The organism is Sphingobacteriaceae bacterium GW460-11-11-14-LB5 (genome assembly GCA_002151545.1).
GTDB lineage: Bacteria > Bacteroidota > Bacteroidia > Sphingobacteriales > Sphingobacteriaceae > Pedobacter.
Map to the genome: position 1 here is coordinate 519,045 of CP021237.1, position 115,343 is coordinate 634,387.

Genomic DNA, 115,343 nt, shown 5'->3' on the forward strand with positions numbered 1-115,343 from the left:
GATTAATCAGGTTTTTTAAGCCGTTATAATCAACTGATCCATCTGTGTTGAAAGGTGTAACCAATGCCACACCAGTACCCTGAAATTTGTTCATTATATAATTTACTTTTTGTTTTTACCACGGAGCCACAAAGGGCACCAGGCTTTTATCTTTAGGTTATAAATAGCTATCTATAACTCTTTTTATTCCATCTTTTATTTTTGCCTCATTAAAATTAATGAGTAATGCATATTAACTTTTTAGCATTTCTAAAAGTTCTGCGTCGCTGATGATCGGAACGTTTAACTTATTGGCTTTTTCCAGCTTTGATGGGCCCATATTGTCGCCTGCAACCAGGTAGTTCAATTTGCCTGAAATACCGCTCAGCATCTTGCCTCCATTGGCTTCAATCATGTCTTTCAGTTCATCGCGGCTAAAGTTTTCAAAAACGCCCGAAATTACGAATGTTTTTCCAATAAGCCTATCACTATCAAGCGTAATTATCTTTTCTTCAATTTCAAACTGTAATCCTGCCGATTTTAATAATTCTACCTGCTGTAAATGCTCAGATTTTCCAAAATACTCAACAATACTCTCTGCAATCCGTTGCCCAATCTCATCAATTGCGATGAGTTCCTCTACTGTGGCATTAGCAAGTTTGTCGATATTCTTCACCCCAGCAGCAGTTTTTTTCGCAACCGTCTCACCAACATATCGGATGCCTAACCCAAAAAGTACTTTTTCAAAGGGCATTTCCTTCGATTTTTCAATCCCGGCAAGCATGTTTTCGATTGATCGTTCCCCGAAACGGTCTAAGGTTTTTAACTGATCAGATTTTTGATACAAGGTATATAAATCGCTGATATGGTTTACCAGGCCGTGTTTGTAAAATGTTTCGATGGTTTCATCACCGAGTCCATCGATATTCATCGCTTTGCGTGAAATGAAATGCTGAATTTTTCCCACAATCTGCGGCGGACAACCTTCATCATTGGGGCAGTAATGTACTGCTTCACCTTCTTTTCTGATCAGTTCGGTTCCGCACTCCGGGCAATGATGAAGGTAATGTACCTTGGTTGAGCCAGGTAAGCGTTTATCAAGATTTACCTTGATGATTTTTGGAATAATCTCACCCCCTTTTTCTACATAAACGGTATCACCTTCATGTAAATCTAAACGATCTATCTCATTGGCGTTGTGCAATGTGGCCCGTTTAACCGTAGTACCAGCCAATAACACAGGTTTTAAATTGGCAACCGGCGTAACGGCACCGGTTCTGCCGACCTGATAAGTTACTTTTTCTAAAACGGTTTCAACCTCGGCTGCTTTGTATTTATATGAGATGGCCCAACGTGGCGATTTGGAGGTAAAACCCAATTCTTGTTGTTGGGCATAACTGTTTACCTTGATTACAATGCCATCAATATCATAACTCAGTTTAAAACGTTCGTTTTCCCAATGGTGGATAAATTCCAGTACAGCATCAATGTTAGCAACCAGGCGATTGTGTTCGCAAACATGAAAACCCCAATCTTTTACAGCATTTAAACTTTCCCAATGGGTTTTGAATTCATTTTTATCGGTGTACAGGAAATAAATAAAACCATCTAAAGGTCGTTTAGCGACTTCTTTGCTATCCTGCATTTTTATGGTACCTGATGCAAAGTTGCGCGGATTGGCATAAGGGATTTCGCCCAGTTCTTCCCGCGCTGCATTTAAACGTAAAAATGCAGCTTTGTGCATAAAAATCTCCCCACGGATTTCGAAATGTTCAGGTGCAACGGTCGGCTTAATCTGATGCGGGATGGTGTGAATGGTTTTTACATTGTTGGTAACATCATCGCCTTTAGTGCCATCACCACGGGTAACCGCACGTAAAAGTTTACCATTTTCGTAGGTAAGGCTAATGGATAGGCCATCAAATTTTAATTCGCAAACGTATTCAAAATTATCACCAATTGCTTTACGGATCCGCTCGTCAAAATCGCGGAGATCCTGCTCGTTATAGGTATTCCCCAATGATAACATCGGGTATTTGTGATTTACCGTAATGAAGTTTTTAGTAATATCGCCACCCACACGCTGCGTAGGCGAATTGGGATCGGCAAAATCAGGATTCGCTTTTTCGAGCTCGGCGAGGTGCTTTAATTTTTTATCAAACTCATAATCGCCAATGGTGGGCATAGCCAGTACATAATAATTATAATTGTGCTGGTTTAATTCGGCCACCAGGGCATCCATTTCTTGTTTTATTGCAGTTTGCGACATAAGACAAATATAGAAAAAGGAGCAGAGTGATTAATATTTTAGTTGTAAAAGCTGTAAATCTACTTTCTTGCTAAAAATGCCCATACGCTCAATAAATGGAATAATAAAACTACCATTTAGCCAGCTGATGGACTCGGTATTGGCATAATAAGAATTTTTGATGTCGTCCTTAGATATCAGATTGATTTTGTTTATTGTACCCGATTCCAAGTTCATTTCAGCATATACGGTAGCAACTGAAGTAAGACCATCTTTTTGGTTAGCTAAGATTCGAAGGGTTTTCTCTGCCAGGTTGAACGAAACCTCTGATCCCTCTCCCGCGATACTACTTGTATAATCACGGGGCAAGAATTGATGATAAAGTGGTTTCATTTGAACATCATAGGCATTCATCAGAAGTGATCCCTCAGATGTAATAGAACCATGGCTGCTCGTAACAGAGAACCTTGGGGAAATAGTAACGAGAAGCGTATTGTTGTATTCTGCAATATGTCTGATATTCATGTATTTAATATCTGAGAAAGTCAGATCGTTGAATTTTTTGTTGACCGGTACAAAAGACTTTTGCAGTTCTTTAATATGGGTTTTATCAAAAACTTCCTTTGTAGAGGTATAGGTGCCGTTATTGAAATCGATTCTTGCAATTAACGTAGAGCGTTCCTTGTTCGTATTTTTGTAGAATATGCCAATGTAATTTACCAGGGGCTTTTTACTACTTGCAAAACTTATCGACGATATTTCATCCTGATTAAAAGCATCCAAAGGAATGCTAACGGTTTTAAGTGGGCTGGGGTTGCTGCTCAAATAAATTGCAACATTGCATTTTCCTTTCGAAGCATCTACCGTACTGATGATAAAACTGCCGTCATCTCCACAAGATGCTTTCCAGGTATCTCCATCTGGCATTTCAGGCTCCATTTTTTGAATCTGCTCCAGTTTATCATTAAAATCGATTACGGTGTAGCTTTGAGATTCATTAAAATCCTTATCCATTTTTAGTGCCGTGAAGAAGCCAACAACAGGTAATCCAATATGCACCTTGCGTTTTAGGCCGGTTAATCTGGTGGCCATCTTAAAATAAGAGCCATCTTTAGCCATAAAAAATTCTGGTGTTTCAACATAATCTTTGCTTCCTTCGTAAATTACTTTTTCGGAAAGTATTTTACCGGTTTTTTCTTCGAGAAGATAGGCTTTAAACTGGTTGGTGAAACTTTTGAAATAACTGCGGTCTGAAGCAGCAATAACCATGATATTGTTTTTGAACTTTCCAATGGCCATTGGAAAACCGACAAGTGTTGTCAGCCATTGCTGACTGAGCTTATCATCAACGGTAACCACTGCAAAGTCGGCTTTGGGAACGTCAACAATCATGGCGATGGCATTACCCGATAAATCTACCTTAGTGCCATAATTACTATCATAAGAAGCCCTGATGTTCCAAGTTGGTTTTTTAATGACATTAATCTGCTGTTGAGCGAAGGTATTGAACTGCAAAAAGATAAGCAATAGGGAGAGAATTAGTTTAATTTTCATTTAGTTATTTGGTTTTTGCCCAAATATATCAAAATAATCAAACCAGTTTTTTCTCAATTTCCTTAAAAATATCCATATAGTCTTTTTCTAAAACCACTTTGAAAAGGCCCAGCTGAAAAGTAAGCTCCTGCAACTGCTTTTCACTTAATGTTTCTGGCCATAAACGCATACAGATTCTGTTAAGGGCATAACTGATGTTTTCGAGTTTTTGATAGCTTAACAGGTATTTACTGCTGATGAATTTTGCTAAAAACCCAAAAAATACTTCAGGATCTTTTAGCTTGCAGTGCTCCAGAAAATCGCTTAATGATTCTTTTTTTACTGCTTCGAGTTTATCGTAAAAATGGTTTACCTGGATTAAGTTGTGTTCAACCAATAAATGATCCAATAAAAGTTCTAAGCCAATATGCGCGAGAAATGAGGGACGAACTGCTGTATTTTCAACTATAGGTTTAATGAGCTGCTTAAGTTCGGTGGTTTTTTCCAAAAAGAAATTAGAGGAATGAAAAAGCAGGTCGACAGCTAAATGTCTTTTCCAGCCAAAAAGCAGGTTTTCCTCATCAGGATTTCCTTTAAACAAGAATTCGTTTTTCTGTGGGTATAAATTTGCCTCTTTGGCAGCATTTTTAATCAGATCTGGCAAAACCGTTCCCATTACCACATTGGCATCATTATTTGTCCGGTCGAAATAATAATGGGATAAAAAGTTCATCTTGCAATGTAATGTTTTCTTGTATTGTTGTAAAGAACCAATAGTAAAATATTGGTAAGGATAGGAGGTGGAAAGATCAATTATGGTAACTCAATTACAATACCAACTAATTTGCTTTAAACTAAGCTAAAATTTTATCTTTGCACCCACATTATTAAAGTGTTTGTACAATGACGAATTTTGTTGAAGAGTTAAGATGGCGTGGCATGCTGCATGATATTATGCCGAATACGGAGGAAAAGTTAAACGAGGGTATGACTTCTGGTTATATCGGTTTCGACCCCACCGCAGATTCGTTGCACGTTGGTCACTTAACGCAGATCATGACACTGATTCATTTTCAAAATGCCGGGCACAAACCATTTGCTTTGGTTGGTGGTGCTACGGGTATGGTGGGCGATCCATCAGGCAAATCTGATGAACGTAATCTTCAGACCCCTGAAATGATTGAGCATAACCTGAAAGGGATGAAAAAGCAATTGGCTAAATTCTTAAAATTTGAAGAAGGTGGAAATGGCGCAGTAATGGTTAACAATGCCGATTGGTTTAAGGATATGAATCTTTTTACCTTTATCAGGGATGTAGGTAAACACATTACCGTAAATTACATGATGGCGAAAGACAGCGTTAAAAGACGTTTGGAGGGTGATTCTGGTCTGTCTTTTACCGAGTTCTGTTACCAGTTGATTCAGGGTTACGATTTCTATCATTTATGGAAAAACGAAAACTGCTTGGTACAGATGGGCGGATCTGATCAATGGGGTAATATTGTTACCGGTACAGAGCTGATCAGAAGAAAAGATGCCGGTACAGCTTATGCCATTACCACACAATTGATCAAAAAGGCAGATGGAACCAAATTCGGTAAAACCGAGAGTGGTGCAGTTTGGTTAGACCCAGAGAAAACTTCTCCATATAAATTTTACCAGTTCTGGTTGAATGCATCCGATGACGATGTGAAAAAATGGATCCGCATTTTTACCCTTAAAAATAAGGAAGAAATAGAAGCCTTAGAAAAAGAACATGATGCGGCACCACATTTGCGTATCCTGCAGAAAGCTTTAGCTGAAGATATCACCATCAAAACACACTCAGTGGAAGCGTTGGAAACGGCTATTAAAACTTCAGAATTCTTGTTCGGAAACGGATCTTTAGAATTTTTGAAAAGCTTGTCAGAAAATCAGGTGTTAGAAATGTTCGAAGGTATTCCGCAGTTTAATATTTCGAAATCTGAATTGGCTGATGGCATTGATGCGGCTACTTTATTTGCAGAAAAGGCTGCTGTTTTCTCCTCTAAAGGCGAAACCAAAAAACTGATCCAGGGTGGAGGTGTTTCTGTAAATAAAGAAAAAGTAGCAGATGCTACCCAGGTTTTCAATACCGCTCATTTGATCAACGATAAATTTATTGTGGTACAAAAAGGAAAGAAAAACTACTTCCTTTTAATCGCAGATTAATATTTTCGGGCCCAATGAAATTAAAGGTAAAAGATTTATTCATTGGGCTCGAATTTAAGATAGAACAGGAAGTTGATCTCCCAGCAGAAATTCTTTTAGCGCGTATCACTAAATAATTAAAAAAACAGGATTACCTGATTTTAGATCGATCAATTCAAAAAATCCTGTTTGAACAAAGATACCTTCATGAGAAGGTCACAATCTTTTATATTTGGGATAAAGTAAGAAATGGTAGTTTCGAAGTAGTTGAAAATGATAGCCATCAAATCTTAAAATTTCTGTTTTCGGTATCAATATCTGGGATAATTCTGTCCATCCTTACCCTAATTAGGATATGTTGGATGGTTGGCTATATGGTTCCCTCTTGCACTTATTTTTACAATACTCACGACTCAAAGAGTAATCGATATCAAAAACAAGACAAACGAAATTTTTAAAGAGATTACCCGACCAGAAGCAAATTAATCATCGTCGTTATAATAAATTGGCTTTTAAAAATTTTTCTTTGATCTTAAGACTTTCGATCAACCGGTCGGCCATAAAGGTGAGCATTGATCCAGGTGTGTGCTCTTCCGCTTCGAAAGTGTTCATGTAATCTGATTTGTTAATCAATTTAATGAATATAGGAGGATATTTAAACTTAAGGAGAATGATGTTCATGATGATTCTTGCAATTCTTCCATTTCCATCACCAAAAGGATGGATCGTATTTAAAAATTGAAAATGAAATTCTGTTACAATCTTCAAGATGTGGTCATCATTCGCATTTAATGTCAATGAGGATAAACGGTGGTTTGTCTTTTTTATTAAATCTGAGACAGCCACGGGTACATCATGAGGTTGTTTGTAGTAATGAATTTTACCAGATGAACGGGTAGTTACATTCTCAAGGATTTTGTACTTTCCAGGATCGTAGTGGATCGAATCAGACCATTGATCGGGGCTTTGCATCAGTACTTTATGAAGACGTTTAATATTTGCCTCAGTAATCTTGGTTGCCTGGTATTGCCCGAAAACCTCATCAAGTACCTGTTGGTGATTTAAGATATCCAGACAATCGCTGGTGGATGTATTTTTAGGAGCTACAAATTCTTTTAGTAATTGTATGGTCTGCCCGTAGGTCAGCGCATTACCTTCTATCTTGTTCGAGTTATACGTAAAGTCAATCTTGATCTTTTCAATAAAGTCATGGTCCCAATCTTTACCTACATTAAAGGCATCTATTTTTTTTTTTAGGCGATCAATCTTTTTTAACTTCGCTAAAATATCCATTAAAGAAACTTAATATCATAATCAAAACCCTTGGTTTTTATCTTAAAAAGCCAGTTTTTGTAAAGATTTCTTCCAATCACAGGTTTTCCATCTTTGAGGATTAGGGTTTCTCCAAAGATAAAATGCTGGAGATCCTGCCGGAATTCCTTCCGGATATCATCCAGAAAAATTGTTTCCTTTTTATTTGAGATCTCAGATAGCTGTTTTAACCGCTTTGATATTACATTCAGGCTTGGCATTTCTTTATTTTAAGATTATCCCCTGGATCAAAATTAACAAATATTTGCTGACTTTTTTCTATAAGGGATATGATTTACTTTCTTTCAGAAAAGATTTTTAAATATCCTAATGGCAGAATTCTTCATTAGATCTATGTAAGTAAATTTACTCATATTCTACTAGGCGGTCCTTTTCATCTTTTTTACGGTTAAAGCGGTAAACCAGTGTTGCGGTGGTTAATCTTCTAATGCCGCTAAACTCGATTCTAAATAATAAGTAGCTGAAAACCTCTTCGGAAACTTTATTCGCGAATTCACAGGGGTAACCAAATAGGGCGGGTTGCTTTTATACACTTGATCTTAAAAAGAAAAAAGCCACTAAAGTGGCTTAAATGAGATGCTAATTTCTAGATTTTTTAGTTAAATACGTAAAACTTATTAAAGCACTTATAACATTTGTATCTCTTAACTGAAATCCACGGCATAAGCGTTTTAAAGATAAAGCCCCTTGGTACCCTATAGGTTTCGAAGTTTTTGCACTTCGGGCAAGATAGGCGGGTTTTAACTAAAGTCAGTTCTTCTGAGGGTTCCATAATAAGCATAGTTTGGTTGGGTAAATCAAACTTACGCAAAATAAAACCTAAGAATATCATAGAAAAACTACCATTTTGTTCATTTCATCGACTATTATTCAGTCTCAACATAAAATATGCGCAAACAGGCGCTTAAAGCTGCTTTTTGTTTTGTAATTTTTTGTTTATGTATCAGTTAACAGACAATAATCGAGCGTTTTTTTTACTCATAAGTGGGGGCAACTGAGCTATTGTTTCACGTTCCAGTAAAAACTGCTTAATGCAGCAATGGGATTGTTTTTATCATTTTAATGCAATGATGTTGCAAATATATTTGGTAAACTTGTAAATGCAACTAAATTGCTTTTATATTTGTGAACTAAATTTATTTTGATGAAACTACGGAGTTACAGAATCAACCTCGACCGGATCGGGATTACCGCCTCAACACTTTGTGCCATACATTGCGCCGCACTGCCATTTTTAATTACGGTTTTACCCATGTGGGGAATGGGTTTCTTAGCGAATGAAGCGGTTGAAATTACCATGATCGCCGTTTCTTTAATCATTGGTATTTGGAGTTTAAGTACCGCTTACCGCAAACAACATCGCCGTATTATACCCATTATGGTACTTATTGCTGGATTTGCCTGTATAACATTGGGGCATTTTTCGGGTATTGAGCCATTGGAGCCAATCCTAATCCCGATTGGTGGATTTACCATTGCCGCGGCCCACTATATCAATTTACGAATGCTTAAGTCTTGCCCATTGGGTCATTAGTCAGTTATGTCAATGAATTCTAAAATCTTATTTATCCCTGCATTGTTGTTTATTGCGATGTTAAACCCTGCCTGTAAGCATGGCACAAATGATGGCGTAGAGCTTTACAGGCGTTATGCCATCAAAAATCTGGTCGTTAAAAAAGTGCAAAAGGTGATAGGTCATGATTAAGATCAGCGCATTAGCACATGTTTATGAGAAGGGAAGGAGGTTGAAATTTCCTTACTGGGAAATCGCCGATATGGAGCAATGGCTTTTACTAGGTGCATCTGGCAGTGGAAAGAGCACATTGCTTAATATTATTTCTGGGCTTTTGGAGCCAACTCAGGGCGAAGTTTTAGTTAACGGAACTGATTTATATACTTTACCTGCAAGAGGACGAGATCGGTTCAGGGGGCGGCATATCGGTATTATTTTTCAAAGGCCGCATCTTATTCGTTCTCTCGATGTGCTCGATAATCTGGAACTTGCGGCAGTAATGGCCGGGGTACCTGTAGACCATGAACGGAATCTTTCACTTTTACACGAGCTGGGGATTGCCGGGCTGGCTAAAAATTATCCTGACCAATTAAGTGAGGGGCAGTTGCAAAGGGTTTCGGTGGCGCGTGCATTGGTCAACAAACCCGATCTGTTAATTGCTGATGAGCCTACCTCTAGCTTGGATGATGAGAATGCCAGTTTGGTGATCCAGATGCTGACTACCCAGGCTAAAGATAATGGTGCTGCACTGATCATTGCTACACACGATAGGAGGGTGCAGGAATATATTACTAAAACCTATCTACTCTAATGAATATTTTTAAAATCAGCAGCAAAAACCTCGTTAGGAATAAGCTAACAACAATTTTGAATATTATTTTAGTTGCCTTTGGTATAGGCATTCTCTCTATTCTATTTTTGGCCGCCAACCAGATTGGAAATAAACTGGAAAAAAATGCCAGGGATATTGATTTAGTTGTTGGTGCAAAAGGAAGTCCTTTACAATTGATATTAAGCAGCATTTACCACATCGATTATCCTACTGGAAATATCCCTGCAAAAGATGCTTACAAATTAATGCAAAACTCTATGGTTAAGCGGGCTGTTCCCTTGGCATTGGGCGATAATTACAACGGTTACCGGATTGTCGGCACCGATAGTACTTTCTCTAATCTTTATGGTTTATCCCTAAAAAGTGGCAATTTTTGGCATAAAGATTTAGAAGTAACCCTGGGGAGCACGGTTGCTTTAACATCCAGGCTGAAGATTGGCGATTCTTTTTTTGGCGCACATGGTTTAACTGGCAACGGAGATATTCATAAACAACATGCTTACCTCGTAAAAGGAATCTTAAAACCACAGGGGAATATAACCGATAACCTGATCCTGACCAATATTGGCAGTGTGTATAAAATGCACGAAGAAAAGCATAATCAGGAGCATGGCCATGTTTCTGGAGCAGAAGCTAAAGAAATTAATGATAAACAAATCACCGCCTTACTGATCCAGTACAAATCGCCCATGTCGGTGATTGTTTTTCCACGGATGGTTAATCAAAGTACAAACATGCAGGCCGCCTCTCCGGCAATGGAAAGCGCGAGGCTATTTTCTTTGATCGGCGTTGGGATTGATACGCTGCAATGGTTTGCCGTATTTATTATGGCGATTGCCGCCTTAAGCATTTTTATCAGCCTCTATAACGCGATGAAAGAACGGAAATACGATCTGGCCATTATGCGCTGCCTCGGTGCATCAAAATCGAAACTGTTTTTCCTGGTCATGTTTGAAGGGGTTTTGGTTACGCTTATTGGTGCCTTATTAGGTTTATTGATCGGGCATGCTGCGCTTGAGGTAATCGGGGCCTATCAGGAATCTTCGCAGGCAAAATTAACGGGGTTTACTGCAGTTCCACAGGAAATATATTTAATCTGGATCGGGCTGTTTATTGGCACTTTAGCCTCGCTTATTCCTGCTATGCAGATTTACAAGGTTGATATTGCCGAAACTTTAACCAAAAACAGATAATCCGTTAAGGTTAATGCAATGAAGAAATTGGTTTTATTGGTTGTTTCATGTTTAGTTATCCACGTAGTAGCGGCGCAGGTTAAGGTACATACCGACTTGCGCACGCCTACCTGGAACCTGATCGGTTTGAGATACGATGCCGAAATTGCACCAAAGAAATGGGGAAGTGTTTTTCCGCCTGCATTAAGGGCATTACACCATAAAATCATAGAACTGCCCGGTTATATCATCCCCACAAAGGTAGGGTCGAAATTTAGCGAATTTATGTTTTCTATTGTGCCTATCGCTTCCTGTCCTTACTGTGGCTCGGGCGATATTCCATCAATGGTGCAGGTAAAAATGTTAAGGGCTATCCCCATTACAGAAAAAGCAATTAAGCTCAGGGGAATTTTCATGATTAACGACTCCGGGGATGACAGGAGCGAGTTTTTCCTGTTAAATGCAAAACTTTTATAGGCTCATTCGATCATGAAGAAATGCATTTTGGTCCTATTGGTTTTAATCTCCATTACAGCAACGGCTCAGGTATCTGTGCACACAGAGATGCGAACCGCCACATGGAATCTCATTGGTCTAAAGTACGATAAGCAGGTTAAACCCTTGGTTTGGCAGGCCGTTTTTCCACCGGCGCTAAAAGCAATCCATAATAAGATAATTGAACTCCCTGGGTATATTATTCCCACTAAAGTAGGCAATAGCTTCAGCGAGTTCATGTTTTCTATCGTGCCCATTGCCTCTTGCCCCTATTGTGGGACAGGCGATATTCCTTCAATGATCGAAGTAAAGACTTTGAAACCCATCAACTGGACAGAAGAAGCCATTGTCCTACGGGGAAAATTTATAATCAACGATTCTGGTGATAGCCGATCTGCTTTTTTTCTTTTAGACGCCGTAAAACGATGAGACATGTATATTTTATTTTTTTCCTGTTTTCGGTTTGTACGGTCAATGCACAAACGCAAAAGCACAGTCCGAAAGATCAGTTGCGATCTTTAAACTGGGACATCATCGGTTCTGTGAAATTTGAACTTACTGAAAAGAACGAACTTATGCCCTTGTTTACCGAATCAATTAAACGTTTTGAAGACAGGGAATTTGATTTGACAGGTTACCTGATTCCGATAAAAAGCGGATCGAAACAGCAGAAATTTCTCCTGGCTACCCTGCCCGTTAACCAGTGTTATTTTTGCGGACAAAATGGTATTCCGGTAATGATTATGATTGAAATGGAACGTGCGGTACCTTATAGCGAAAAACCGATCCGTATACGGGGGATTTTAAAATTGGAGCAAAAGGATGCGAGTTATGCGCCACCAATAAGCATCAAAAATGCCAAACTCATTAATTAATTGTTTATTTTTGTATGGTTATGGAAGATAATACTGCGCGTTTCGAAAAACTTTTGGTTAAAAATGGACTAAAAAGAACTGCCCCGCGTTTGCAGGTGCTGGAGATTTTGAGTGGAAGGGATTCTGCAACCTCTCAGCCTTATTTGGAGCAAGTGATGGGTAAAGATGCAGACCGTGTTACCTTGTATCGTGTTTTGCAGGCTTTTGAAGAAAAAGGGATTATCCATAAGGTTTTAGATCAACAGGGCACAGCCAATTATGCCATTTGTTCTGATGGTTGCAGCGCACATGACCACCATGATGAACATGTACACTTTAATTGCGATAACTGCCATAAAATTTACTGTTTGGATACCGTTAAGATTCCGGCATTAAAAGTTCCGGCAGGATTTAAAGTGGCACACCTTAATTTGATTGCTACTGGTTTATGTGCGAGCTGTTCGGATAAGGTAAATTAGCGTTTACTGCACCAATAGATTACATCCCCTTATATCGGCATTATCAAATCTGCCCAATACTTCAAAACTTTGATCGGGATTTATTCTGCCCAGATCTTGCGTGGCAATAAAGGAGCAGGAATTAAGATTGGCCAGATCGATGACATTAATGCCTCCAGTTCTGCCATTTTCGATTAAACTTAAAGGATCATTGGTGTCGCGGATTAAAACCTGCATCCAGTTAGGACAGTTGAAAATGCCTTCTCCTAAAGAATAAGCCTGAGAAAGTAGCTCCGTCATTCCATATTCGCTATGGATTGATTTTACACCAAATCCTTTGGTTAATTGTTCATGCAGCTCCTCGCGTACCATTTCTTTGCGTTTCCCTTTCATTCCTCCGGTTTCCATTACAATCAGCTCAGGGAAATCGATATCAAACTGTTCTATAAAATCGAGCAGGGCATAGGTCACGCCAATTAAAACGGTTTTCTGTTTTTTTGATTTAAGCTCGAGGAGGGTTTTCAGTAATTCATCGTGGTTATATAAAAAGTAACCGCTTTGTGGGTGTCTGCTTTTTTCGATCAGGTCGTTGACCATATAAATCAATGATGAGCCCGATCGCTGCTGGTAGGACGGGAGCAGCGCCAAAAAGCAATATTCGGTAATGTCTCCGTAAAATTGGGCAAAAGCTTGTAGATAGCTCTGCTCATATAATTTAACATTGCTTACATGATGGCTGCTTTGTACCATGCCTGTAGTGCCCGAACTGCTGAACGTAATTTCTATTGGATTGGTACTGCTCAGAACAGCATGGCTTTTAAAAAAACTGATGGGTAAAAAGGGAATCTGTGCAATTTCGCTCACCTCATCTGCATCAACACCTAAATGGAAGATATATTCGCGGTAAACATTACAGTTTTGCGCCTGTAACTTAAAAATGTTTAATGCCAGGGCGTTAAACGCATTGGTGCTTTTTACTGAAAATATATCCTTAGCTGTTAAATTCACAGGGCAAAAGTACAAAGCATTATGCTATTTTCTCGTCAGTTTTTTTTGCCAGCATCGCCATGCGGAACTGATAACCACAATAGCCACTTATTCCGGCAACCAGGCCACTCAAAATACCGGTAACCAAAAGCAGTGCCCACCACAGTTTGATACCCGTCATTACGGCTACACGCCCCGCCAGTACGTTGTCGTTAGGTAAACTTTTAAATAAAGCATAACCTATCCAAAGTAAAAAAATAGCAAGGAACGATTGCCAGAAGGCTATTTTTCCTGTTTTGCCAATAATACCGCAGGTAGCAAAAGAAATGACAATGATCATCCACCAGGGGGCGATCATTTGCAGTAGAAAACAGATTATTAATATAACAATGAAAACCATTTTAGCCTATTTAGAAATTTTTAAACGAGAAATAACTGTACCCGATTTATCATCAGGACTTTGCATATAAAACAGATCGTATAATTTACCATTTGCCCAGGTATCGATCATATTATCATAAAATTTGCTTCCAGGATTGCCTGATTGGCCACCAGGATAAACACCATGTCCTTTTGGCGTTTTACCCAATTCAATCACCATCCGCCACGAAGGTCCATTGGCTTCGCTTAATGCATTAATAGCTGTTTTCGCGCCACCAATTTGTAAAACTTTCGAACCGAACCCTGGTATTTTGGCCAGATGCGGTACGTTGGTCTGTTTCACATTCGCCCAGTCCCAATCTTTGTTTATCGGCCCAAAGCGTCTTTCTAAACTATCACAGCTATATTTAAAGGCTTCGTTAACCAGATCAGGTAATGTTTCTTTTTTGCTGGTATTAATGTTATCGTACCAAATAGCATTGGGTTCTTTCAAAATCAGCTCAACCGTGCGGTCTCTTGATGGGTAACGCATGGGGATTCCTTTCACTTCGAATTCATCCGCCCAGATATTATGTGATAGGCGTTTGGTCCATATCTCGAATACACTGGCTGCAATTTCATGGGCATCATAACGTTTGTTCCACTTGTTCAGGTAAGCCAATGCTTCTTTTTGCGTTGCATTTAACTGTTCGTTGTTTAGTAACGGTAACAATGCAGGAACCAGGTTTTGCGCCATAATGCTGTAATTGTCGGTTTGCATCAGGCGGATACTGTCTAAGGTCGCCTTATTCATAGCCGATAAACGGTCATTAATCCGCTTGCCCCGCTCGTAAGGTGCAAATTCCCAGTTAATGTAATAAGGATAAGTGGTATCGGTAGAAGACTGATTGGCCGAGCTTACAAAACCACGTGGCGGATTTTTAACCGTTGGGTTCTGTGCATTTGGGATCCATCCCTGCCAGTCGTATGCCGGGTCGGTACCATCCAGTATAAATTTGCCCTGATCTTTCCATTTTAGCGGAAATTTGCCATTTGGCGTGATGGCAATATCATTATCTACACTGGCAAAAACGAAGTTTTGTGCAGGTGCAGTGTAAAAAGTTAAAGCCTTGCGGTAATCGTTGTAATTTTTTCCACGGTTTAAATAATAGAAAGTCATCAACTCATTCGATTCATCGTGCGCAATCCACCTTAAAGCATCGCCAACGGGTACATTGTCGGCCCTGCCGTATTTTGGTTTCTGGAAATATACCACTGGCCCGTGATGGGTATAGTAAACCGTATCTACTTTGTCTTTTCCTCCACGTATTTTAATGGTTTCGAGTCGTTTGGTTGTGGCTTTCCATGTATTGTTATACCAATATTCATTGTGGGTCGAATCCTTAAATTTGATCTGATAAAAATCAAGCACATCGGCAGCAACATTCGTTACGCCCCAGGCTATTTTCTGGTTAAAACCAATAATTACACCAGGTGCACCGGGTAAAGAAACGCCATAGGTATTTACCCCAGGTGCATGTAGCTGAATCTGGTACCATATTGATGGAAGCGTTAAATCCAAATGCGGGTCGTTTGCCAGAATCGGATATCCTGATGCGGTTTTAGCACCAGATAAAGCCCAGTTATTACTGCCAATGCCTTCTATTTTTTCGGTTGTTTTTACCTCGCCGGTTTGAGCCTGGGTGAAGCTTTCCGGTGTTTTTGGTGTTGGCAGGGGTGAAAAATCCCATTTTGTGCCAACCGGGATAATCGGGTCTTCACGGAAAGGATAATCAGGGAAAAGATTTTTGGTCACCTCAGGTCCGAATTTTTTCAGGATGTTGGTCATGTAAAATTCGTCGGAACCCATGGCTAATACTGCCGACATCTGTTTTAGGAGCAAAGCACATTTTACCGGGGTCCAGTTTTCGGGCTTAAAATCGAGTATTTTGTATTCTAAGGGATAATTGGCTTTAGAAAGTGTTTTGATATAGGCATTAATTCCTTCGGTATAAGCCAAGATCATTTCTTTTGCTTTCGGGTCGGCCATCATGCCTTTTAATGAGTTTTCAGCCCCATAAACCATGCCCATCCGGCGCTGATAACGATCTACCTCAATGGCTTTATCACCCACCACTTCACTAATTCTTCCGGCTGCAAAACGGGTTTGAAAATCCATTTGCCAAAGGCGGTGCATGGCGGTTACATAACCTTGTGCCAGATACAGATCGTGATCATTCTGTGCGAAAATATGGGGGATCATGCGGTCGTCAAAAACGATTTCGATTTTATCTATTGCGCCTTTAATCTTCGCTTTATGGTTAAACATAAAATGATTGTTCTCTGCATTTTGCCAGAAACCCATAAAAGGATTTAGGAATTTTAACAAGGGAGGCGTACTGCCTAATTTGGTATTAAATAAAAAAGCTAATGCTATCGGAATGATGATGCAGAACAGGGCTTTAATTTTATTCATAATGGCTAGCTAACAAGTCTTTTGCTAAGATAGGGCAAAATGACGGTTTATGTTTAATGCAAAATACAACAAACTGTATATCAATCAAAATTATAATTTGAATTGAAATTATTATGCTAACATAATTTGTTTAATTCAAAAAAAGAATTTAAGTTTATATAACTAATAATACAAACAACCAAATTAACAATCGTTTATGAGCAGAATTTTTACACAGATCTTCTACGTGTTATTATTTGTGTTCGCGGGCAACCTCGCGGCACAGGCACAAAGTATTACGGTAAGCGGAACCGTAAAAGATAAGCAATCGAAAGAAGGACTAGCAGGGGTTAGTTTAACTATCAAAGGTCAGTCTGGCGGTACCGCCTCCACAAGTAATGGTAGTTTTACTTTTACCACATCAGCAAAGGTTCCCTTCACTCTAGTGGCATCTTATGTAGGTTACGGTACCGTAGAACAGCAGATTACCGGAAGCACTTCGGGTATTAACCTGGAACTGGAAACCGCGGTTGTATTGGGTGGTGATGTTGTAGTTTCGGCCTCACGTACACCCGAGCGTATATTAGAATCGCCGGTTTCTATTGAGCGCATGAGTGCCGCCTCTATCAGGGAAATCGCCGCGCCATCATTTTACGATGCCCTGAACAATATGAAGGGTGTAGAAAGCAGTATGCAGAGTTTAACTTTCAAGTCGATTAATACACGTGGTTTCAATTCGAATGGTAATACGCGTTTTAACCAATACATCGATGGAATGGATAACCAGGCACCGGGACTGAATTTCTCGGTAGGTAACATTGTGGGCATCACCGAACTGGATGTAGATAATGTAGAACTTTTACCGGGCGCTTCATCTGCCCTTTATGGTGCAGGTGGTATTAACGGTACCTTGTTAATGACATCTAAAGATCCCTTTAAATATCCTGGTGCAAGTTTTCAATATAAAACAGGGGTAAACCATGTGAACGATGACAATAGCAGCGTGCAGCCTTTCAATCAGTTAGATGTGCGCATGGCAAAATCATGGAACAATAGATTTGGCGTAAAAGCTGCATTTTCTTTCCTGCAGGCAAAAGATTGGTTTGGTAATAACTATTCTAATTTTGATAGGACTGCAAATTCGGTTAAACCCGGGGACAGAAGTTCTGATCCAAATTATGATGGAGTAAATGTTTATGGCGATGAGGTTAATGCAAACCTTCGTTTTGTAGCCGCCGGGATATCCGCTAATCCTCAGCTTGCGGCTGCATTTGCTGGCTTTAACGGGATTATGACAGCCGCACCTACTGCAAGTTATGGTAATCTTGTTACGTTAATTAATGCAAATCCAGCTTATGCAGCATTACGCCCTGCTTTGCCCTATCTTGGTGTGGCTTATGGACTTCGAAATGGTTTGATTTCTAACCAGTCTGTTTCACGTACAGGTTATAACGAGTCTGATCTTGTTGACTACGGTACAAAATCATTAAAATTCTCAGGTGGTTTATATTACAATATTACGCCAACAATTCAGTTAATAGGTCAGGCAAACTGGGGAACGGGAACTTCTGTTTATACAGGTTCAGATCGCTATTCGCTCCGAAACTTTAATATCGGACAATATAAAATTGAATTAAAAGGTCAGGACTTTTTTGTTAAAGCGTACACCACACAGGAACGTTCAGGAGATTCTTATATTTCTTCAATCTTAGGAAGTTATATTAATGAAAAAACCAGTCCTTCCAGGACCTCCTGGTTTCCGACTTATACAGTTGCCTATGCCACTGCAAAAGCACAAGGAGCCACTGATGCTATCGCAAATGCTGCAGCGAGATCCGCTGCCGATGCAAGCAGGGCCTTGCCAGGATCCCCAGCTTTTAATATCAATAAGGATGCTATAATGAATACCAATATCAGTGCAACGAATTTTGCAACCGGAGTATATGGAGCAAAATTTGATGATAAAACCAACCTTTATCATTACGAGGGCCAATACAATTTTACCAATCTATTTAATAATGTAATAGAGTTTCAGGTTGGTGCATCCTCAAGGTTGTATCAGTTAAGGTCAGGCGGGACGATTTTTGACGATTTGAATCGTGAAATTAACATCAATGAATATGGTGCATTTGCACAAGCTGGTAAAAAAATTTGGGAGTTCTTTAAATTAACCGTGGCAGGTCGTTATGATAAAAGTACAAATTTTGAGGGCCGTTTTACACCGCGTATCACAGGAGTTTTCACTGTAGCAAAAAATAACAACATCCGTTTATCTTACCAAACAGGTTACCGTAACCCAACCACACAAAATCAATACATCGACCTTTCTGTTGGTGGTGGATCGCAAAGGTTAATTGGTGGTATACCTGTAAGTTTAGCTAAGTATGGCTTGTTAACTGAAGCAACTAAAGGTTATACAGAAGCCAGCTACCGGGCTTATAATGCTGCACTTGTATCAGGTGCATCACCTGCCGGCATTTTACAAAAATATACTTTCGATCCGCGTGGTGTACGACCAGAAAGCGTACAAGCTTATGAAATTGGTTATAAAGGTTTGTTAAGTCCGAGATTATTGATTGACGCTTATGGTTATTATAACCGTTATAAAGATTTTATTACTGCGGTTAATGTTTATCAACAGGTTGGTACAAGTACTGATTATGTAAAATATGGTGTACCTGTAAATGCAGAAGGTACTGTTACTTCTTATGGGGGTGCCTTAGGCCTGGATTATTTGATGGGTAAATGGAATGTTAGTGGTAACGTATCATATAATCAGATTGGCGATTTACCGAGTAATTATATTAATGATTTCAATACCCCTAAAATCCGTTATAACCTTGGCTTAGGAAATAAAGAGATTGTTAAAAACTTTGGTTTCAATGTTTCTTACCGCTGGCAAGATCAGTTTTACTGGAACTCTTCTTTCTCAGCTGGCCAGGTACCCGCATACAGTACGTTAGATGCACAGGTGAGTTTAAGAATCCCTTCAGTACAATCAATTGTTAAACTGGGTGGCTCAAATATACTGAACAAATACTATTTCACTTCCTATGGCAATCCTGAGGCAGGTGCAATTTATTACTTAGCCATTAGTTTTAATCCATAATTAGTGAATTGAGTTTTAAGGGCCTTCTATGCTAATCGTATAGAGGGCTTTTTTGTAGACTTAAACATTTGGCCAGTCATTGCTGGGGCGATCAGCTACGTCATTTAAATCTTCTTGAATGAACGCCCATATTTTCCTTTTAAATATATTGAGTCAAAGTCATGATGGAAGGCCATATTTCCTGATTTGAAATAAAATAACTTGTTTATTTTCATTAATCTTGTTTGGAATTTACAATTCTAGTATTATCTTTAGTTCAAGAAAACAGTACTTAATAACGCATCAAAAATGCATAATTAGCATAAGTTAGTGTAAAACTTACACTATTAAAAACAACTTTTGCAAAAAAGCTACATCCCTTTTATAAAATATTTGTATTATAGTACTTTCTTAAGCACATCCCGGTTTAAGAACCATGAATTTAAAATTTGAATAAATAAGGATGGAAGCGCAAAACGACAAAACTAACGAGACAAGTGACCTGATCGAAAAGGAACAAGAAATACAACATTTAAACAATCCAGTAGATATATCGGTAAAGCCAATTGTTAAACAATACCTTGGTGCAGTTAAAAAAGTAAAAAAGGAGGGCAACCGTTTTTATTTTTCTGATGGCGATGCAAGAGTAGAAGTTCGCGTGGTAAGCGATGATATTATCCGGGTTCGCCTGGCTCCTCATGGCGTTTTTTTAGATGATTTTTCTTATGCCGTGCCTGAAGTGGATCAAAAAGTTTCTGTTTTTAAAATGCAGGAACACGATGATCATTTCACAATTTCTACCCATGCGGTAACCTGTAAAATAGAAAAAGCAAATTTCCATATTTCCTTCTCTGATAATATTACCAATGTAGTTATGGTTGATGAAGCCAATTCTATGCACTGGGAAGAAAATGTAGATTTTGGCGGTTATTATATCTACGCAACCAAAAAATGCCACCCTGAAGAAAATTTCTTCGGTTTAGGTGATAAATCTGGCAATTTTAACCTACGCGGCAGGCGGTTCGAAAACTGGAATACCGATGCTTACTCTTTCGGCTGGAACCAGGATCCACTTTACCGCACCATACCTTTTTATATTGGTTTGCATAATCAGGCGGCTTATGGTATCTTTTTCGATAATACCTTTAAATCATATTTCGATTTCGGTTCAGAAGATGTAAATAAAACCAGTTTCTGGGCCGATGGCGGAGAATTGCAATACTATTATATCCACGGGCCACATATTATGGACGTGGTTAAACGTTATGCAACTTTAACCGGAACGCACCCGATGCCTCCAAAATGGACTTTGGGTTATCAGCAGTGCCGTTGGAGTTATTACCCTGAGACAAAAGTTAAAGAAATAGCCAAACAGTTCAGGGAACGTAAAATCCCTTGCGATGCCATTTATCTGGATATCGATTACATGGATGGCTACCGCTGTTTTACCTGGAACAAAAAATACTTTCCAGATCCACGGAGAATGATTAAAGAACTTTCTGATGATGGCTTTAAAACCGTAGTTATGATCGATCCTGGAATTAAGGTAGATGACGATTACTGGGTTTTTAAAGAAGGTAAAGAGAAAAGATTTTTCTGTCGCCGTAGCGACGATTATTATATGGAAGGGCATGTTTGGCCTGGCCGCTGTCAGTTTCCCGATTTTACCAATCCAAAAGTACGGAGCTGGTGGGGTAATTTATACAAAGAATTGGTAGACATGGGCGTTGCAGGTTTCTGGAACGATATGAATGAGCCAGCCGTGTTTGGTTCAGGAACTTTCCCTAATGATGTCCGTCATAACTATGATGGTTACCGTGGCTCACACCGTAAAGCACATAATGTTTATGGCATGCAGATGGTGCGTTCTACCTACGAGGGATTAAAAAAATTAATGCGCAATAAACGTCCGTTTACCATTACCAGGGCTGGTTATTCGGGCATGCAACGTTATGCAAGTGTTTGGACCGGCGATAATATTGCCACCTGGGAACATTTAAAGATCGGAAATATCCAGTGCCAGCGTTTATCGGTTTCTGGCGTGCCTTTCTGTGGAACAGATATTGGCGGATTTAGTGGTGAGCCTGATGGGGAATTATTTACCCGTTGGATCCAGTTAGGTACTTTTTCTCCATTTATGCGTGCACACTCTGCAGGTGATACTGCTGAACGCGAACCCTGGAGCTTTGGCGAATTTTTCGAAGATATTAACCGTAAGTTTATCGAATTAAGGTATCGTTTAATGCCTTACCTGTATTCGGTATTCTGGGAGCATCACCGTTATGGTTTTCCTATTCTAAGGCCACTGGTGATGTTGGAGCAGGAAAATATCAGCAACAGTTTTCGTCAGGATGAATTTTGTTATGGGGATAAACTGTTAATTTGCCCGGTTTTAGAACAAGGTGCAATATCCAGAAAAGTTTATCTTCCAAAAGGAACCTGGTATAATTTCTGGACCAACGAAATCCTCGACGGCGGTAATGAATATACAGTTGATGCCAAGATCGACAGTATGCCAATGTTTGTAAGGGCAGGTACCGTTTTACCAGAATATCCGGTCATGCAATATGTGGATGAAAAATCGATTACTGAAGTTGTATTGAATATTTATCACAGCGATTACGAGGTAAATTCATACATGTACGAAGATCATGGTGATACGTTTGCCTACGAACAGGACATTTATCTGGAAAAGAAATTCACCGTAAAAGGCGATGCTCAGGCCATTAAAGTGAACCAACGTAACGAAGGATTGTATACCCCTAATTATGAATTTTATGTTTGCAACGTTATCGGCGTAAAATTCCAGGTGAAAAAGATCATTATCGATAATAAAGAGGTGAAAGATTTTTATACCGACGATCAGAATATCCTGCATTTCAAATGCAATAAAAACTTCTTAGAAATACAAATCTTGAGTTTGTAACATTGAACCCCAAATGCTGTTTAGTATTTGGGGTTTCACCCAGTCTAACCAAAATACCTATGCCGTCAGCAAAAAAAGTTCCTGTAAAGAAATCATCCCAACCAAAAATTGATAAACAGAAATCCGTTTGGATCCATAGTTTATTTACCGATTATGATATTGATCTTTTTCTTGTAGGAAAGCATTTTAGGCTTTACGAGAAAATGGGCTCGCATTTAATTACAGTTGATGGTGTCGCTGGAACTTATTTTTCAGTTTGGGCACCCAATGCGATTCGTGTAAGTGTAGTGGGTAATTTTAACGATTGGAACAACGCCTCGCATCCGCTGAGTGTCCGATGGGATAAATCGGGTATTTGGGAAGGTTTTATCCCAGGTATCGCAAAGGGAGAAGTTTATAAGTATTTTGTTAAAGGTTTCGATGAATCGGAGCATTTAAAAGGCGATCCTTATGCCAGGAGATGGGAACATCCTCCGCAAACAGCTTGTATTGTTTGGGATACCGATTACACCTGGAAAGACAAAGCCTGGCTGAATAAAAGGGCAAAGATAAATGCATTAGATCAGCCGATTTCGGTTTACGAAATCCACTTAGGATCATGGGAGCGCGATCCGGATAATCCAGAGCGCGTACTAAATTGCAGGGAGGTAGCCGGCAGGCTTGTTCCTTATGTAAAAGAAATGGGTTTTACCCATGTAGAACTGATGCCCGTAATGGAATTCCCATTTTTCCCCAGCTGGGGTTATCAGATTACAGGTTATTTTGGCGCAAGTTCACGTTATGGTTCTCCACAGGATTTAATGTACCTGATTGATGAGCTCCATAAAGCAGGAATTGCGGTGATATTGGATTGGGTTCCTTCTCATTTTCCAGGTGATAGACATGGTTTGTATGAGTTTGATGGAACCCATCTATACGAACATGCCGATATGCGGAAAGGCTTTCATCCCGACTGGAAATCATATATTTTCAATTATGACCGAAACGAGGTACGCTCTTTTCTGATTAGTAATGCTTTGTTTTGGATAGATCAATACCATGCCGATGGGCTAAGGGTAGATGCGGTAGCATCGATGTTGTATTTTAATTTTTCCAGAGAAGACGGAGATGCCGCGACGAACGAATATGGTGGAAGTGAAAACCTTGGCGCCATACAGTTTTTGCAGGACCTGAATGTTGCCGTTTATGGGAATTTTGAGGGCGTACAAACCATTGCCGAAGAAAGCAGCACTTATCCTGGCGTAACCCATCCGGTATATGCAGGCGGATTAGGATTTGGCATGAAATGGATGATGGGCTGGATGAATGATACCTTAAAGTATTTCAAAGTAGAAACCCTTGGCCGGAAACATCACCATCACCAGCTAAGCTTTAGCATGACTTATGCGTTTACCGAGAATTTCATGTTGCCTTTCTCTCATGATGAAGTGGTGCATGGTAAGTCACCCATGCTGTATAAAATGCCTGGTGATGACTGGCAGAAGTTTGCGAACTTAAGGGCGCTTTATGCTTACATGTTTACCCATCCTGGAGCAAAACTCCTGTTTATGGGAAATGAGTTTGGCGAAACCAACGAATGGAACTTTACACAATCGCTGGATTGGCATTTGTTGCAATACCCACCGCATAAAGGCATGCAGGAAACCGTTAAGGCCTTAAACTTCCTCTACAGGAAGGAACCAGCCTTATATCATTTCAATTTTAGTTACGAAGGTTTTCAGTGGCTCGATGCCGATAATGCAAACGAATCAGTATTCACATTTATGCGCAAAGGACCAAAAGCAAAAGATACTTTGGTTATCGCCATAAACCTAACACCTGTGGTACGTGAGAATTATAGAATTGGCGTTCCTTTTAAAACCAAATGGACAGAAATTTTTAATACCGATGATATTGTATATTATGGGGGCGGTATTAATAACAGGGGAGATATAGTTCCTGATCTGGAAAATTATAATGGACAGGAATATTCAATAATTGTTGATTTACCACCATTGGCCGTAACGGTTTTTAAGAGCAAATAAAAAAAAGGTGACATTATACGCACCAAAACTAAATTCTTAAATAGCTTAAATAAGAAAAGCCTTCCATTGCTGGGAGGCTTTCTTAAACCCTGGAGTGGAAGCTTCCAGAGAGGGTGCAAAGATACAATAACCATTGTTTCCTGCAAGTATTATTTTTTAAATAATTTTTAAGGTATAAACCTTTGTCTAATACATTATGATAAAGCGCTGCCTGTTAGCGTTTAAACTTGATGTTTGCATGGAAAGATCTTCTTTTGGTAGGCGCTCAAATACCACCATAGCCTGGCTAGCATCACACTTTGTAGCTGCTTTCTGCATTTAGTTTGAAGATATTGCCCGCCGGTAAAAAATAGTCTTCCAAACCCAATTAAAATTTCTTTCCTTTTTTATACCGCAACTACAGCCTTTTGCTATTTGAGCGGTTATCTTAATCGTTGCTGTTTTCTGTTTTGCTTATTTTGGTTTAATGGTATTTCATCATAAATATCATAGCTAGATTCGGGCCATCCCCTCGCGTAAGATAAGAGAGCATAGACCAAAGTTTTTCATTCTTTAAGTTTTGTTGATAAATATCAACAAAACAGGCTTTTAGCGCCTATTATCGAGGGTAATGAATAAAGTGAACGGATAATGTGATATAGCGCTACTGTACTTTTGTACCTATAAGCAAACAAACAAAATTTAATTTTCACGTCATCCCAAACTTACATTGAAAAGGCGCTCTTGTCTATCTTTCCTGGTGTTTGTGCTGTTTTTTATGCCTGCATATTTATATGCGCAGTGTGAAAATACCGCACGGACTTATGCAAACTTTCAAGGTTCTTACATTGATGGATTAGGTATTTTAGGCGCAAATTTATATGGAAGTATTTCAGACGCATCAAATGCTGTAAATGGACAGGTTAAAGATGCTTCAACATTATCTGTTCCGATAGGAATTCTTGGTCTTACCGGATCGGCCACCCAATTTCTCGAATTTACTACAGATGGTGCTAATGCAAATAAACGCACAATAGCCGCAAATACCCCTGTAACGGTGAAACTGGCACTTCCAAAAGAATTATTGGGGCTTTTGAGCAGCTTTGAAATCGGTAGTTTTACAGACCTTCATGAAGTTCCCGGAAACACGCCTTTAATTGGTTATGGATATGAGCCAGGCTATGATGCAACCCGAACTCCTATTTATACATCTGCAAATATTGCCGGTGTAATTGGTGGAGGGGGAGAGATTGAAATTACGGTAACGCCAACACAGGCTTTTAACGGAATCTATGTAAAGATTGCCGGTGCCGTGGTTTCTACAGCATTATCATTAAAGGTTTTTCATGCTTATATCATGGAGCTAAGCACAGGATCAATCAATTGCGATGAAGCAATAGACGTACTCTCTGGTGTAAAACCCACTGCCTTGGGTGGAATTGCAAATTTAACAGGTACGGTTACCAATCCCTTTAATGCCATTGATCCGGATCCAAATAGCTACGCCTTGATTGATGTTGGTGCGTCTGTTTTAAATCAGGTATATCTTAATACAATTTTTAATAAACCATCTCAACCAGCTGATTCTGTAACCGTTATCCTCGAAAATCCTGGAGGGGGTCTTTTAGATCTTAGCCTTTTAACTGGCTTTACTATACAGCCCTATTTAAATGGAGTTGAAGCTGGACCTGCGTTTGAAAACACAGGTACTTTTTTGAATCTGAAATTATTACCTGGATCAACCAGCAAATATTCTTTAACCTTTTTGGTAACTGATGTGTACGACCGTTTGGAGATTACAATGGGCGGGCTTACGGGTGCTTTCAGCCGTTTAAGGATTTACGACATTAAGCGCAAGCTGGCAAAACCACGCACACTGGTGGATCCATCTACTACTGACGAGAAAATTATTTGTCAAGGCGGGACCGCTTCATTTTCTGTTCAAAATGCTCAAGATTGCACAGAATATAAATGGTACGATGCCGAGACTGGGGGTAATTTAGTTCATACCGGTTTGACCTATACCCCTCCTTCTACTCTTGCCGCCGGAGAATATAATTATTATGTACAGGCAAGTAGAACATATTGCGTTACTGCTGTTTCTGAACGCTTAAGGGTAAAACTTAAGGTAAACCCTTTACCAACGCTCGTGGTGCCCGGTGCAACAATCTGCAGCGGATCTTCTACCATAATAGCGGTTACCGCGCCAGATGCTGGTTTTACCTACAATTGGTACGATTTGCCATCAGGAGGCGCACTAATTAAAACAGGTACAACATATACAACTCCTATTCTTACAAACACAACCAGTTATTACGTAGAAGCTGTTAATACCCTAACGGGATGTAAAAATGCCGGAGGTGCGCAGGTGGTAGAAGTTAAAGTAAAACAATATGCACCTGTCCCCGCAATTGCCGGCCTTTCAGCGATGTGTAGCGGAACAAGCACAACATTTACAAATACCTATGCAGGTGGAACATGGAGTACCAGCGATGCAACCATCGCAACGATAGATGTTACAGGAAAAGTTACAGCTGTTGCCGCTGGCGCTGCCATAATTAGTTACACGGTTGCTGATGATGCTACCTATTGCGGAAAGAAAGTGGATTTTAATTTAACTGTAAACCCGCTACCAAATTTAACCCTGGAATCTAATCCAGGTATTTGCGAAGGACTTAGTATAACCAAAATGGCTTACACTAATCCGGTTTTCAGTCCTATTACCTATAGCATCTCCTGGACTGGAAATTTACTTCCTGCTGTTTCAGATCAGGTTTTGCCAGCAAACGAAATTACAATCAATGTTCCGTCAAATACGCCGGTAGCCGTATATCAGGGGCTATTAACCATAAAAAATGCAAACGGCTGCGAACGGGCCATCCCTTTTAGTTTTAGGGTCAAGCTTGTACCACATAAACCAACAGTATCTATTAATTAAAAAGAAAATAAATCATTCCATCCAAACCAATTATCATCATGACAAAAAAATCTACAAAACGCAATCTAAGAATCTTTGTATTCTTAATGTTCTTACTGCCGCTGGGTGCCTTTGCGCAAACGCCAAATGTATACCTGTGCGGAACTGGTACGGTAAAATTGAATCCAACTTTCACTGGTTATGCCCCTGTAAATGGCGATAAAATTGTATGGACCGTTGACGGAACTGCAGAAGCTGCGGTAATATACAATGGTTCAAATGCCTTTTATCAGATCGCTGCAGGATTAGCAGCCGGAAACCATACTTATTCGGTTCAGGTAATACCAGCTGATGCAAATCTTTGCCCTAGTGATGCCTCTGATAATACCATTGTAGAAAAATTACCTACGCCTATTATTACCGTTGCAGCCCCGGGAAGTGTTTATTGTACCGATCAAACCGCAACTACTGTAATTACGGCGAGTAAGGATGCTTCGATAACCTTACCAACTGGGGTAAGCATGGCTTATACTTGGTCTGCAACATTAGGCGGTACAGCAGTAGCTGATATTGCAACTTTGGGTACAGCATCAGCTTCAGGAGATACTTTTACCCTTAAAGCCGGCGTGGCTCCAGGTGCTTATGTTTTTGCTGCTGTTGGAAGTTATGCCACTGGCGGTGTTCCGATTGTACCTGCAACAACTTGTACAGCAACGGCCAGCAAGGCTATTACAGTTACGGTTAAGCCAGGTAAAGCAACTATCTCTGTAGCACCTTAGGTGTTATTGTTCGTCCGGTTTAATGATGATGTTTAACAGATTTGGAATAATTGTGTTCGGCATGCTGCTGCTTTCTGCAGTGGCATGCTTTGCGCAATCTTCCAATCCGAATACGCTTAACCTTAAACCAGGTGTTACCGTTAAACTCAGGGCCAACGGTACTGGGGCTACCTCGTATCAATGGTTCAGGAATGGTGAGGCTATTTTGGGTGCTACTTCGCAAGATTACGTCGTAAATGCCGCCGGAAAATATACTGTTATTACTTTTAGCCTGGGCGGTTGTAGTTCCGATCTGTCTGAAGAAATGGAAGTAGTTATGGAAACGGCCATGTCTGCAGATGTTTCCATCGTTAAAAGATCTGAAAGCAGGCAGGTAATCAATACCGAGGTATTTAAATACAATTTGTTGGTGCGTAATAACGGGCTTGGCAATGCGACTAACATACAAGTAAAAGATGACCTTCCGGAAAACCTAACTTTTGTGAGTGTTGATCCTACAATTGTAGGTACTGCGAGTTATAACGAGCAAACCAAAACAGTTTCGTGGGCGATACCCACATTGGCCAACGGAAGTTTTGTAGAGCTTGTGGTTAACGTAAGGGCCATGAAGCCGGGTAATGTGGTAAACAGCGCCTCGGTTACCATCAACGAAGCAGATCCCGATCCATCGAACAATATATCAGTTGATACTAAAGAAATCACCGGGCTTAAAATACCGAATGTATTTACCCCAAATGGTGACGGAAAAAATGAAACCTTTTTTATTGAGCGATTAGACCGTTATAGCGAAAACCAGCTGACCGTTATTAACCGTTGGGGAAGTACCGTTTATGAGAAAGATAGCTATTTAAACGACTGGACAGCTAACGGCTTGGTAGATGGAACCTATTTCTATGTACTTAAAGTGAAAACAACAAGTGCACAATGGCAGGAGTTTAAAGGTTACGTTACCGTGATCAGGTAAGTGGATTTAAAATGTGAAGGAATGAAATTAGATTATACAGATGAAAAAGATTGTTGTAACGGCATTATTTAATTTAGCCTGCATTTGTTTGTTCGCTCAGCAGAATGCACAGTTTGGGCAATATATGTTCAATGGTTTATTCATCAATCCAGCTTATGCAGGTTACAAAGAAGAGTTGTATATGCAGGCCTTTGTCAGGGCCCAGTGGACTGGTATTCAGGGTGCTCCCCAAACACTTTCCGTATCAGTAGATGAAGCGGTTAAAGACGAAAGTTTAGGTTTGGGCTTATTGGTATCGAAAGATAAAATAGGCGCGCAGAATTCCTTAAACTTATCTGGTAATTTTGCTTACCGCATTAAATTAGACCGCACCGAAACCAATGTGCTTGCTTTTGGCGTTGGCATAGGCGTCATGCAGATGGGCCTTAACGGAAGTTTGCTGGATCCAAATGAAACTGGCGACAATAAAATTCCAACGGGATATGAAAGCCGGATTGTACCCGATATTAGGGCAGGCGTACATTATTCGAACGAAAAATTCTTCATCGGTTTCTCTGCCAATAACCTGCTTACACAATACCTTCCTGTTTTTAGGGATAATAATCTGCTGAGTATTGCTTCCAAACCGCATTTTTATTTAACGGCTGGAATGGTGTTTCAAATGAACAATGATTTTATGTTCAAACCTACGTTTTTAATCAAAGATGATTTGAACGGGCCAACCTCACTGGATCTGAATGCTTTTTTAATGATCAAAGAAAAACTTTGGTTGGGTGCTGCATACAGAACCTCCGTAAAATTTTATCCCAAACCAGCATTACAAAGCGATTTAAGGGCAAGGAGTGCCATTGGATTGATTGCCGAGTTCTTTGTCCGCGAAAATCTCCGCATTGGTTATGGTTACGATTACAGTTTAAATAAATTCGGTAGCTATGATTATGGCTCGCACGAAATATCTATTGGTTATTACCTGCAAACCGCAAAAAGCAGAAGGCCAAAATGTTACTTCTAATCATCAGGCATCTTCCGCCCGAAATTCCTTATCTATTTGCATTATACTAATTTCCGCTGCCTTGGCGTGTAGATTGTACCTGTTTGCGTTTTTATGCGAAAAATGAATGGAATGAATGTTGTAAAAAGACTTAGCCTAATTTGTTAGGATTTTTTAAAGCTTTTTCAGGTGGTGTAGCGCATACTCCATTCGGTTGTTTGATTTTTAGCCTGTTGCCTAAACAAACGGATATCCGGCGTGTTAAAGCAATACTATCAAATCATCCATGCAACCGCTATCCCAAAGGGTTATCCATCAAAAACAAAGTGCTGATCAGCAGGCTGGCTTATCTGGCGATGAGCTCTTTTTGATTGCATTGAAAACGCATGATCCTGCTACCTTTAAAGTTCTTTACAAAAGATATTCAGCAGCTCTTTATGGGAACATTATAAGGCGTGTAAGAGATGAAGAGAAAGCTAAATTAATTCTAGAGCAAACATTTTGCGAAGCCTGGCAGTCTTTTTCGCAATTTGATCAGACTAAATTCAGGATTTTTACCTGGATAAATCAGTTTGCACTTCAAAATATTAAAAAATCCACGTCATAAGGGGGTTTAAACAGTAAAAAGTTCGCTATAATCTACTTTATTTTGATTTTTCGTTCAAAATCGCTATTATTAAGCGTCTAAAGTCTATCCCTATTTGTGTATGCTCGAATCCCGCAAGGTGTTTTTAGTGAACGCCGTATTAAATTATTTCAGTAGTTTATGCCCTATCACCCCTGGTTTTATTCAGGAAATTGAAAAAAATGTAGAGCCCCTTCTCATCAGGAAGAATAAATACATTTTATCGCCTATTGATAATAATGATTATGTTTTTTTTGTCGTATCAGGTTTGGTAAGGGGTTTTATTAAAGATGGTAATAATGAAATTACCACCTGGATCAGTTTAGGGGATGAATTTATTGGGGCCATTCAGCATCCGGATGAAAATATTCAGCCCTCTATCGAATATTTGCAGGCATTGGAAAACTCCGAATTAGTTGCCATCCCGCACGTATTGATTGATAAGCTTTATGCCAGTTATCAGGAAACAAATGTTATTGGCAGAAAGATTTTGGCACTCCAGTATCATGCCGCTTCAGAACGGGCCATAATCGCACGAATTCCTTCCGCAGAAAGACGATACGAAAAATTCTTAGAACTAAATTCTTTTGACGTATCCAGGGTACCACTAAGGTGTATAGCCAGTTATTTAGGGATGCGTTTAGAAACACTCAGCCGCATACGCAGTAAATTAGTGAGAGAGTTGGTGTAATCAAGTAAAGACATCTGCTTCGCAGGAATGATCAGTATTATAATAGCTTAGGCCGATGTGCGTAATGAATACTCAAGTTAAACGCTATGTTTACATAACATTATACACTTTTTACATATTGATGTACAACATCAGATTATGCATACTAACCAATGCATTTGTGTTTAAATTTGGTTAAGTAAAAATTAAATCAACGGGACGATTTAGATTACACTTACACTGGTAAGCCTCTCTGTTAAGGGAGGCTTATTTTATTTCATAGCTGATCAGCCAAGCTTCCCAATAATGAAATGATTTTGTTAAAGTTTTTATTAAATGGTGTTATTTAAAGTAAAATCTTCATCAAATCTTAATCTTTGAGCCGTAATATTGCAGATATAAGGGGTGAGAGCCTTATATCAACTTCATAGTTGAGAGCGTTAATTTAGATAGAGGATGTAGCCAGTGGCTATATCCTTTTTTTTCCTGGCATTTTTAGAAAATGCTCCAGACAAACTCGTAATTTATATTTTGGGCAACTGCGAATATTATGATGGGATATAGTGCCATGTTCCTACTCCGGTAAGATAAAAAATAGTCCTATAGCATAGAATGATTACCTATTACTAAGTATTGTGTGGGATTCTAATAGTAATTAGATTTAAATAAAAATTGAGATAGTATTTGGCTATAAGAAATTTGATAATTGCGGTATTTTAAGTAATGTTTGTTATCGAGGTATTTAGTTAAATAAACCTAAACTACAATAAAAGAAATTAGATATTATTACTATATAGATATGCATTGTAAAGTTGATATACATTTATTAGTTATTATAGGCATTATGATTTGCAGCGGTGGGTTTGGTGGATACCTAAATTACTTGCATAATTTTGATACTTTAGACAAAGATAGTGGAGATAAAATTGGAAGGTTTAAATACATCCTATTGGGGATAGGTGCAGCGTTTTTGGTACCTGCTTTTCTAAAAATGATATCAAGTAATCTTTCAATAAGTGATGACAATAATGATTATTTGATATTCGCTGGTTTTTGCTTAATTGCAGCTATCTTTTCAAGGCGGTTTATTAATACAATAGGTGAGAAAATATTAGAAGCTGCAAAAAATGCTGAGAAATCAGCGCAAGAAAGCAAACGAAAAATTGAAAATACACAGTTTGAACTTTCAACGGCAAAGGAGAGGATCGAAGATGTGAAACTTGCTGTTGATTTAAAAAATGCACCCAAAGTTAATATCGAACGTGCTGATAACTCTCATAAAGAAAAATTGATAGAGTTGGCAAATAGTTATGTTACGAAGACAAGTGTTCCTGATTATGCGGAAAGATTACGGTTGAAGGCAGAGTTAGGAAGAAAAATGGGGGAGATCATTGTACGCAATAATCTTTCAACTGAAGAGCTACTAAATCATTCTTCGGAGGGAATGATATTGGCTTTGTCTTATTTGGTTCAACTAAAGCCAAGTGAAAAAGGATTAGATCTACTAAAAATTATTTCTAAATCTGCCTCGCAACTTTATACAAAATATTCAATTTTAGTCTCTTTTGATACATTAGCCAGAAATAGTTACATCAATAAAACACATGTTAAAGAAGTAGTTAATATTATTACAGCATTTCAGCAAAATGCCGACAATTCATTATTGAGAAAGATTCAGGATACGCTCACAATACTTAGTCTTATTGGTCCACTTGAGTAGATAGGAGTCTGTTTTATAATTCCGATTAAGTGATTTTGGCTTATTCCATCAATGAAAAACTATTGAGCTATCACCTGCTCAATAAAACTGTTTACTGCAAACTAAAAACTACCTTACTGCATTGATAAAGTAATCAACCTATTTGTTAGAATTGTTAACTGCAGCAGTAAAGTCGATAAATGAAAGTTTAATGCTGTGGACTGCAAGTTTAAAACTTCCGGTAGAAAATTTAAAGTTAAGTATTGCAAGTTCCAAACCTAAGAACTACAAGTATAAAGTTGTTGACAGATTATTTTAAAACTATTAATTGAAAGTTAAGAAAGCCCGACTAAGAGGTAATACTATCAACCACAAGTTCAGATCTTATTCATTGCAATTATAGTGTTGTTACTAAATGTGTAGACTTACCAATTGTAAAATATGGCGTTATTTTGAATTAATCTTTTTTATGAAAGACCAGCAAGTCTTTTGGTCAGTTGAGTCTATGGTTGTTTTTAAACTGTACAAAAAAAGAAAACTATCAAGGCTTTGTTCAAAATATATATTATCCAGTTATAGGTTAGTTATTTTTGCTGTTATTTAGTAAAAGAAATTTTCTGATAAAAGGTAGAAGGCGGTTAGTAGCTGGAAATTAAAATCTTATATAAAAGAAAAGAGACAATCTATCCAGACTTGTCTCTTTTTTCTAACCAAATATAAACCTGTTATGAGCCAGGCTTTGTCTTTAATCTTCTATCCGAACCGAAGTGCTTCAAGAAAATGATTTATCTTTTTTTATCGTGATAAACATCGTTCCGTTTATTACTCTACAAATATAGTAAAAAATTTGATAGTGTAAAAAATACACTAAGAAAAATTTAAGTATTTTTTTTGTCATTTTTTATTTCCTGTTCCTTTTCTGTAAGCTTTTAGGATTTAAAACGACTGTGTTGCAAATATAGCTCAAAAATATGTTAAGTAATTGTTAAATATTATCAATTTATGGTATTATTTAGTCAAACGTTTGTTTAGTTCTTGGGTAAATATGAATTTTTCTGAAATTTTAAGCCTATTTTTTGAGTTTTAGGTGTTGTTAAGTAAATTTTGGGTATAAAAATTAAATAAAAACTGATTTCGAATCGTTTTTGAGATGGAGTTTTATGGGTGAAAATTGTATTTAAAACAAAAAGGCAACATTAATTGAATAATGTTGCCTTTTATTATGGTTTAAAAAAGCGCTTAGCGCAATTTTTTGTTACAAACTTGCGTAATATTCTACGAATTTAGCTAATGCAGAAGAATATCCCCATTCGTTATCGTACCAAGATACCACTTTAACGAAATTATCGTTCAATGAGATACCCGCTTTAGCATCAAAAATCGAAGCGTGGTCATCGCCAATAAAGTCAGAAGAAACTACTTCATCTTCAGTATAAGCCAACACACCTTTTAATTCGCCTTCAGAAGCTGCCTTCATTGCTGCTTTAATTTGCTCATAAGTAGCTGGTTTTTCTAAACGTGCAGTTAAATCTACAACAGAAACGTCAGCAACCGGAACACGGAAAGACATACCGGTTAATTTACCTTTTAATTCAGGTAAAACCATACCAACAGCTTTAGCTGCACCAGTAGAAGAAGGGATGATGTTAGAGAAACCACCACGGCCACCTCTCCAGTCTTTAGCAGAAGGACCATCAACTGTTTTTTGAGTTGCTGTTACCGCGTGGATTGTGCTCATTAAACCTTCAACAATACCGAAGTTATCGTTTAAAACTTTAGCAATTGGTGCTAAACAGTTTGTGGTACAAGATGCATTAGAAACAATAGTTTGATCTGCAGTTAATTTATGGTGGTTAACGCCCATTACATAAGTAGGGATATCGCCATCTTTAGCAGGAGCAGAGAAAACTACTTTTTTAGCACCGGCAGCGATGTGTTTTTCAGCATCAGCGCGGGTTAAGAATAAACCTGTAGATTCGATTACTACTTCAACACCTACAGCATCCCATTTTAAATCAGCAGGATTTCTTTCTGCAGTTACACGGATTGTTTTGCCATTAACAACTAAATTACCATCAACAACTTCAATCGTACCATCAAATTTGCCATGTGTAGTATCATATTTTAACATGTATGCCATATAATCAGGCTCGATCAAATCGTTAATCGCTACAATATCCAATCCTCTTTTTAATGCGGCTCTGAAAACCAGTCTGCCAATACGGCCAAAGCCGTTTATTCCAATTTTGCTCATTGTTTTTGTTAATTAGTGTAATGTTTTAATAAATTTTGTATTGGTTCTTTAATGATGCTTTTAATTGTGATGTCGTATTTATTAGCCACCAGCTTTAACCGGTCTTCGAGCTCTGCAGCTACTTTACCTACAATATGTATATCCCGGTCGCTGTATTTTTCGGCCATTGGTAAAACATAAGTTTTAATATATTTTTCAAAGCCCTCGTCAATCAGCCTGCGAATATATTCGTGTTTGCTGTTTTGGGTAATGAAATCAAAAAAAGAAGTTAAAAATATATTGGCCTGTGGCTTATTATAAATACGTTCTAATATCTGAGGGCGGTCTAGATTGTAATTCAGCATGAATTTGGTTTCGATATCCTTAGGCATTTTAAGACTTAGGAATTCTTTAAGAAGTATTTTCCCAAAATAATTCGAAGAACCTTCATCACCCAGTATGTAACCTAATCCAAAGTTGTTACTGATTGGCTTTTTTCCATCGAAGTAGGCACAGTGTGCACCACTTCCCAGCATGCCAACAATACCGGGTTGATCATAACAGGCTGCTTTAGCGGCGCCAAATAAATCATTTTCTACTACAATTTTACTGTATTTGAAAAACGATGATAGGGTTTTGGCTAATTCCTCTTTTCTGTCTGCTGACGATGCACCAGCTGCAAAAAAATAAATTTTCTTTATATTTTCTGCGTTGTTAACCAAAGCAACTTTTTTGTTTAAAATCTGTAAGATCGTTTTTGGATCAACAAAGCAAGGGTTTAGGCCTGTAGTATTACAATGTGCTACTACCTGTCCATTTTGTGTTATTTTCCAAAATGCTGTTTTTGATCCGCTATAAACAACTGCTACCATATTATATTGAAAGTACCTCTGTCATTTCCATTAAATCGGGCTCGAGTTTAAAAGAATGAGCGGTTAAAGCCTCTCTTATGCTGGTTAATTTTATTTCGTTTCCTTTTAAACCTACCATTTGCTCCGTTTCGCCTGCAATTAACGCATTTACTGCGGCAAAACCTAAACGACTGCCTAAAATTCTGTCGAAACTGCTTGGGCTACCACCACGTTGAAGGTGGCCCAGTATCGTTACTTTGGTGTCGTAATGGTCAAAAGTTTCTTTTACTTTTTTTGCAATATCATAAGCACCGCCTTGTTTATGGCCTTCGGCCACGATAACGATACTTGATGATTTTTTTGTAGCTGCGCCTAAGGCCAGTTTTTCAATCAATTCAGTTACACTGGTTTCCTTTTCTGGTAACAAAACAGCTTCGGCACCGCTGGCAATTGAACTTCTTAGTGCAATACAGCCAGAGTCGCGGCCCATTACCTCTATAAAGAATAAACGGTCGTGTGCATCGGCAGTATCTCTGATTTTATCAATCGCTTCGATTACAGTATTAATAGCCGTATCGTAACCTAAGGTAAAATCTGATCCCACTAAGTCATTATCAATCGTGCCCGGTATCCCGATCACCTTAACGCCGAAAGTTTCTGAAAAGCGTTTCGCTCCGGTAAATGTTCCATCACCGCCGATTACCACTAGTCCATCAATGCCGTTTTTCTTTAAGTTATTGTAGGCAATCTGTTGACCTTCGTCTGTTTTAAACTCTAAACAGCGTGCAGTTTTTAATATGGTACCACCCAAGTGTAAAATATTACTTACAGAACGGGCGTCCATTGGTTTTATGTTGTCGGTAATTAAACCCTGGTAACCTTGCATTACACCAAACATGTTAATGCCATGGTAAATTCCGGTACGAACAACAGCTCTGATTGCAGCATTCATTCCAGGGGCGTCGCCTCCAGAAGTGAGTACAGCTATATTTTTTATATTTGGCTCCATCTTTATAACACGAATATAGTGTGTATTTTTTACACTAAGTAATTTATTTTATTTTTTTTACTTAATATTGAAAGTCATACCTTTATCTGCTTAAAATAACTAAATTTTACTTTGGAACAAATTTTACCTCATTTAGATTCTGTATTCTCGATAGATTGCGTTTTGTTTGGATTTGATGGTAAGGAATTAAAAATCCTGCTAATTGAAAGGAATGAAGAACCGTTTAAAGATTGGTGGGCATTGCCCGGTAACATTGTTGGCCCTGATGAAAGTTTAGATCAATCAGCCTCCCGGATTTTGTACGAACTTACTGGTTTGCGTGGTATTTACATGGAACAGTATTATGCTTTTGGCGATCCGCACAGGCACCCCCAGGGTAGGGTAATTACTTTGGCTTATTATGCCTTGATCCGTTTGGGTGGCGATAAAGAGCTGAGGCCGATTAGCAGCTATGCCAAGCGAGCCAACTGGCTGCCAATTACTGATCTGCCTAAACTGGCTTTCGATCACCAGAAAATTTATGACAAAGGATTAGAAAAAATAAAACGCCGGATTAAACACCAGCCCATTGCTTTCGAACTCTTGCCGGAAAAATTTACTTTAACGCAATTACAGCATGTTTATGAACTGGTGCTGGGTAAAAAACTCGATAAAAGGAACTTTAGAAAGAAAATTGTGAGTTTTGGCGTGCTAAAGGAGCTTGATGAAAAACAAAAAGGTGTTTCTTATCGTGCAGCTACTTTATACCGTTTTGATAAACGTAAATATGCCAAACTTTTTGGTAAGGAGATTTCGTTCTAGCGGAGAGCGATAAGCGGAAGGCGTTTGGCGTTGAGCGGAGGGCATAGCGCTAAAGTAAAAGCTAGATGTGATAACGGAGGACTTGAAGACTAAAGCGCTGAAAGACTAATACAACTGAATAACTTATAAAAAAAGAAAATCCCCGGTTTGAAATCGGGGATTTTTATTTTAATTCGTATTTGACTGCGGACTAAAGACTCCAGACTTAGGACTGAAAACTAAGCCTTAGGCGCTAGCTCCAGGTGGTAGTGAACCAAATCATCTATAGGTGAGCGGATAATTTTACCCACGCCCATTTCGTAACGGTCGGCTACAATACTTAAAATATCACGGAAACTGTAACCTACAGAACCTACACAGTTTAACTTGTGATCTTTGTAGTTTGGATAGTGAATAACCAAAGCTTCGAAAAATGCGGTAAATGCATAATCAATGGTTGCAAAGGCATAATCCTCGTAATTATCTTTAAAATCGTATAAGAATTTACTAAAGCTTGCGCAGAAACGGTTTGGCAATGGCTTGTTATAAATGTTATCGAAAATATCTTCGTTAGTTAAAGCGTAGTTATCATAAAAAGCTTCACGTAAGCCTTTCGGCATATAACCTTTCATGTAATCGCTTAAGATACGTTTACCAATGTACGAACCGCTGCCTTCATCACCCAGGAAATAACCTAATGAATCGATGTTCATGGTGATTTCAGATCCATCGTAAAGACATGAGTTAGTACCGGTACCTAAAATAGCAGCAAATCCTGGCTCGTTTCCAAGGAGTGCTCTAGATGAAGCAAGTAAATCATGGCCTACAAAAATGGTTGCATTAACAAAGATTTGTTGCATGGCATCAGCCACAATCTTAACATTTGCAGGTGTAGAACAGCCGGCACCGTAATAGTAAACTGCTGTTAATTTCTCTCTTTCCAAGTGGTCTGGAAGAGTCTCATTCAAAGACTTTACAATGTACTCTCCTTTTGAAAAATATGGATTGTAACCTTCGGTGTTAAAGTAAATTTTTCTGCCGGCCTCGTTAATCAAACACCAATTTGTTTTGGTAGATCCGCCGTCTGCAATTACTATCATTTTATTTATTTTTGGTTTTAGCACGATAAAAGTATAAAAAGTCTTATATTTTGTATCCTTTTTTTTAATAATTTTTTAACAATTTGTTGTTGTCGGAAATTAAGTGTGTAAAAAATACACTATATAGGGCGTTTAATCGCCGAAAAACCTTAAAATTATACCAGAAAAGGCATTGGTCTTTTTTTTAACGTCAACAATATTTTACAAGCAGATAGCGAAATGAACAACAGATTTTTAGATTTCAGGAGTGATACGGTAACCAAACCAACTGCCGGAATGTTGGATGCCATGATGAATGCAAAAGTGGGCGACGACGTTTTTGGTGAAGACGAAACGGTGCATGCATTGGAAACAAAACTGGCTTCGATCTTTAATATGGAAGCCGGATTATTTTGTCCATCCGGAACGATGACGAACCAGATTGCGATTAAGTGTTTTACCCAACCCATGGATGAGGTGATCTGCGATCAGACGGCACATGTATACCGTTACGAAATCGGGGGCATCGCGTATCATTCCGGTGCATCGGTCAGGTTGTTATATGGCGATCGCGGGATTTTGACACCAGAGCTGATTGAGCCTGAAATCAATGAAGATAATATCCACTATCCCAATTCCAGTTTGGTGGTTTTAGAAAATACCGTAAATAAAGGTGGCGGAAGCTGTTATACCTTATCGCAAATTGCACCTATCCATCACCTCTGTAACATAAAAGGATTAAAGCTGCACTTAGATGGTGCACGTATTTTTAATGCACTTGTGGCCACTGGCGATCAGGCAAGCGAATACGGCAAATATTTTGATGGTATTTCGGTTTGCCTGTCTAAAGGACTTGGAGCGCCTGTTGGTTCAGTGCTGCTGGGCAGCAAACAAATGATCCATAAAGCGCGGAAAATTAGAAAAGCTTTTGGTGGAGGCATGCGCCAGGCTGGTTTTTTAGCAGCGGCAGGTATTTATGCGCTCGATCATCACGTCACACGTTTGAAAGACGATCACGCCCATGCACAGGCTTTAGCTAATGCACTGGCCAGCACAAAATATGTAAAATCGGTCATGCCGGTTGAAACCAATATTGTTATTTTTGAAGTAGAAAAGGGATCAGCAGAGAAAATTGTACACCAGTTTAAAGAAAAAGGACTGCATTGCAATACCACCAGTGCCAGTACCATCCGTTTGGTAACACACCTGGATCTAAGTACTGAAATGATCGATCAGGCAATTGAAATAATATTACATTTGTCTTAGACAGGGTTTTAAGTCCTGAGTCTTTAGTCCTGAGTCAATATGTCTAATGAAATGCTAACCAAGATGCCCGAAAACTCCAAAGCCCAAACGCCAATCTCCAAACTCCTAGTCGCTAACCGTGGCGAAATTGCTTTGCGTATCATGCGCTCGGCGAAAGAAATGGGTATAAAAACGGTTGCCGTTTTTTCTGAAGCAGACCGTAATGCACTGCATGTACGTTATGCCGATGAGGCGGTTTGTATTGGGCCAGCACCATCTAACCAAAGTTATCTGGTAGGAGAGAAGATTATTGGTGCCTGTAAATTAACGGGAGCCGAAGCCATTCATCCCGGTTATGGATTTTTATCAGAAAATGCTGGTTTTGCACAAATGGTTGCCGATGCAGGCCTGATTTTGGTTGGTCCTTCGCCACAGGCCATGGAAACGATGGGCAATAAACTCTCGGCAAAGGCAGCAGCGCTAAAATATAACATCCCCATGGTGCCCGGAACAGAAGAAGCCATTCAGGATGTGAACGAGGCAAAACAGCGTGCCATCGAAGTCGGTTTCCCGATATTGATTAAAGCTGCTGCAGGTGGCGGAGGCAAGGGCATGCGTATTGTGGAGCGGGCTGAAGATTTTGAAGAACAAATGCAGCTTGCCGTAAGTGAAGCCACCTCAGCTTTTGGCGATGGGGCTGTTTTTATTGAACGTTATGTTACCTCACCAAGACACATCGAGATACAGGTTCTGGGCGATAACCATGGCAATATTGTTCATCTTTTTGAACGAGAATGTTCTGTGCAGCGCCGTCACCAGAAAGTGATAGAAGAGGCACCTTCGTCTGTTTTAACTGAAGAAATCAGGCAAAGGATGGGCAAGTGTGCCGTAGATGTAGCCCGTTCGGTGAATTATACCGGAGCTGGTACGGTGGAGTTTATTTTGGATGAGAACCTCGATTTCTTTTTTCTCGAAATGAATACCCGTTTGCAGGTAGAACATCCCGTAACCGAATTAATTACAGGTATAGATCTGGTAAAAGAACAGCTAAAAATTGCTTCCGGCGAAAAGCTGAGCTTTAGTCAGGAGGATTTAAAAATCAGTGGGCACGCCGTAGAACTTCGTGTTTATGCCGAAGATCCGGCCAATAATTTTTTACCTGATATTGGTACCCTGCAAACTTATAATACGCCAAAAGGCAACGGGGTAAGGGTTGATGATGGTTTTGAGCAGGGGATGGAAATCCCGATTTATTACGACCCTATGATCGCCAAACTGATTACTTATGGTAAAGACAGAGAAGAGGCCATTGAGCGCATGGTGAGGGCTATTGAAGAATATGATATTACGGGGATAGAAACTACCTTGGGTTTTGGTAAATTTGTCATGCAGCACGAGGCTTTTAAAACGGGTAATTTCGACACGCATTTTGTGGGTAAATACTTTAAGCCCGAAAGTTTAAAAGTACAGGACGAAACAGAAGCCTTAATTGCTGCTGTAATTGCTGCAAAACTATTTGATAAGAAAGAGGTGAAGTTGGGAGATGCAGCTATTAAAAATAGCTCCGACTGGAGAAAAAATAGATTGAAATATTAGAATAAATGAATCGTCATGGTGTGAGATCGTCATTACGACCGTAGTGGAGAAATCTATAAGTTAAAATAATATAGATTTCTCCATTTCGCTGCACTTCAGTCGAAATGACGACCTTATTGTAAATAAATATAAAATGTTCACTGGAATTATAGAAACACTTGGCGAGGTTACTGCCATTAAAAACGACCATACCAATATCCACTTTACCATCTCTTCTGCAATTAGCCATGAGCTGAAAATAGACCAAAGTGTAGCCCATAATGGCGTGTGCCTCACGGTCGTGGCTTTAAATGACGGAACACATACCGTTACCGCTATTGATGAAACCTTAAATAAAACCAATCTCGACGGCCTAAAGGTGGGGAGCAAAGTTAACCTCGAACGCTGTATGCAGATGAATGCCCGTTTAGATGGCCATATTGTACAAGGTCATGTAGACCAGACAGCTGTTTGTGTAAAAAGAGAAGAGCTGGATGGTAGCTGGGAATACCGTTTTAAATACGATGCTTCAGCCGGAAATGTAACTGTAGAAAAGGGTTCTGCCTGTGTAAATGGCATTAGCTTAACCGTCGTAAATTCTCAGGCCGATGAGTTTTCGGTATTTATTATCCCTTATACTTTCGAACATACCAATTTACAGGAAGTTGAAGTTGGCGATACTGTAAATTTAGAGTTCGATATCATTGGCAAATATGTTGCCCGATTAATGAACCGGTAAGCTTTATTTTTTCTAGTAGTTTATTGTTGTAAATGACTGTTAAATAGTATTTTATTTAATTATTGGCGTTGTGCTAACGCTTAATTTTTCATAACAGTGCAGGATGGTTGGTTAAATAATATTTCTGATTATCGTATAGTTAAGACTAAAAAATTAACGCTAACCAATATGAACAAGAATTTCCGTACCTCAGGCACAATAGCTGCTCTTGCCTTAATCTTTTTATTTACTACAAATGTTTTAGCACAGAAAATTTCGGTAAAAGATTTAACTGTTGAGCATTTGGTAAATCCTTTTAGTATCGATCAGCCAAAACCCAGATTTAGCTGGAAGATGGTTTCTGATCTAAAAAATACCAGGCAGAGTAATTACGAAATCAGATTGGGTACGTCAGCCAGTATTGATAAAGTTTTGTGGAAAGCAAACGTAAACAACGATCAATCGGTTCTCATCGCCTATGATGGTCCCGGGCTATCCTCGAAAACTAAATATTACTGGCAGGTTAGGGTAAAAGACAACCACGGAAATGCATCTGCATGGTCACCTGTTCAGTTTTTTCAAACCGGTTTAAAACCTGAAGATTGGACGGCAAAATGGATTTCGGTAGCAGGAAAAGATACTTCCCTGGCCAGTCCTTTTTTCAGGAAAGAAATTAACCTCAAGAAAGAAGTAAAGTCGGCAATGGCTTACATCACTGCAAAAGGTTTGTATGAAGCCCATATTAACGGCGGCCGTGTTAGTGATGCTTATTTTGCACCAGGCTGGACAAGTTATAAAGACCATATTCAATACCAGGTTTATGATGTGAAGCAAGTACTAAAAAAGGGCGCGAATGTAATTGGCGTTTCACTAGGCGATGGCTGGTACAAAGGCCGCATTGGATTTAGTAATCAAAAACACTTTTACGGCGATACCAGAGCATTATTGTTGCAACTGGAAGTAGAATACACTGATGGAACCCGAGAAACCATCACTACCGATAATAGCTGGAAAACAGCTTATGGACCAATACTGGCCTCCAATATTTACGATGGCGAAACCTACGATGCCCGCTTAGAGCTCCGCGGCTGGAATAATACCGGCTTTAGAGAAAATGCTGCCTGGAAACCAGTGCAGGAACTGGCCAAGGGTACGGAAAAACTGGTTGGCATGAGCGGACCCCAGGTAAGCAAACACGAAACATTTAAAGCCTTAAAAATATTTAAAACCCCGAAAGGTGAGACCGTTGTCGATTTTGGGCAGAATTTAGTGGGTTGGGTCATGTTAAAAGCTAAAGGTGCTGCTGGTACTAAAATTACCATCAGCCATGCAGAAGTATTAACCAAAGAAGGAAACTTTTACACCACAAACCTCAGAAGCGCCAAACAACAAAACAATTATATTTTAAAAGGTGAAACTGAACAGGTATTCGAGCCACATTTTTCTTTTCAGGGGTTTAGGTATGTCAAAATAGATGGCTATCCTGGTGAACTGAAACTGGAAAACCTCACTGCAGTAGCGGTCTATTCCGATATGAAAACCAGTGGGAAATTCACGACCTCAAATCCTTTGCTCAATCAATTGCAACATAATATTAGCTGGGGACAGAAGGGGAATTTTGTTGATGTACCTACCGATTGTCCGCAAAGAGATGAACGTTTAGGCTGGACCGGTGATGCACAGGCCTTTGCCACAACTGCGGCATACAACATGGACGTATCGGCCTTTTTTACCAAATGGTTAAAAGATGTTTCGGCAGATCAGCTCCCTAATGGTAGTGTTCCTTTTGTGGTACCCAATGTGTTGAACCAGAATGATGCAGGTTCGGCAGGCTGGGCCGATGTAGCCACCATTATTCCGTGGGATATGTATGTTTCGTACGGAGATAAAGGCCTATTGGAAACACAATATGGTAGCATGAAAAAGTGGGTCGATTATATTTCTTCTGTAGCAAAAAATAACCTTTGGAATACAGGTTTCCACTTCGGCGACTGGTTGTTCTATCGCCCCAACGATGATAATGATGGCCGTGCTGCAGTGACGGATAAGTACATGATTGCCCAAACATTTTATGCGCATTCTACTCAGTTGCTTATAAATGCCGCAAAAGTATTGGGTAAAACAGATGATGTAAGCAAGTACAGCAGACTATTGGAGCAGATTAAAGCGGCTTATATGAAAGAAAACATGACGCCAAATGGAAAGCTGATCTCCAACACCCAAACCGCATATGTATTGGCCTTGCAGTTTGATATGCTGCCTGAAAATTTACGCGCACAGGCTGCACAAAGATTGGTAGATAACGTAAAAGATTACGGAAATCACCTGACCACAGGTTTTTTGGGTACACCATACCTTTGCCATGTATTGAGCCGCTTTGGGCACGAGAATGTAGCTTACGATCTGTTATTGCAGGAAAGTTATCCATCATGGTTATATCCGGTTAAAATGGGTGCAACGACCATTTGGGAGCGCTGGGATGGTATTAAACAGGATGGCTCTTTTCAAACGGCTGATATGAATTCTTTTAATCACTACGCTTACGGCGCTATTGGCGATTGGATGTATAAAAATATTGCCGGCATTAATCCGGTATCAGCACAACCAGGTTACAAAAACATTTTAATTGCACCAAGACCAGGCGGAAAATTAACCAACGCATCTGCAGAACTGGAAACCGTGTACGGTACCGTTAAATCTTCATGGACGATTGCCGATGGAGTTTTTAAACTAGACGTAACTGTGCCAGCCAATGCAACCGCCACCGTGGTATTGCCAAAAATCGATAAAAAAGAAGAAATAGGCTCAGGTAGCTATCATTTTGAATATAAATATTAATCGCTTAATATTGCAGCCTCGTTAAAGAGATTATATCAATATGATAGATTTTTGAGGAGTCGTCATTCCCAACTTGATTGGGAATCTTAATGCATTTAGTTTTAAGATTCCCGCCTGCGCGGGAATGACGACTTATTTAAATTGATAAAGTCTCCATCAGTTATTAAAAAAATAAATGTACAATAAAGAAGAAGCAGCCCGCCTGCGCCAACAGTTTTGGATCAGTTTCGGACAATATATGAAACCCGTGCCTTCGGCCAGTGGTTCAACCGTAAACTGGACGAACTACAAAACGGGGGTGAAGAATATCTTCTTTAAAATGGATGTTGACGGTAAAAAAGCTTTTATCAGCATTCAGCTATCACATCCCGATCCCGATATCAGGCATCTCATTTTCGAACAGTTTGAAGAATTTAAACGCTTGTTTACCAATACCGTAAACGAAGAATGGGAATGGATTAAAGATGCCACCGATGATTTCGGCAAAACCGTATCACAAATTTCAATCAGTATTACCGGGGTAAGCATATTTAATCAGCAGCACTGGCCCGAGCTGATTTCTTTTTTTAAACCCAGAATTATTGCCCTCGACGAATTTTGGGACAATGTAAAACCCGTTTTCGAAGATCTGGTTTAGTCAGTCAGGTTTAGCTGCGCTATCCTGTCTTTCGAAAATTTAATTTCTTCTTTATCGTCCATCAAACTGGGCCTGCTTTTTAAATACAGGTTATAATATTTAAGTGCATTTTTACCCTGTTTTAGGCGTGTATCGTAAAATACAGCAAGACGGTAATACAAGGTAGGGGTGGCTTTAAACTGCAGGCCTTTTTTGTAAGCGGCATTTGCCAGTGTGAGCTGATTGTTTTCTTCATAAACCAGTCCCAGTAAAGAGTAATAACTGGAAGTATTAGGCGAAATAGCCTCATCGATGGTTTTTCTGGTATAAACAGCTGCCTGCGGATAATCTTTTAAAGCCCGGTAACTCAGTGATGTGTAATATAAGGTCGCTTCATTCTCCATTGCTGCTTCTTCCAACAGTTTAAAAAGATCGATCGCTTTTTGATATTTTTTAGTGTAATAATAGGCTTTTGCTACATCTTTTATTACCCCAGCATCGGCAGCATCTTTCAACAATTTCTCACCTGAAGTAATCACTTCACCATATTTTTTAAGCTGGTTGGCAATGGGAAGTTTCGCCCTTTGCAGCACCAGGTTATCACTGTCTCCCTTAATGGCTATATCGAGCACCTGATAAGCTTTTTCGTATTGCTGATAAGCGGAATGCTCTTCAGCCAGATCAGTAGCCACATCACCTTCTAAAGGGTTGATCTGATTGGCCTTTAACAAGTATTTGAGCTTTAAAGAATCTTTTGGCAAAGTGTAAAGGTTCGCCAGCAGTTTATATACATTAAAATTATTGCTGTCTATTTTTACAATTTGACCGTAATAGAGTTTGGCCCTTTCGGTATTTCCCCGTTTGGTATTAATACTACCCAGACTGAAAAGGGTAGGGAGGTGCTGTGGCTGTAGTGTATAGGCTTTGCTGTAAAATTTTTCGGCTTCTACATTATTGCCGGCCATTAAAAAACAATAGCCAATCTGGCTGAGGGTTTTAAAATCATTCACCTCTTCTCCATAAATACCTTTAAGATACTGAGCAGCATCGGCATAACGCTGAGTCTGATAAAAATCAAAAAGTTTTTCCTTATCAACAGTGGTTGCATTTTGCGCGTAACCTGCTAAACTTAAACCAAATAAAACCAATAGTGTAAGGCGCTTTTTCATAACAGCTAATTTTAAACTAATTTATTAGTTGTTTTTGTCAATTCCAAATCTCTTTGTTAAAATATCGGGGTAATAAAACAAAATAAAGGCTAAGGGGTTTATAAGGAATAGTTTAACTAAAAATAAGAACCTATGAATACTTTAAAGAAGTTTGAATTAATGGAAAAGATCGTGCGTGAATTGGAAGATTTGCAAAACTCTCAGCAGGCACTTATTCAGAAAATTGGTAAAATTGAAGTAGATAATATCGAATTGGGCGATAGCCGCCTGGAAAAAGATTTACCAGATATTCATCAAAATTTAGCCGATAACTTAGATACTATTTCGGGAATTTTAGATTACTTTGCAGGTAAAACACAAAACTTTGGTGATAAAAACAATGTTGAGGCTTTAAAAGAACAAGAAGCCATTAACAATGCCACCAGCTAAAATTAATCGCATATGAAATTTTTATCTTTAACCGTTGCCTTTTTGCTTGTTGGTTTATTTGCCAGCGCACAGGTACTGCCATCTTTCCAGCTAGGCATTAAAGCTGGTGCAAATTTTTCGAAATTTGATAGTGAAAACACTTTTAACAGTAATAACCGTGCAGGCTTTTATGGTGGTCTTTGGGCCAGGGTAGGTGCAGCAGGGGTTTACTTTCAGCCGGAGCTTTATGTGTCGGGGAAAAAAGCAGATTTAGTAAGTGAGTCAACGGGTGAGGTAAATAAAGTGCGTTTTACAAGTTTAGACGTGCCTTTATTGGTGGGTACCAAGTTTGGTGCTGCCGGCATTGGACTTCGTTTAAATACCGGACCGATGTTTTCGCTAATATTAGATGAAAACCAGAGTTTTGGTCAGGCTGCAGGAAGTGTTTTCAAAGCCGACTTTAAAAATCAAGCTATGGCCTGGCAGTTTGGTGCAGGTTTAGACCTTAAAAAATTAAGTTTTGATGCACGTTACGAACTGGGTTTATCAAAAATCAATAAATCAGGTTATCCTGGTACTAAGTTAAACATATTTACAGTGGGCTTAGGTTATAGGATTTTGTAATCTTAGTTGATTATTCCCAGGATACGTCACCCTGAATTCATTTCAGGGTCTTTAGATTAAAAAGATGCTGAACCAAGTTCAGCAAGACGATTATAATTAAGCGAACTCAATAAAGAAGAGGCAGATGAATTAAATTTATCTGCCTTTCTTTTTATTCCTCTTTTTCCAATTCAACCTCTGTGAGCTCGTAGGCAAACGATCCGTTTTTTGGTATAATAGGTGTGGCCCTGCCCACGCTCAATGCCTTAATAAATGAGGCGCCGAAATAAAATATCAATGAAGAGTAAAATACAAAAAGCATAATTACGATAATCGATCCGGCCGATCCGTAAATATTACTGATGTTACTCAATGGCAATAAAATCCTTAAAATATACTTTCCTGCGGTAAAAAGGCATCCGGTTAACAAACCTCCTGAAATTGCTGCCCGCCAGGTAGGCCGTCCATTGGTTAAATACCTGAAAAGGATGGTAAACCAGGTGGTTACAATCAGCACAAATACAAACTGATTAATGATGGAAGTTAACACCAGGCCGAAAGATGGTGCGCCATTTTTTAAATAGGCACCAATATAAGCCTGCACACTATCGGCCAGTAAACCGATAAAAAATAATATCCCCGCCAATAAGATGATGGTAACCGATATGGCTCTCGATTTAAGCGTATTGATGATTCCTTTTTTATCTTTTTGGCCTATATTCCAGATCTGCTCCAGCGAGTTTTTAATCACATTGAACAGGGTGGTGGCTACAAAAAGGAAAAAAATAAAACTAAACAAGGTAACGTACCAGGCCTGATCGATACCGCGAATGTTTCTTAAGGTCGTTCTGATCTGTAAAATACTCTCATTGTCGAGAATACTGGCCAAACGTTCGAAGAGGTGGGTAGCCAATAATCTTCGATCGGTAAACATCCCGAAAAGCCTGATCAGGATAATTAATATTGGGGGTAAGGCGAAATTGGTGAAAAAAGCAGTAGCACCGGCCAGACGTAAGGGATCATTCTGCTGAAATAAATTAAATGCTTTTCTTATGGTTGAGAAAAAAAACTTCAGATCTTCTGTTATCGATGGCATCACTCCTGCGTTAAACTCAAAAGGCCGAAAATAGTAAAAATACTTTATTCAGCCTTTTTTATGCGTGTAAAGATTCTAGTTTGTTTTGGTGAAAACCAGCAAGGTTTTATCGCCATTTAACAGATATAGCTTATTATCAGTTATTTTTGCGCTATTCACCTGATTAAGGGCATGTAAATAGGCGCGTTCTGCAGCATCAGTTTCCTGACAGAACATTTTTGTGCCGAAAACATTTTTAACGGTTATTTTATTATCTGCAATTTCTCCCTGTCCGCCATAGTTGTTACAGAACGATTTTCCGCTGATCCTCAAACTATCAGCAAAGTTTAGCGTTGCTTTTGCAGCTGTGGGCAAAGTTAAGCCAGGTAGTTCGCTTAACTCCCATTTGGTATTGGTAAAGCTTGCCGGATCTAATTTTTCTTTACAAGAACTCAATAATAAGATCAGCATTCCGCAGAAGATAAGGTGTTTCATAATACGAGGTTTAAATGATTTCCTTTGTAGCATCAAAAACTAAACCATAAAAAGAAAAAATTGCCTTTTGATTAAAGCGAAACTGATTTCTCCATCTTCATCCAATGGTGTTTTATGCCATCGTAATCGAAAAGATTGATCTTCTTTAAACCAACTTTTTCCAAAACATGGATAGAACCGAGGTTTCTGATATCTGCTATACCAAAAATCTCATAGAGATTGAGTTCATTAAAACCATAGTCTCTTGCCGCGATCGCAGTCTCTGTAGCATAACCTTTTCCCCAAAAACGTTTGCTAAACCGATAACCCAGATCGTAGTAATCAATATGGTTATTGGTAAATTCTTTAATCAATTTTAAGCCCGACCAACCCACAAAATTACCTGTTGCTTTTTCAATTACCGCCCATCTGCCAATGCCATTTTCTGTGTATTGTTTTCTGATAAATTCGATATCGGCTATACTCTGTGCGATAGATTTTAACGGTTTATTGCCCAGATAAAGATGCACCTCGGGGTCACCATCCATTTCAAACATACCTTCGGCATCTGCCGGTATTAATTCGCGCAAAATTAAACGTTCCGTTTCAGCAAAAATCTTCATGGCCAGTTTTGGTCTTATCCTTCAAAATTAGGATAATTTGCCAATTTTACTTTAGGCTATCTTCGTAAATTGGTCCATATATACTGGGCACTTTATTTCCGGTAGCACGTAAATAAACAATCATTTCACCACGGTGGTGGTAGATGTGGTTCATTAAAAAGCCCCGCACGACCTGAATCCTCGGCATGGGTTCGAGAACAGTTTTGCCTCCGGCGGTCATCTTCCAGTCTTCGAACATGCTTTCGTCGGTTGCCGATTCGATACTTTCTTTTGCCCGGCCAAAAGCACGTTCAAATTTGCCAATAATGTTGTCGATATTGCTGGTGTCGACTTCGTCGCGCTGGTAGGTATCCATATTAAACTCATTGCCATGGAAAGTACCCGGGTACCAATCGTAAATTTCGGCAATGTGCGTGGCCAGCTGGGCTGTAGTCCACGAGTGCGCAGAGGGTTTAAAATCTAAGGCACTGTTGGGTATTGCTTTTAAAAGTTTGCGGGTGCTTTCTACCTCATGAAGAAATTCACCTAAAAGAGATTTAACTATCATCGTTTTATTTTTCTAATGACCGCGAAACAAAATGTTACTTAGTAAATAAGCTAAAGCGTCTTTTGGTTTTAAAAAAACGCAGATCTACCTATTTTTCAACCTTTAAGATTGAAAAGGACTTGCCGCAAGTGGCGTGTTCGGTTTTCTTTTCAGAATGAATGCGGCGATTAATGAAACCAATATACCAACAGGTAAAATTTCCAGGTAGGTAAACAAAATAACCATTACCGGATTTTTATACAATTTTTGATTAACCGCAAGCTCTTTGGCTTTTTCAGCAAGTTTTGCTGCCGATGCACCACTGGCTTTAGCTTCTCTCATGGCCTGAGCAACATATCTATCCATAAAATCTGGCATAAATACATAATAATCAACCAGCCATACCAAAACGTAAATGGTGGAGGCGATCAGGCTGATGTATAATCCGATTTTAAAAGCTTTACCAAAAGTGATCAGGCCATCGTTATACTTATCACGGTAGTTTTTGATGCCCACAAAAATAAAGGAGAAGGCCAGCACCATAGAAGCGTAGCCGATAAGCATGCTGTGTTCCAGGCTCGGGTCGCTGTAACATCTGGCCATAGAAAGTACCATTAAAACAGAGACAATTAAGCCAGCGATCAATCCGAATACAATTACGTTCTTTTTCATCAGTATATAGTTTGTTTTTTAATTGTAATGAAGCTATCATGAGTACTATTCATGTCTGTCTGTGAGCGTTTGCTCATGATGGTTTCATTTGTTTATAATTAAGAGATTAGACCACAAAATTGCTCCCATTATTTGTTTTAACCCTCATACTTTAGGGTGATTTTTAAAAAATAGCGCTATTTTAATACTTAAGTACGAGTTGTTTAAGGGATGATGCTGAGTTTTTTAGCCATTTCTATGGCTTGTGTTCTGCGCTTTACTTCTAGTTTTTCGAAAAGCCTGGCATTGTGTGTTTTGATGGTATTTAGCGAAACGAATAACTTTAATGCAATTTCCTGGTTGCTCAATCCTGCTGCCATCAATTGTAAAACTTCTAATTCTCTTTTACTGATATTAAGCCTGATGAGTTCTTTTTCGTTAAGGATAAATGTTCCCCGTTCGGTAAAAATCTCCTTTTCAATTAATATGGTTTTAGGTTTGGTTAATTTAAGCGCCAGCCATATACCCAAAGCAGTAAAAATAACTGCTATTGAACCCGCATAAATTTCGAAGGCATGGTTAATAATGATAAAACGAAGCTCAAGCCACTTTAATAAAAAAAGTAAAACAGCCAAAAAAACGCCATAAAGGATAATGCTTTTGTTTTTAACCAGAAAATTCGAAATGCCTGCCATGGGGATAATCCTTTAATCAAAAATAAGGAATTTTGCCAGAAGACGAACGTCTAATCTTATCATAGCAAAGCCGAGCTGCAGAAGTTAAAATGCAACTGATTCATTTTGAATTATTTTTTTCAATTGATGCGGTAATTTTCTGGTGACTTTGATAACAGAAAAGCAATAAAGATTATAAATTAGCGAAAAATATATAAATAGCTATACTCATGAAAATTACGCTTTATGCACTCTTACTTTCCGTTGTTTTATTTGGCTGCGGTAAATCAGAAAAAACCTACAAAGCCAGAACATTTGCTGCAACTGACGATTTTAATGTTTTTCCGAAATCGAAGAAAAATGTCCTGACTATCGTAAAAACAGATTCAGGTGCTGTGACTACAGCCGATCGTTTCGCTATTCAATACAAGGATACCACGATTATTGTTGATGACGCGCCAAATGCTGCTGCACAGAAATTTATTGTTGCATCATTCATCAATACACAAAAAACTGCCGTATTGGTTCAGGTAGCAAACGAAACCGGAAAAATGGCGCCGTTTTATATCATTGCTGTTAATGATGGAAAAACCGAAGTGGTAAGTCTGAACAAGCCATCAAAAGGTGCTGAAGATAAAAAATATACAAATGGCTTAGAGGAATTAACCCGTAGCAATATTTTGGTTAATAACGATTTCTTTATCACAACGATCAATTCGAGGGTTTATCCGGTTAAAAGACAAAATCCTGATGAACGTATCCAGGGGAAATTTTTTATGTATTCCAGCGATAAAACAACATTAGCCTTTTTAACCGCTAATTCTTTGTACCAGGTAAATACGGCAACAGGCGAAACTTTTAACCTGCCATTACCAGCAGCATTAATCAATGAACCTGAAACCCTTGTTGGAAATATTCAAAGAGATTATACCTGGGTAGTAAATGCAAATGGTACTTCTTTTTTAAAGAAAGGTGCTGATGACGACCGCATTGTAGATATTAAAGAGTTTAACCACTAATCTAACTGCCATAGTATCTTAAGAACAGATAACAATGAGCTTTTACAACAGGTACAAAAATGGAGAAACGCATCGTGTTTATACAGACATTGAAAAACTAGGAGAAGAGGCATTTTCTCCTAGTTATTATGCTGACGTTGAAAAAGTATTGATTGAAACCTTTCAAAGGGTTAGGTTCAATCTTGAGATTATCTACCAAGAACTTAAAAATATTGATTACGTTTTCTGGAAAGATAAATCGGGAAATGACGAAGCATTATTAAAGCCATTCTCAGATACAGACGAGCTACTTGATATATTGGAGCGAAACATTGAGCCAATCGGAAAGTTACCGATATCAATGAAAATGTTCTATCAGATTGTAGGTTCCTGCAATTTTGCATGGAATTATCAAAGAGATCCAAACATTCTATGGGAGATGTCAGATGCTATCCAGATAGCCCCTTTAACAGATTGTGTTTCACAGGTAACCAATAAATATTGGTTGGAAGAAATGGAAGAATATATTCAAGATGACGATTTTGGTTTTGCTTTTCTGGATCTTTCGGCTGATGATCTTCATAAGGATAACGTTAGTGGGGGAGCACCATATGCTTTGCAGTTAAATAAGGGGAAAAGTATTGATAGTCAGTTTTTAAATGAACCTAATGAGACAACATTTATCAACTATTTGAGAATTTGCTTCGAGAGTTGTGGATTCCCCGGTATGACTTATGCTGATAATAAAGTGTTTCAAGAATTTTATGATAAAGTAAAGCCTCAATTGCAAAAAATATAAGCTTGCAATAAAATTGGTTTATGAATACACAAGTCATGGTGTCCTTAAGGTCGTTAAAGTTTTAAGTGGTTTTAATCGCCAGGACTAAACTACCATTGTTCTAAAGGTGAGGTTTATCCTTGGTTTACTTACTTTTTTCGTTGGCGGAAGGCGGTGCAGCCAGTTCGTTTGCGTTTCATCTTTCATCACCAATAAACTTCCATTTTCTAAAAATAAGGTTACGGTTTCTTTAGTTTGTTTGTGTTTGAAAAGAAATCTTCGCTCGGCACCGAAACTGAGTGATGCAATGGCCGAATCTTTTGCTAAAGCCTTTTCATCATCGCTATGGTAGGCCATTCCTTCATCACCGTTGTGGTATAAATTAAGCAAACAAGAGTTAAAAGTAGTACCTGTTTGCTCCTCTGAGATTTTTTTTAAATCCAGTAATTCCTTTGTCCATGGTAAGGCCATTTTCGATTTATTGGAGTAGGTATAGGAATAGGCTTCATCTCCATACCAGGCTACTTTTCTTTTGGTAATAATGTGTTTGCCCATAATAAAAGCTTCGTCATTCTTCCATTCAATGGTACTCATCAGCGCCTCGAAATAATGATCGGCTTCTGATATTGTGAATAATTTGCCATAGTAATTTACGGTGCCGCCATATGGGAGCAGATTTTGATTAATATCTATTGTGGTGTTGAATAAATCCATTGTTTGTATGCTGTTTTTAAGCAATGCCCGCAGGGGCGGTAGCCATGTTGAAGTACTTCTTCTACAGAACGGAAAAATACACGGTTTTCTTTCTTCATCCGTTTTCCCGAGCTGCATTTAAGTAACCCGTAAATCTTCAATCTGGCATTTCCGCCTAGGCAAATAGCTTTGCTTCTCAAATACTTTTTTAGTTCTTCCGTTGAAATATCGACATGTTTGATCATACAGGGCTAAACATTTGTTTTTGCTGCTTCCCAACCAATCATGGCCGTTTTTCGGTTTAGCCCCCAATGGTAACCGCCCAATGCACCGCTTGATTGTATAACCCGGTGGCAGGGAATGAGAAAGGCTACGGGATTATCGCCAATGGCCGTACCTACCGCTCTGGATGCATTAGGATTATGCAATTGTTTGGCAATGTTGCCATAGGTGGCCAATTTACCCATAGGTATTTTTAGCAAGGCTTCCCAAACTTTTAACTGGAAATCCGTCCCTTTTAAATGTAGTTTAATCTGGTGCAGTTTGCTCCAGTCGTGACTGAAAATGTATAACGCATTTTGCTGTTCTTTATCCAGTATCTGCTGATATTGAGCGGATGGGAATTGGCGTTGCAGATTTGCTAAAGCAATCTTTTCATCATCGTAAAAAGCGATATGGCAGATTCCTTTTGAAGTGCTGGCTACGATAATGTTGCCGAACGGACTTTCTGCAAAACTATAATTGATATGAAGGTTTTCACCGCCGTTTTTATATTCTCCAGGTGTCATCCCTTCGATGTTTACAAAAAGATCGTGCAGTCTGCTGGTTCCTGATAGGCCGGTTTCTAATGCGGTATCGAATAAACTTTGGTTTTCTTTCAGCATTTCTTTGGCATAACCAATGCTAATGTATTGCAAAAAACGTTTGGGCGTAGTGCCTGCCCATTCGCTAAATAATCTTTGGAAATGAAAGGGGCTTAAATTTACTTTCTCTGCAATTTCTTCTAAACCAGGCTGTGTTTTAAAATTCGCCTTGATGTAGTTTATGGCTTCTGCTATCCGGTTGAAATTGATTTCTTCTTGTGCTTTCATGATCTTGAATAATTTATATCCAAAAGTAGTTTGGAAAGAAAAGGTAAACTACCCGAAACTTGCTAAGTTTAACCGTGATTTTAAAACCCGGTTTATTTAATTTCATTTCCAATTAATTTTTTCGCCCTCGCAAGATCGGTATTTCCATTGAGGTCTATCTCAATAAAATATGGTACCTGCCATTGCTGGGTTTTTTCGGCCTGTTTATTTGTTGGCGTATCCCAGGGAGGGTAAACCCTAATCCCGCTTTTACCTTCTACTCCATTTTTGGTAATCATTTTATGTGCTACCAATATGGTTTTTGGAAAAATAAACTGGCCAGCTTGGCCAGCGCTTTTCGCTGATATTATTAACAGGTCGAATTCATCCTGATCGTTAAAAGGTGTTGTAATGCCTGCTTCATTGCGCTTCCATATGGTTACAAATTGTCCGGTTTTAGTTGGGGTGATTTTCGAAAGGCGGTGTCTGATTTTTAAACCGTTTAATTCAAAGGCACAGGCTGCATATGCCTGACTTTCATTTTCTAATTGTAAGTTATTTATTTGATAACCCAAAGGACTATAAACTAAATTGGATGCCGTTAGTAATATCGATGGTAATTGGTTTATGGCACTTTCTTTTGGAGGCATATTGACTGGTAAAATAGGAGGCGAAAGAAATTGGGCGAAAATAAAGACTTTTTATCTCAATAACTTTTAGTGTTATTAACAAATCTGGCATTATTGTCCTTCGATCGATCTCCCGATGATGGGTTTAAATGCTTGTTGTTATCGTTTATCATAAGCTGATAAAGCTAACCATCTCCTCCTGAATAAAAAAATCATATGCTTAGCCTTCTGCAAATTTTGGGTGATTAAATCTGATCAATGAATTGTGTAATGGCTATTCATTTTCCACCTGATCGCACAGATTGCGCGACGTAAATTACAAATCAACGCTTTTCTGCGAAATTTGCGGGATAGGCACGAGTAAGCGAAAGTGTTTTAAATTAGACTAGCCAAAGCTTTTCTTCCCTTTTTACCAACAAGTATCTGTCATCGTTTAAAATCAGATAACCATATTCATAGCAGAAAATGTAGGTGTTCCCATTATGGGTTTCATAACTATAGGTATGGTATTCAAAATTAAAGCCTGCCGTAATTAGCTTTTTACGGGTAATCTTGGTTTTTCCAGTCGGATTCAGACCAGCAAGTATCGCACGATTCTTTTTTAATATGCTATTTACCCGTTTGATCACAAGATTGTCTTCAACCTTTAAACGATTGTTGTAATTGTTGCGACAAGCGTCGTCGCAGTATTTTTTATCGGCCCTTCCTCTAATCAGGGTTCCGCAGTCTAAACATAAACGTTCCATAATAATTTCTTTTTTATTATGGGATGATGACCTAATTTATAAAATAAAACGATGGAATAAAAAAAATATAAAACATCTCCTAGAGGCTTTAAACGCATGTTTTCCGTGTATAAACGTTTATAAACGACTATAAATGTTTACAATCCGACTAATTTTTGATTCTCGTGGCAATTTTGTTCTGTCAGTTGTCGTGGTGACCGCTGTTCGTTAAACATTTAGAAACTTAAAATTTAAAGATCATGGAAAGTGCAGTTAACAAAGTAGTATTGAGCGGATTTGCCGGAGCAGATGCAGATGTAAAGACTTTTGGAAATCAAAAATTAGCGAGGGTTAACCTTGCGATAAATGAAACCTACAAAAATGCTGCGGGTGAAGAAGTTAAAAAAGTACAATGGTTTAATTTAATTTTTTGGAACGCAAAAGCAGATTTGGCCGAAGCCCAGATTAAAAAAGGTACAGGATTAACTGTAGAAGGCAGATTACAGGCAAATAATTATGATGGTAAGGACGGGAAAAAACGTTATGCCGTAGAAATCGTAGTTGGTGATGTAGTAATTAGGGAAAATGAAAAACAAGCTGCCTTTTAGCTTACGAAAAAATCGCATCATGTAAATTTGATTTATGTGATGCGATTTAAAATTACAATTTAATAGATAAGCCTGTGTAAAAATTAATTCCTGCAGCCGGGTTAAAATACCGTCCATTTGCGGCGTTTAAATCGTTGCCCAAACTGTAATTAACATTTAAGAGATTGTTTAAACCTGCAAATAAATCAAGGCGAGTGTTACCTAACCTTAGGTTTTTTATTCCAGCTTTTACTTCCAGCAGATGGTATCTTTTAGAAAAAGCGGTATTGGCATCATTTAGCGGAATAGCTGAGGTATAGTTGTGCTGGGCAAAGAGGTAAAATTCTTTCCAGAAGTTAAATTCGAGACTATTCACCCAGATATTTTTTGGAACACCGGTAAGCTGATTACCCGCATAATTGTTAGTGCCGCTTACAAAATCTTCAAATTTAAATTGGCTCCAGGTATAATTGCTCCTGAGTTGTAATCCGGTTAACCATGAATTATTGTTTTTGATAATCCATAAGGCTGTTTCCAGTTCTATGCCTTCTTGTTTTGTCCCGCCTGCATTGATGAAATATTCAGTGTCATTTTGATTTAGCCTTCTTACAATGGCATTTTTTAACTGATAATGGAATACATTCCCGTTGGCATAAAAACGGTTATCCGCTGTTTTATACCTTAAGCCCAGTTCATAATTCCAGCCTGACTCAGCCTGAAGGTTATTATTGATGTTATTATCAGACGATCTTACCTCTGCGATAGTAGGTGTCGAATAACCTTTACTTACCGAGGCCCTAATCGATAGATCATTTGAAATTAAGTAAGATAGCGCAGCCTTTGGCATAAACTGCGTATTAAATTTACGCTCTTTTGTCGCAATGACTGCAGGGAAGTAACTTTCATAGTTGTAGCCAAAAAAGTTTAAACTTGAAGCAAGTTCGATCAGGAATTTATTGGTGATATCGAAGTTTAACCTGATGTAAGCAAAATCCTGACTGGCTTTTAAGCGATCTGAAGCTTGCATGGCAGTAGCTTCACCGCCATTATTATTAAAGTTTTTAATCTGACTTTTGGTGGCAGCGCTTTCTAACCCAATTTGCGCATTAAATTTAATGTTTTCTTTGGCCTGCGCATATTCTAAAAATGTTCTGAACCCGAGCGTACTTTCGTAGCGCTTTTCGTAATTGGTTATAAAGGGGTTCTTGAAGTCGGTATAAGAGGTGAATAAAGCAATAACATGTTTTAACTGCCTGTTAATCTGATAGGAATTAGCTATTCCCCCGAAAATGGTTTTATTGTAAATGGCAGCTTGCTGCGAAATGGCTCCAGGTAAGGTTGCTGTTGCCGGACGGGCCAGTTTAGGATCCTGATCTAATTGTGCAGCCGTTAATCCACCTGGTGTTTCGTAATTTAAATCGCTGTAAAAAGCAAAAGCCTTTAAACTGCCTGCATTGCTATAATTCCATTGCTGCAAAGTTTGAAAATACTTTCTGTCCATTGCACTGTTTTGCCGATATCCGTCACTTCGCTGATAGGCTTCGCTAAAACTGAAACTGTACTTTTTATATTGCTGTTTGATGGATGCTGTTTGATGAAAGAGACCATAGGAACCTCCAATCGCTGAAATATTAATTTCATTGTGATTCATGGCGGGCGGATTAATCAAAATCGCACCGCCTGTGTTTGCACCAAAAATACTGGCTTCAGGCCCCTTGTAAATTTCCATCATACCTACTGCAGAAACGTCTAAGGCATTGAGGTAGGTATTTCCACCTGCATCAGTTAGTGGGAAATCATCAATGTAAATTTTAATATTTCGGATGCCAAAAGGAGAGCGTAATAAGCTCCCACGGAGCGATAGGCGATAGCTACCTGGCGAACGTTCTTCCATTCTTACACCAGGAACAATATTTAAAGTGCTCACTAAGGAGCTGCTCTGCTGATTTGCGATTAAATTGCTGTCAATCAAATTTACAGCTGATACCGATCTTAATAAAGAATGCGAATTGTAATAACCTTTAACGGTAACTTCTTCAAGTTTTTTTACGGAATCAGGTTTAAGGACCTGCGCAAAGCCAGTAAGTGAAAGAAGGATAAACAGTAAGGTAAAGTTCGATTTCAAAGGGGAAAGGGATTAATAGTTTAGCCACAAATCGGCAGATAAATTTACTGCATATTCTGCTAATCTGTGGCTAATTGATAAACTATTTTGCTGCTACTTTCCAGATTGTACCACTCACATCGTCGGCTAGCAATAAGGCGCCATCTGGTGTTAGGGTAACGCCAACCGGACGGCCATAAACTTCTGCCTTATCCTGATCGGCGATAAAACCAGTTAAAAAATCCTCGGGTTTTCCAATTGGTTTGCCATCTTTAAAAGGTACAAATGTTACTTTATAGCCAGAAATTACCGACCTGTTCCATGAGCCATGTTGACCAATAAATGCACCACCCTGATATTTTTGCGGAAATTTAGTGCCTTTGTAAAAAGCTAATCCTAAAGAAGCGGTATGTGCGCCTACGGCAACATCAGGAGCTATAGTTTTTTTAACCAACTCCGGGTTTTTACCTTTTAAACGGGGATCTTCATTTTGTCCAAAATAAGCGTACGGCCAGCCATAAAAAGCACCTGGTTTAACACTGGTAATATAATCTGGTACCAAATCGTCGCCTAATCCGTCGCGCTCGTTAACAGCTGTCCAAAGCATATTCGTTGATGGAGCCCAATCTATTCCCACAGGATTTCGCAAACCACTGGCATAAATGTTTTCTCCGGTCCCGTCGGGGTTTATTTCTAATATATTGGCCCGTCTTACTTCATTTTCCATTCCATTTTCGCCAACGTTGCTGCCTGATCCAACGGTAATATAAATTTTGCTTTTATCTGCATTGGTAATTAGATTTCTAGTCCAATGATTGTTGTATCCACCGGCGGGTAGGCTTAGGATTTTTTTTCCTGTAGCGGTGATTTTAGTGTCGCCGGTTTTATATGGATATTGCCATAAGCCATCGGTATTGGCTACGTAAAATGAATTACCAATAATCAGCATTCCGAAAGGTTGATTAAGACCATTCAAAAATGTAGTAACGGTTTCAGGCTTGCCATCTTTATTTTCATCCCGGTATAAGAGAATGGTATTGGCACTTTTTCCTGGTACTTCTGATTTTGCTTTGCCTGTTATGGTATTGGCAACTGCTTCTACAGTGCTTCTTTCCGAATTAGAAAGCGCCACCAATACATCGCCATTTGGGGCAATATAAGTATGGCGTGGACTTTTAATGTTCGAAGCAAATTTGGTTACCACAAAACCTTCAGGAGCAATAGGGGTTTTACCTTCTGGCCAACCGATAACTTTGCTAAATTTGCTTTTGGCTGCATTGGTATCGGGTGCGGGCAAATCTACAGCGCCATTTTTAGTCGTAACGGTTGTATCTTCTCCCTGTTTTTGTGAATTAGAATTGGATTGACATCCAAAAAGGACCGCAGTAGAAAGCATTGATGCGTAAAAAATATTGTTTTTCATGTTAACCGGTTTTTGATTAAGAACTTATCTCAAAAAATATAACATCGAAAACGGAGAGAAGTTTTTAGCCAGGGCAAAATTGCCACAACCCTAAAACCGTAAAAGGAAAGTACCCTGTGAGTACCTTCCTGGAGAGCGCATATTATTTTCCCTGGCGTGATGCGATGAGGATTAACAGGGAAGTACTATTATATAATCTTTTAAAATTGAAATATTACTTCACAACGAAAATCTGACCACAGACAAGATGATTTACTTTTAAGTTAGTAGGAGTGGAGAAAAGGAAGTTGAGCATAATTTCGAGTTGTTAATTTGAAAAGCGATTCGTTAAAACTAAATTACAGTATTACACCTAATTTTTTAGTTAAATTTTGTTAAATCGTTTCGCAGCTTAAAGCCGGATTATTTCTGGTCTTTATTTAACCAGATTTTCCTGTAATTTTTTCTCGATGTCTTTGGCGTTTAATATCAGTGCAGAGAATTGTGGGTCTGATTTTACCAGTAAAAACTTTCCGTTCGGAAGGATGATTGCTGAGGTTCCACACGAAGTGGCCTCTTTAAATAATAATTTCTTAAGAAAGCCCGAATCGGTTTCTATCTCTAAACCTTTCGATTTAATCGGACTGAAACTTTTTCCTACCTCACGGTATTGGTAAATGGCAACTTTTGGCCTCGCCTCGGCTTTTTCGAGAATGTTTTTCTGAAAGGCCCACCTTACATTGTTCAGGAACTCTGGGTTCTGATAACTAAGGTCTTTCCAGCAGTCGTCTTTATTGAAATCGTATTTAATGATAATGGTATCTTTTAAAGCAAGCCTTTGGTTTTCTTTTAAAAAAAGATGCAGGGAATCTACCTGTAAATCGGTTAATGTTCCTGCCTGATAGCGCTTAGTTTCATCCAGATATAGTTTTGGTGAACAGCTATATGTCGCAATAGCAATAACAATTAAGGCAAATAACTGCAGTTTGATTTTGTTAAGGTTTTTCATTTGTGTGAGCATTAAAGTTGAATTCTCCTGGTTAAATTTAGTCATTCAGCCAGGAAAATTCTTAAGACATAAATTTATAACTAAAATTTAAGTCTTAAACTGTTTTGATATTTTTTTATAATATTATCACTTAACCTTTTAATATTTTGGTTTTTTCGGCATCAAATTCTTCCTGTGATAAAATACCGGCATCCAATAATTCTTTCAGATCTAACAGTGCCTGTTTTTTTGATGTGATATCATTTTTAGCTGGTTCTGCACTGTTTTCAGCAGGTGCTGCACCCTTGATTGGCTGATTAGAAATGTTTGAGGGGCCAAATTGTAACAAGAGTTCGGTAATTTCATTAAAACCCTTAATGTTAGAATAATCTATTGCTTTTTGTTCCTTTACATTTACAATGGTAGGGTCTGCTGATTTTTCGAGTAAAAATTTTACCGCATCTTTTTTACCATTGGCAGCCGAGTAATGTAAGGCGGTATTCCCGCTTTCATCCTGGATATTAACATTGGCACCTTTTTCTGTTAATAGCTTTAACATACTTAAATGTCCGCTTTTGGCGGCTACATGTAACATGCTTTCGCCGCCGTAGTTGTAATTATTATCGAAAGAGAAGCTGGCCGATATGGAAATGTTATTGGCGGTTTCTACCCATTCTAAATACGAATACATCGAATCATCCTTACCCGAGAGTGGTTTTGCATAGTTTACATCTACCCCATGGCTTAGAAATAAATCGACAATTTCTTTCTGGTTATTGGCGCAGGCATACCAAATGGGAGATAAACCATCTTTTGAAGAAACAAATACATCTGCACCTTTTTCTACCAATATTTTGGTTAACATCCGGTTGGCATCATAACAGGCAATTAATAAGGCCGATTCTCCGGCGTGATTAACATGGTTGATATTTCCACCCTTATCGAGAATAAGCTCAACCATAGGTGTGTTTTTAGATTTAACCGCAAAAATTAATGGTGAATCGCCGTGTTTATTGGTGGTGTTGATGTTGGCGCCAAATTCCAGTAATTTTTGAACAACTTCCTTATTCCTCCAGCTTGCCGCAATAAGCAAAGGGGTTTCTGCCTCGTTATTTTCACCATCCACTTCAAGGCCTTGATCGATCAGTTTTTCCAATACTTCAATTTGTCCGCTTTGAGCGGTGAGGTGTAATAAACTATTGCCTTTAAAATCTTTAATATCCACCCTTGCACCTTTATCCAGAAGAAACAATGCGGTTTGTTTCTGTTTTTGTAAACAGGCAAAGTAAAAAGGTGTTTCGCCGGCATGATCTTCATAATCTAAAGCTGCCCCACGATCTATTAAAATCTGCACGAGGTCTAAATATCCACGATGGGCAGCATAGTGAAGTGCTGTTCTGCCTTTTTCATCTGTATACCCTACCTCTACCTCTTGGTTGGCCAATAAAAGTTCGGCTATTTTGCGCTTGCCGCTCTCGCAGGCAATAATAAATGACATCGACATATCTTAAGATTGTTTCATGAGCAGTTCAACTGTTTTTATTTTCAGGTTATCATCAGCGGCCAGCATCAGTGCGCTTTGATCCTGATCATTTGTAACCGCAATATCTGCACCGTTTTCGAGCAGGAGTTTTACTTTTCGGTAAGTTTCTTTTGCTTTTTCTGCTTCGTAGTTTACATTGTAGGCACAAACCTTATGCAGCAGGGTATTCCCTTCATTATCTGTTCTGTTCACATCTACTTGCCCGCTTTCTAAAACGGCCTGTAAAATATCAGCCTGTTTTTCGGCAATGATATCCAAGGGAGTCGTGTCAGCGCCATACCAGGTACTGGCCTGATATAAATCGGCGCCGTCTTCAATCAGTTTTTTAAGGAAGTTGATGCCACTTTCACTATTCGACATCATCCGCACGTATTCGAATAAAAGTGTTTCGCCGTTTTTATTGATCTGATCGAAAGCTGGTGTGGCATAATTACGCAACGTATCGTATATTTTTTCGCTCTGCAAATGTGCCACTGCATAAAAGAAGGCTGAATTTCCATCACGGTCGGTATGATTGGGATCGGCACCATTTTCGAGGAGATAAGCTATTAAGTCTTTCTTGTTAAATTTTATTGCGGTAATTAGTGGGCTTTCCTGCACCACATTGCCTTCATTAATATCTACCCCCTCGTTTAGGAGGATATCGATATAGCCCTTAAGCAGATCAGTAGTCTGCTCATCGTTCAGGTTATAACGGCGGAAACTGCTTTTCACTACCTGATGGATGTAGTTTTCTTCTGCGTTGTTTTTGAAATTAGCCCTGCAACCTGCATTAATACATGCTTTGATTACCCCTAAATTCACCCCGTTTTCGAAGAGATAACTTAATAGTGTTTTCGTGTTTACCTCATCATTTAAGTTGTCGAAATGGGTAATAAATTCATCAAAAAATGCGATATCTTCATCGTCATGCCCAAGGCTGCGGGCAATGGCCTGAAAAATGCTTTTGTCAAAACTGTCGAATTCGTAAATATCGGTTTCGATGGTTTTATCCTTTAACATGAATTGGAGGATTTCGTATTGTTTCGCTCCGACCAGGTTGTCGAATATGGATGATCGATGGTGTTCTTGTAAGCTTTTGGAGAGTTTTTCGCCATTCAGCATAAGGCTTTTAGCTTCGTCGAATTTGCGGGCGTTTAACTGTTGATCTAAAGTAGGTTCGGCCATTTTCAATTAAAAAGTTTAAAATAGATAGATATATAGTTTTAAGGCTACAAAAGTTTAGCCAAAGAAATGGTTCACAAAAAAATATTGGGATATTGCACTAAAGACAGATAAAACTATACCTAATTATGATATGGTCGTTTATTTTTTTGAAAAGCAATCGCAGTATTCCATTGGTTAATTTCTTACTGCTCTACCTTTCCCGATAAAAATCCTATCGTATGGACACATGTTTCTTTGACTGGATTTTTTAGTTTCTTTGTCTAGAGTGATCGTCATGCTGAACTTGTTTCAGCATCTTTTTCGCTATTAAAAACATTCTGGCCCAAAAAGAACTACCGTTTACGTACGAGTATTAATTTTTTCCGCTCTATGCCGCGGGGGCATACTACTTTGGAGCGCCAAAGTAGCCAAAACGCTTTGTCAATCCAGCATTGTGGCTTCTCACTACCCCATGCTCATCAAAAAACAGCGGCACTTTGTTTTGCTCGGTTCTGCTAAATGAAAGTTGATGAAATATGTTCACAAAACCACTGCGTTTGAGGTTTGTTGGTGCCATTTGGGCTATTCTGCAACTGTTTTTTTGATTCTTCGGCCACTTGGGATTGACGGCGTCCTTCTGTAAGATTTGTGTTTTATTGAAGTTTGTTAACAAAAGGCCTATACTTATCTTAATTATTTGAGTCCACACGCAAAGCCTTATCCCCGGACTTTTCGATCAGGTTTAGTTACGCTATTTTTCTGCTAATATTCCGGTTTTCTGTGCTACAGGCTCAGGTGCATAGCCCTGATCGAAGCGGCATCCCCGATATTTCATCGGGATAAAGCGGAGAGCAGGACTAACTTTAAATATAGTAAATGACTCTGCGCTCCCTAAATACAATGGTATGTTACATTATTATTTCACTACTAAGAAGATTATCGGTTTTTAATAAAATGAATTGCTGATCCAAACCAGAAATAACATTGTGATGTTCCTTAATTCATTCGATTATTTTATCTTTAGGCGATTTTAAGAAGATCGGTTTACCAACCTGGAAACCCATTGAATAATTAACCTTAATAAGCAAAATCAATATAAACATGTCAAATACATCAAAAATTATCTACACCAAAACCGATGAGGCGCCAATGTTGGCAACCTATTCACTGTTACCTATCGTACAAGCTTTTACCGCATCAGCAGGTATTGATGTAGAAACCAGAGATATTTCTTTAGCAGGAAGAATTTTGGCAAACTTTCCTGAGTATTTAAAAGACGATCAAAAAATTGGTGATGCTTTAGCAGAGCTTGGTGCATTGGCTACCACTCCAGAAGCTAACATTATCAAATTACCAAATATTTCTGCTTCTATCCCGCAATTGGTAGGTGCAATTACGGAGTTACAATCGCAGGGTTTTGCCATTCCAAATTATCCTGATAATGCGCAGAGCGATGAAGAAAAAGCAATTAAAGCTAAATATGCAAAAGTTTTAGGCTCGGCTGTAAATCCGGTTTTACGTGAAGGTAACTCTGATCGCAGGGCGCCTAAAGCGGTTAAAAATTATGCAAAACAAAACCCACACTCGATGGGTAAATGGTCTGCAGATTCGAAAACCAAAGTGGCCAGCATGACTGAAGGCGATTTTTATGGTTCAGAGAAATCTACAACGGTTGCTGAAGCAAGTCAGTTTAAAATAGAATTTGTAGCTGCTGATGGTACGGTAACCGAATTAAAAGGTTTATCGCCATTAAAAGCAGGAGAGGTCATTGATAGCTCTGCATTGAGCTTATCGGCATTGAAAACTTTTGTAGCCAAAGAAATTGCTGAAGCTAAAGCCGCAGGCGTATTGTTATCTGCACACTTAAAAGCTACGATGATGAAGGTTTCTGACCCGATTATTTTCGGTGCTATTGTTGAAGTTTACTTTGCAGATGTTTTTACTAAATATGCCGATCTTTTCAAGGAACTGAACATCGACACCAGAAATGGTTTAGGCGACGTTTATGCAAAAATTGCGGGCAACGCTAAACAAGCAGAGGTTGAAGCCGCTTTGGCTCAGGCCATCGAAAACGGACCAGCTTTGGCTATGGTAAATTCTGATAAAGGAATTACTAACCTTCATGTGCCGTCTGACGTGATTGTTGATGCTTCTATGCCGGCAATGATCCGTACTTCGGGACAGATGTGGAACGCAGCTGGTAAAGCACAGGATACCATCGCTTTAATTCCAGATCGTTCGTACGCGGGTGTTTATACCGCAACAATTGATGACTGTAAAGCAAATGGTGCTTTTGATGTAACCACCATCGGTTCAGTACCAAATGTTGGTTTAATGGCTCAAAAAGCTGAAGAATATGGTTCGCATGATAAAACTTTCCAGGCTACCGGTTCAGGAACTATCCGTGTTACTGATGCAGATGGCAAAGTATTTTTCGACCAGAAAGTAGAAAAAGGCGATATCTTCCGCATGTGCCAGACTAAAGATGCTCCAATTCAGGATTGGGTAAAATTAGCGGTGAACAGATCACGTTTATCAGAAACGCCAGCGGTTTTCTGGTTAGATGAAAACAGAGCACACGATAGAGAAATCATCACTAAAGTTAATACCTATTTAAAAGACCACGATACTACAGGTTTAGACATCCGTATTTTAGCGCCGATTGAAGCGACTAAGTTTACTTTAGAGCGTATCCGCAAAGGTTTAGATACCATTTCGGTTACCGGTAACGTATTACGTGATTATTTGACAGATTTATTCCCGATTTTAGAATTAGGAACCTCTGCTAAAATGTTATCTATTGTACCTTTAATGAATGGTGGTGGTTTGTTCGAAACTGGTGCTGGTGGTTCTGCTCCAAAACATATTGAGCAGTTTATCGATGAAGGTTATCTGCGTTGGGATTCATTAGGTGAGTTCCTGGCACTTCAGGCTTCTTTAGAGCATTTATCTCAAACACAGAACAATACAAAAGCGCAGGTATTGGCCGATGCTTTAGATGAGGCTAATGCTAAATTCCTGGCCACTGACAAATCTCCGGGTAGAAAACTGGGTACAATTGATAACCGTGGTTCTCATTTCTATTTAGCTTTATATTGGGCTGAAGCTTTAGCTGCACAAACTAAGGATGCTGATTTGCAAGCGAGATTTGCGCCATTGGCTAAAACTTTATTCGCAAACGAAGCGAAAATTAACGAAGAGTTGATTGGTGCTCAAGGTAAACCTCAGAACATTGGCGGTTACTATAACCCTAATGATGAGCTGGCAAGCAAGGCAATGCGTCCGAGCGAAACATTAAATACTTCTTTGGCTTCTTTATAAGCTAAATTGAGTTGTCAACTTTAATATGCTTCTAGTATGGAAGTTAACAACTCTTAAAATACTTTGGCGTCCTGATATAAAAATCTGGACGCTTTTTTTATGCTGTAGGTTTGTCAGCTTGATTAGTATTTTGTTAGGCGTAAATATTTTTCATTTGGAAAGCAGATGCAGAAGCTTTTGGGTTACAACAGTCCCGCTCCCGCTTCTGCTCCCGATGAAATATCGGCAGCATCCCGCTTTGATAGGGTTTAACGGACTTAAATGGTACAGCTATTTCGGGTAAAATAAACCCGACTAACCACATCATTGCTTTACTGAAATAAAATAGATCCCAATATTTTACCTAAACTTCTTTTCTCCAGTCAAGTAATTAATTTGTTTCGGTATTAACCGTTACCGTACCTCCTAAACTTGCCTGGGTATTATTTTCGGCCTGCGTGAGGGATAGAAATGGAAAGCCCGCATCCCGATTTTTCATCGGGGAGGACTTGCAGTGTATAGCCCGACCCTTGCGTAGCTTGGGGCACGCCCTAATAATTGGAAGATTCTCTGCTGGAAACAAACCTTATCAATATCATTTTGTTATATTCATATAAATTAATAGGAGACCCATATCATGGCAAATAACGAGAATAAAGGATCGCAGGATAAAATACATAGTACGACAGAAAATAGCGAAATTAATAAAGAAAACCTGGCTTATGATGAACGTAAGCAGAGTTACGAGCTCGATGTGAAAGGTACAGATGCAGATTACGACCATCCGATGGGTTACCAAACCGTAGCTGCCGGTGCTAAAGATGACGATTCTACTTACGATGAGGCCAATCCTTATGTTGGGGATGAATATGCCAGAGATGAAGATATCGTAAACGATGAACTGGAAGAACTGGGTATGCACGTAGATAACGGAGAAAGCGTAAAACTAAGCCCCGAAGATGAAATTCTTGCCCGTACACCGGAGGATAACCGTGATGATTTAGATGAAGAAGGATACCCGATTAACGATACACCGAAGAACATTTAGCAGTTTGCAAGCGGCAGTTTTTAACCGCCAAGAACTGAAAGCTGTTAACCGAAAACTGGCTAAGGATTGATATCTAAATTAAATCTGCGGCGCAATTCGTCCAGCTTTGGGTTTTTGTTAACCAGATAATCATACTTTTCGCGGTTACCGTAAAGCCTGTTTTCTATCTTGCGCTCCATGAGTTTATAGGTAACCTCAACACCAAAGTTCCGAAGCTCGTTCCGTAAGAAATTTAAAAGTTCAACCGATTCTTGTTGTACAAGATGTTCCTGTGTTTTGCTCTCTACCGAAATCTCAATCAGCTCAGGATTTAAAAGTGTTGGCGCAAAATTATTTAAGATGGTGAACAGATTAATCCTATCGGTAGCCTTCATCCTTTGGGTAAAGGCATTCCACACTTCCAGTAAACGATCGTAACTAAAAGGTTCCCGGGCTTCGCCGGTAACTTTCTTTGGTCCTTCATCATCATCTCCCTGGGCTACACGTTCCAGATCATTTAATGAAGGGATCAGTGTGCTTACCGCATTTGCTTTCGGGATATTGATACTGATGGAAGTGGCAGATGGCGGCGGACCGACCCTGGGTGTTTCTTTAGGTTTTTCTGCTGCAGGACCAGTGGATAAAACTGTACTTTTAACAGCAGGCGCTACATCCTGAACCGTAATTGGGCTTTCAGTATGTGGCTTTGGGGTTTCGGCCTGCCCGGCTACGACATTAGTTTTTTTTTTATCCTGATCTACGTCAGTTGCTGTGTTATTAGGGCTTAAAGGCTGTTGTGCTAAATTGACGACCGACCGGATATGGCACATTTTTATCAGTGCCAGCTCTACCTGTAAACGTTGGTTTTTAGAATTTTTGTAATTCAGATCGCAGGTATTGGCCAGGTTTAATGCCGTTAACAAAAACGATAATTCTGTTTGCCTGCACTGATCAAGGTATTTTTGTTTAATGTTTTCGCTAACTTCTAATAGTTTAATCGTCGATGCATCTTTACCTACCAATAAATTACGGAAGTGTGAAGCAAGGCCATTTATAAAGTTATTACCATCAAAACCGTTATTTAAAATTTCGTCGAACAGGAGGAGGGTTTGGCTAACTTCTGCTGCGGTTAAATAAGCGGTGAGTTTGAAAAAATAATCGTAATCTAAAATATTAAGGTTATCGATTACCGCCTTATAAGTAATGTTCTTGTTTGCATAACTGGCAATCTGATCGAACATCGAAAGCGCATCACGCAGTCCACCGTCTGCCTTTTGGGCAATAATGTGTAAACCATCGCTTTCAAAAGCAATATTTTCGCGCTGGGCAATAGTTGACAGGTGACTGGCAATATCTTCCACCTGGATCCGGTTGAAATCAAAAATCTGGCAACGCGATAAGATGGTGGGCAGGATTTTATGTTTCTCGGTGGTGGCGAGGATAAAAATAGCATATGAAGGCGGTTCTTCCAGTGTTTTCAGAAAGGCATTAAATGCACTCTGCGATAACATGTGAACCTCATCAATGATATAAATTTTATATTTTCCGGCTTGTGGTGGTATCCTAACCTGCTCAATTAAGCTACGGATATCATCAACAGAGTTGTTTGAAGCCGCATCTAATTCGTGAACATTAAATGAATGCCCGTTCTGGAAAGAAAGACAATTGTCGCATTGGCCACAAGCTTCCATTTCTGCTGTAGGGTTAGTACAGTTAATGGTTTTTGCAAGGATACGTGCGCAGGTTGTTTTACCCACTCCACGAGGCCCGCAAAATAAAAATGCCTGGGCAAGCTGATTGTTTTTAATGGCATTTTTTAACGTACCTGTAATATGCTGCTGGCCAACAACGGTTTCGAAGGTGGCTGGGCGGTATTTACGGGCAGAAACGATAAAATTTTCCATCGGCACGAAAATAGGAAAAATTTAAGTGTTGTAAGGTTGAAAAGTAGAAATGTGGAAAAGTTGCAAGGTTGAAAAGTTGGAGGGTTTAGTTTATAGTAGGATAAGACCTGAGGCAAAAGTTTGAGGTTAAAGGAATAACGTTATTGATGATATTTGTAAAATAGCTTATACCTTTCCTCAAACGAGTTAAAGCTACCAAAAGTAAGTTCAATCGCTTTTTCGGTATCGTAACCCTGGGTGTTTAATTTTATTATTTTTTTGAGCAGGTCTGTTCTTTTGGATTTTATAAAAAAGTAGATCACACTATAGGCCGTATTGTAATTGTCGTCTATATCATGACCATAAAATGAACCGCTGTATATTTTAAAGAAATTTTTTAACCTTTCGGTGTCTTTTGAATCTATCCCAGCCTTTATACTTTTAATTCTACCGCTTTGTGGATAGGAGTATAAATTCCCCTCACTGTCGAAATCCAGTGTTTCGAAAAACTCTGCAAGCCCTTCGTTTAGCCATTTGGGCGATTTTTTAAAATTAAACTGGAAAATACTATGACTAGCCTCATGGAGTGCTACCGAAATGAAATCGCTGCTCTTGTAAACAAAGGCTTCGTTAATGGCGGCAATGTAAAATCCGGTACTATTTACTGGTGCACTATATGTTTTTTGCGCAGCCCGGTAATCTTTACTTTTTCCGTATAGATTTATTTTTACCGGGGCCGTAATGTTTTCTCTTGTTTCGAAAATTTCGTTACAAAACATGCGTTCATAGGCAATCAGTTTCTCAATTTTCTTTTGCTCGGTTTCACTTATTTTGCAGTTAACAAAATTAATATCCACATACTGGGCGTAAAGAGACAGGCTGATGAGGTTTGAGAATATCAATAACAGGAATTTGTTCATATTCATTTATTTAATCAGCGATTTAAGTTCGTGACGGTATTCGGAAGCGCTTTTGCCGGTAAACTCCTTAAATAATTTATTAAAATGGCTAAAGTTGTTAAAACCGCTTTCGTAAGAAATATTGGCAATGCTGGTCGGTTTTTCGGCCAAAAGTTTTGAGGCGTGGACAACGCGGTATTCGTTTACGAAATGTGTAAATGTTTTCTTGGTGATTTTTTTGAAATAACGGCAAAATGAAGGAACAGTCATACTCGACATTTCCGCAATATGTTGTAAGCTGATCTGCTCCTGGAAATGATCTTTTACATAGTTAAAAATCATATTAATGCGGTCGTTATCCTGAACCTGCATTTCCATCGAAAATCCATCGGCGTTTAAGATCTTGTAATCTTTTGCATGTTCAAGTTCTTTTAATACACTGAGTAAAGTTAAAAGTCGTTCAAAAGGCGGCAGATCGTCCATCATTTCTATCCTGTCGCCCACTATTTGCATGGTTTCAGGGCCAAAGGCAATTCCGGCCTTCGATTTATCGAACAATTCTTGTATGCCTCTGATTTCCTGCAGGCCCAAAAAAATGCTACCCAAAAAATCGGGTTTCATCTGGATAACAGTTTCGTTTTTGTTTCCGGTATTGGTATCGGTAAAGCCACAATGGGGGAGGTTGCTGCCAATCAGGATCAAGTCGCCTTCGGTGTAATAGGAAACGTGACTGCCAATCTGCCTTTTCCCGGCACCGCCATTCACAAACACCATTTCAATTTCGGGGTGGTAATGCCAGAGGTGCGCCATATTGTTGGCGTTCTCTACATATTTCGAATAATAAAATGAACTTCCGAAAGAAGGTTCAACAACCTCAAAACTAGGCTTCATGGTTTGCTAAATTATTGTTCTAAAATACGTAAAAAATATGCTTTATTATAGCTTTTGTTAAAATAACAGTTAACCAGGGGTAATATAGCATAGATATTGGAAAATATGCAATCACCTATCCTTCAGTTAGTGCCGTACCTTAGTGGTGTCATATAATTATTAACTCTTTAAAAATATTGGTTATGAAAAAGTTCTTAAAAATCGGTTTAATAGCAGCGTTATTTTTTACTGCTACGGGTGTACACGCTAACGATGATGATTTTACTTTAAAAGTAAAAGGTGAAAAGGAAAAATTTATCCGCTTTTCTGTAGATAAGGCAGAGAACGTTAATTTATCGCTAATGGATGCTGATAATGAAGTTTTATTTCAGGAGGATATTCATGCTTCAGCTTTCTCTAGCAAAATTTATGATCTGAATGAGCTTCCTGACGGAAAATACACACTTAAAGTGGAGTCGGATATAAAAGTTGCAAAATATAATGTCGTAATTAAAAACGGGGAGGCACTTGTTTCCGAGCCGAAAGTTTCTAACGTATTTAAACCTGTTTACACTAAAAAAGATCAGGTTATTACGCTTAACCTCGAAAACCTGGAGAATAGTCCGGTAGAAGTTAAAGTGTATAACGAATACAATGATGAGGTTTATAAAGAGGTATTCAAAGATAAATCGCAACTGGTTAAAAAATTCAATATCGGTAAAACAGACTCTAAAGAATTAACTTTCGTAGTGAAGTATAAAGAAGAGAGTTTTGTTAAAACGATAGAAACCTATTAAACACTAACAGCTAATTGATATGGGGAGATTGTCGGATAGATAGTCTCCCTTTTTTTATAGGTAAGATGGGAAGATGTGAGATGGGGGAGGTAAGATGGATAATGTATTATGCATGGTTTTCATCACAGATTTTCCATTTTCCTTTTTCCATCGTCCATTGTACCTCTTCCATGATCCATCTGCCACTTTAATTAATCATTTGATTTTAAGAAGGTAAGATGGGAGAGGTAAGATGGATGATGTAGTGTGCATGGTTTTCCTTGCAGACCTTCCATTTTCCTTTTTCCATCGTCCATTTTACCTCTTTCATTATCCATCTGCCATTTTACATTACTTTTTCCATCTACCATTTTACCTCTTTCATGATCCATCTTCCATTTTACCTCATTACATTTGCTGCATAAAATCTAATTAATCATTTGATTTTAAGAAATATATTGTTACTTTTGCATCCCCGTAATATACCTCGGGATTAAAAAATTAAAAACATAATTTATAACAATGAATCAGTACGAAACTGTTATCGTTCTAACCCCGTTGTTATCAGAAGAGGCTGCGAAAGAGGCATTAGCTAAATTCAAAGCAGTTCTAACTGATAACGGAGCCGAAATTATCCAGGAAGATAATTGGGGTTTGAGAAAATTAGCGTATCCAATTGAGAAAAAATCAAATGGATTCTTCAACTTAACTGAATACAAAGCTTCAGGAGATTTGATCGCAAAATTAGAGCTTGAATTAAAACGCGATGAGCGTGTGTTGCGTTTCTTAACTATCCGTTTAGACAAACACGCTGTTGCTTACAATGAGAAAAAGCGTAGTGGTGCTTTTAACAAAAAAACTAAGGAGGTTGCAGCGTAATGGCAAGAGAACAAATACAATACGTAACTGCCCCTAAAGTAGAGGATAACCGTAAAAAATATTGCCGTTTCAAGAAAAACGGAATTAAATACATCGATTACAAGGATGCAAATTTCTTGTTGAAATTTATTAACGATCAAGGTAAATTATTACCACGCCGTTTAACTGGTACTTCGTTAAAATTCCAACGTAAAGTGGCTCAGGCAGTTAAACGTGCCCGTCACATCGGTTTGTTACCTTTCGTTGCTGATCAATTAAAATAGGAGGCTAGAGATATGGAAATTATTTTAAAACAAGATATTAAAGGCCTTGGTGAGAAAGATGATGTAGTTACAGTAAAGCCAGGTTATGGCCGTAACTATTTAATCCCTCAAGGATTTGGCGCATTGGCTACTTCTTCTGCTAAAAAAGTTTTAGCAGAGAACTTAAAGCAAGCTGCTTTTAAACAAGATAAAATTAAGAAAGATGCTGAAGGTGTTGCTGAGCGTTTAACTGATGTTAAACTTTCAATCGGTGCTAAAGCAGGCGAAAGCGGAAAAATCTTCGGAGCGGTTAACACCATCCAGATTGCTGAAGCATTAAAAGCACAAGGCTTTGATGTAGACCGTCGTCGTATTACTTTCGAAACTGAACCTAAATTTGTTGGCGAATATGTTGCTAACTTAAACTTACACAAAGAAGTGAAAGTTCAGGTTCCTTTTGAAGTAGTAGCTGAATAAGCATTCTTTAAAGAGTCATATAAAGAGCCTTTCGATGCAAATCGAAAGGCTCTTTTTTTTATACCAAAAAATAAGGATGGAAGAAAGAAGGTTTCGATAGGATTACAGGTTTTGTTCTATTAGCCAAGAAGCATATTCTGCTATACGTGTTCCCAGATAGTATGGGAGGTTTAATAAAAGATAAGGCTTGCCTGTTGGTGTATTTGTTTTTTCTAGCCTAAACTCGCCTCCATATACCCGAATGGCAAAAGGATGTGCTGAGGCATCAATGAATTGATGAAGAGATCTTAAGCTTCCTGTACTGCCCGATTTTATTTCAATCGGTATTACAAATTTTTTACAGGCATAAATTAAATCAACTTCTGCATCAGACTGTTTTTTCTCTCTTACCCAAAAATTAGGTTTATGAGAAGATATACGCTCAACTGATATCAGTTCCTGAGTAAATAAATGTGGAATAACGGCTCCTTTATAAGCTGAACTTAAATCATCTAAAGCAAGCATTTCTCCTTGGATACCCAATGAGTAGTTGACTAATCCTGTGTCTAAAAATTGTAGTCTAGGCGATTTTTTTAAATCAGGAATAATTGGAAGTTCGGTATTAGTAGATGGGTATATTAACCGGATGATCTTTGCGTCATCTAATATCCTAAAAGCTTCTCCAACCTCTCTCGATTTATAGTTCGAATTGCCGAAACCTTGAAAAACAACACGCTTATCGAGAAAAAGATGGGCAGTACCCATTATATGGTTAATAGTTCTTCTCGCTGTTTCATTCTGGGTATATTTTTCTATGTCATTTTTGTAGGTTGCCCAAATGCTTTCGTAAACAATAGACAGATCTGAAAGGTTATGTTCTTCTAAATCGGTTTTTATTATTTCTGGCATGCCTCCGATAATGGCATATCTACGAAAGGCTTTTAATAACAATTTGTGCGCAACAGCTTTTACAGGGGTTTGAAGCAGATATTTTAACAGATCATCTTTTTGGTTAGCTTGAAGGTATTCTTGAAAATTTAAGGGATATAAGTATAAGAATTCGACCCTGCCTACCGGAAAACTTTTTACTTTTTGTAATACAAACTCCAAAAGGGAGCCAGCACTGATTACATGCAGGTCAGGAATTTCTTCGTAAAAATACCTTAGCATTTGTATAGCTTTCGCACTTTCCTGAATTTCATCAACAAAGAGCAAAGTTTCGGTTATCTTATCCGATTGAATCCCATGTCCCAGCAATAGTGCTTCAACAATATTGTGTACATCGTCAAAATCATCAAAATATTGACGGTGTGCAGGTTTCTCCAGATTAAGAAAAATAGTATTAAGATAGTTTTTCGCAAAGTCCTTTATTAGTGTTGTTTTTCCTACCTGACGTGCCCCTCGAATAATTAGAGGTTTCCTGTTTTTGCTGTTTTTCCATCGGGTTAAGTTCTCTTCAATGGATCGTTTAAATGCCATTATTTTCTATTTTGTAACAAAGTCAACCCAAATATAGGTTTTTGTTGTAACAAAGTAAGGGTATATTTTATTAAAATTTGTAACAAAGTCAGGGCATTTTGTTGCGTCGATAGTGATAATATGATGGATGCTGGCTAATAAAATGCTTAATGGAGGCGCTGAATCAGCAAATCTGTGGGAAATCTTTATAGATCCCCACAGGTTTTAATGAGCTGAGTGGGTGTTTAAACATAAGATTAATCTTCCACTACCCCTTCGGCGTAGTTGGCCTGATTTCTACCTTACTCGGCAAAGTTCTTGCTGGCATGGCCAATAAATCAACAATCAGTTTACCCATATCTTCTGGCTGGATTTTCCAGGCATCATCTTCAACGTTGGGCTGATGATCGTTAAAATGACTGGCTACCGATCCGGGCATAATGGTGCTCACCTTTACGCCGTACTTTCTTAAATCGAGCATAACCGATTGCGTAAATCCTGTTAAACCAAATTTACTGGCATTATAAGCAGAACCTCCTGCGAAAAAGTTTGTACCGGCTAAACTCGATATGGTAAAGATATGCCCCTGGTTCTTTTTGATCTCATCAACCGAGGCTTTAATGCTGTAAAAAACGCCTGTTAAATTGGTATCGATGGTTTCTTTCCATAAATCGATGTCCAGCTCGTCAATAGGCGCAAAATGCCCAACGCCTGCATTGGCGATCAGTATATCCAATTGTCCCCATTTTTCGATTATCAGGTTTACCGCATCCTGCTGAGATTTAAAATCCACAACATCTGCTTCAATGGCCAATACATCACCATGTGCCACCAAATGTGATGCAGCCTGGTTCGCGCTGGCAATCGTCCTGCTTGTAATGGCTACTTTATAACCTGCTTTCAAAAGGGCTTCGGCAATACCGAAACCAATTCCTTTGCTTCCTCCTGTAATTAATGCAACTTTCATGTTGTTGTAACGTATGATATCGAAAAATGTTTAATTAGATTTTTTCTTGTCATGGTGCGGGAGCTCCATAATCTGGATATCCTTAAAATCTACTGGCTGTCCTTCACTTTGTAAGGCAATAAAACCTTCAGTAAGCGCTTTTCCATCAATTTTAATTTTCGGATCAAAACGGTTAGCTACGCCTCCGCCAATTTGTGGTTTGCTGTATTGCAATACGGTATCACCATTAATAATATGTTTAACGATCGAATCGCCCATCACAATCAGTTCGGCTGATACCCACTGGTCGCCGTCGTATGTTTTCGATTTAGAATCCAGACAATGGCCCGGATACTTACTGCCGTTATAAAAAATCTCTGTACCTGGCGAACACATGTTTCCGGTAGGGCGGGGACGGCCATCACTCAATCCACCTAAAAACTGCATTTCGATCGAAATTGGCCAATCCTGTTCTTTAGGCATTGTTTTCGGATCCTGAGAATGGAACATCACTCCACTATTACGTAAGGTATAACTCGGCGCACCTTTTTGCAGTTCGCCAACAAAACGGTATTTTAATTTTAGATGATAGTAAGAGAAGGGTGTTTTATAATAAAGATGGCCAAACTGATCATTGAAATCGCCGTATTGATCGTATCGCACTTGTATTGTTCCATCTTCAACCCTAAAGGTATTGCCGAAATTTACATTGTAATCGTGGTGGTGGATTTTAACGTTCCAATCTTTAATGTCTTTCCCGTTAAAGAGTGTAATCCACTTTTCAGACTTGTTATTGATGTTTTTGGTTGTACTGCAGCTCCATAGGGTAACAGCAAGAAAGAGATAGCCTAGTTTTTTCATTTGGTTAATTTTGTTTTGCCCTCTGTTTAAAAATGTGAGTCACAAAATACATAAACAAAGTGATTTTAAGGTACATTAAGGCTTTACCACGAGAATTTTGCATTTCGACTTTATTTTTGCACATAAAAAAAAAGATTTTTTTGGCGTTATTCCACACCGCTTCATTTTCCATCTTCCGTCTCTTTAATTACCTTTGCGCCATGGCGAAAACGCGGACAAGCAGAACTAAAAGCAAAGCAAAACATCCCCTTCTAAAAAAGATTACCAATATTGCTACGAAAGTATTTTTATATTTTCTGCTGGTTTCTGTGTTTTGGGTAATTGCCCTGCGTTTTATCAACCCACCAATTACCCTTTTGATGGTACTACGGAACATTGAGCGTAAAGCCGATGGAAAGTCTTTTAAAACAGAGAAAAAGTGGGTGAAATTCGAGGATATGTCTGATAATATGAAAAGGGCTGCAGTATCTGCCGAAGACCAGCTCTTTTTAAAACATATCGGTTTTGATATGAAAGCCATTGAAAAAGCTTTTGCCAGTAATGCCAAAGGGAAAAAGGTAAAGGGAGGAAGTACCATTTCGCAACAAACGGCTAAAAACGTTTTCTTGTGGCCTGGCCGCTCATGGATAAGAAAAGGTTTTGAAGCTTATTTTACCTTACTGATTGAGCTCTTTTGGAGCAAAGAAAGAATATTGGAGGTTTACCTGAACGTAATTGAAATGGGCGACGGGATTTATGGTGCTGAAGCGGCTGCCCAGGAATACTATGGCAAATCCTGTACAAAACTGACTAAGAAACAAGCCGCTTTAATTGCTTCTTGTTTTCCAAATCCGAGAAGATGGACACCCAAAAATGCTACCCCATACATCAGGCACCGTCAATACCTGATTTTAAGGAATATGAATAGGTTAGGGCCGTTGGATTTTTAGTCCGAAGCCCAAAGTCCTGAGTCTTCAGTCTATTAATCGACTAAGGACTTTTGACTCCAGACTTAGGACTAAAACTAGTCGTGATCCTTATTCCACCTGATTTTTATTCCGCCTTTTTCGTCATCTACCGCCTTTAAGTGCAATACGATACCGCGCATGCGGGCTTCTCTTTTTTCAGATTTAGTGAGGTTTTCATCTCCCTTTGGATTTCTCAGCGGGATGTCCATTTCTACGTTTGTGCCATTTCCTAAAGCATATGTGCCTTTTACATTAAAGTTTAAAGCGCTTGAGTTTACCTGCATCGGACTAATTTCTACCTTATCGCCACGCACGTTTAGTGTTCCATTAAGGTTTTTGATTTCTACGTTTGATAGATTCCTGTTGGCAAAGGCAAATTTTCCTACTTTAACCATTGGATCGAAATTAACCAGGGCTGCATTGTTTAGATTAAACACAACTTTACCATTAATCGATCGCGGAAGAATTTTTCCGGTATGCGATATGCGTCCGGAAATATTAACCAATGAAGATAAATAACCTTTTAAATTTTTGTTGGTGATGGTGTTTTGTCCGAAGTTATCAAATGAATAAAAGAAATCTTTAACACTTACATGGCTGATTTTTGAATTGATTTTAAAGCTATTTGAGGCAGTTTCCTGCATAATATTCCCGTTTAGCGATAACTGGCCTCCTGCGTGTGCCACACTTATTTTGTTGAAGAATATACCTCCGCCACGCAGGGAAATATCAGCATCGAGGTTTTTGGCCAGAAAATTTTCATAAATGGCTTTACCAACCGTTAAGCGGATATTCATTTGTGAAAGCTCCAGTACATTACTTAGCTCTTTCGAAACCACTTGTTTATTTCCGCCAGACTTTTTCTTTGCCGTTCTTGGTCCTAAGAAGGGTAAAAATTCTTTTAGGTAGAGCTGAGGGCTCGACATTTTTAAGTTGACCAATATTTTCTCAGGGGCAGTATAATACAGATTGGCAAAATTGGCGATGCTACAACTTACATTAAGCTCGCTTTTGCCCAACTGGAAATGCCCGTTTTGTATCGATAAATCGTTCTGGTTAAAGTTGATATTGAGCGCACTTTTTACCAGATGAAGCTTTCTGGGGATATAAAGGATGTCGGCATCGGCAATCTGTATCTTGCCCGATACAACTGGTTTGGTAAACCTGAAATGATCAATATCAGCCTTACAATATAATCTTAAGTTGGCTGTTCCGTTTTTAAATTCAAAATCGTTTGTGCCTAGTGAGTTGTTTAAATTGGATAGGGGAAATTGCGAAGTGACCAGTCCGGTGGCAATTGGGCGAGATAAATTATTCACTGTGAAAGTGTCGATTTTAAGCGGTGCATTAAAATATTTTGCCGTAAGCCTGTGGAACTTAATGGATGAGTTTTCATCACCAATAATGCCACCAACGGTATCCCGGTTGGTAAAAGAACCATCAAAGTTACAAGCGGTTAATTTGCCCGCTGGGATAGAAACCACATTATCTCTAACTGTTATTCCAACCTTGATTAAAGGATCTCCATATTTCCCTGATCCGTCATCAACAATATTTCCTCGGATATCGATCGGTTTTTCTATCCCGAACTTTAAGAGTTTGGAAGAGATATTGGGCGATAGCAATAAAGCGACATCTCTAAATAAAATATCATCAACGGCTATGCTAATGGCAAAAGCAGATTTATCTAATTCTATTTTAGCACCGATTTTAAAAGGATGGCCACCAATGTTTAGTATTTCAGGACTCAGAATTACCGCATCCATATCTCGGCTATAATGTGCATTTAAAGTCCCTTCTAAAGTTTTGTCTTTCAAAAAACTGCCTTTTCGGGTATTAAAGGCGAAACTGTTTACCTTAGTTGCCAGTTTAATTTTACCTGTCCAGCCGCTATCAGGGTATTCCATTCTGCCCTGGATCTGATCGATATCGAAATTGAATAATTTGAACCTTTTTTTGTTATCCAATACCAAACTAACCTTATTAAAATCAATTTTCTTAACTTCTAATGCTGAGGATTTTGATGACGATTTCTGCTCGGTTTTAGGCTTGCTCTTAAAAATACTGGTATTGCTGTAGCCTGTAGAATCGGTGTAGATATAAATGGAGGCGTTGTTAATGGCAATCTGTTTAATATTGATATTGCCTACAATAAGCGAAAGTACATTTAGCGATACATCTATATCCTGTGCTTTTAAAAGATCGTGTTTATGCTGGTTCCATAAGCTATCTCTCAGTAAAACACCATTTAAGGATACGGAAACACCCGGGAAACTTTTAAGGAGCGTTGGCTCCATGCTGCTAGCGGTAATTTTTCCGTTTAAATTTTTATTGAGCTGTGAAAGGATAGAAGCCAGTACTTCTTTTTTATTTCTGCTGATATAAAATGCACCGGCCAGCCAGGTGAGGATAATCAGTACAACGATAACAGATATAATTTTTAAAGAGATTTTGAGCCAGCGCTTCATAGACATTATTTTGATTTAACCAATATAATGTTTTTTGCCAGCTAATTGTTTGAGCAAGAGCGAAAATAATGTAGAATACTACTGACGGTTTTAAGAATTTATTTTCCCAAAAGTGATTCGAGATCAGGATGATATTGTGAAGTTAAGAACTGGGTAATGGTGAAATCGGCCAATCGGTTGATGTAAAACGGATCTTCCATCAGGATTTTTTTTAAGGCCGCTTCATCCTGGGCAAGGGCTAAGATGATTCCACCGGTACGGGGTACTTTTCGGCCCGACGCTACAAAAATATTTTTATCGTAGTATTTTCTTAAAAATTGAACATGAGCCTTCATATGCTCATCCAGTTCTTCCAGTGGAACAATATATTTAAGATCTACAATGAACATCCTTATTTATAATAAATGGGCAAAAACAGTTGAATGCCAGCTATTTTGAAATGGTACTTCCCATTTGTTATCCAGTTCTGCCAGGTTTTGAACCATATTGTTAAACACGATGGTTTCTGGTGTTACCTGTTTAATATTTACCAGCGTTTCAAAATCTTCTTTGCTGTTTACCACAACTTCGCCATTTACTTTGTAGGCAATGTTGAAACGGTTAAAAAGATCTACATGGTATTCCTGCTCAATTTCTTTAATTAAGCGAACAGAGCTATCAATAGAGCAACCGGTAACACCCGCCTGACTTTCGTCGACCGTTAGGATAATAAAAAAGCCATAGCGGATTTCTGCTTTTGCAAGCAATTCATTTCCATGTGCTTTCCACTGGTTAGTAAAAGCTGCTAATTTATTTAAGATCTCATTTTCTTCAGTAGAAGTAAATTTGCGATCGCTTTGGTATATCCAAACTCTTGATTGTGGAGAAAAACTCATATACAAATTTATGATTTTAATTAAATTGGTGTGTTTAAAACGCTAACCTGATGAAAAAGTTTACACTCTGCTTGAAAATATCCCTTATTTCGGCTTTTTGTATGTTTTTATGTGCTTTTTCCGACCCCGAATCTGTCGCGCAATCTCTTAATTATCTACAAAAAACATTTACCGATCATTACGATAACAGTCAGGAAAGCGACCAGGTAAAGCGTTATGAGCTAAATGTTACCAACAATGGCTTTTGCCGTTACAAGCGGTATTTTAATAACGGTAAAACCGAGTATTTCGCATTTAAGTTATCGAAATTTAAAGATATGGATTATTACGGCACAACTACTTCTGGTAAATTGTATATCCATACCAAAGGTGATGATGTAATTGTGCAAACCTATAAAGACAGGGGAGGCGATGTAGATTCGATGGCGACACAGCTTGTTATCCCCTTAAAAAATATGGAGGCTGAAGATTTAAACCTGATCCGCGATAATTTGAATAAAATAAATGCGCAGGTTTCTGCTCCATAGAACGCATAATTAATGATGATTTTCCTGCTTTTGCCATGTATGGGGTGAAATTCCTGATTGTATAATTGAGGTGTTAAATTTTGGAGACTGACTTAAAACACTTATATTCAGTTACATTTAAACCATCTCATCTTGAAACGTAGAAACTTTATTTATTTAACTGGTGTAGGGGCTGCTGCGGCCATGCTTCCTGCCATTCCAGTTTTTGGGAAAGAAATTTCCCCCGAGCAGGCTTTGGAGTATATTGATCCTGCCGCTAAAAAAATCATGTCTGATGTGGCCTTAAATGCGGCACGCTCAAAAGGGGCCACTTACACCGATGTGCGTGTAGGCCGGTATCTTAACCAATATGTGGTTACACGCGAAGATAAAGTAGAGAATATTGTTAATACCGAATCGTATGGAATTGGTATCAGGGTAATTTCGAATGGCAGCTGGGGTTTTGCGGCCACCGACAAAATGGATAAAGACAGTATTGCCAAAGCAGCTGAACTGGCGGTAACTATTGCCAAAGAAAATGCCCGTTTGTTAAGAGAGCCTGTACAACTGGCACCACAAAAAGGCTATGGTGAAGTTAGCTGGAAAGCACCTATTGAGAAAAATACTTTTGAAGTACCTGTAAAAGAGAAGGTAGATTTATTGTTGGCTGTGAATGATGCGGCTATGAAGGGCGGTGCAGATTATATCAACTCCATCTTATTTGCGGTAAATGAACAGAAATATTTTGCGTCAACTGATGGTTCATATATCGATCAGGATATCCATCGCATTTGGCCGACTTTCTTTATCACCAAAATAGATAAGGAAACCGGTAAGTTCGAAACCAGAAATGCATTGAGCGCGCCTACAGGCAAAGGTTACGAATATTTAAATGCAAGACCTCAGGATAAAATACAAACTGCATCGGGTACGCTTTATAAAGGCCGGTACGATATGCTTGAAGATGCTACACAGGCAGCCAGGCAGGTAGGCGAAAAGATAAAGGCAAAATCGGTAGAACCAGGCAAGTATGATTTGGTTTTGGATCCTTCGCATTTATGGTTAACTATTCACGAATCGTGTGGTCACCCAACCGAGCTCGATCGCGTATTGGGCTACGAGGCCAATTATGCAGGAACCAGCTTTCTGACTTTAGACAAATGGGAATCTAAAAAATTTAATTACGGCAGTAAAGAAGTTAATATTACGGCAGATAAAACGGAGGTAGGTTCCTTAGGTGCAGTTGGTTATGATGATGAGGGGGTAAAATGCGGAAAATGGGATGTGATTAAAGATGGCATCCTGGTAAATTATCAGGCCATCAGAGACCAGGCACATATCTTGGGGCTAAATGCCTCACAAGGCTGTTGTTATGCCGATAACTGGAGTAGTGTTCAGTTTCAGCGCATGGCCAATATCTCTTTGCAGCCGGGTAAGGCCAAATTGAGTATAGCCGATCAGATCAAAAACGTAGAAAAAGGCATTTACATTGTCGGTGATGGAAGTTTTTCTATCGATCAGCAGCGTTATAATTTCCAGTTCGGCGGTCAGCTTTATTACGAAATTAAGGCGGGGAAAATAGTGGGTATGCTTAAGGATGTCGCTTATCAGGCCAATACGCAGGAGTTCTGGAATTCGTGTGTGGCCATTTGCGATCAAAGCGATTACCGTTTAGGAGGCTCTTTCTTTGATGGTAAGGGGCAGCCTGGGCAGGTAAGTGCTGTATCTCACGGATCGGCAACCACACGTTTTAATAAAGTTAATGTTATCAACACCGCTAGAAAAATCTGATAGAAATTATGCCAATCTTAACAAAAGCAGAAGCAAAGGCACTTTTAACTAAAGTACTTTCTTACTCTAAAGCAGAACAATGTGAAATAAATTTAAATTGTTCGGATAGCGGCAACCTGAGGTATGCCAGAAACGCCGTTTCTACCAGTGGCGGAATTAGCGCTAACAGTTTGGTGGTGAGCTCAGCCTTCGGGAAAAAACTCGGTACAGCAACCATAAATGAGTTTGATGATGCTTCACTACAAAAAGTAGTGCGCAGGGCAGAAGAACTTGCACAACTTGCACCAGAAAACCCTGAATTTATGCCTTTTCTTGGTCCTCAGGAATATGGTGCCGATTCACCTACATTTTCTCCGGCTACAGCAGCCGTTACCCCAAAAGACCGGGCCGATGCCGTACAGGCCAGTTTAAAACAGGCAATGGATAATAAACTGAATGCTGCAGGATTTTTATCAAACAGCGTGGGTTGTTCCGCAATGATGAACAGTAAGGGTTTATTTGCCTACAATACTTCAACCGATGTTGCTTTTAACATTACGGTAAGAACTGATGATGGTAAGGGTTCTGGTTATGCCACAAGGGGATATAACGATTTTAGTAAACTCAATGCAAAGGCCGATACAGCTATAGCAGCTAAAAAGGCAATGTCGTCGGTAACGGCAAAGGCCATAGAACCAGGAAAATATACCGTTATTTTAGAACCAACTGCCGTGGCGGTAATGCTGGAGAATTTATTCTTCTCGATGGATGCCAGACAGGCCGATGAAGGACGGAGTTTTATGAGCAAAACCGGAGGTAAGACAAAATTGGGTGAACAGCTGGTAGATGAAAGAGTGAATATTTATTCAGATCCCTGGAATCCTGAATTGCCAACTGCTACATGGTCTGGGGATGGAAGGCCACAGCAGAAAGTAAACTGGATAGAAAAAGGAGTAGTTAAAAATTTATACAGCTCGAGATACTGGGCGCAAAAAACCGGGATTAAAGCGATCCCATTTCCGGGTGGTGCCATTATGCAAGGTGGAACCAAAACTTTGGAAGAACTGATTAAAGGAACAGAAAAAGGTATATTGGTTACACGTTTGTGGTATATCCGTACGGTAGATCCGCAAACCCTCTTGTTAACAGGGCTGACCAGGGATGGCACTTTTTACATCGAAAACGGCGAGATTAAGTTTCCGGTTAAGAATTTCCGATTTAACGAAAGTCCGATTATTATGTTGAATAACCTCGACGAGATCGGAATAACCGAAAGAACAGTAAGCGCCGAATCGGAAGCCAATTATCTGTTGCCGCCGTTAAGGATCAGGGATTTTACCTTCACTTCTTTATCTGATGCGGTATAGCAAAATGGTAATGAACAACATAACAAAGCCTGAGCATCGTCGATGTTCAGGCTTTGTTTATTTTAGTTGAAATGGAGAAAATTAAAGTCCGTTTGCCCTTGCGGTGATCTCGGCAATATCCAATACCTTAACTTCCTGTTCTTTATCTTTTAATTTAATGCCGTCACTCAGCATCGTCATACAGAAAGGGCAACCAGCAGCAATCACCTGTGGGTTGGTTTGTAAAGCCTCGTCAATACGTTCTACATTGATATCTTTATTCCCTTTTTCAGGTTCTTTAAACATCTGTGCGCCACCGGCACCACAGCATAAGCCATTGCTTTTGCAGCGTTTCATCTCCACCAATTGAGCATCAAGTACCTCCAGGGCTTTTCTAGGTGCTTCGTAAATGCCATTTCCACGGCCCAGGTAACACGGATCGTGATAAGTGATTTTTTTGCCTTTGAAACTTTCACCACCTTCGGCTTTTAGTTTGCCTTCGTTAATCAGGTCCTGGATCAATTGGGTATGGTGAATCACCTCGTAAGTGCCACCTAAACCCGGATATTCATTTTTAATGGTGTTGAAGCAATGCGGACAGCCTGTTACAATTTTTTTGATGTTGTAGGCATTCAATACCTCAATATTGGTCATGGCCTGCATCTGGAACAGGAACTCGTTACCAGCTCTTTTAGCAGGATCGCCTGTACAGCTTTCTTCTGTTCCTAAAACAGCATATTTTATACCTACATGATGTAAGATCTTGCAAATGTCGCGGGTAATTTTCTGCGCTCTTTCATCGTAACTTCCAGCACAACCTACCCAAAATAATATTTCCGGTTCTTCGCCTGCGGCCATTAACTCGGCCATTGTAGGGACTTTAAATTCCATTTGTCTATTATCTATTATCAAGTATTAAGACCTGATGTAATTATTCTTTTAATTCAATGCCAACTGAAAACTATCAATTGCTAGCTTTCTTGTGCCCAGTTAAAACGGTCAGCCGGAGAGTATTTCCAGGGTGCCTGGTTATTCTCAATATTTCCCATCATGGCATTAATACTTCCCGGTGCCTGCGACTCTTCCATCACGGCAAAACGGCGAAGCTCTGTAATAATCTGTAAGGGATCAATATTTACCGGACAAGCCTCTACACAAGCGTTACAGCTGGTACAAGCCCAAATTTCTTCTCTGCTGATGTAATCATCCAATAAAGATTTTCCATCCTGGTGTTCTGCACCGTGTTTATCAATATTTTGTCCCACCTCGGTAATACGGTCGCGGGTATCCATCATGATTTTCCGCGGCGATAACAGTTTACCTGTAATATTTGCCGGGCATACTGAAGTACATCTTCCACATTCTGTACAGGTATAGGCATTCATCAGGTTTACCCAGCTTAAGTCAGTTACATCTTTGGCGCCAAATTTACCGGGTTCGGTTTCTGCCGGAACAAAAGAAGGATCAAGCATGGCCTTTACCTCATTGGTAACGGAGGCCATATTGGTAAACTCGCCTTTAGGCTCCAAATTAGAAAAGTAGGTGTTCGGAAAAGCAAAGAGAATATGAAAATGTTTAGAATAAGGCAGGTAATTTAAAAAAGCCAAAATACCTATAATGTGGAACCACCAGCAGCTGCGCTCTATCACAACCAAGGCGCTTTCTGAGGAAGGCAGGATATTGATTAAATACTGGCTTACCGGAAATGCTCCTGCATTAACGTAATGACTGGCACCTAAAAGCTGTAATTTTGCATCGGCTGCGTTCATTAACAAAAAGGCACTCATTAATAAAATCTCGGTGATGAGGATATAATTGGCATCAGATTTTGGCCAGCTTTTCATCTCTACACCACTAAAGCGTTTCAATTTTAGGATATTTCTGCGAACCAGAAAAATCGCGCAGGAAACCCAAACAGTAAAGGCCAGAATTTCGAAAGAGCCGATCAGAAAATTATATAAACCACCCAAACCATTAAAAATACGGTGTGTGCCAAATAAACCATCGATGATGATTTCCAATACCTCAATGTTAATGATCACGAAACCGATGTAAACAAAAAAGTGGAGAAAGGCGGGGATAGGCCGAACAACCATTTTAGATTGACCAAAGGCTACGCGAAGCATGGTCATTAACCTTTTTTGCGGCTGATCTTGTCGATCTACCGGTTTGCCTAAACGGATATTGCGAATTATTTTACGCAGATTAACTGTAAACAGCGCAATTGCTGCAAGTGTAAGTACTAGAAAAAGGATCTGTGCTACCATGCAATATTAGATTGTTACGCTAAATTAGGATATTAATCTAAATAAATTACTATGCATGCATAAAAAATATAATAAAATTGTTTGTTTGTACTCATTCTAAGCAACGATTAAGGCCTTTTTTAAGAAAGGTGAAAAATTAATTAATTGATAATCAGAGCAACAATGAAATAATCGAAAAAAAGTTTTGCTTTTGAAAAAAGAACGCTACATTTGCAATCCCAAACGGATGGTGCCATAGCTCAGTCGGTAGAGCAAAGGACTGAAAATCCTTGTGTCCCTGGTTCGAATCCAGGTGGCACCACAAACGTCAAAAGGTCATTTTCGATTGAAAATGACCTTTTTTATTTTAGCTTCTTATCCGGATAAATAATATTTTCCCTTTCGGAGTATACCCAGTAAATCAATGCTGAAGCTTGCTTTGCGCGGCCTGTTTGATGCACTCCGCATGGTAAGCCGCTGAAAAGATATCGGCCACCTCATACTGGTATTTTGCAGAATCGAAATAAACTGCAAAGTTTTGTGGAATAGTATCATCTGCATCGTTAAGATACAAACCGCTGCCTGAAAAGGTGGCTCCCCCTGAAACGGTCAAATATTTTCCGTCAGCCTTATTTCTGATTTTGAAATAACCATCATTTTGCGGATAAAATTCCCATTCCTGGCTCCCTTTCACATTGACTTCATTTAATCTCAAAGTATTAAAAACAGATTCCAGGTATTTTCCGCTTTTAAGATCCTTCAACTTAAATACCGAGGGGTTTGCAGTAGGTAAGAATTGAAAGCTAAGATTGATATTGTCGTCATCATCGGCGATCGAAAATCCGTTCGCAGGTTTTGATACCAGGCGGTTGGATTGTTTTTCCAATAAACTGTAATTATTATTACCGATAATCGCCTTGGCCCGTTTATAACGATACATCGCATTGAAAATGCTTAAGTCCCAGCTTTGATGCCAGGTTACAGTAGGGTAGCCTGACCGCATACTAATGGGCAGCCATACATATCGTGATGCCCCAAGGTCTTTGGCATCCCATCGGTCACCATAATAAACGAAGGCATTCTCTTTTCCGCCCACTTTGAATACATAGGCGCTTTGCGACTGATAAGTCAGCTCTTTCATCTGATCTACCGCAAAATTTGAGCCTATGCTCCAATTTCCCAGGATGTTCCAGCTATAGGCGCTCCTTCCGGGATTTGGATCCCAGCCGGTAGACCCGGAGAATAAGCCAAAATAAACATCACCCACTTTGAATATGGCCGGTGCTTCCGCACGTTCGCCAATCAGGATTTTGTTCTCAGTGGGGCTACCTTCAAGGTAATCGGGCCTCAAGCGAATCACGTTGATACTCTTGTTCATATCGGTCGCGCTGAAATGATAAGCGGTTCCGTCGTGATCTTCAAATAGCGTCATGTCTCTCGAATCATGATCATTTGGCCGGAAGGTTTTATACAATTGATAAGGCCCTTCAACTTTATCACTGGTTGCGACCACCACACGCGCAGCCTCATAACCGTTCTCTTTTTCCCAATGCGCCCACATCACCCATTTTTTGGTGGTTTTGTTGAAAATCACCTTTGGACGTTCCAACTTACGCCCTTGCGCCAGATCATTCAGATCTGCCTGAGGAAGACCGGAAAGCGTTAGTGCTAGTCCTAACCGCTCCCAGTTATAAAGGTTTGTTGAGCGATAACAACTAATTCCATTAGATTTTCCGCCCGTGCGGTTTTCACCAAACCAATAATAGGTTCCATTATTGTTGATCACGCAGCCGCCGTGTGCATTTATTGCCTTCCCATTCTGATCTTTCCAAATCTCTCCAGGCTTAAAATTATTTTGGGCATTAACCATGCCCGATACGAGCAATAGTATAATTAGCAGATAAAATTTCATAAACTTATGATTGGTATATTATTCTTTTACTTAGCTTTTCCTACAGAAATGTTTATCTGAGGATTTAGGTTAGGCGCATAGGCCCCGGTAGTATCGAACGTAAAATAGTCTATACCTGTGGATGTATTCTGGAATCCTGCCTTTGCTGCATAAGTCCTTGATTTTCCGGTCAGCTTCACGTTATCCACCTCCAGCGGACTAATCGTGGCGCCCCATTTATCTCGTTCCAGGTAGAAAAATATGCGGATTTGCTTGCAGGTTGCAGAGGTGGTGTAGTCAAGAGAATAGGTTTGCCAGTTGTTATCGGTCACATCCACGGAGGTTCCGAGTGAATTGTCCTGTACTTCCTGGATCTTGATCACCCCCATGGTGGGACCCTCTTTTTTGATACCGCCGCGTACCAGTGCCGAAAGTGTATAAGTTTCATTAGGTACAACATCTATTACCTGCCCGATCTCGGAGGCAGACCAACCATCTGCCCATTTATAATTGTTCATGCTTAAAATATGATTGTCAAAATCCTGTTGGTTGTTGATCTCCTGATTTTTGATAAATTGCTCGGAATTATAACGGTCACCGATCAGCACATCCCAGCCTTCTATCTTGGTTGCGATATGGTTATCGTAGGCCGTATTAAATTCGCCTTCAAAGTTTGGATTCTTCAGCAGGTTCTCTACCATATCGCCGTTTCCGACCGCAAACTCAGGCTGGGTGCCATAATCTGTAGCACGCACGCTGTCAATCAGTAAGTTGTCCTTGAAAATGATAATCCGATTGTCTCTGGTAAACGAATAGCGGTATGTATGTGATCTTTTATCATCATTGTAAAACTGGCCAAGACCGCTTTCTTCATTGATTGTGGGGTTAAACAGCTCTTTTTTGTCCAATCCGTTATACAAACCCATCCCCTTGGCATTAATATAGGCTTTAAAACCAATTCCTTTATTCGTAACGGCATAAGGATAAAATTCCTTTAAGCTATCTGTATTTACTTTGAATTCCATAGTAAACCCGTTGACATCAGGATTGAAGCCCTCTTTTTCACCAAAGGTTATTTCGGCATCTCTACCACCTGCATATTTTGGGTTATTGGTCATTGCTTTGGTGGTCATTTTGCTTCCATAACCTTTTAAGTTTACATAAGATCTGGTAGCACCGCTTCTGAGGATCACATGCCCAAGAGTCAGTTTTTTGGTGCTGTTTAAGGTAACCGTTACGGTGGTGTTTTGTGCATTAGCCGGAATTACCTGGGGTTTTACAGAAAAGCCTGAAGTTGCAGTAATATTGATCGGCTGATCGCTTTGCAGGTCGGATGCACTAACAGTAAATGTAGCTGTAGGGTGCGTATCATCAAGGTCCAGCCATGGACCTGATTTGAGTATCGGGAGGTTTTTTATCACTTTATTTTTGCCTGCATCTTCCGCAGGAGGCCTGTCGTTAGAAGGATTATTACCTTCAGTTTGCTGAACTGATGCTTTTAGAGCGGAAACCGAAAGTGTTATCATAGCTACCAGAGCCCATTTCATGGATATTTTTCTCATCTGTTTCTTTTTTTCTTTTTAAAGTGATTGATTTTTTATTTAGTGAATTGTATTTGTTTCTCCAGGATTATGGTTTGTTCGAAGCTAAAGGCAGCCCGATGCGTTTTTGCAAAAAGGGAAGGTCGCATACCAAACAGTTCGATAAATTTTTCGCGGAAATATTTAATATCTGAGATGCCAACCTTAAGTGCGGCTTCCTGAACTTTACACATGCTGCCGAGCAGTAAATGTGCTGCTTTACATAGTCGTATATATCTGATAAAGCCGTTTACAGAAAGTCCGGTAGCCGCTTTCATTTTTTTAAATAAACTGGAATAACTCATTCCAACCAGTTCGCATAGCTGATGAATGGTAAAAGATTGATTCAGGAGGTGCTGTTCAATGATTGCGGTACACACTGCTACAAGCTCCTGATACATAAAAGGAATGTTTTTCAGCTCATTTCCGCACACCTCCCGATAAAAATATTTTTGAAGCAGCTGTCTTCTGGCCATTATTAATTCGATTGCTTCAGCTACTGTTTCATCTGATTGGGCTGTATACCGGTAATAGGGGACGTTAAGGCCTGACCAAATATGCTTGGAGATTTTGCCGTTCCTCGAGGCAATGATAACCGGGATGTGGTTAAATATGTGGACCGACTTGATAGCCGCCGCCATCGCTGTTACCGGAGTTGCTTCGGGGTCGGCAAGGCAAATGATGAGTTCTGGTAGCTTACTCTTAACCTGCTCAAGAAGATCTCTAATATTTTCCCGATAGGAAATTACACTGAAAGTGCAATGGTTGTGCTTAAATAACACATGAGGTGCTTCGTTGGACTTAATTACCAGGACAGATGTAATACAGTTGAATGGCAGATCTAAATGGCGCAAATGTTCAGATATGGCGGTTTCAGCTATGGCATGATAGGTTGAGCCCAAGCCCCTCATGTACGATGTTTGTATTTTTTTATCGGTAAACATCATCTCGAGGCCGCTTGTTGTTTGATGTAAATTAAGTGTCCAGTTTTCTTCTGAGATGTCTGCCGGGGAACTGGACTTTCGTATTACCGGAAATTGTCCGAGCAGAAAAGCGATGATTTTGACGGAAGAATCCATTTTTCCTACATTTTCCGTTCTGTTACTGCTCGAGCCTATAGAAGAAAAAGAAACGCTGATCTCGGCCGCTCCAGCTTTATCCGTTACTGCCAATACAATAGTGCTTTTTGGAAGCGCCAGGTTGATGGAGGTCGAAAGCATGATATATAATAGTACTTCGATCTGGTGAAGACCTGTCTTTTGAAATTGGGTGTCAGTGCCGGTAAGCTTTAAATCGACTTCAATGCCCTTATGCTTCGCCTGGTCGGTTAAACCCGAATAAGCCAGTTGTGCCAGACCGATAATGTCCAGATCGTTTTCCTGAAGATCATGTGAATGTTTTTTTTGCATATGGTACGGCAACCTGAATGCTTTTGGTTAGCGGATGTAAACCTATAGATATACGACCGATCTAAGCGGGTAGGGAATCATAATTTTAGGGGTCGTTTCTCGTATAAAGCCGCTCTGGGTGTTCAGGTGCTGTTTTTTCCATGAAGTGTATTCGACAAAGGCTTTTTATTTTGGGCGGGAGCTTAACAATACTTTCTTTTTCTTTTAAGTCAATCATCTCTTGTGCCGGTCGACTGCAATCGGGCAGTTAAAAAAACCTTCTGATTCATATCCCTGGTTAAAAGGCGTAATCTTTATCATCATTTGATGAGGGTTAAAGCTACCATGGACGGGGAATACCGATTTACCTCCCCAAAATTATGATTTCCTACCTGTGTGGTGCTTTAGCTAATTTCTACGTTTATTTCAGATTTGCAGAGCTCAGGAATTGCGTGAGCAGAATCAATGTGGCGTGCAGGGTATCCTGTGCTGTTTGCAATCAGAGATGATCTATTTAAACCAATTATTACTTAATAAAGAGCTGTATGTATTTATTTAACACAATCAGAGCGGTAATACTCGCTTTACTTTTTACAATCCCCGTTTTCGCGCAGGAAACACACACTTTCGCCCTTGGTGATGATGCTTTTTTACTTGATGGTAAACCATTCCAAATGATCAGTGGTGAAATTCATTATCCGAGGATTCCACGAGAAGCCTGGCGGTCAAGGATGAAGATGGCAAAGGCAATGGGGCTTAATACCATCGGAACTTATGTCTTCTGGAACCTTCATGAACCCCAAAAGGGCATCTTCGACTTTAAAGGCAATAATGATGTGGCCGAATTTGTCAGAATAGCTAAGGAGGAAGGTTTGTGGGTTATTTTAAGGCCAAGCCCATATGTATGCGCAGAATGGGAGTTTGGTGGTTATCCCTATTGGCTGGAAAACGAAAAAGGACTTGTGGTGCGGAGTAAGGACCCGCTTTATTTAAAGGAGTATGAAAAATACATCATGGAGGTTGGCAAGCAGCTTGCACCATTACAGGTCAACCACGGTGGCAATATATTAATGGTCCAGATTGAGAATGAGTATGGCTCTTATGGCAGCGATAAGGAATACCTTTCGATCAATCAGAAATTATTTATAAAAGCTGGTTTCGATGGCTTGTTATATACCTGTGACCCTGCACCTGACCTCACCAATGGTTATCTTCCGGGCCTGTTGCCGGCAGTTAACGGGCTTGATAATCCCGAAAAGGTGAAGAAACTGATCGCAGATCATCATAACGGAAAAGGGCCTTACTACATCGCTGAATGGTATCCCGCCTGGTTCGACTGGTGGGGAGCTCCTCATCATACCGTGCCGGCAGCCCGATTTACGGGTAAATTAGACTCGGTACTTGCCGCCGGAATTTCCATTAACATGTATATGTTTCACGGGGGTACAACACGCGGTTTTATGAACGGGGCGAATTTTAAAGATGAAACCCCTTATGAACCGCAGATTAGTAGTTATGACTATGATGCCCCTCTGGATGAAGCAGGCAATGCCACAGCGAAATTCCATGCATTTCGATCCATTATTCAAAAGCACCTGCCTGCCGGAACAACGCTGCCACCCGTTCCCAATCCTAAACCAGCCATACGGATACCAACTATAAAACTTGGGCTTACGGCATCATTAACGGGGAATCTTTCTAAGGGAACTTATCACGATAGTCCCCTCACTTTCGAGGAACTCCTGCAGGATTATGGATTTGTACTTTACAGAACAACACTAACCGGCGGTATTAAAGGCACATTGAAAATCAAAGAGCTGCGCGATTATGCATTGATCATGGTTAATGGTAAGCAGATCGCTACGCTTGACCGCCGTTTGAACCAGGATAGTTTAAATATAAGTCTTCCACAAGGGAAGGTCGTATTGGATATTCTGGTAGAAAATCTTGGACGGATTAATTTCGGGAAATACTTATTGCAAAACCGTAAAGGAATAACGGGGTACGTAAGCTTTAACAATCGAAAAATTAAAGGCTGGACAATGTACCGCTTTCCTTTCAACGATCTGTCAAAAATCAAATACCAGTCAACCGTTAAGGCCGGAAATACGCCTGTTATTAAAAAGGGCACGTTCAACCTCACCGCTATTGGCGATACCTACCTTGATATGCGTAAGTGGGGGAAAGGAATGGTATGGGTGAATGGCCATAACCTGGGTAAGTATTGGAGCATCGGTCCACAGGAAACGCTTTACCTTCCCGCAGAATGGTTACGTAAAGGTGTTAATTCGATCGAAGTACTGGAATTACTCCGACCTAATCAGAACGAAATAACAGGGATAGACCATCCTTTACTCGATGGAATTGACCATTCCGTACCCGACCATTTGCCGCGTAAGATCGATTAAATTATACCTATTTTTAATTTCACTATGTATTTTCACAGGTATAAAAATATACAGAGTTGAGATATATACGGGGATGGCTGCACTGCATAAAAAGGCCCTGGCAAGGCATGTCCTTATAAATTTACAAACCTCTAAAAAAATCGTTCATTTGTAATTGATTTTATATCGATTACTCCCTGGCGAGGCCTTGGGATCGGAACCTTTAAAAAAATAACATGAAAAAAAATTTTCGTTACTTATTTTTTTTAATCATACTGATTATCAGGTTTACAGACCTGCATGCACAGGATCTGTTCTCCCATTTAGGAATCGAAAAAGGGCTCTCCAATAATTCGGTTAATGCGATATATAAAGATCATTTTGGCTTTATGTGGTTCGGAACAGATGATGGCCTGAATCAATACAATGGTTACAGTTTCCGTATTTACCGGAATAACCCCAATGATAGCTCATCACTTGTCAACAATCAGGTTATTGGTATGGCGGAAGATGGCTCAGGGACGCTTTGGATTGCTACAAAAAGGGGAGTAAGCGTGCTGCACAGTTTCCCTTCCAAATTTGTCAAACCTATATTTAAAGCTTATAATGATAAAAAGGCGAGACCTATCGATCAGGAAATTTATGCCATTAAAGGAGGAAACCATGGTGATGTGTTCATCGGCGCATCTGATCTGGGGCTTCTGGTTTACGATAATCACTCCCGGGAAACGCGTCAGGTATCTTTTCAACCCGGTGAAAAAGTGCTGACCCCTTATTCCATCCGTGCCATCCGGCCAGTTCAGGACAGGGCCTGGCTGATCAACCCCGCGAAAGGACTGGCTTATTACGACTACCGTTCAAAGCAGATTTCTTTGGTGAGTAGCAATGGGGATATCCGGAATGCAAATTCCATTGAGGCCGATCAATCGGGAAACCTGTGGATTGGTACAGACCACGGACTTTATCGCTATAACATTTTAGCTAAAAGCTTTAAATGGTATAGTGTAGCCCCCGGTCAACTTCTTGCTCAACGCATTCTCAGCCTGGCATTTGATCGCAGGAACCGGTTGCTGATCGCGACAGATGGCGGTGGAATTAATATTATGGATACGGAAAAGGAAAGTTTTTCTTATCAGACTGCAGGTGAAAGCCCATCCTCATTGAACAGCAATGCGATAAGTGTTATTTTAAAAGATGAAGAACATCGGATCTGGGTTGGCACACTGCGTGGTGGAATCAATGTCCTGGATCGCAAGCGAAACGAATTCAAGCATATTTACCGTAATCCGCTGAGCCAGCAAAGTTTGGTCAGCGATTTTATATTATCCTTCTGCGAAGATCGTGACGGGAAAATCTGGATCGGAACGGATGGCGGAGGAATCTCGCTCTGGGACCGGTTGAAGGGTTTTAAAACTTACCGTCATGAAAACGGCAACCCACAGTCGTTGAGCAGTAACAATGTGACCAGCATTGTAAGGAGCAATAATGATGTGATCTGGATAGCAACATTCGGTGGGGGTATTAACCGTTATAACCGGGGCTCAGGCACATTCAAATATTATCCCTGCGCCAACAGTTGGGGTAAGGATGAGAATGTCTGGAAACTTTTTATAGATAAAAAGGGTGGGATCTGGGCAGGAACCTGTGTTGGTGTCGGGCTTTTATATCACTATAATGTTGCCTCAGATAGATTTGAGCCATTCAATAATGAACACTTAAAGAATATCATTGCCATTAATGAAGACAAGCTGGGTAATTTGTGGTTCGGAAGTTTCAATAAACTCTATAAGTACACAGCTGGGGGGAAAGTGATCACTTATGATATCAGATACCCTATTCGGTCGATATTTTTTAATAAATCGGGAGATCTTTTTGTCGGGACGCAATATGCCGGACTTTTAAAGTATAATTCCAAAAACGGAAGTTTTCAGGCCTTTACAGAGTCTGACGGGTTGAGTAACAATACTGTGCTTAATATTGAAGAAGACGATCACGCTAATCTGTGGCTGAGTACCTTCAATGGTTTAACGAAATTTAATTACCGCAATAATACTTTTAACAAATTTTATATCGAAAACGGGCTCCAGTGTAACGAATTCAATTATAATGCATCGGCGCACCTTCGTTCAGGACAACTTCTATTTGGCGGCATCAAGGGATTTAATATTTTTAATCCTGACAGCATTATGAACAATTCTGCGTTTCCGCCTTTGCGTCTGACAGATTTAAGGGCTTCAAACGAACCGCTGATCAGCGATGCGGCCTATTCGGCCAGCCTGTACGATACTAAGGAAATCAAAATCCCTTATGACAGGGCCCTTCTTTCTTTTGATTATAGTGCACTGGAATATTCGTTCCCCTCCAGGATTTCCTATAGCTATTACCTTGAAGGTCTTGAAAATAATTGGAACAATGTCAGAACAGCGAGGAGTGGTAATTACTCCCGGTTGCATGAAGGTACCTATGTACTTCATATCAGGTCAACTAATGGGGAAGGTATCTGGAATCCTCGCCAACTTACTTTAAAGATCATCATATTACCACCATGGTATCGTTCGTGGTGGGCCTATTTAACCTATTTAGCCATCATTTCCTATTTGCTGTACCGGTTTAACAGGTATAAGTCAAATCAGGTCAGGCTGAATTACCAAATCGAAATGGCCACAGCAAATGCAGAGAAGGAAAGAGAATTAAATGAACGGAAGCTTTCGTTTTTCACCCATATTTCACATGAATTCCGTAGTCCGCTAACGCTGATCATTAATCCCGTAAAGGAGCTGCTCTATAGCTCAGGTAAAAATATAGATGTCAGCGATTTATCCATTGTATATTTAAACGCTAAACGTTTGCTTAGCCTCGTAGACCAGTTATTACTGTTCAGAAAGGCAGATCACGAAGAAGATGACCTTAAAATCTCAAAACTGAACATCGTATTAGTTTGTAAAGATGTTTTCCTGTGTTTTACAAGTCAGGCACGTTTGAAAAATATTGATATTACATTTGAGTCTGCTGAAGAATATATTGAAATTTTTGCTGATCGGGAAAAGATAGAGATCGTACTTTTTAATATCTTGTCTAATGCTTTTAAGTTTACGGAAAAGAATGGCAGTATCCATGTTAAAGTCGAGGATTATGACGGCCGCATAGCGATCCTGATTCAGGACAATGGGCGGGGTATCCATCCCGAAATCGGAGATAAACTTTTTGATAAATTTTATCAGGCGCCAAAAAGTTACAACGTTTCGGTTAAGGGTTTTGGAATAGGCCTTTATCTCGCTAAAAAATTCATCACTTCTCATAAAGGTGAATTGACTTATCACAGTGAAATCGGAGAGGGAACGGTCTTCCGGATTGAACTGCTTAAAGGACTGGAACATTTAGCCGGTATAACCGTGCACCATGAAGATACTGAATTTATCATGCCTGATCTTGACCTGGCGGAAGAAGAAGCGGAAGAACCGGTAACCGCTATGGAGCAACCTGATTCTGGGGAATTGGATAATCTGGTATCCGAACAACCGGCAATACTGATCGTTGATGACAATGAACTTTTCCGGCAGTACATTAAGCGGATATTTAAAGAATCGTTTATCATTTATGAAGCCGTAGATGGTGAGGATGGTTTGATCAAGGCAAAAAAACAACTTCCCGATATCATCATCAGTGACGTGACCATGCCCGTAAAGGACGGTATCCAACTGTGTACAGAGATAAAGGCTGATCCTGCCATCAGTCATATCCCGGTTATATTGCTGACCTCGTCGACATCATCGGAGATCAAGCTGAAAGGCCTGGAGTGCGGGGCGGAGGATTATATTACCAAGCCCTTTGAGGCTGAACTGTTAACGGCAAGGATCAATAATATACTTAAAAGCCGCAATAGTTTGCAACGCTATTTTTATAATGCAGTGACTCTTCAAGCCGATAATCAGAAAATATCGCCCACCTTTAAAGAATTCTTGTCGAAATGTATCTCCATTACAGAGCGGCACCTTGATAACCCAGACTTCAATACTAAAGTACTGGCCAATGAGGTAGGGATGAGTCATTCGGCATTATATAAGAAAGTTAAATCCATTTCCGGTAAATCGATCAATGAATTTATCAGGTTCATCCGCTTGAGAAAAGCAGCGGAACTATTGATCCAAACGGACAGCAGGGTAAATGAAGCTGCCTTTCGGGCGGGCTTCAATAATCAAAAATATTTTCGTGAGCAATTCACGAAATTGTTCGAAATGACGCCTTCAGAATACATTAAAAAATACCGCAAAACCTTATAAGCTTGTTCAAAAACAGACTAGTTTGGTGTCGGTAGTCTAATCCCTTTGATGGAGCTCTCTGGCAGCAATAACCGCACAAAAGGCGTTGTTGCCAGCTGGTGTAATATCAGCCCGCTATTTCCGGATCTTACCGGGCAGCACTGTTTTTAAAATTTCGCGCTCCAAATTACTTTTGATGTAAACCAATAACAGGCCTGAGCAGCATTCTGATAATAAATCAGTGATTGTTTTCCCAATTCAATGGAGCGCATAACCTCTGGCTGGCTGTTGCTGGATTTCCATAACGAACTTTAGCCAGCTATAAATCTGTATTCCAGAAACGAAATCGAACGATTTGCGGCTCCTTAAGGGCAAATTTACCGATCTCTACCCCTATAAATCTTATTTTGTACCTAACCCTCCGCTTTGAATTGCACTTTCTTTGCTTCTGTTTTACGACTAACCAAATGAGAGAAAGTTCAGAACAAAATAAAGTCTGCGCATAGTAAGCTGTGCGACATGACCGAAGATTTAATGCACGCTGTAAACCTTCTATTTAGTATAGTTTTTTAAAAGTGAACGGCATTCCACTGAAAAGATGCCGCCTGCAAACAAACCAATATAAACCATATTGAGCCAGTATGATTAAACTTTTACTTCGTCAAGTTACGATTTGGATGCGCTATTGTGCGCTGTTATGCATTTTTGCTAATTCTCCTGCATGGGGAAGTAATAGCGTTTTCAGGTCGTATCAGCAAGTTCCGGTCAAGCCACTGGTTACACAGGATTCGCTGCGCAAAGACAGTTTGAGAAAAGATGCTATAAGATCGCTCAAACCTACTGATACCCTCAAAGTACGTTCATTTCGCGATCGGGTAGAAAATGTGGTTCAGGGTATAGCGCATTCCGACCATATTCAGGCAGGCCAATTAGCACAAACACCGTTTACAACCATTCAGCAAATGTTGAAGGGAGAATCGGCTGGTTTATACGTGCAGGAAAAGAGCGGAGAACCAGGTACGTTACAAGCTATGACCATCAGGGGGTTAACCTCACCACTGATTACTAATAAAGACCGGTATGGTAATCAACCTGCTGTGTATCTTAATGGCATCCCGCTTATAGGTGATCACCCCTTCGTTTACAACATTCAGGGTTATGACTTTAATCCGATCGGCCCTGCAACTAACCTGCTTTCCCAGTTCAGTGTTAATAATATCAAATCGATTGATGTGGTAAAAGACCCTGCCCAGCTTGCCAGATTAGGTCCGGAGGCTGCTAATGGCGCCATTTGGATCGTGACTAAAAACGCTAAGTCAGGTGAAAAACAGATCGAGGTTAACAGCTATTACGGTCAGGCAACCAAACCTGCAAATATTTCGACGACCAATGCGGCTTATGAAAACGATTTTAGAAGGATGTTTTATGATAAATATGCTACTGCAGGACAAAAGGCAACCTACCCTGCATTTTTATATGACCAGACCAATGCCAGATATTATGGTGCCTCCCAATGGTCTGATCTTTATTATCAAAACAATCCATTGCTGAATGTCGATCTCAGCATCACGGGAGGTAATGATCGCGCAAATTTCCGCTTTTTCGGGTCGCATACATCAGATCGCGGTTCTGCAGATCAAAGTTCCCTTGATCGATCAAGCGCCAGCTTTTTTATTAATATGGTGCCTTTTAGCTGGTTAACCGTTTCGAGTATGGTAAATGCCACCCGCTTAAACAGGAAACCAAATAAAAACCTCCGCGACCGATTTGCCGAGATGGAATATATACCCGATATCAATATACCCATTGCACCTTCCGGTGATACTTATCAATCCCTCCTGTCAATTTATGACAATGCCATAGATGAAAATATTAATAGTGCCATTCAAGGGTATGTGGCTTTGAATTTTCTGTTAAAGAAGATCCGTTATACCACTAAGATATCTTTCGATTACAACGAAGGCCTGAGAAATACATTTTACCCTTCAACACTGATGAATGGGATCAACTATGCTTCCGGGTATTTCGGTTACAATCAGCGCGCAATATGGAGCAATACCGCAGATTACAATTTAGAACTCAATAGCGATCACAGTTTTTTATTCTCGGCAGGAACCATGATACAATCAGATATCCACCGCTATAATTACTCGCAGGCCTATCATGGTGCTAATGATTTTATCAAAGTGCCCAGCACCGGTGCAGGCTTTATTATTCATGGATATACCGACAAGGAGACAATGACACTTATGTCCTCATTTGCCTCAGTTAAATATGATTTTAAAGACTTTTTAAGCGTAAACGGTACTTTCAGGGTAGATGGTAGCAGTAATGTGCAGCCAGATCATCGCTGGCTTCCAACAGCTGCCTTGAGTATCAACTGGGACTTGAAAAAGTTTTTACTGAAAGACAACAAAAAGATAAATAACCTTGCCGTAAACCTATCTGCCGCAAGGATAGGTAAATTAATTACTTACGATAAATTTTCAGAAGGCCCGCAGTATACTGTAGACCTGGGTTATAACAATAGTCCAGACATATTTTCCTATAACGCTTCGGCAGTATTGTCGCGGCCTTATTCAACTGGTTGGGTAGGTTATCAGCTGGGCTGGCCATATAGCGATCAAATCGACCTTAATGTTAAGGGAACGATATTGAACCGTGTTGACTTTTCTGTCGGGATTTATCATAAACAGGATAAAAACCAGATCATCGCTGTACCGGTTCCGGAAGAATTGGGCTATACGCAAACGTGGAAAGACGGTTTGTCGGTCACTAATCGAGGTATAGAGGCGGCTGTAGGGGTTGCTGTGATTAAAGGCAGTAAAAAGCTGAACTGGTATTCTTCAATTAATGCTGCGGTTAATCAAAACCGGTTAAGTGCACTTCCTGATGGCCAGCAGACACTGGTGTTGGGCAACCGGAAACTGCAGGTCGGTAAATCTATAGACCAGTTTTGGCTGCTGGAGAACAATGGTATTTATACAAGTGCCGGAGAGATCCAGGTAAACCCCGTAAACAACAAGCCGTTGAGTTATTACGGCCTTAGTTTTTCTGCCGGTGATCCGAAATGGAAAGACCAGAACGGTGATTATGTGATTGACGATAATGATAAGGTACTGAAAGGCCATAGCATGCCTGCGCTAACCGGTGGATGGAACAATCGTTTCAGTTATAAAAAACTCGAGCTGAACGTTAATGTCGTTTTCGCCTTAGGGCAGGATGCGTTGAACAGCCGTGCGTCGAACAAATTCAATTTTGCCAACCTCACCGCTACAAGTGATATCCGCGGGGTGCAGGAAATATTTTTCTGGCAAAAAGATGTAATTATTGAAAAGTACCCGGTTTATAATCCCTGGAGCGCTGTGATCCCTTACCAGTTGAATCAGGATCTTTTCCTGGAAAACGCATCCTACCTGAAACTTCGCGCTGTTACCCTTAGCTATGATTTTACAGACATGCTTTTTAAGAAAGGTTCGAGTAAGCTAAGGAATGCTGCTTTATATGTAACCGGCGCCAATCTGGCAACAATCACTGGTTTTAAAGGCACTGATCCTGAGCTGATCGACTTTAACGGTCTGTATAGCGGATACGGGTTGCCAATCCCCCGTTCGTTCATTGTTGGTTTTAAATTGAATTTATAGAAGCTATGTATTCCTATATAAAAAATAATCTGATAGCGAGAGCGGCTGTATGTACAATGCTCACCATAATGCTGATGGCGGGAATATCCTGCAAGAAAGCACTTGACCAGTCCTCAACACAGGTTTCGCCTGAAAACCTGCAATGGACCTCGATTAACGACAGTAGGTCTGCGTTGATGGGCGTATATGGCCTTTTTCGTTCAGCACTTGCCAATAACTATGCACAATGGGTTTATGGCGATCTGCGCTTCGGAGATTTCAGTTCTTACAATAGGCCTGATCTGGATGCCGCTATCAGGAATCAACTGAATGCTTCATTTCCAATGATCAAAGATTTGGCTGACTGGCGTCGTTTTTATGCCGTGATTAACAGTGCGGCCGTATTTATTGAGCATGCACCAGCCGTGGTTAAGGCCGATCCTAAATATTCGCAGGCCAACCTGGTTCTCGATATTGCGCAGGTCCGTGCGCTTCGGGCCCTGGCTTATTTTTATCTGGTAAGGATTTGGGGTGATGTACCATTAGTAACCTATGCTTATGATAATGGTACATTTCCGGCGATAGGCCGTACAAGTGCGACAACAGTTTTAGACTACGCTCAAAGGGAATTACAGGCCGCAGCAATCGATCTGCCTTATTATTATGGCGTTTCACCACAAACTTATTATGGTTTTAATCAGTCAAATTGGACGGGCGTATTGCTCAATAAAGTTTCAGCCTACGCGATTCTGGCTCACATGTCTGCCTGGCAGGGCAATTATGTAAATACCGATGTTTATGCCGGGCTGGTTATGGACAATGCCGCTAAAGCAGGCATCACTGCCTCTTCTATAGGCTATCTTACCGCAGCTAACGGCATATTTCAAGGTCGTCAGCCTGCACAACTTGTGGCCTTCGGCGCAATAGATTTTAATGGAGAATCCAGCGGTGCAGGCCACCTGGAAGATCTCACGCTTGCCCAGCCTTTTGTGGCGCGGGTGAAGCCACAGATTTTTGTGAGCAGAGATACTTTGAGCAGCATCTTTACCGACGCTTATGATTTTCGTTTTGGCACGGATACCCTGGCCAAAACATTCTGGACAAATTATATTACAGGTTATAACAGTAGCACTCCGGTTTTCAGTAAGATAAAAGTGATTAGAGATGGTGTATCAGATGGTAGTTATCCGGTTTTCGGGTCGGCAATGCTTATTTCACGCCTGGAGGATATACAGCTTTTGCGGGCAGAGGCAATGGCTGCCCTCAACCGCCGGGATGAAGCAATCAGGTATCTGAATCTGATCCGGCAAAACCGAGGGGTGCCCTTATTTTTACAAACATCAACAGCAAATATTGTAGATGCCATATTTGCCGAGCGCCGGCGCGAACTAATGGGCGAAGGCTGGAGGTGGTATGACCTCATCCGCTATCATAAAATCCGCCAAAAGGATACAGCCTTCAGCAGACTTATTCAAACGGGCGGAATTTATTGGCCGGTTTCAACCAGTGTTTTATCGGCTAACAGCCTTATTCAGCAAAACCCTTATTGGAAATAATCCGAACGCACATGAAAAAGACATATAATTTTCTCATCCTGGTTCTTACGGTCGCGTTTTTGGCAGGCTGTAAAAAAGGTGATGATACGTATTACAATTTTGAACCGGTAACCATCAATTACAAGGGCACGGCACTGGATTATCTGAAAACCCAACCTGGTGTTTTTGATTCCCTTATGCTCGTGGTTAACCGCTTCCCTGCTTTAAGTGATAGTTTAAAGGTTAGTAACCTGACCATTTTTGGCGTAACCAATAAAAGTTTTGAGTATGCAGTGAAAGGATTAAACAGGGAGCGGGCATTTCAAAAGAAAACCCCGCTTTATTTGAGCTCGATAGATGGCCCCACCTTGGATACAATCATTTATAGGTACATTCTGAAAACGCCATTAACCAGCGATTATGTTAAGACCCAGTCCAATGGAGTGAATCAATCTGCAATGAAGTATGCCTACGATATGCATGTACAATATGGCAACCTGAACGCTTCGGGATTAGTTGGAAACGGCGAACAGCAGCTGATTTTTTCAGACATGAACAATTCGGCAGTCGCTTCAAACTGGGTTAATGCGAATACTGCTGTCATCAACGTAAAAACGCAGAATGCGATCATCCACGTGCTCAATACCGACCATGTTTTTGGTTTTAATCAATTTTTGTTAAAGTTTAATAAATAGCCATGAATAATAGATTTCACCGCTGCGAATACTGGATAATGATTGTGTTAACCAGCAGTATCCTGTTCGGTTGCACAAAATATTTACCTGATAATACCGATGCTTTTGCTAATGATAGCCGCTTTACGCAGACGGTATATCAACCAATCCTGGGCCGAAACAATCTGTTTGCCAATAATTTTAATGCGGGGAGTTCGACCCAGCCGCTAGACTTTGAAATCGTTAATCTTCGCCGTACCGCCGATGGCTCGCCGGCGCCCGAACTCACCAATAATTACCCGGTAAAAATATGGACCCAGGCTTATACAGGTACTGAAAAAACGATTGCCGAAATTGACAGTAAAAGAACGATACAGAACCAGCCTTTATTTTCCGTACGTAAACATAACGGTGAGTTTCTAATGTGGGCGGGTGCGCAGTCGGGCATAGTAAGGGCACAACCCGATTCGGGCTATGTTTTTGATGTTAAAGTGAGTAATACCGGAGGCAGTAAATATTTTAGGAACTTACGCCTTATACCGCAAAGAGAGCGGGCTTATGAGCCTTCTAACTACGATCCGGTTAATGGAATTGCGGCAAATTCATATGTTAACCCGCTTTCTATTAACAATGTAATCGGGCAGAACACCAAACTGGATATTCCACTGAAAGATGTACGGATATTTTTCTATAAAAATCCAAACGCAACCACTACAGGAGGAAAAACATTGACTTTCCGTTTCTATGATGCGGGCTTTAATGTAATTGATCCCAATAAATTTAACCAGACCGTATGGGCTACGCTTGTACACGGTTTCAATATGGAAAAAACCTCAGCTTATGTAAAGTATGATGTGGCCTATCCGATTCCTCTGGTAACCTTTCAAACGCCTTATACCAATGTAGCCGGAACCCAGGCCCACACTGTTTTTAGCTATGACCGGCTTAATTCCGGCGGATTCCGCGAAAGCTCATCAATTGTTTTCGATTTCGCAATCTACGAAGAAGGCAACTGGGAAATTATTATGGTCTTTTCTGGCGATACGCCATTGTTTAATTAATCACGCTAACCGACGCTGGAATTATGAAGAAAATATTTACCCTCATTATTATACTCGGATTGATTGTCCTCAATCACAGTGTTTTTGCGCAAAGCATTACCATATCCGGAACAGTACTGGAGCAGCCGAAAAACTTAAGTATCCCTTCTGTTAATATTTATATCAAAAGCGGAGCAACTTTAAAGGCTGTCGGTATTACAGATAATAAAGGGCACTTTATCGTCAAAGTTGCAGACGGAACAGATCTTTTATTTCGTTGTGTCGGCTACCAGGATGTTACCCAAAAAGCACATGCCCGTAAGGAAATGATTGTTTATATGCAGGAAAAGGTAAATAATATGAACGAAGTAGTGGTGGTAGTGGGCTATCAGGAAAAAAGAAAGGAGCTGTCTACGGGATCTATTAAAACCTTAACGGCCAAAGATATTCAAGATGTGCCGGCGGCTAATATTGTAGAGCTGCTCCAGGGAAAGGTGGCCGGTTTAAACATTCAAAATAATAATGGTACACCGGGCATGATGGGGACCATTGCCCTGCGTGGTATATCAAATATAAATGTAGTGGGCAGCGGGAGCAACGCTTATCTAACGCCCAGTTCACCACTTTTTGTTGTTGATGGCATTCCGGTGGATATGACCACAGGTGCGAGATACGGATTTGATCAGGCCGGGCCAGGGATCAGCCCGCTGGCGCTGATTCCAACCGAAGACATTGCCGAAATGCTGGTTTTGAAGGATGCACAAGCAACCTCACTTTATGGTTCGAGGGGAGCCTATGGCGTCATTATTATCAACACGAAGCGGGGTAAATCGGCAATTCCAATTATCAGTTATTCAGGTAAGTTTTTCGTGAGTACCGTGCCGGGGCTGCGCACTGTTATCGGTGGGATTAGCGAACGTGCCATGCGTATCAACCAGGTGATGAAATTCGATACGGCCTATTATCATGCGCTTAATACGGTCAATTCTACCCCTTTTCTGGCCGACAGCTTGAATGCTTACTATAATAACTCCACCGATTGGCAGAGTTATTTCTACCGCACGACTTATAATCAAAGTCATGACCTTACCATGTCTGGTGGTTCTACGGTGTTTAACTACAAAGTAGCTACCTCCTTATTTGATCAGAAAGGGATTATTGAAAATACCGGCTTCACACGCTATAATCTATCTATGAACATGCAATATCAACCGTCCAACAAATTCACGATGGTTGCATATATCAATAATTCGCTGACGAAAAACAGCAAGGGAAGTGGCAATGCACTTGTACAAAGAGGTGTTGCGACAGCCGGCAATACATCTTCACTTTTGCCGGCACCTTCCCTGTATACCGCCAGCAATTCTGCACTAGCCGCGGCAACTGTGGATGATGCTTCCAAGATTGCGGGCATTAACACCAATCTGCAGTTAACTTATCGGCCGCTCACCGGGCTTTCGGTTTCCAGTCAGTTCAGTTATAATTACAACGATCAGACAGAAAATACTTTCAGCCCGGCTATTTTAAATAACAATAATAATAGGGTTTACGCCTTTAGCGCTCAAAACTCTTCTCTGTATTCCCGAAGCAGTTTTCAATATGTTTACCGCTTACATGACGCGCATGAATTCAGTGTATTTGGCTTTACTGAATTATCGATAGGTAAATCCAGGTATAATATCATTAACTACAGCGGTACACCAAACGACCAGATTCAGGGGCCTATAGGATATAATTACCTTTTGTCAGGCACCTCATCGTCCTATACCCCAGATAACCGGTCGCTGGGATATTCAGGAGCATTCTCATATAATTATAAGAAAAAATATGTGCTGGATGTGAATTACCGGATTGATGGTACTTCGACCAATGGCACCGACAATCCCTGGAAAAAGAATCCTGCAGGCGGTATAAAGTGGAACTTTAACTATGAAGATTTCATGAAAGACCTGACCTGGTTAGATTTCGGTTCAGTTAGGGCCAGTTGGGGGCGAACAATTGTTCCATCAGGTACAATTTATGATGTTTACGGAAAATACCTGTCCTCAGGGAGTTATAATAATGTCAGTACGGTATCGCTTGACCTGACGACTATTCCAAATACCGCTTTAGTGCCCAGCCGTTCAACACAACTGGATTATGGTCTTGATCTTGGCCTTATGAAGGGGAAATATTCGCTGACTTTTGATTATTATTATAAACAAAGTGATTTCCAGCTAAGTACCAGGAACCTTGCTAACCATAATGTTTTTACGAATATCAGTACCAATGAAACCAGCGTAGTTACCAAGGGTTACGAATTGGATTTAAGCTTTAGGCCATTAAATTCCGAAAGTAAGTGGAAATGGACTTTTTCCGTTAATGGATCAATCATAAGGGATTACCTAGCTGCGCTGCCAGATGAGGTACGCCAAATTATTACCAATGGCGGCGATCTGGGACAACCCATAGTAAACCGTTTGGGATCTAATTCGCTGTCTAATTTTTTGCTTAACTACAATGGTGTTTACAGTACAGATAAGGATGTGCCGGTAGATCCATTGACCGGCCTCCGTTACCGTGTTGGCGGAACCGCCAGTAAGGGCAGTTATTTCAGGGCGGGCGATCCGATCTGGACCGATTTGAATGGTGATTACATTCTGGATAACAATGATTTTGTAATTACCGGCAATTCGCAGCCAAGGTTTGTTGGCGGGTTTAGTTCTTATCTGCAGTATAAACAATTTTCTATGAACATCTCCATGTCGTATACCATTGGCAGGGATGTACTCAATAACGCCACTGCCAGCTTATTTCAAAACTATTCAAACCCACTAAGCCAGAATGCACTGGTGCCGATTTCGCAATATAATTTTTGGACTAGTCCTGGTGATGTAGCAACTTATCCAAACCCGTTTGACTACACCAGAAGCGCGCTGGTCAGGCCGTTTCAATATATACAAACACTGTTTCAGGAGGACGGATCCTATTTGAAAATCAACAGCATTACCTTGTCATATAACCTAAATCCGGCTTTTAGTAAAAAGTTCGGCATTACCTCCTGCAGGGTCTACGCTACCGGAAGCAACATCGCCACTTTCAGCAATTACAGCGGTCCAAGTGCTGAGCGTGTAGACGGATTGGGCAGGGATAATTCGGGTGGTTATCCGCTGAGCCGGAACTTTACATTTGGTTTAAACATTCAATTCTAACGGATATGAAAAAAGTAATTTGTCTGATCATTATTATACTCTTGTGCACAGGGCTGGAAGGTTGTAAGAAATTTTTGAACGTGGTGCCAATTGACAACCTTTCCGGGAATAATTTCTGGGAAACGAAAGCGGATGTTGAAGCTTTTACCGGCGGCATATATAACCTGCTTCGTAATGCGACAATGCGCGATAGCCGTTTTTTTGTCGCCACAGGCGACCTGCGCTGTGCTCCGGCCAATATAACCTCCGAACATTCTTCCGAATTATATGTGAGCTATCTTAGAAAGAACGATTTAAAAGGATTGCTTTCCAATACAAAATATCTCAAACCTACTGATACCTTTTGGGCAATCACCTTATGGACAAACTTTTTTAATGTTGTTCAAAATGCGAATATATTGTATGATCAGGTTGAGAAAATGCCGGAGTCGGTGCTTTCTGCTGAGGATAAAAAGAGTTATCAGGCAGAGGCCGTTTTCCTGCGCTGCATCAGTTATTTCTTTATGGTTCGCGTATTTGGCAATGTTCCTTATTATACGAATGCGTTTAATTCAGAAGCATTACCCCGCACCAATATGATAACGGTGCTTAAAAACTGCAATGATGAATTAGCTGCAGTTAAAAATGACCTGCCCTGGACTTATGCAGATATAGCAAAGGTTGCCGTACGTGCCATGCGGGGCAGTGTTATCGCCCTGATGATGCATATTAACATGTGGGAAGCTGGATTTGATCAGGCCAATCAGCTCGGATATTATACCACCGTTGCTGCACTTGGCGAAGAAATCATGACGCAGAGCGGTGGCGCTTATCAATTGTTGCCTTTGATCAATACATATGATATTTTCCGCGGAAATTCTAAAGAAGGATTATTTGAAATCGTTCAGCAAGCCAATTCCGCTGAACAGTTCCTGCCGAATGCCGTATATTCCAACTACGTACTGCTCAAACCCTATCAGCCTTTCTTAACTTCGACGATTTGGTATGATGCAGCCTTTATGGCCAGGGTATACCCGACCAATGTAACGGATAACCGGAAAACGCAATGGTTCGATGCAAACCTTTACGCTGCTGACGGAACCCAGCAGATGCTCAAGTTTGTAAATATTAAACAAGGTCCATCCACAGGTTCCCTTCAGGTAGGGAACCAGGTGGTCTTTAGATACGCCGATGTGGTACTGCTTCGTGCCGAAGCGCTGGCTAATCTGGGCCGCGATAACGACGCACTGCCGGTATTAAATCTGATAAGGCAAAGGGCCGGGGCACCGGATATTGCATCAAACGGAGATGCGCTGAAAAGCGATATCTACTACGAGCGTGTTCGCGAACTGATGGGAGAAGGCCATTACTTCTATGATCTGGTCAGAACCCGTAAGGCGATAGATGGTAATTTTACTTTTTCACCAATCACCGCTGACGGCTTTGCCCGTGGCGCATGGACCTGGCCGATAGATGTAACGGCTACGGCCAATAACCCCTTCATGACCCTTAATCAATATTGGAACTAAAAGAAATTCATATGAAGAAATATATCATTTATATCCCCGTTTTTCTGTTGATCGCTATAGTTGCCGTTTCTTCCTGCAAAAACAACAATTATTATATCGATTCAGGAGTAGGCAAAGCACAATATGAAGGCACCATTCTGACCTATCTGGCTGACAAACCAGCTTACTTTGATACGCTGTCGCGTGTTATTACGCTGGCCGGAATGCAGGATGTTTTTTCCAGGGATACGATCACCTTTTTTGCGCCACCAAGTTCTTGTATCTATAAGGCAGTTAAAAACCTCAATAAATACCTTTATGGCCGGGGGCAGGATACTGTAAAGCAACTCAATCAGATAGATCCGAAAGTATGGAAGGATATGTTATCGCTTTATATCGTAAAAGGGAAGTATTTACTTAAGGATATTCCGCAACTGGATACTACCCAGTTAAGTACTTTTGGCGGCCAGGGTTATATTAGCAACGGGGGCAGGCCAATGAATATCGGTGTTTTGTACAACGATGTAAACGGAGTAAAATATGCCGGATACCGTCAATTATACTATTCGTATATCACCGATTTTACCAATAAGATAGGTTCAATGGTCAATGTCCCGGTGGCATCTTCCGATATTCAGCCATATAACGGGGTGGTACATGTGCTGGTTTATCAAAGGCACGTATTTGGATTTCAAACCAACAATTTTATTCTGCAGGCCATTGCGGCTGGTATTAAGCCGCCATTGTAAACTGTAAGAGATAACCTAATGAATAAAAATATGAGAAAGCAACTAAAATATCCATTTTTCTTAACGGCAATTCTGATCAGCTCGCTGTTGGCAACTTGTAAGAAGTCAGCCATTATTGGTGAGGATCCCTATGCCGGAGGGAAGGCACCCTTAGGTGTAACTTTTGGAACCGCTTCACCATCACCTGCCTCAGGACCCGCAGGTAGCACCGTGGTTTTTCAGGTAAAAGGCTTGCTAAAATATGGGAGTAATTTCGACTTCTTGATCAGTAATCAAAAAACAACAATACTCAATGTAACCGATACCACCATAACGATTAAGGTTCCTACCGATATCAGTTCTGGAATATCTTCTATAAAGTTAGGCGGACAGGTGTTTTTCGGTCCGAGGTTTGCCATTACCGGAAATATTTCCATTGATGCAGGTTTTGGTGCCGGCAATGGCACTGATGGGCCGATTTATTCAGCTTATGAGTTCAATCAGGGCTATATGATACTGGGCTCATTTCTGCGCTATGAAGGATCATACTATCCGGGGATTGCCTTCGTGAACTCCCTGGGAGGCATCGGAAACTTGAATACGAGAGATGGAATGAATTTAGGCGGTTCACTTTTAAGCGTGGCACGTTTAGCAAGCGGGAAGTTTATCATTGCCGGAAATTATAACCTTTATTACAGAAAAGGCGGTATTGGTAATATTACCCGTATAAATTCAGACGGGTCTTTAGATGCAGTAACGGTCAATGTAATTAATCAGATACCCGAAATACCAAGTAACGGACTCGATACCGTTCCGGCGTTTAACGGTGCTTTCCGTGGTCAGCAAACCATCATCAAAACATTCGTAACCTCAGACAATAAAGTAATTGCAGTGGGTAATATCAATTCTTATACTACGATCGATTATACTAAATCTACGCGGCTGTCCAGGGCTTATACCTTTAAAAACATATTCACCGTGGCCCGTATGAATGAAAATGGTATACTGGATGAAACCTATAATTATGGCCCGACGAGTACCGGTGCCAATGCGCTGGTGAATGATGCCTTTATGCAGACTGACGGCAAAATTGTACTTGTTGGGAATTTTACAAAATTTAATGGTGTAAACGCCAATTATATTGTCAGGTTAGACAAAAACGGCCAGCCTGATGCCACTTACCAGACCGGGACAGGCGCCAATGGCAACATCAATACAGTCCAATACAATTCTACTTCGCGCAGGATCATGGTGACTGGCAATTTTACTACTTTCAATAACAAAGCCTGCCCGGGAATTGCCATGCTCATGGAGGACGGATCGCTTGATGCCAATTTTAAGTTCGGCGATGTCACCGGAGGGAATGTCAATTTTGCCCGATCGCTCAAGAACGGAAAGGTACTTGTTGCCGGAACGTTCGATCAGTATAATGGTGTATCGCGGCCTGGATTTTTATTACTCAATGCAGATGGTTCAGCGTTACAGACCTTTAATCACCTGGGTACTTTCTCCGGGCAGATCCAGCAGGTAATAGAAACGACTTCTACTATTGGTGCACCGGCGATTATCCTGTTGGGGTATATCCGGAAATTCGATGATAAAAACGTGAATAATATCGTTAAGGTGGAAATTAAAAATTAAAGATGATGAAAACTTCATATCAAAATTCGGCCGCATTAATGTTTAGATACATGACCTGTATCTGCAGTGCCGTACTGATGGTCTCCGTTCTATTGGCTTCATGCAAAAATGAAAACTTTCCGAATTTGCTCAAGTCAGAGTATGGCGGGACCCCAGCCAGCTATGGCCATGCCAAAGTGCTTTACATTATCATTGATGGTGCACGGGGCAATGCCATAAAAGCGATTACACCACCCAATTTATATAAGTTGACAACAAACGCACTTTATACCTATAACGCATTGGTGAATAATGGCACACAAACGGTAACCAATGCCAATTCCTGGGCAAATCAAATGACCGGGGTTGAAGGGGCAAAACATTTTGTGACTTCGGAAGACTTTGCGGGTAATAACCTAAGCAACTATCCTTCATTTATAACTTTGTTAAAAAAAACGAATAGTTCTTATAAAACCGCGGCATTTAGTGCTTCAGCAGCGTTTGCCGATCACTTTACGCAAGCGGCCGACATCCGTGAAACATTTGAAAACAACGATGGTAATGTTAAATCGGCAGTGGTGGCAGCATTAAAGAATGATAACCCGGATCTGGTATTGGCTCAATTCCATTCCGTGGAAACGGTGGCTGCTACCGTTGGTTATGAAAGCACCACGACGGCCTATGTCAATGCCATCAATCAGGTGGATGCGTATATCGGTGAAATTATGACCGCCCTGCAGAGCCGCCCTAATTATAACGCTGAAAATTGGCTGGTGGTGATCACCTCAAATAAGGGAGGGAAAGTGGCTGTTAATCTGCCGCCAAATTCGACAATTTATGATGATGCGATCCGGAATATATTCACGATCTATTACAGTTCAAAGTTCGCGACCAAGTATCTTCCACAGCCTGCTACAACCGCGGTAACCTTTGATAGTTATGCCGTACGCTATACCTATGCGAATAATAACTTTGTTAATGCAACGCTGGGCGATGTGAATCTGTACAATTTAGGAACCAATTTTTCTACAACGATCCAGTTCCTCATCAAAAACAGCTTTACGGGAAGTGCCGGTTATCCGACCGTGCTATCAAAACGGGCCGCCGATTTTAACGGATCAGCAGGCTGGATCATTTTTCTCAAAGGAAATGGTTATACGGTAAATACCTCTATTTCAGACGAGATCGCCGGTGGAAATGTAAGCGATAACCAATGGCATGTCATTACTGTTACGATGAGCCGATTGAATGGGGTAGCTACTGTAAAAACCTATACCGATGGTAAATTCAATAGTTCCGGAACCCGCACAACCTCTGAATCCATCG

The 115,343-nt window shown here is 39.8% G+C and carries 96 protein-coding genes and 1 tRNA gene (2 of these 97 cut by a window edge); 51 read left to right on the plus strand and 46 right to left on the minus strand.

The features are described from left to right. From CA265_02050 to CA265_02065, 4 genes are all read right to left on the minus strand, one after another. On the minus strand, positions 1–94 hold the 5' portion of the coding sequence (locus CA265_02050) for a 4-hydroxy-tetrahydrodipicolinate synthase (GenBank protein ID ARS38526.1). Its footprint begins 794 nt before the window's first position; only the first 94 of its 888 coding nucleotides appear in the window; the start codon lies at positions 92–94; its stop codon lies beyond the left edge, outside the window. Positions 95–232: 138 nt separating this feature from the next. Then, positions 233–2,248: a DNA ligase (NAD(+)) LigA gene (locus CA265_02055; GenBank protein ARS38527.1), complete on the minus strand. Its 2,016-nt coding sequence runs from the start codon at positions 2,246–2,248 to the stop codon at positions 233–235. A gap of 30 nt (positions 2,249–2,278) precedes the next feature. After that, complete coding sequence (locus CA265_02060; protein ARS38528.1) at positions 2,279–3,781, minus strand: hypothetical protein; 1,503 nt, start codon at positions 3,779–3,781, stop codon at positions 2,279–2,281. A gap of 37 nt (positions 3,782–3,818) precedes the next feature. Further along, positions 3,819–4,493 carry a hypothetical protein gene (locus tag CA265_02065; protein ID ARS38529.1) on the minus strand — a complete coding sequence of 225 codons (675 nt, stop codon included), beginning with the start codon at positions 4,491–4,493 and terminating at the stop codon, positions 3,819–3,821. Positions 4,494–4,663: 170 nt separating this feature from the next. Here CA265_02065 and CA265_02070 point away from each other — a divergent pair, with 170 nt between their 5' ends. Further along, positions 4,664–5,950, plus strand: coding sequence for a tyrosine--tRNA ligase (locus tag CA265_02070; protein ARS38530.1), 1,287 nt, complete (start codon positions 4,664–4,666; stop codon positions 5,948–5,950). Positions 5,951–6,424: 474 nt separating this feature from the next. On the opposite strand, the gene CA265_02075 is transcribed toward CA265_02070, so the two are convergent. Both CA265_02075 and CA265_02080 read right to left on the minus strand, forming a co-directional pair. Beyond that, the gene (locus tag CA265_02075) at positions 6,425–7,222 is read right to left on the minus strand and encodes a hypothetical protein (GenBank protein ARS38531.1); all 798 of its coding nucleotides are present in this window, start codon (positions 7,220–7,222) and stop codon (positions 6,425–6,427) included. Beyond that, entirely contained in the window at positions 7,222–7,461 is a 240-nt protein-coding gene (locus tag CA265_02080; GenBank protein ARS38532.1) for a hypothetical protein, read from the minus strand. Before CA265_02080 ends, CA265_02075 begins: the two co-directional genes overlap by 1 nt. A 944-nt stretch (positions 7,462–8,405) precedes the next feature. On the opposite strand from CA265_02080, the gene CA265_02085 reads away from it, so the two are divergent. From CA265_02085 to CA265_02115, 7 genes are all read left to right on the plus strand, one after another. Then, positions 8,406–8,795, plus strand: a complete 390-nt coding sequence (locus CA265_02085; protein ID ARS38533.1) for a hypothetical protein — start codon at positions 8,406–8,408, stop codon at positions 8,793–8,795. A gap of 163 nt (positions 8,796–8,958) precedes the next feature. Beyond that, positions 8,959–9,585, plus strand: coding sequence for an ABC transporter ATP-binding protein (locus CA265_02090; GenBank protein ARS38534.1), 627 nt, complete (start codon positions 8,959–8,961; stop codon positions 9,583–9,585). Next, on the plus strand, positions 9,585–10,799 hold the full coding sequence (locus CA265_02095; GenBank protein ID ARS38535.1) for an ABC transporter permease: 1,215 nt from the start codon (positions 9,585–9,587) through the stop codon (positions 10,797–10,799). Before CA265_02090 ends, CA265_02095 begins: the two co-directional genes overlap by 1 nt. Before the next feature lie 18 nt (positions 10,800–10,817). Continuing rightward, positions 10,818–11,255 (plus strand): hypothetical protein, encoded by a 438-nt coding sequence (locus tag CA265_02100; protein ID ARS38536.1) that lies wholly within the window; start codon positions 10,818–10,820, stop codon positions 11,253–11,255. Between the two features lie 12 nt (positions 11,256–11,267). Continuing rightward, entirely contained in the window at positions 11,268–11,702 is a 435-nt protein-coding gene (locus CA265_02105; protein ARS38537.1) for a hypothetical protein, read from the plus strand. Continuing rightward, a complete protein-coding gene (locus CA265_02110; GenBank protein ID ARS38538.1) occupies positions 11,699–12,148 on the plus strand; it encodes a hypothetical protein in 450 nt (149 codons plus the stop codon). The genes CA265_02105 and CA265_02110 overlap by 4 nt, the downstream gene beginning before the upstream one ends. 20 nt (positions 12,149–12,168) lie before the next feature. Next, the gene (locus tag CA265_02115) at positions 12,169–12,606 is read left to right on the plus strand and encodes a Fur family transcriptional regulator (GenBank protein ID ARS42861.1); all 438 of its coding nucleotides are present in this window, start codon (positions 12,169–12,171) and stop codon (positions 12,604–12,606) included. A gap of 3 nt (positions 12,607–12,609) precedes the next feature. Here the strand turns inward: CA265_02115 and CA265_02120 are convergent, their stop codons facing one another. The 3 genes from CA265_02120 to CA265_02130 are packed head-to-tail and all read right to left on the minus strand — an operon-like array spanning position 12,610 to position 16,408. Then, positions 12,610–13,608: an acyl transferase gene (locus CA265_02120; protein ARS38539.1), complete on the minus strand. Its 999-nt coding sequence runs from the start codon at positions 13,606–13,608 to the stop codon at positions 12,610–12,612. Between the two features lie 4 nt (positions 13,609–13,612). Continuing rightward, a complete protein-coding gene (locus CA265_02125; GenBank protein ARS38540.1) occupies positions 13,613–13,972 on the minus strand; it encodes a hypothetical protein in 360 nt (119 codons plus the stop codon). 6 nt (positions 13,973–13,978) lie between these two features. Continuing rightward, complete coding sequence (locus CA265_02130; protein ARS38541.1) at positions 13,979–16,408, minus strand: penicillin acylase family protein; 2,430 nt, start codon at positions 16,406–16,408, stop codon at positions 13,979–13,981. 196 nt (positions 16,409–16,604) lie between these two features. On the opposite strand from CA265_02130, the gene CA265_02135 reads away from it, so the two are divergent. The 10 genes from CA265_02135 (at position 16,605) to CA265_02180 (ending at position 33,070) form a co-directional block, all read left to right on the plus strand. After that, positions 16,605–19,496, plus strand: coding sequence for a TonB-dependent receptor (locus CA265_02135; protein ARS38542.1), 2,892 nt, complete (start codon positions 16,605–16,607; stop codon positions 19,494–19,496). Positions 19,497–19,938: 442 nt separating this feature from the next. Continuing rightward, positions 19,939–22,401 (plus strand): glycosyl hydrolase, encoded by a 2,463-nt coding sequence (locus CA265_02140; protein ARS38543.1) that lies wholly within the window; start codon positions 19,939–19,941, stop codon positions 22,399–22,401. A 59-nt stretch (positions 22,402–22,460) separates the two neighbouring features. Next, on the plus strand, positions 22,461–24,425 hold the full coding sequence (locus CA265_02145; protein ID ARS38544.1) for a 1,4-alpha-glucan branching enzyme: 1,965 nt from the start codon (positions 22,461–22,463) through the stop codon (positions 24,423–24,425). Between the two features lie 757 nt (positions 24,426–25,182). Continuing rightward, positions 25,183–27,342: a hypothetical protein gene (locus CA265_02150; GenBank protein ARS38545.1), complete on the plus strand. Its 2,160-nt coding sequence runs from the start codon at positions 25,183–25,185 to the stop codon at positions 27,340–27,342. An 86-nt stretch (positions 27,343–27,428) separates the two neighbouring features. Then, positions 27,429–28,100 carry a hypothetical protein gene (locus CA265_02155; protein ID ARS38546.1) on the plus strand — a complete coding sequence of 224 codons (672 nt, stop codon included), beginning with the start codon at positions 27,429–27,431 and terminating at the stop codon, positions 28,098–28,100. Positions 28,101–28,122: 22 nt separating this feature from the next. Continuing rightward, complete coding sequence (locus tag CA265_02160; protein ARS38547.1) at positions 28,123–29,064, plus strand: hypothetical protein; 942 nt, start codon at positions 28,123–28,125, stop codon at positions 29,062–29,064. 40 nt (positions 29,065–29,104) lie between these two features. After that, complete coding sequence (locus CA265_02165) at positions 29,105–30,076, plus strand: hypothetical protein (protein ARS38548.1); 972 nt, start codon at positions 29,105–29,107, stop codon at positions 30,074–30,076. 265 nt (positions 30,077–30,341) lie between these two features. Next, positions 30,342–30,662, plus strand: coding sequence for a hypothetical protein (locus CA265_02170; protein ARS38549.1), 321 nt, complete (start codon positions 30,342–30,344; stop codon positions 30,660–30,662). Positions 30,663–30,762: 100 nt separating this feature from the next. Further along, on the plus strand, positions 30,763–31,371 hold the full coding sequence (locus tag CA265_02175) for a hypothetical protein (GenBank protein ARS38550.1): 609 nt from the start codon (positions 30,763–30,765) through the stop codon (positions 31,369–31,371). Between the two features lie 823 nt (positions 31,372–32,194). Further along, the gene (locus CA265_02180; protein ID ARS38551.1) at positions 32,195–33,070 is read left to right on the plus strand and encodes a hypothetical protein; all 876 of its coding nucleotides are present in this window, start codon (positions 32,195–32,197) and stop codon (positions 33,068–33,070) included. Positions 33,071–34,304: 1,234 nt separating this feature from the next. On the opposite strand, the gene CA265_02185 is transcribed toward CA265_02180, so the two are convergent. From CA265_02185 to CA265_02195, 3 genes are read right to left on the minus strand one after another with little or no spacing between them, the layout of a single operon-like run. Continuing rightward, a complete protein-coding gene (locus CA265_02185; protein ARS38552.1) occupies positions 34,305–35,303 on the minus strand; it encodes a type I glyceraldehyde-3-phosphate dehydrogenase in 999 nt (332 codons plus the stop codon). 8 nt (positions 35,304–35,311) lie between these two features. Continuing rightward, positions 35,312–36,154 carry a hypothetical protein gene (locus CA265_02190; protein ARS38553.1) on the minus strand — a complete coding sequence of 281 codons (843 nt, stop codon included), beginning with the start codon at positions 36,152–36,154 and terminating at the stop codon, positions 35,312–35,314. Position 36,155: 1 nt separating this feature from the next. Further along, the gene (locus tag CA265_02195; GenBank protein ARS38554.1) at positions 36,156–37,142 is read right to left on the minus strand and encodes a 6-phosphofructokinase; all 987 of its coding nucleotides are present in this window, start codon (positions 37,140–37,142) and stop codon (positions 36,156–36,158) included. 111 nt (positions 37,143–37,253) lie between these two features. On the opposite strand from CA265_02195, the gene CA265_02200 reads away from it, so the two are divergent. Beyond that, a complete protein-coding gene (locus CA265_02200) occupies positions 37,254–37,943 on the plus strand; it encodes an NUDIX hydrolase (GenBank protein ID ARS38555.1) in 690 nt (229 codons plus the stop codon). Positions 37,944–38,161: 218 nt separating this feature from the next. On the opposite strand, the gene CA265_02205 is transcribed toward CA265_02200, so the two are convergent. Beyond that, complete coding sequence (locus CA265_02205; GenBank protein ARS38556.1) at positions 38,162–39,022, minus strand: N-acetylglucosamine kinase; 861 nt, start codon at positions 39,020–39,022, stop codon at positions 38,162–38,164. 219 nt (positions 39,023–39,241) lie between these two features. Here CA265_02205 and CA265_02210 point away from each other — a divergent pair, with 219 nt between their 5' ends. From CA265_02210 to CA265_02230, 5 genes are all read left to right on the plus strand, one after another. Then, a complete protein-coding gene (locus tag CA265_02210; protein ID ARS38557.1) occupies positions 39,242–40,267 on the plus strand; it encodes a threonine aldolase in 1,026 nt (341 codons plus the stop codon). 63 nt (positions 40,268–40,330) lie between these two features. After that, a complete protein-coding gene (locus CA265_02215; protein ARS42862.1) occupies positions 40,331–41,842 on the plus strand; it encodes an acetyl-CoA carboxylase biotin carboxylase subunit in 1,512 nt (503 codons plus the stop codon). 133 nt (positions 41,843–41,975) lie between these two features. Then, complete coding sequence (locus tag CA265_02220) at positions 41,976–42,560, plus strand: riboflavin synthase (protein ARS38558.1); 585 nt, start codon at positions 41,976–41,978, stop codon at positions 42,558–42,560. A gap of 168 nt (positions 42,561–42,728) precedes the next feature. Then, the gene (locus CA265_02225) at positions 42,729–45,377 is read left to right on the plus strand and encodes an alpha-L-rhamnosidase (GenBank protein ID ARS42863.1); all 2,649 of its coding nucleotides are present in this window, start codon (positions 42,729–42,731) and stop codon (positions 45,375–45,377) included. 175 nt (positions 45,378–45,552) lie between these two features. Next, positions 45,553–46,014 carry a hypothetical protein gene (locus tag CA265_02230; GenBank protein ARS38559.1) on the plus strand — a complete coding sequence of 154 codons (462 nt, stop codon included), beginning with the start codon at positions 45,553–45,555 and terminating at the stop codon, positions 46,012–46,014. On the opposite strand, the gene CA265_02235 is transcribed toward CA265_02230, so the two are convergent. Next, complete coding sequence (locus tag CA265_02235) at positions 46,011–47,162, minus strand: hypothetical protein (protein ARS38560.1); 1,152 nt, start codon at positions 47,160–47,162, stop codon at positions 46,011–46,013. The two genes, CA265_02230 and CA265_02235, sit on opposite strands and share 4 nt — an antisense overlap. Before the next feature lie 132 nt (positions 47,163–47,294). On the opposite strand from CA265_02235, the gene CA265_02240 reads away from it, so the two are divergent. Both CA265_02240 and CA265_02245 read left to right on the plus strand, forming a co-directional pair. Further along, positions 47,295–47,591 carry a hypothetical protein gene (locus tag CA265_02240; GenBank protein ARS38561.1) on the plus strand — a complete coding sequence of 99 codons (297 nt, stop codon included), beginning with the start codon at positions 47,295–47,297 and terminating at the stop codon, positions 47,589–47,591. 12 nt (positions 47,592–47,603) lie between these two features. Next, positions 47,604–48,194 (plus strand): hypothetical protein, encoded by a 591-nt coding sequence (locus tag CA265_02245; GenBank protein ID ARS38562.1) that lies wholly within the window; start codon positions 47,604–47,606, stop codon positions 48,192–48,194. Between the two features lie 151 nt (positions 48,195–48,345). Here the strand turns inward: CA265_02245 and CA265_02250 are convergent, their stop codons facing one another. The 6 genes from CA265_02250 to CA265_02275 form a co-directional block, all read right to left on the minus strand. Continuing rightward, positions 48,346–49,269 (minus strand): ribonuclease, encoded by a 924-nt coding sequence (locus CA265_02250; GenBank protein ARS38563.1) that lies wholly within the window; start codon positions 49,267–49,269, stop codon positions 48,346–48,348. A gap of 75 nt (positions 49,270–49,344) precedes the next feature. Continuing rightward, a complete protein-coding gene (locus tag CA265_02255; GenBank protein ID ARS38564.1) occupies positions 49,345–49,776 on the minus strand; it encodes a hypothetical protein in 432 nt (143 codons plus the stop codon). A 38-nt stretch (positions 49,777–49,814) separates the two neighbouring features. After that, positions 49,815–50,345, minus strand: coding sequence for a GNAT family N-acetyltransferase (locus tag CA265_02260; protein ID ARS38565.1), 531 nt, complete (start codon positions 50,343–50,345; stop codon positions 49,815–49,817). Positions 50,346–50,391: 46 nt separating this feature from the next. Next, positions 50,392–50,892 carry a damage-inducible protein DinB gene (locus CA265_02265; GenBank protein ARS38566.1) on the minus strand — a complete coding sequence of 167 codons (501 nt, stop codon included), beginning with the start codon at positions 50,890–50,892 and terminating at the stop codon, positions 50,392–50,394. Positions 50,893–50,994: 102 nt separating this feature from the next. Then, complete coding sequence (locus tag CA265_02270; protein ARS38567.1) at positions 50,995–51,543, minus strand: DUF4199 domain-containing protein; 549 nt, start codon at positions 51,541–51,543, stop codon at positions 50,995–50,997. Positions 51,544–51,746: 203 nt separating this feature from the next. Beyond that, positions 51,747–52,217 carry a helix-turn-helix transcriptional regulator gene (locus tag CA265_02275; GenBank protein ARS38568.1) on the minus strand — a complete coding sequence of 157 codons (471 nt, stop codon included), beginning with the start codon at positions 52,215–52,217 and terminating at the stop codon, positions 51,747–51,749. A gap of 209 nt (positions 52,218–52,426) precedes the next feature. Here CA265_02275 and CA265_02280 point away from each other — a divergent pair, with 209 nt between their 5' ends. After that, positions 52,427–53,215, plus strand: coding sequence for a hypothetical protein (locus tag CA265_02280; GenBank protein ARS38569.1), 789 nt, complete (start codon positions 52,427–52,429; stop codon positions 53,213–53,215). A gap of 34 nt (positions 53,216–53,249) precedes the next feature. Continuing rightward, on the plus strand, positions 53,250–53,993 hold the full coding sequence (locus tag CA265_02285) for a hypothetical protein (GenBank protein ID ARS38570.1): 744 nt from the start codon (positions 53,250–53,252) through the stop codon (positions 53,991–53,993). An 84-nt stretch (positions 53,994–54,077) separates the two neighbouring features. Here the strand turns inward: CA265_02285 and CA265_02290 are convergent, their stop codons facing one another. From CA265_02290 to CA265_02310, 5 genes are all read right to left on the minus strand, one after another. Then, the gene (locus tag CA265_02290; GenBank protein ARS38571.1) at positions 54,078–54,686 is read right to left on the minus strand and encodes an alpha-ketoglutarate-dependent dioxygenase AlkB; all 609 of its coding nucleotides are present in this window, start codon (positions 54,684–54,686) and stop codon (positions 54,078–54,080) included. Continuing rightward, complete coding sequence (locus CA265_02295; GenBank protein ID ARS38572.1) at positions 54,662–54,910, minus strand: metal-binding protein; 249 nt, start codon at positions 54,908–54,910, stop codon at positions 54,662–54,664. The genes CA265_02290 and CA265_02295 overlap by 25 nt, the downstream gene beginning before the upstream one ends. 6 nt (positions 54,911–54,916) lie before the next feature. Beyond that, positions 54,917–55,756: a cysteine methyltransferase gene (locus CA265_02300; GenBank protein ARS38573.1), complete on the minus strand. Its 840-nt coding sequence runs from the start codon at positions 55,754–55,756 to the stop codon at positions 54,917–54,919. Between the two features lie 92 nt (positions 55,757–55,848). Then, positions 55,849–56,385 carry a hypothetical protein gene (locus CA265_02305; protein ID ARS38574.1) on the minus strand — a complete coding sequence of 179 codons (537 nt, stop codon included), beginning with the start codon at positions 56,383–56,385 and terminating at the stop codon, positions 55,849–55,851. 359 nt (positions 56,386–56,744) lie between these two features. Next, positions 56,745–57,110, minus strand: a complete 366-nt coding sequence (locus tag CA265_02310; protein ARS38575.1) for a hypothetical protein — start codon at positions 57,108–57,110, stop codon at positions 56,745–56,747. Positions 57,111–57,349: 239 nt separating this feature from the next. Between CA265_02310 and CA265_02315 the strand changes: the two genes are divergently transcribed. Next, complete coding sequence (locus CA265_02315) at positions 57,350–57,697, plus strand: single-stranded DNA-binding protein (GenBank protein ARS38576.1); 348 nt, start codon at positions 57,350–57,352, stop codon at positions 57,695–57,697. Between the two features lie 52 nt (positions 57,698–57,749). Here the strand turns inward: CA265_02315 and CA265_02320 are convergent, their stop codons facing one another. The 6 genes from CA265_02320 to CA265_02345 form a co-directional block, all read right to left on the minus strand. Continuing rightward, positions 57,750–59,801 (minus strand): TonB-dependent receptor, encoded by a 2,052-nt coding sequence (locus CA265_02320; protein ID ARS38577.1) that lies wholly within the window; start codon positions 59,799–59,801, stop codon positions 57,750–57,752. A gap of 82 nt (positions 59,802–59,883) precedes the next feature. Then, on the minus strand, positions 59,884–61,203 hold the full coding sequence (locus CA265_02325; GenBank protein ID ARS38578.1) for an L-sorbosone dehydrogenase: 1,320 nt from the start codon (positions 61,201–61,203) through the stop codon (positions 59,884–59,886). Between the two features lie 415 nt (positions 61,204–61,618). Continuing rightward, positions 61,619–62,236 (minus strand): hypothetical protein, encoded by a 618-nt coding sequence (locus tag CA265_02330; protein ARS38579.1) that lies wholly within the window; start codon positions 62,234–62,236, stop codon positions 61,619–61,621. Positions 62,237–62,321: 85 nt separating this feature from the next. Next, complete coding sequence (locus CA265_02335) at positions 62,322–63,674, minus strand: hypothetical protein (protein ID ARS38580.1); 1,353 nt, start codon at positions 63,672–63,674, stop codon at positions 62,322–62,324. 3 nt (positions 63,675–63,677) lie between these two features. After that, positions 63,678–64,880, minus strand: a complete 1,203-nt coding sequence (locus CA265_02340; GenBank protein ID ARS38581.1) for a hypothetical protein — start codon at positions 64,878–64,880, stop codon at positions 63,678–63,680. Between the two features lie 385 nt (positions 64,881–65,265). Continuing rightward, positions 65,266–65,568, minus strand: coding sequence for a hypothetical protein (locus CA265_02345; GenBank protein ID ARS38582.1), 303 nt, complete (start codon positions 65,566–65,568; stop codon positions 65,266–65,268). A gap of 392 nt (positions 65,569–65,960) precedes the next feature. On the opposite strand from CA265_02345, the gene CA265_02350 reads away from it, so the two are divergent. Both CA265_02350 and CA265_02355 read left to right on the plus strand, forming a co-directional pair. Then, positions 65,961–68,180, plus strand: coding sequence for an isocitrate dehydrogenase (NADP(+)) (locus CA265_02350; GenBank protein ID ARS38583.1), 2,220 nt, complete (start codon positions 65,961–65,963; stop codon positions 68,178–68,180). A gap of 616 nt (positions 68,181–68,796) precedes the next feature. Continuing rightward, positions 68,797–69,207: a hypothetical protein gene (locus CA265_02355; protein ID ARS38584.1), complete on the plus strand. Its 411-nt coding sequence runs from the start codon at positions 68,797–68,799 to the stop codon at positions 69,205–69,207. Between the two features lie 59 nt (positions 69,208–69,266). Here the strand turns inward: CA265_02355 and CA265_02360 are convergent, their stop codons facing one another. From CA265_02360 to CA265_02370, 3 genes are all read right to left on the minus strand, one after another. Continuing rightward, positions 69,267–71,090 (minus strand): DNA polymerase III subunit gamma/tau, encoded by a 1,824-nt coding sequence (locus CA265_02360; GenBank protein ARS38585.1) that lies wholly within the window; start codon positions 71,088–71,090, stop codon positions 69,267–69,269. A gap of 140 nt (positions 71,091–71,230) precedes the next feature. Continuing rightward, entirely contained in the window at positions 71,231–71,995 is a 765-nt protein-coding gene (locus tag CA265_02365) for a hypothetical protein (protein ARS38586.1), read from the minus strand. After that, on the minus strand, positions 71,996–72,859 hold the full coding sequence (locus tag CA265_02370) for an AraC family transcriptional regulator (protein ARS38587.1): 864 nt from the start codon (positions 72,857–72,859) through the stop codon (positions 71,996–71,998). A gap of 182 nt (positions 72,860–73,041) precedes the next feature. Between CA265_02370 and CA265_02375 the strand changes: the two genes are divergently transcribed. Beyond that, positions 73,042–73,635: a hypothetical protein gene (locus tag CA265_02375; GenBank protein ARS38588.1), complete on the plus strand. Its 594-nt coding sequence runs from the start codon at positions 73,042–73,044 to the stop codon at positions 73,633–73,635. A gap of 191 nt (positions 73,636–73,826) precedes the next feature. Here the strand turns inward: CA265_02375 and CA265_02380 are convergent, their stop codons facing one another. Then, a complete protein-coding gene (locus CA265_02380; GenBank protein ID ARS38589.1) occupies positions 73,827–74,006 on the minus strand; it encodes a hypothetical protein in 180 nt (59 codons plus the stop codon). Positions 74,007–74,136: 130 nt separating this feature from the next. Here CA265_02380 and CA265_02385 point away from each other — a divergent pair, with 130 nt between their 5' ends. Genes CA265_02385 through CA265_02395 form a run of 3 tightly spaced genes read left to right on the plus strand, consistent with a single transcriptional unit; the run spans position 74,137 to position 75,212 of the window. Beyond that, positions 74,137–74,493 (plus strand): 30S ribosomal protein S6, encoded by a 357-nt coding sequence (locus tag CA265_02385; protein ID ARS38590.1) that lies wholly within the window; start codon positions 74,137–74,139, stop codon positions 74,491–74,493. Further along, positions 74,493–74,756, plus strand: a complete 264-nt coding sequence (locus CA265_02390; GenBank protein ARS38591.1) for a 30S ribosomal protein S18 — start codon at positions 74,493–74,495, stop codon at positions 74,754–74,756. Before CA265_02385 ends, CA265_02390 begins: the two co-directional genes overlap by 1 nt. A gap of 12 nt (positions 74,757–74,768) precedes the next feature. Then, positions 74,769–75,212 carry a 50S ribosomal protein L9 gene (locus CA265_02395; protein ARS38592.1) on the plus strand — a complete coding sequence of 148 codons (444 nt, stop codon included), beginning with the start codon at positions 74,769–74,771 and terminating at the stop codon, positions 75,210–75,212. 102 nt (positions 75,213–75,314) lie between these two features. On the opposite strand, the gene CA265_02400 is transcribed toward CA265_02395, so the two are convergent. The 3 genes from CA265_02400 to CA265_02410 all read right to left on the minus strand — a co-directional run bounded on the left by CA265_02400 (position 75,315) and on the right by CA265_02410 (position 78,456). Further along, positions 75,315–76,670 carry an AAA family ATPase gene (locus CA265_02400; GenBank protein ARS38593.1) on the minus strand — a complete coding sequence of 452 codons (1,356 nt, stop codon included), beginning with the start codon at positions 76,668–76,670 and terminating at the stop codon, positions 75,315–75,317. Positions 76,671–76,917: 247 nt separating this feature from the next. After that, positions 76,918–77,616: a short-chain dehydrogenase gene (locus CA265_02405; protein ARS38594.1), complete on the minus strand. Its 699-nt coding sequence runs from the start codon at positions 77,614–77,616 to the stop codon at positions 76,918–76,920. Positions 77,617–77,646: 30 nt separating this feature from the next. After that, positions 77,647–78,456 carry a hypothetical protein gene (locus tag CA265_02410; GenBank protein ARS38595.1) on the minus strand — a complete coding sequence of 270 codons (810 nt, stop codon included), beginning with the start codon at positions 78,454–78,456 and terminating at the stop codon, positions 77,647–77,649. A 200-nt stretch (positions 78,457–78,656) separates the two neighbouring features. Here CA265_02410 and CA265_02415 point away from each other — a divergent pair, with 200 nt between their 5' ends. Then, positions 78,657–79,385, plus strand: a complete 729-nt coding sequence (locus CA265_02415) for a monofunctional biosynthetic peptidoglycan transglycosylase (protein ARS38596.1) — start codon at positions 78,657–78,659, stop codon at positions 79,383–79,385. A 74-nt stretch (positions 79,386–79,459) separates the two neighbouring features. On the opposite strand, the gene CA265_02420 is transcribed toward CA265_02415, so the two are convergent. The 3 genes from CA265_02420 to CA265_02430 form a co-directional block, all read right to left on the minus strand. Then, positions 79,460–81,877, minus strand: a complete 2,418-nt coding sequence (locus CA265_02420; protein ARS38597.1) for a hypothetical protein — start codon at positions 81,875–81,877, stop codon at positions 79,460–79,462. 92 nt (positions 81,878–81,969) lie between these two features. Continuing rightward, positions 81,970–82,260 carry a GTP cyclohydrolase gene (locus CA265_02425; protein ARS38598.1) on the minus strand — a complete coding sequence of 97 codons (291 nt, stop codon included), beginning with the start codon at positions 82,258–82,260 and terminating at the stop codon, positions 81,970–81,972. A gap of 6 nt (positions 82,261–82,266) precedes the next feature. Then, positions 82,267–82,746, minus strand: coding sequence for an ABC transporter ATPase (locus CA265_02430; GenBank protein ID ARS38599.1), 480 nt, complete (start codon positions 82,744–82,746; stop codon positions 82,267–82,269). Between the two features lie 50 nt (positions 82,747–82,796). Here CA265_02430 and CA265_02435 point away from each other — a divergent pair, with 50 nt between their 5' ends. From CA265_02435 to CA265_02445, 3 genes are all read left to right on the plus strand, one after another. Continuing rightward, positions 82,797–83,273 carry a hypothetical protein gene (locus tag CA265_02435; GenBank protein ID ARS38600.1) on the plus strand — a complete coding sequence of 159 codons (477 nt, stop codon included), beginning with the start codon at positions 82,797–82,799 and terminating at the stop codon, positions 83,271–83,273. A gap of 132 nt (positions 83,274–83,405) precedes the next feature. After that, entirely contained in the window at positions 83,406–85,043 is a 1,638-nt protein-coding gene (locus tag CA265_02440) for a TldD protein (protein ARS38601.1), read from the plus strand. Positions 85,044–85,051: 8 nt separating this feature from the next. Further along, entirely contained in the window at positions 85,052–86,389 is a 1,338-nt protein-coding gene (locus CA265_02445) for a peptidase C69 (protein ID ARS38602.1), read from the plus strand. A gap of 81 nt (positions 86,390–86,470) precedes the next feature. On the opposite strand, the gene CA265_02450 is transcribed toward CA265_02445, so the two are convergent. Beyond that, a complete protein-coding gene (locus CA265_02450) occupies positions 86,471–87,259 on the minus strand; it encodes a CoB--CoM heterodisulfide reductase (protein ARS38603.1) in 789 nt (262 codons plus the stop codon). A gap of 80 nt (positions 87,260–87,339) precedes the next feature. Next, positions 87,340–88,635, minus strand: a complete 1,296-nt coding sequence (locus CA265_02455; protein ID ARS38604.1) for a Fe-S oxidoreductase — start codon at positions 88,633–88,635, stop codon at positions 87,340–87,342. 228 nt (positions 88,636–88,863) lie between these two features. On the opposite strand from CA265_02455, the gene CA265_02460 reads away from it, so the two are divergent. After that, positions 88,864–88,939: transfer RNA gene (locus tag CA265_02460), tRNA-Phe, on the plus strand. Positions 88,940–89,035: 96 nt separating this feature from the next. On the opposite strand, the gene CA265_02465 is transcribed toward CA265_02460, so the two are convergent. The 3 genes from CA265_02465 to CA265_02475 are packed head-to-tail and all read right to left on the minus strand — an operon-like array spanning position 89,036 to position 93,494. Beyond that, complete coding sequence (locus tag CA265_02465; protein ARS38605.1) at positions 89,036–90,526, minus strand: glycosyl hydrolase family 43; 1,491 nt, start codon at positions 90,524–90,526, stop codon at positions 89,036–89,038. A gap of 26 nt (positions 90,527–90,552) precedes the next feature. Continuing rightward, on the minus strand, positions 90,553–92,052 hold the full coding sequence (locus tag CA265_02470) for a hypothetical protein (GenBank protein ID ARS38606.1): 1,500 nt from the start codon (positions 92,050–92,052) through the stop codon (positions 90,553–90,555). A gap of 50 nt (positions 92,053–92,102) precedes the next feature. After that, a complete protein-coding gene (locus CA265_02475; protein ARS38607.1) occupies positions 92,103–93,494 on the minus strand; it encodes a hypothetical protein in 1,392 nt (463 codons plus the stop codon). Between the two features lie 524 nt (positions 93,495–94,018). Between CA265_02475 and CA265_02480 the strand changes: the two genes are divergently transcribed. The 11 genes from CA265_02480 to CA265_02530 all read left to right on the plus strand — a co-directional run. Further along, positions 94,019–95,881, plus strand: coding sequence for a beta-galactosidase (locus CA265_02480; GenBank protein ID ARS38608.1), 1,863 nt, complete (start codon positions 94,019–94,021; stop codon positions 95,879–95,881). A gap of 215 nt (positions 95,882–96,096) precedes the next feature. Then, on the plus strand, positions 96,097–100,140 hold the full coding sequence (locus CA265_02485; GenBank protein ID ARS38609.1) for a hypothetical protein: 4,044 nt from the start codon (positions 96,097–96,099) through the stop codon (positions 100,138–100,140). Positions 100,141–100,760: 620 nt separating this feature from the next. Continuing rightward, a complete protein-coding gene (locus CA265_02490; GenBank protein ID ARS38610.1) occupies positions 100,761–103,763 on the plus strand; it encodes a hypothetical protein in 3,003 nt (1,000 codons plus the stop codon). A 5-nt stretch (positions 103,764–103,768) separates the two neighbouring features. Further along, a complete protein-coding gene (locus CA265_02495; protein ARS38611.1) occupies positions 103,769–105,298 on the plus strand; it encodes a RagB/SusD family nutrient uptake outer membrane protein in 1,530 nt (509 codons plus the stop codon). A gap of 11 nt (positions 105,299–105,309) precedes the next feature. Beyond that, positions 105,310–105,972, plus strand: coding sequence for a hypothetical protein (locus CA265_02500; GenBank protein ARS38612.1), 663 nt, complete (start codon positions 105,310–105,312; stop codon positions 105,970–105,972). Positions 105,973–106,010: 38 nt separating this feature from the next. Beyond that, positions 106,011–107,012 carry a hypothetical protein gene (locus CA265_02505; protein ID ARS42864.1) on the plus strand — a complete coding sequence of 334 codons (1,002 nt, stop codon included), beginning with the start codon at positions 106,011–106,013 and terminating at the stop codon, positions 107,010–107,012. Between the two features lie 23 nt (positions 107,013–107,035). Beyond that, the gene (locus CA265_02510; GenBank protein ARS38613.1) at positions 107,036–110,182 is read left to right on the plus strand and encodes a hypothetical protein; all 3,147 of its coding nucleotides are present in this window, start codon (positions 107,036–107,038) and stop codon (positions 110,180–110,182) included. Between the two features lie 5 nt (positions 110,183–110,187). Next, positions 110,188–111,690 carry a hypothetical protein gene (locus CA265_02515; protein ARS38614.1) on the plus strand — a complete coding sequence of 501 codons (1,503 nt, stop codon included), beginning with the start codon at positions 110,188–110,190 and terminating at the stop codon, positions 111,688–111,690. Positions 111,691–111,701: 11 nt separating this feature from the next. After that, positions 111,702–112,418 (plus strand): hypothetical protein, encoded by a 717-nt coding sequence (locus tag CA265_02520; protein ID ARS38615.1) that lies wholly within the window; start codon positions 111,702–111,704, stop codon positions 112,416–112,418. An 18-nt stretch (positions 112,419–112,436) separates the two neighbouring features. Next, complete coding sequence (locus tag CA265_02525) at positions 112,437–114,038, plus strand: hypothetical protein (GenBank protein ARS38616.1); 1,602 nt, start codon at positions 112,437–112,439, stop codon at positions 114,036–114,038. 2 nt (positions 114,039–114,040) lie between these two features. Continuing rightward, on the plus strand, positions 114,041–115,343 hold the 5' portion of the coding sequence (locus tag CA265_02530; protein ARS38617.1) for a hypothetical protein. It continues 458 nt past the right edge of the window; the window shows 1,303 of its 1,761 coding nt (coding positions 1–1,303); the start codon lies at positions 114,041–114,043; its stop codon lies off the right edge, out of view.

What these genes read in the sequence shown, in the direction of transcription:
- CA265_02055 (ARS38527.1), bottom strand. Translation starts at nt 2,248, where the DNA reads ATGTCGCAAACTGCAATAAAACAAGAAATGGATGCCCTGGTGGCCGAA.
- CA265_02060 (ARS38528.1), bottom strand. Translation starts at nt 3,781, where the DNA reads ATGAAAATTAAACTAATTCTCTCCCTATTGCTTATCTTTTTGCAGTTC.
- CA265_02065 (ARS38529.1), bottom strand. Translation starts at nt 4,493, where the DNA reads ATGAACTTTTTATCCCATTATTATTTCGACCGGACAAATAATGATGCC.
- CA265_02070 (ARS38530.1), top strand. Translation starts at nt 4,664, where the DNA reads ATGACGAATTTTGTTGAAGAGTTAAGATGGCGTGGCATGCTGCATGAT.
- CA265_02075 (ARS38531.1), bottom strand. Translation starts at nt 7,222, where the DNA reads ATGGATATTTTAGCGAAGTTAAAAAAGATTGATCGCCTAAAAAAAAAA.
- CA265_02080 (ARS38532.1), bottom strand. Translation starts at nt 7,461, where the DNA reads ATGCCAAGCCTGAATGTAATATCAAAGCGGTTAAAACAGCTATCTGAG.
- CA265_02085 (ARS38533.1), top strand. Translation starts at nt 8,406, where the DNA reads ATGAAACTACGGAGTTACAGAATCAACCTCGACCGGATCGGGATTACC.
- CA265_02090 (ARS38534.1), top strand. Translation starts at nt 8,959, where the DNA reads ATGATTAAGATCAGCGCATTAGCACATGTTTATGAGAAGGGAAGGAGG.
- CA265_02095 (ARS38535.1), top strand. Translation starts at nt 9,585, where the DNA reads ATGAATATTTTTAAAATCAGCAGCAAAAACCTCGTTAGGAATAAGCTA.
- CA265_02100 (ARS38536.1), top strand. Translation starts at nt 10,818, where the DNA reads ATGAAGAAATTGGTTTTATTGGTTGTTTCATGTTTAGTTATCCACGTA.
- CA265_02105 (ARS38537.1), top strand. Translation starts at nt 11,268, where the DNA reads ATGAAGAAATGCATTTTGGTCCTATTGGTTTTAATCTCCATTACAGCA.
- CA265_02110 (ARS38538.1), top strand. Translation starts at nt 11,699, where the DNA reads ATGAGACATGTATATTTTATTTTTTTCCTGTTTTCGGTTTGTACGGTC.
- CA265_02115 (ARS42861.1), top strand. Translation starts at nt 12,169, where the DNA reads ATGGAAGATAATACTGCGCGTTTCGAAAAACTTTTGGTTAAAAATGGA.
- CA265_02125 (ARS38540.1), bottom strand. Translation starts at nt 13,972, where the DNA reads ATGGTTTTCATTGTTATATTAATAATCTGTTTTCTACTGCAAATGATC.
- CA265_02130 (ARS38541.1), bottom strand. Translation starts at nt 16,408, where the DNA reads ATGAATAAAATTAAAGCCCTGTTCTGCATCATCATTCCGATAGCATTA.
- CA265_02135 (ARS38542.1), top strand. Translation starts at nt 16,605, where the DNA reads ATGAGCAGAATTTTTACACAGATCTTCTACGTGTTATTATTTGTGTTC.
- CA265_02140 (ARS38543.1), top strand. Translation starts at nt 19,939, where the DNA reads ATGGAAGCGCAAAACGACAAAACTAACGAGACAAGTGACCTGATCGAA.
- CA265_02145 (ARS38544.1), top strand. Translation starts at nt 22,461, where the DNA reads ATGCCGTCAGCAAAAAAAGTTCCTGTAAAGAAATCATCCCAACCAAAA.
- CA265_02150 (ARS38545.1), top strand. Translation starts at nt 25,183, where the DNA reads ATGCCTGCATATTTATATGCGCAGTGTGAAAATACCGCACGGACTTAT.
- CA265_02155 (ARS38546.1), top strand. Translation starts at nt 27,429, where the DNA reads ATGTTCTTACTGCCGCTGGGTGCCTTTGCGCAAACGCCAAATGTATAC.
- CA265_02160 (ARS38547.1), top strand. Translation starts at nt 28,123, where the DNA reads ATGATGATGTTTAACAGATTTGGAATAATTGTGTTCGGCATGCTGCTG.
- CA265_02165 (ARS38548.1), top strand. Translation starts at nt 29,105, where the DNA reads ATGAAAAAGATTGTTGTAACGGCATTATTTAATTTAGCCTGCATTTGT.
- CA265_02170 (ARS38549.1), top strand. Translation starts at nt 30,342, where the DNA reads ATGCAACCGCTATCCCAAAGGGTTATCCATCAAAAACAAAGTGCTGAT.
- CA265_02175 (ARS38550.1), top strand. Translation starts at nt 30,763, where the DNA reads ATGCTCGAATCCCGCAAGGTGTTTTTAGTGAACGCCGTATTAAATTAT.
- CA265_02180 (ARS38551.1), top strand. Translation starts at nt 32,195, where the DNA reads ATGATTTGCAGCGGTGGGTTTGGTGGATACCTAAATTACTTGCATAAT.
- CA265_02185 (ARS38552.1), bottom strand. Translation starts at nt 35,303, where the DNA reads ATGAGCAAAATTGGAATAAACGGCTTTGGCCGTATTGGCAGACTGGTT.
- CA265_02190 (ARS38553.1), bottom strand. Translation starts at nt 36,154, where the DNA reads ATGGTAGCAGTTGTTTATAGCGGATCAAAAACAGCATTTTGGAAAATA.
- CA265_02195 (ARS38554.1), bottom strand. Translation starts at nt 37,142, where the DNA reads ATGGAGCCAAATATAAAAAATATAGCTGTACTCACTTCTGGAGGCGAC.
- CA265_02205 (ARS38556.1), bottom strand. Translation starts at nt 39,022, where the DNA reads ATGATAGTAATTGCAGACGGCGGATCTACCAAAACAAATTGGTGTTTG.
- CA265_02210 (ARS38557.1), top strand. Translation starts at nt 39,242, where the DNA reads ATGAACAACAGATTTTTAGATTTCAGGAGTGATACGGTAACCAAACCA.
- CA265_02215 (ARS42862.1), top strand. Translation starts at nt 40,331, where the DNA reads ATGCCCGAAAACTCCAAAGCCCAAACGCCAATCTCCAAACTCCTAGTC.
- CA265_02220 (ARS38558.1), top strand. Translation starts at nt 41,976, where the DNA reads ATGTTCACTGGAATTATAGAAACACTTGGCGAGGTTACTGCCATTAAA.
- CA265_02225 (ARS42863.1), top strand. Translation starts at nt 42,729, where the DNA reads ATGAACAAGAATTTCCGTACCTCAGGCACAATAGCTGCTCTTGCCTTA.
- CA265_02230 (ARS38559.1), top strand. Translation starts at nt 45,553, where the DNA reads ATGTACAATAAAGAAGAAGCAGCCCGCCTGCGCCAACAGTTTTGGATC.
- CA265_02235 (ARS38560.1), bottom strand. Translation starts at nt 47,162, where the DNA reads ATGAAAAAGCGCCTTACACTATTGGTTTTATTTGGTTTAAGTTTAGCA.
- CA265_02240 (ARS38561.1), top strand. Translation starts at nt 47,295, where the DNA reads ATGAATACTTTAAAGAAGTTTGAATTAATGGAAAAGATCGTGCGTGAA.
- CA265_02245 (ARS38562.1), top strand. Translation starts at nt 47,604, where the DNA reads ATGAAATTTTTATCTTTAACCGTTGCCTTTTTGCTTGTTGGTTTATTT.
- CA265_02250 (ARS38563.1), bottom strand. Translation starts at nt 49,269, where the DNA reads ATGCCATCGATAACAGAAGATCTGAAGTTTTTTTTCTCAACCATAAGA.
- CA265_02255 (ARS38564.1), bottom strand. Translation starts at nt 49,776, where the DNA reads ATGCTACAAAGGAAATCATTTAAACCTCGTATTATGAAACACCTTATC.
- CA265_02260 (ARS38565.1), bottom strand. Translation starts at nt 50,345, where the DNA reads ATGAAGATTTTTGCTGAAACGGAACGTTTAATTTTGCGCGAATTAATA.
- CA265_02265 (ARS38566.1), bottom strand. Translation starts at nt 50,892, where the DNA reads ATGATAGTTAAATCTCTTTTAGGTGAATTTCTTCATGAGGTAGAAAGC.
- CA265_02270 (ARS38567.1), bottom strand. Translation starts at nt 51,543, where the DNA reads ATGAAAAAGAACGTAATTGTATTCGGATTGATCGCTGGCTTAATTGTC.
- CA265_02275 (ARS38568.1), bottom strand. Translation starts at nt 52,217, where the DNA reads ATGGCAGGCATTTCGAATTTTCTGGTTAAAAACAAAAGCATTATCCTT.
- CA265_02280 (ARS38569.1), top strand. Translation starts at nt 52,427, where the DNA reads ATGAAAATTACGCTTTATGCACTCTTACTTTCCGTTGTTTTATTTGGC.
- CA265_02285 (ARS38570.1), top strand. Translation starts at nt 53,250, where the DNA reads ATGAGCTTTTACAACAGGTACAAAAATGGAGAAACGCATCGTGTTTAT.
- CA265_02290 (ARS38571.1), bottom strand. Translation starts at nt 54,686, where the DNA reads ATGGATTTATTCAACACCACAATAGATATTAATCAAAATCTGCTCCCA.
- CA265_02295 (ARS38572.1), bottom strand. Translation starts at nt 54,910, where the DNA reads ATGATCAAACATGTCGATATTTCAACGGAAGAACTAAAAAAGTATTTG.
- CA265_02300 (ARS38573.1), bottom strand. Translation starts at nt 55,756, where the DNA reads ATGAAAGCACAAGAAGAAATCAATTTCAACCGGATAGCAGAAGCCATA.
- CA265_02305 (ARS38574.1), bottom strand. Translation starts at nt 56,385, where the DNA reads ATGCCTCCAAAAGAAAGTGCCATAAACCAATTACCATCGATATTACTA.
- CA265_02310 (ARS38575.1), bottom strand. Translation starts at nt 57,110, where the DNA reads ATGGAACGTTTATGTTTAGACTGCGGAACCCTGATTAGAGGAAGGGCC.
- CA265_02315 (ARS38576.1), top strand. Translation starts at nt 57,350, where the DNA reads ATGGAAAGTGCAGTTAACAAAGTAGTATTGAGCGGATTTGCCGGAGCA.
- CA265_02325 (ARS38578.1), bottom strand. Translation starts at nt 61,203, where the DNA reads ATGAAAAACAATATTTTTTACGCATCAATGCTTTCTACTGCGGTCCTT.
- CA265_02330 (ARS38579.1), bottom strand. Translation starts at nt 62,236, where the DNA reads ATGACTAAATTTAACCAGGAGAATTCAACTTTAATGCTCACACAAATG.
- CA265_02335 (ARS38580.1), bottom strand. Translation starts at nt 63,674, where the DNA reads ATGTCGATGTCATTTATTATTGCCTGCGAGAGCGGCAAGCGCAAAATA.
- CA265_02340 (ARS38581.1), bottom strand. Translation starts at nt 64,880, where the DNA reads ATGGCCGAACCTACTTTAGATCAACAGTTAAACGCCCGCAAATTCGAC.
- CA265_02350 (ARS38583.1), top strand. Translation starts at nt 65,961, where the DNA reads ATGTCAAATACATCAAAAATTATCTACACCAAAACCGATGAGGCGCCA.
- CA265_02355 (ARS38584.1), top strand. Translation starts at nt 68,797, where the DNA reads ATGGCAAATAACGAGAATAAAGGATCGCAGGATAAAATACATAGTACG.
- CA265_02360 (ARS38585.1), bottom strand. Translation starts at nt 71,090, where the DNA reads ATGGAAAATTTTATCGTTTCTGCCCGTAAATACCGCCCAGCCACCTTC.
- CA265_02365 (ARS38586.1), bottom strand. Translation starts at nt 71,995, where the DNA reads ATGAATATGAACAAATTCCTGTTATTGATATTCTCAAACCTCATCAGC.
- CA265_02370 (ARS38587.1), bottom strand. Translation starts at nt 72,859, where the DNA reads ATGAAGCCTAGTTTTGAGGTTGTTGAACCTTCTTTCGGAAGTTCATTT.
- CA265_02375 (ARS38588.1), top strand. Translation starts at nt 73,042, where the DNA reads ATGAAAAAGTTCTTAAAAATCGGTTTAATAGCAGCGTTATTTTTTACT.
- CA265_02380 (ARS38589.1), bottom strand. Translation starts at nt 74,006, where the DNA reads ATGGATCATGAAAGAGGTAAAATGGTAGATGGAAAAAGTAATGTAAAA.
- CA265_02385 (ARS38590.1), top strand. Translation starts at nt 74,137, where the DNA reads ATGAATCAGTACGAAACTGTTATCGTTCTAACCCCGTTGTTATCAGAA.
- CA265_02390 (ARS38591.1), top strand. Translation starts at nt 74,493, where the DNA reads ATGGCAAGAGAACAAATACAATACGTAACTGCCCCTAAAGTAGAGGAT.
- CA265_02395 (ARS38592.1), top strand. Translation starts at nt 74,769, where the DNA reads ATGGAAATTATTTTAAAACAAGATATTAAAGGCCTTGGTGAGAAAGAT.
- CA265_02400 (ARS38593.1), bottom strand. Translation starts at nt 76,670, where the DNA reads ATGGCATTTAAACGATCCATTGAAGAGAACTTAACCCGATGGAAAAAC.
- CA265_02405 (ARS38594.1), bottom strand. Translation starts at nt 77,616, where the DNA reads ATGAAAGTTGCATTAATTACAGGAGGAAGCAAAGGAATTGGTTTCGGT.
- CA265_02410 (ARS38595.1), bottom strand. Translation starts at nt 78,456, where the DNA reads ATGAAAAAACTAGGCTATCTCTTTCTTGCTGTTACCCTATGGAGCTGC.
- CA265_02415 (ARS38596.1), top strand. Translation starts at nt 78,657, where the DNA reads ATGGCGAAAACGCGGACAAGCAGAACTAAAAGCAAAGCAAAACATCCC.
- CA265_02420 (ARS38597.1), bottom strand. Translation starts at nt 81,877, where the DNA reads ATGTCTATGAAGCGCTGGCTCAAAATCTCTTTAAAAATTATATCTGTT.
- CA265_02425 (ARS38598.1), bottom strand. Translation starts at nt 82,260, where the DNA reads ATGTTCATTGTAGATCTTAAATATATTGTTCCACTGGAAGAACTGGAT.
- CA265_02430 (ARS38599.1), bottom strand. Translation starts at nt 82,746, where the DNA reads ATGAGTTTTTCTCCACAATCAAGAGTTTGGATATACCAAAGCGATCGC.
- CA265_02435 (ARS38600.1), top strand. Translation starts at nt 82,797, where the DNA reads ATGAAAAAGTTTACACTCTGCTTGAAAATATCCCTTATTTCGGCTTTT.
- CA265_02445 (ARS38602.1), top strand. Translation starts at nt 85,052, where the DNA reads ATGCCAATCTTAACAAAAGCAGAAGCAAAGGCACTTTTAACTAAAGTA.
- CA265_02450 (ARS38603.1), bottom strand. Translation starts at nt 87,259, where the DNA reads ATGGAATTTAAAGTCCCTACAATGGCCGAGTTAATGGCCGCAGGCGAA.
- CA265_02455 (ARS38604.1), bottom strand. Translation starts at nt 88,635, where the DNA reads ATGGTAGCACAGATCCTTTTTCTAGTACTTACACTTGCAGCAATTGCG.
- CA265_02465 (ARS38605.1), bottom strand. Translation starts at nt 90,526, where the DNA reads ATGAAATTTTATCTGCTAATTATACTATTGCTCGTATCGGGCATGGTT.
- CA265_02470 (ARS38606.1), bottom strand. Translation starts at nt 92,052, where the DNA reads ATGAAATGGGCTCTGGTAGCTATGATAACACTTTCGGTTTCCGCTCTA.
- CA265_02475 (ARS38607.1), bottom strand. Translation starts at nt 93,494, where the DNA reads ATGCAAAAAAAACATTCACATGATCTTCAGGAAAACGATCTGGACATT.
- CA265_02480 (ARS38608.1), top strand. Translation starts at nt 94,019, where the DNA reads ATGTATTTATTTAACACAATCAGAGCGGTAATACTCGCTTTACTTTTT.
- CA265_02485 (ARS38609.1), top strand. Translation starts at nt 96,097, where the DNA reads ATGAAAAAAAATTTTCGTTACTTATTTTTTTTAATCATACTGATTATC.
- CA265_02490 (ARS38610.1), top strand. Translation starts at nt 100,761, where the DNA reads ATGATTAAACTTTTACTTCGTCAAGTTACGATTTGGATGCGCTATTGT.
- CA265_02495 (ARS38611.1), top strand. Translation starts at nt 103,769, where the DNA reads ATGTATTCCTATATAAAAAATAATCTGATAGCGAGAGCGGCTGTATGT.
- CA265_02500 (ARS38612.1), top strand. Translation starts at nt 105,310, where the DNA reads ATGAAAAAGACATATAATTTTCTCATCCTGGTTCTTACGGTCGCGTTT.
- CA265_02505 (ARS42864.1), top strand. Translation starts at nt 106,011, where the DNA reads ATGATTGTGTTAACCAGCAGTATCCTGTTCGGTTGCACAAAATATTTA.
- CA265_02510 (ARS38613.1), top strand. Translation starts at nt 107,036, where the DNA reads ATGAAGAAAATATTTACCCTCATTATTATACTCGGATTGATTGTCCTC.
- CA265_02515 (ARS38614.1), top strand. Translation starts at nt 110,188, where the DNA reads ATGAAAAAAGTAATTTGTCTGATCATTATTATACTCTTGTGCACAGGG.
- CA265_02520 (ARS38615.1), top strand. Translation starts at nt 111,702, where the DNA reads ATGAAGAAATATATCATTTATATCCCCGTTTTTCTGTTGATCGCTATA.
- CA265_02525 (ARS38616.1), top strand. Translation starts at nt 112,437, where the DNA reads ATGAATAAAAATATGAGAAAGCAACTAAAATATCCATTTTTCTTAACG.